96 protein-coding genes and 1 pseudogene (2 of these 97 running past the window's edge) are annotated in these 114005 nt (G+C 74.7%); 48 read left to right on the top strand and 49 right to left on the bottom strand.

Features of this window, described 5'->3' with window-relative positions; all coding sequences use genetic code 11:
* The 5 genes in view from AC07D6_RS13215 to AC07D6_RS13195 are tightly spaced (each overlapping or abutting the next) and all read left to right on the top strand, a layout consistent with a single transcriptional unit that may run on beyond the window.
* Positions 1 to 901, top strand: partial view of a sugar ABC transporter substrate-binding protein gene (locus AC07D6_RS13215; RefSeq protein WP_315877839.1) — the 3' portion only. It extends 119 nt beyond the left edge of the window; the window shows 901 of its 1020 coding nt (coding positions 120–1020); its start codon lies off the left edge, out of view; it ends in the stop codon at positions 899 to 901.
* Positions 898 to 1953, top strand: coding sequence for an ABC transporter permease (locus tag AC07D6_RS13210; RefSeq protein WP_315877838.1), 1056 nt, complete (start codon positions 898 to 900; stop codon positions 1951 to 1953). The genes AC07D6_RS13215 and AC07D6_RS13210 overlap by 4 nt, the downstream gene beginning before the upstream one ends.
* Positions 1950 to 2819: an ATP-binding cassette domain-containing protein gene (locus AC07D6_RS13205; RefSeq protein WP_315877837.1), complete on the top strand. Its 870-nt coding sequence runs from the start codon at positions 1950 to 1952 to the stop codon at positions 2817 to 2819. The genes AC07D6_RS13210 and AC07D6_RS13205 overlap by 4 nt, the downstream gene beginning before the upstream one ends.
* Positions 2816 to 3985 carry an ROK family glucokinase gene (locus AC07D6_RS13200; RefSeq protein ID WP_315877836.1) on the top strand — a complete coding sequence of 390 codons (1170 nt, stop codon included), beginning with the start codon at positions 2816 to 2818 and terminating at the stop codon, positions 3983 to 3985. Before AC07D6_RS13205 ends, AC07D6_RS13200 begins: the two co-directional genes overlap by 4 nt.
* Positions 3982 to 4584, top strand: coding sequence for a hypothetical protein (locus tag AC07D6_RS13195; protein ID WP_315877835.1), 603 nt, complete (start codon positions 3982 to 3984; stop codon positions 4582 to 4584). The genes AC07D6_RS13200 and AC07D6_RS13195 overlap by 4 nt, the downstream gene beginning before the upstream one ends.
* A gap of 202 nt (positions 4585 to 4786) precedes the next feature.
* Here the strand turns inward: AC07D6_RS13195 and AC07D6_RS13190 are convergent, their stop codons facing one another.
* The 5 genes from AC07D6_RS13190 to AC07D6_RS13170 form a co-directional block, all read right to left on the bottom strand.
* Entirely contained in the window at positions 4787 to 5830 is a 1044-nt protein-coding gene (locus AC07D6_RS13190) for an arabinan endo-1,5-alpha-L-arabinosidase (protein ID WP_479043938.1), read from the bottom strand.
* Between the two features lie 679 nt (positions 5831 to 6509).
* Entirely contained in the window at positions 6510 to 9629 is a 3120-nt protein-coding gene (locus tag AC07D6_RS13185; protein WP_479043936.1) for an AfsR/SARP family transcriptional regulator, read from the bottom strand.
* 523 nt (positions 9630 to 10152) lie between these two features.
* Positions 10153 to 10368 (bottom strand): ferredoxin, encoded by a 216-nt coding sequence (locus tag AC07D6_RS13180; protein WP_315877832.1) that lies wholly within the window; start codon positions 10366 to 10368, stop codon positions 10153 to 10155.
* 4 nt (positions 10369 to 10372) lie between these two features.
* Positions 10373 to 11599: a cytochrome P450 gene (locus AC07D6_RS13175; RefSeq protein ID WP_479043933.1), complete on the bottom strand. Its 1227-nt coding sequence runs from the start codon at positions 11597 to 11599 to the stop codon at positions 10373 to 10375.
* Between the two features lie 108 nt (positions 11600 to 11707).
* On the bottom strand, positions 11708 to 12247 hold the full coding sequence (locus AC07D6_RS13170) for a hypothetical protein (RefSeq protein WP_479043931.1): 540 nt from the start codon (positions 12245 to 12247) through the stop codon (positions 11708 to 11710).
* Positions 12248 to 12594: 347 nt separating this feature from the next.
* Here AC07D6_RS13170 and AC07D6_RS13165 point away from each other — a divergent pair, with 347 nt between their 5' ends.
* From AC07D6_RS13165 to AC07D6_RS13140, 6 genes are all read left to right on the top strand, one after another.
* Entirely contained in the window at positions 12595 to 17349 is a 4755-nt protein-coding gene (locus AC07D6_RS13165) for a glycosyl hydrolase family 18 protein (protein WP_479043927.1), read from the top strand.
* A gap of 206 nt (positions 17350 to 17555) precedes the next feature.
* The gene (locus tag AC07D6_RS13160) at positions 17556 to 17969 is read left to right on the top strand and encodes a hypothetical protein (protein WP_479044054.1); all 414 of its coding nucleotides are present in this window, start codon (positions 17556 to 17558) and stop codon (positions 17967 to 17969) included.
* Positions 17970 to 18089: 120 nt separating this feature from the next.
* Entirely contained in the window at positions 18090 to 19385 is a 1296-nt protein-coding gene (gene pcaDC / locus AC07D6_RS13155; RefSeq protein ID WP_479043925.1) for a bifunctional 3-oxoadipate enol-lactonase/4-carboxymuconolactone decarboxylase PcaDC, read from the top strand.
* A gap of 43 nt (positions 19386 to 19428) precedes the next feature.
* Complete coding sequence (locus AC07D6_RS13150) at positions 19429 to 20061, top strand: MBL fold metallo-hydrolase (protein ID WP_315877826.1); 633 nt, start codon at positions 19429 to 19431, stop codon at positions 20059 to 20061.
* A gap of 37 nt (positions 20062 to 20098) precedes the next feature.
* Positions 20099 to 20878: an exodeoxyribonuclease III gene (locus tag AC07D6_RS13145; RefSeq protein ID WP_315877825.1), complete on the top strand. Its 780-nt coding sequence runs from the start codon at positions 20099 to 20101 to the stop codon at positions 20876 to 20878.
* Positions 20879 to 20967: 89 nt separating this feature from the next.
* Entirely contained in the window at positions 20968 to 21411 is a 444-nt protein-coding gene (locus AC07D6_RS13140) for a DUF6278 family protein (RefSeq protein WP_315877824.1), read from the top strand.
* A 162-nt stretch (positions 21412 to 21573) separates the two neighbouring features.
* On the opposite strand, the gene AC07D6_RS13135 is transcribed toward AC07D6_RS13140, so the two are convergent.
* Both AC07D6_RS13135 and AC07D6_RS13130 read right to left on the bottom strand, forming a co-directional pair.
* Positions 21574 to 23172, bottom strand: coding sequence for an alpha/beta fold hydrolase (locus tag AC07D6_RS13135; RefSeq protein ID WP_479044036.1), 1599 nt, complete (start codon positions 23170 to 23172; stop codon positions 21574 to 21576).
* Between the two features lie 187 nt (positions 23173 to 23359).
* The gene (locus AC07D6_RS13130; protein ID WP_315877822.1) at positions 23360 to 24553 is read right to left on the bottom strand and encodes a L,D-transpeptidase family protein; all 1194 of its coding nucleotides are present in this window, start codon (positions 24551 to 24553) and stop codon (positions 23360 to 23362) included.
* Between the two features lie 23 nt (positions 24554 to 24576).
* On the opposite strand from AC07D6_RS13130, the gene AC07D6_RS13125 reads away from it, so the two are divergent.
* Positions 24577 to 24876, top strand: coding sequence for a hypothetical protein (locus AC07D6_RS13125; RefSeq protein ID WP_479043921.1), 300 nt, complete (start codon positions 24577 to 24579; stop codon positions 24874 to 24876).
* A 20-nt stretch (positions 24877 to 24896) separates the two neighbouring features.
* Here AC07D6_RS13125 and AC07D6_RS13120 read toward each other — a convergent pair whose 3' ends face one another.
* A complete protein-coding gene (locus AC07D6_RS13120; RefSeq protein WP_479043918.1) occupies positions 24897 to 25676 on the bottom strand; it encodes a hypothetical protein in 780 nt (259 codons plus the stop codon).
* A gap of 81 nt (positions 25677 to 25757) precedes the next feature.
* Here AC07D6_RS13120 and ggt point away from each other — a divergent pair, with 81 nt between their 5' ends.
* The 6 genes from ggt to AC07D6_RS13090 all read left to right on the top strand — a co-directional run bounded on the left by ggt (position 25758) and on the right by AC07D6_RS13090 (position 34147).
* Complete coding sequence (gene ggt, locus AC07D6_RS13115) at positions 25758 to 27581, top strand: gamma-glutamyltransferase (RefSeq protein WP_479043916.1); 1824 nt, start codon at positions 25758 to 25760, stop codon at positions 27579 to 27581.
* A gap of 115 nt (positions 27582 to 27696) precedes the next feature.
* Positions 27697 to 29334, top strand: a complete 1638-nt coding sequence (locus AC07D6_RS13110; protein WP_479043914.1) for a hypothetical protein — start codon at positions 27697 to 27699, stop codon at positions 29332 to 29334.
* A gap of 207 nt (positions 29335 to 29541) precedes the next feature.
* A complete protein-coding gene (locus AC07D6_RS13105; protein WP_315877817.1) occupies positions 29542 to 30384 on the top strand; it encodes a nitrilase-related carbon-nitrogen hydrolase in 843 nt (280 codons plus the stop codon).
* 53 nt (positions 30385 to 30437) lie between these two features.
* Entirely contained in the window at positions 30438 to 31688 is a 1251-nt protein-coding gene (locus tag AC07D6_RS13100) for an aspartate aminotransferase family protein (protein WP_479044034.1), read from the top strand.
* Positions 31689 to 31713: 25 nt separating this feature from the next.
* On the top strand, positions 31714 to 33117 hold the full coding sequence (hydA, locus tag AC07D6_RS13095; protein ID WP_479043912.1) for a dihydropyrimidinase: 1404 nt from the start codon (positions 31714 to 31716) through the stop codon (positions 33115 to 33117).
* A 13-nt stretch (positions 33118 to 33130) separates the two neighbouring features.
* A complete protein-coding gene (locus AC07D6_RS13090; protein WP_479043909.1) occupies positions 33131 to 34147 on the top strand; it encodes a TIGR03842 family LLM class F420-dependent oxidoreductase in 1017 nt (338 codons plus the stop codon).
* A 253-nt stretch (positions 34148 to 34400) separates the two neighbouring features.
* On the opposite strand, the gene AC07D6_RS13085 is transcribed toward AC07D6_RS13090, so the two are convergent.
* Positions 34401 to 39017, bottom strand: coding sequence for a hypothetical protein (locus tag AC07D6_RS13085; RefSeq protein WP_479043906.1), 4617 nt, complete (start codon positions 39015 to 39017; stop codon positions 34401 to 34403).
* Positions 39018 to 39195: 178 nt separating this feature from the next.
* Between AC07D6_RS13085 and AC07D6_RS13080 the strand changes: the two genes are divergently transcribed.
* The 3 genes and pseudogenes from AC07D6_RS13080 to AC07D6_RS13070 form a co-directional block, all read left to right on the top strand.
* The gene (locus AC07D6_RS13080; RefSeq protein ID WP_315877813.1) at positions 39196 to 40026 is read left to right on the top strand and encodes an inositol monophosphatase family protein; all 831 of its coding nucleotides are present in this window, start codon (positions 39196 to 39198) and stop codon (positions 40024 to 40026) included.
* Positions 40027 to 40209: 183 nt separating this feature from the next.
* Positions 40210 to 41631 (top strand): phytoene desaturase family protein, encoded by a 1422-nt coding sequence (locus tag AC07D6_RS13075; protein ID WP_315877812.1) that lies wholly within the window; start codon positions 40210 to 40212, stop codon positions 41629 to 41631.
* 44 nt (positions 41632 to 41675) lie between these two features.
* Positions 41676 to 42179: pseudogene (locus tag AC07D6_RS13070) on the top strand (O-acetyl-ADP-ribose deacetylase); the annotation flags it as partial.
* A 99-nt stretch (positions 42180 to 42278) separates the two neighbouring features.
* Here the strand turns inward: AC07D6_RS13070 and AC07D6_RS13065 are convergent.
* Positions 42279 to 43781, bottom strand: coding sequence for an extracellular catalytic domain type 1 short-chain-length polyhydroxyalkanoate depolymerase (locus tag AC07D6_RS13065; RefSeq protein ID WP_479043903.1), 1503 nt, complete (start codon positions 43779 to 43781; stop codon positions 42279 to 42281).
* Between the two features lie 362 nt (positions 43782 to 44143).
* Here AC07D6_RS13065 and AC07D6_RS13060 point away from each other — a divergent pair, with 362 nt between their 5' ends.
* From AC07D6_RS13060 to AC07D6_RS13045, 4 genes are all read left to right on the top strand, one after another.
* The gene (locus AC07D6_RS13060; RefSeq protein WP_479043901.1) at positions 44144 to 45559 is read left to right on the top strand and encodes a tannase/feruloyl esterase family alpha/beta hydrolase; all 1416 of its coding nucleotides are present in this window, start codon (positions 44144 to 44146) and stop codon (positions 45557 to 45559) included.
* Positions 45560 to 45658: 99 nt separating this feature from the next.
* The gene (locus AC07D6_RS13055) at positions 45659 to 46453 is read left to right on the top strand and encodes a 3-hydroxybutyrate dehydrogenase (RefSeq protein WP_479043898.1); all 795 of its coding nucleotides are present in this window, start codon (positions 45659 to 45661) and stop codon (positions 46451 to 46453) included.
* A gap of 63 nt (positions 46454 to 46516) precedes the next feature.
* Positions 46517 to 47884 (top strand): MFS transporter, encoded by a 1368-nt coding sequence (locus AC07D6_RS13050; protein WP_479043895.1) that lies wholly within the window; start codon positions 46517 to 46519, stop codon positions 47882 to 47884.
* A 102-nt stretch (positions 47885 to 47986) separates the two neighbouring features.
* Positions 47987 to 49927, top strand: a complete 1941-nt coding sequence (locus AC07D6_RS13045) for a helix-turn-helix domain-containing protein (protein ID WP_479043893.1) — start codon at positions 47987 to 47989, stop codon at positions 49925 to 49927.
* 159 nt (positions 49928 to 50086) lie between these two features.
* Here the strand turns inward: AC07D6_RS13045 and AC07D6_RS13040 are convergent, their stop codons facing one another.
* The 9 genes from AC07D6_RS13040 to rhaI all read right to left on the bottom strand — a co-directional run bounded on the left by AC07D6_RS13040 (position 50087) and on the right by rhaI (position 61743).
* Positions 50087 to 52540: a WD40/YVTN/BNR-like repeat-containing protein gene (locus AC07D6_RS13040; protein WP_479043890.1), complete on the bottom strand. Its 2454-nt coding sequence runs from the start codon at positions 52538 to 52540 to the stop codon at positions 50087 to 50089.
* A 68-nt stretch (positions 52541 to 52608) separates the two neighbouring features.
* Positions 52609 to 53367 (bottom strand): outer membrane protein assembly factor BamB family protein, encoded by a 759-nt coding sequence (locus tag AC07D6_RS13035; protein ID WP_479043887.1) that lies wholly within the window; start codon positions 53365 to 53367, stop codon positions 52609 to 52611.
* 12 nt (positions 53368 to 53379) lie between these two features.
* Positions 53380 to 53604 (bottom strand): hypothetical protein, encoded by a 225-nt coding sequence (locus AC07D6_RS13030; protein WP_315877804.1) that lies wholly within the window; start codon positions 53602 to 53604, stop codon positions 53380 to 53382.
* Between the two features lie 347 nt (positions 53605 to 53951).
* Positions 53952 to 54629: a LutC/YkgG family protein gene (locus tag AC07D6_RS13025; RefSeq protein ID WP_479043885.1), complete on the bottom strand. Its 678-nt coding sequence runs from the start codon at positions 54627 to 54629 to the stop codon at positions 53952 to 53954.
* Positions 54626 to 56095: a LutB/LldF family L-lactate oxidation iron-sulfur protein gene (locus AC07D6_RS13020; protein WP_479043882.1), complete on the bottom strand. Its 1470-nt coding sequence runs from the start codon at positions 56093 to 56095 to the stop codon at positions 54626 to 54628. Before AC07D6_RS13020 ends, AC07D6_RS13025 begins: the two co-directional genes overlap by 4 nt.
* Positions 56092 to 56847 (bottom strand): (Fe-S)-binding protein, encoded by a 756-nt coding sequence (locus AC07D6_RS13015; protein WP_315877801.1) that lies wholly within the window; start codon positions 56845 to 56847, stop codon positions 56092 to 56094. Before AC07D6_RS13015 ends, AC07D6_RS13020 begins: the two co-directional genes overlap by 4 nt.
* Entirely contained in the window at positions 56838 to 58346 is a 1509-nt protein-coding gene (locus AC07D6_RS13010; protein WP_479043878.1) for a rhamnulokinase, read from the bottom strand. The genes AC07D6_RS13015 and AC07D6_RS13010 overlap by 10 nt, the downstream gene beginning before the upstream one ends.
* A gap of 182 nt (positions 58347 to 58528) precedes the next feature.
* Positions 58529 to 60568, bottom strand: coding sequence for a bifunctional aldolase/short-chain dehydrogenase (locus AC07D6_RS13005; RefSeq protein WP_479044032.1), 2040 nt, complete (start codon positions 60566 to 60568; stop codon positions 58529 to 58531).
* 5 nt (positions 60569 to 60573) lie between these two features.
* Positions 60574 to 61743, bottom strand: coding sequence for an L-rhamnose isomerase (gene rhaI / locus AC07D6_RS13000; RefSeq protein ID WP_479043875.1), 1170 nt, complete (start codon positions 61741 to 61743; stop codon positions 60574 to 60576).
* A gap of 241 nt (positions 61744 to 61984) precedes the next feature.
* Between rhaI and AC07D6_RS12995 the strand changes: the two genes are divergently transcribed.
* On the top strand, positions 61985 to 62305 hold the full coding sequence (locus tag AC07D6_RS12995) for an L-rhamnose mutarotase (RefSeq protein WP_315877798.1): 321 nt from the start codon (positions 61985 to 61987) through the stop codon (positions 62303 to 62305).
* Positions 62306 to 62865: 560 nt separating this feature from the next.
* Here AC07D6_RS12995 and AC07D6_RS12990 read toward each other — a convergent pair.
* Entirely contained in the window at positions 62866 to 63501 is a 636-nt protein-coding gene (locus tag AC07D6_RS12990) for a TetR/AcrR family transcriptional regulator (RefSeq protein ID WP_479043873.1), read from the bottom strand.
* Between the two features lie 120 nt (positions 63502 to 63621).
* Between AC07D6_RS12990 and AC07D6_RS12985 the strand changes: the two genes are divergently transcribed.
* From AC07D6_RS12985 to AC07D6_RS12975, 3 genes are all read left to right on the top strand, one after another.
* Entirely contained in the window at positions 63622 to 64191 is a 570-nt protein-coding gene (locus AC07D6_RS12985) for an NAD(P)H-dependent oxidoreductase (protein WP_315877796.1), read from the top strand.
* Between the two features lie 160 nt (positions 64192 to 64351).
* Positions 64352 to 65827 carry an AlkA N-terminal domain-containing protein gene (locus AC07D6_RS12980; protein WP_479043870.1) on the top strand — a complete coding sequence of 492 codons (1476 nt, stop codon included), beginning with the start codon at positions 64352 to 64354 and terminating at the stop codon, positions 65825 to 65827.
* A gap of 16 nt (positions 65828 to 65843) precedes the next feature.
* Positions 65844 to 66350, top strand: a complete 507-nt coding sequence (locus tag AC07D6_RS12975; protein WP_479043868.1) for a methylated-DNA--[protein]-cysteine S-methyltransferase — start codon at positions 65844 to 65846, stop codon at positions 66348 to 66350.
* 28 nt (positions 66351 to 66378) lie between these two features.
* Here the strand turns inward: AC07D6_RS12975 and AC07D6_RS12970 are convergent, their stop codons facing one another.
* Positions 66379 to 67095 carry an SIR2 family NAD-dependent protein deacylase gene (locus AC07D6_RS12970; protein WP_315877793.1) on the bottom strand — a complete coding sequence of 239 codons (717 nt, stop codon included), beginning with the start codon at positions 67093 to 67095 and terminating at the stop codon, positions 66379 to 66381.
* A gap of 92 nt (positions 67096 to 67187) precedes the next feature.
* Here AC07D6_RS12970 and AC07D6_RS12965 point away from each other — a divergent pair, with 92 nt between their 5' ends.
* Positions 67188 to 67385: a type II toxin-antitoxin system VapB family antitoxin gene (locus AC07D6_RS12965; RefSeq protein WP_315877792.1), complete on the top strand. Its 198-nt coding sequence runs from the start codon at positions 67188 to 67190 to the stop codon at positions 67383 to 67385.
* Positions 67386 to 67427: 42 nt separating this feature from the next.
* Here the strand turns inward: AC07D6_RS12965 and AC07D6_RS12960 are convergent, their stop codons facing one another.
* Entirely contained in the window at positions 67428 to 67919 is a 492-nt protein-coding gene (locus AC07D6_RS12960) for an NUDIX domain-containing protein (RefSeq protein WP_479043865.1), read from the bottom strand.
* A 60-nt stretch (positions 67920 to 67979) separates the two neighbouring features.
* A complete protein-coding gene (locus AC07D6_RS12955) occupies positions 67980 to 69725 on the bottom strand; it encodes a BCCT family transporter (protein WP_479043862.1) in 1746 nt (581 codons plus the stop codon).
* A 112-nt stretch (positions 69726 to 69837) separates the two neighbouring features.
* On the opposite strand from AC07D6_RS12955, the gene AC07D6_RS12950 reads away from it, so the two are divergent.
* Together AC07D6_RS12950 and AC07D6_RS12945 are read left to right on the top strand one after the other, a co-directional pair.
* Positions 69838 to 70992 (top strand): glycerate kinase, encoded by a 1155-nt coding sequence (locus AC07D6_RS12950; protein ID WP_315877789.1) that lies wholly within the window; start codon positions 69838 to 69840, stop codon positions 70990 to 70992.
* Positions 70993 to 71117: 125 nt separating this feature from the next.
* Positions 71118 to 71654, top strand: coding sequence for a GNAT family N-acetyltransferase (locus AC07D6_RS12945; protein ID WP_315877788.1), 537 nt, complete (start codon positions 71118 to 71120; stop codon positions 71652 to 71654).
* A gap of 76 nt (positions 71655 to 71730) precedes the next feature.
* Here the strand turns inward: AC07D6_RS12945 and pssA are convergent, their stop codons facing one another.
* The 10 genes from pssA to AC07D6_RS12895 all read right to left on the bottom strand — a co-directional run bounded on the left by pssA (position 71731) and on the right by AC07D6_RS12895 (position 84407).
* Positions 71731 to 72603: a CDP-diacylglycerol--serine O-phosphatidyltransferase gene (gene pssA / locus AC07D6_RS12940; protein WP_315877787.1), complete on the bottom strand. Its 873-nt coding sequence runs from the start codon at positions 72601 to 72603 to the stop codon at positions 71731 to 71733.
* Positions 72590 to 73237, bottom strand: a complete 648-nt coding sequence (locus AC07D6_RS12935; protein WP_315877786.1) for a phosphatidylserine decarboxylase — start codon at positions 73235 to 73237, stop codon at positions 72590 to 72592. The genes pssA and AC07D6_RS12935 overlap by 14 nt, the downstream gene beginning before the upstream one ends.
* A 170-nt stretch (positions 73238 to 73407) precedes the next feature.
* Positions 73408 to 74613 (bottom strand): acyl-CoA dehydrogenase family protein, encoded by a 1206-nt coding sequence (locus tag AC07D6_RS12930; RefSeq protein ID WP_479043858.1) that lies wholly within the window; start codon positions 74611 to 74613, stop codon positions 73408 to 73410.
* Between the two features lie 2 nt (positions 74614 to 74615).
* Positions 74616 to 75128 (bottom strand): MaoC family dehydratase, encoded by a 513-nt coding sequence (locus AC07D6_RS12925; protein ID WP_315877784.1) that lies wholly within the window; start codon positions 75126 to 75128, stop codon positions 74616 to 74618.
* Positions 75129 to 75133: 5 nt separating this feature from the next.
* Entirely contained in the window at positions 75134 to 76105 is a 972-nt protein-coding gene (locus AC07D6_RS12920; protein WP_315877783.1) for an HpcH/HpaI aldolase/citrate lyase family protein, read from the bottom strand.
* Entirely contained in the window at positions 76102 to 78114 is a 2013-nt protein-coding gene (locus AC07D6_RS12915) for a protein meaA (protein WP_479043854.1), read from the bottom strand. Before AC07D6_RS12915 ends, AC07D6_RS12920 begins: the two co-directional genes overlap by 4 nt.
* Positions 78114 to 79451: a crotonyl-CoA carboxylase/reductase gene (ccrA, locus tag AC07D6_RS12910; protein WP_315877781.1), complete on the bottom strand. Its 1338-nt coding sequence runs from the start codon at positions 79449 to 79451 to the stop codon at positions 78114 to 78116. The genes AC07D6_RS12915 and ccrA overlap by 1 nt, the downstream gene beginning before the upstream one ends.
* 362 nt (positions 79452 to 79813) lie before the next feature.
* A complete protein-coding gene (locus AC07D6_RS12905; protein ID WP_479043851.1) occupies positions 79814 to 81538 on the bottom strand; it encodes an LPXTG cell wall anchor domain-containing protein in 1725 nt (574 codons plus the stop codon).
* 135 nt (positions 81539 to 81673) lie between these two features.
* On the bottom strand, positions 81674 to 82498 hold the full coding sequence (locus AC07D6_RS12900) for a TetR family transcriptional regulator (RefSeq protein WP_479043848.1): 825 nt from the start codon (positions 82496 to 82498) through the stop codon (positions 81674 to 81676).
* 124 nt (positions 82499 to 82622) lie between these two features.
* Positions 82623 to 84407 carry a 3-hydroxyacyl-CoA dehydrogenase family protein gene (locus AC07D6_RS12895; protein WP_315877778.1) on the bottom strand — a complete coding sequence of 595 codons (1785 nt, stop codon included), beginning with the start codon at positions 84405 to 84407 and terminating at the stop codon, positions 82623 to 82625.
* 376 nt (positions 84408 to 84783) lie between these two features.
* Between AC07D6_RS12895 and AC07D6_RS12890 the strand changes: the two genes are divergently transcribed.
* Positions 84784 to 85356, top strand: coding sequence for a HEAT repeat domain-containing protein (locus tag AC07D6_RS12890; protein WP_479043845.1), 573 nt, complete (start codon positions 84784 to 84786; stop codon positions 85354 to 85356).
* Between the two features lie 18 nt (positions 85357 to 85374).
* On the opposite strand, the gene AC07D6_RS12885 is transcribed toward AC07D6_RS12890, so the two are convergent.
* The 3 genes from AC07D6_RS12885 to AC07D6_RS12875 all read right to left on the bottom strand — a co-directional run bounded on the left by AC07D6_RS12885 (position 85375) and on the right by AC07D6_RS12875 (position 87966).
* Entirely contained in the window at positions 85375 to 85890 is a 516-nt protein-coding gene (locus AC07D6_RS12885) for an N-acetyltransferase family protein (RefSeq protein WP_479043842.1), read from the bottom strand.
* Positions 85887 to 86300: a RidA family protein gene (locus AC07D6_RS12880; protein ID WP_479043839.1), complete on the bottom strand. Its 414-nt coding sequence runs from the start codon at positions 86298 to 86300 to the stop codon at positions 85887 to 85889. The genes AC07D6_RS12885 and AC07D6_RS12880 overlap by 4 nt, the downstream gene beginning before the upstream one ends.
* 94 nt (positions 86301 to 86394) lie before the next feature.
* Positions 86395 to 87966, bottom strand: a complete 1572-nt coding sequence (locus AC07D6_RS12875; RefSeq protein ID WP_479043837.1) for an alpha/beta hydrolase — start codon at positions 87964 to 87966, stop codon at positions 86395 to 86397.
* 395 nt (positions 87967 to 88361) lie between these two features.
* Here AC07D6_RS12875 and AC07D6_RS12870 point away from each other — a divergent pair, with 395 nt between their 5' ends.
* Entirely contained in the window at positions 88362 to 88808 is a 447-nt protein-coding gene (locus tag AC07D6_RS12870; protein WP_479043835.1) for an SRPBCC family protein, read from the top strand.
* A 264-nt stretch (positions 88809 to 89072) separates the two neighbouring features.
* On the top strand, positions 89073 to 91496 hold the full coding sequence (locus AC07D6_RS12865) for an MFS transporter (RefSeq protein WP_479043833.1): 2424 nt from the start codon (positions 89073 to 89075) through the stop codon (positions 91494 to 91496).
* Positions 91497 to 91611: 115 nt separating this feature from the next.
* Here AC07D6_RS12865 and AC07D6_RS12860 read toward each other — a convergent pair whose 3' ends face one another.
* Positions 91612 to 92175, bottom strand: a complete 564-nt coding sequence (locus AC07D6_RS12860; RefSeq protein WP_315877771.1) for a hemerythrin domain-containing protein — start codon at positions 92173 to 92175, stop codon at positions 91612 to 91614.
* A gap of 144 nt (positions 92176 to 92319) precedes the next feature.
* On the opposite strand from AC07D6_RS12860, the gene AC07D6_RS12855 reads away from it, so the two are divergent.
* A complete protein-coding gene (locus AC07D6_RS12855) occupies positions 92320 to 92823 on the top strand; it encodes a hypothetical protein (protein WP_479043830.1) in 504 nt (167 codons plus the stop codon).
* A 23-nt stretch (positions 92824 to 92846) separates the two neighbouring features.
* On the opposite strand, the gene AC07D6_RS12850 is transcribed toward AC07D6_RS12855, so the two are convergent.
* A complete protein-coding gene (locus tag AC07D6_RS12850) occupies positions 92847 to 94022 on the bottom strand; it encodes an amino acid aminotransferase (protein ID WP_479043827.1) in 1176 nt (391 codons plus the stop codon).
* Positions 94015 to 94983 carry a DMT family transporter gene (locus tag AC07D6_RS12845; protein WP_315877768.1) on the bottom strand — a complete coding sequence of 323 codons (969 nt, stop codon included), beginning with the start codon at positions 94981 to 94983 and terminating at the stop codon, positions 94015 to 94017. Before AC07D6_RS12845 ends, AC07D6_RS12850 begins: the two co-directional genes overlap by 8 nt.
* A gap of 175 nt (positions 94984 to 95158) precedes the next feature.
* Here AC07D6_RS12845 and AC07D6_RS12840 point away from each other — a divergent pair, with 175 nt between their 5' ends.
* The 5 genes from AC07D6_RS12840 to AC07D6_RS12820 are packed head-to-tail and all read left to right on the top strand — an operon-like array spanning position 95159 to position 100820.
* Positions 95159 to 95626, top strand: coding sequence for an Lrp/AsnC family transcriptional regulator (locus tag AC07D6_RS12840; protein ID WP_479043825.1), 468 nt, complete (start codon positions 95159 to 95161; stop codon positions 95624 to 95626).
* Positions 95627 to 95673: 47 nt separating this feature from the next.
* Complete coding sequence (locus AC07D6_RS12835; RefSeq protein WP_315877766.1) at positions 95674 to 96507, top strand: M55 family metallopeptidase; 834 nt, start codon at positions 95674 to 95676, stop codon at positions 96505 to 96507.
* Positions 96500 to 97861 (top strand): M20/M25/M40 family metallo-hydrolase, encoded by a 1362-nt coding sequence (locus tag AC07D6_RS12830; RefSeq protein ID WP_479043822.1) that lies wholly within the window; start codon positions 96500 to 96502, stop codon positions 97859 to 97861. Before AC07D6_RS12835 ends, AC07D6_RS12830 begins: the two co-directional genes overlap by 8 nt.
* 20 nt (positions 97862 to 97881) lie before the next feature.
* The gene (locus tag AC07D6_RS12825) at positions 97882 to 99870 is read left to right on the top strand and encodes a S9 family peptidase (protein WP_479043819.1); all 1989 of its coding nucleotides are present in this window, start codon (positions 97882 to 97884) and stop codon (positions 99868 to 99870) included.
* On the top strand, positions 99867 to 100820 hold the full coding sequence (locus AC07D6_RS12820) for a S66 peptidase family protein (protein ID WP_315877763.1): 954 nt from the start codon (positions 99867 to 99869) through the stop codon (positions 100818 to 100820). Before AC07D6_RS12825 ends, AC07D6_RS12820 begins: the two co-directional genes overlap by 4 nt.
* Before the next feature lie 35 nt (positions 100821 to 100855).
* Here AC07D6_RS12820 and AC07D6_RS12815 read toward each other — a convergent pair whose 3' ends face one another.
* Together AC07D6_RS12815 and AC07D6_RS12810 are read right to left on the bottom strand one after the other, a co-directional pair.
* The gene (locus tag AC07D6_RS12815) at positions 100856 to 101950 is read right to left on the bottom strand and encodes an adenosine deaminase (RefSeq protein ID WP_479043817.1); all 1095 of its coding nucleotides are present in this window, start codon (positions 101948 to 101950) and stop codon (positions 100856 to 100858) included.
* A 75-nt stretch (positions 101951 to 102025) separates the two neighbouring features.
* Positions 102026 to 102772 (bottom strand): GntR family transcriptional regulator, encoded by a 747-nt coding sequence (locus tag AC07D6_RS12810; protein ID WP_479043815.1) that lies wholly within the window; start codon positions 102770 to 102772, stop codon positions 102026 to 102028.
* Between the two features lie 125 nt (positions 102773 to 102897).
* Here AC07D6_RS12810 and AC07D6_RS12805 point away from each other — a divergent pair, with 125 nt between their 5' ends.
* The gene (locus tag AC07D6_RS12805) at positions 102898 to 103476 is read left to right on the top strand and encodes a GNAT family N-acetyltransferase (RefSeq protein WP_479043812.1); all 579 of its coding nucleotides are present in this window, start codon (positions 102898 to 102900) and stop codon (positions 103474 to 103476) included.
* A 145-nt stretch (positions 103477 to 103621) separates the two neighbouring features.
* Here the strand turns inward: AC07D6_RS12805 and AC07D6_RS12800 are convergent, their stop codons facing one another.
* Together AC07D6_RS12800 and AC07D6_RS12795 are read right to left on the bottom strand one after the other, a co-directional pair.
* Entirely contained in the window at positions 103622 to 103972 is a 351-nt protein-coding gene (locus AC07D6_RS12800) for a VOC family protein (RefSeq protein ID WP_315877759.1), read from the bottom strand.
* A 24-nt stretch (positions 103973 to 103996) separates the two neighbouring features.
* A complete protein-coding gene (locus AC07D6_RS12795) occupies positions 103997 to 104800 on the bottom strand; it encodes a methyltransferase domain-containing protein (protein ID WP_479043808.1) in 804 nt (267 codons plus the stop codon).
* A gap of 138 nt (positions 104801 to 104938) precedes the next feature.
* Here AC07D6_RS12795 and AC07D6_RS12790 point away from each other — a divergent pair, with 138 nt between their 5' ends.
* The 3 genes from AC07D6_RS12790 to AC07D6_RS12780 are packed head-to-tail and all read left to right on the top strand — an operon-like array spanning position 104939 to position 108451.
* Entirely contained in the window at positions 104939 to 105244 is a 306-nt protein-coding gene (locus AC07D6_RS12790) for a hypothetical protein (protein ID WP_315877757.1), read from the top strand.
* 26 nt (positions 105245 to 105270) lie between these two features.
* A complete protein-coding gene (locus AC07D6_RS12785) occupies positions 105271 to 106608 on the top strand; it encodes an NAD(P)/FAD-dependent oxidoreductase (protein ID WP_315877756.1) in 1338 nt (445 codons plus the stop codon).
* Between the two features lies 1 nt (position 106609).
* Positions 106610 to 108451, top strand: a complete 1842-nt coding sequence (locus AC07D6_RS12780) for a transketolase (RefSeq protein ID WP_479043805.1) — start codon at positions 106610 to 106612, stop codon at positions 108449 to 108451.
* An 87-nt stretch (positions 108452 to 108538) separates the two neighbouring features.
* On the opposite strand, the gene AC07D6_RS12775 is transcribed toward AC07D6_RS12780, so the two are convergent.
* Both AC07D6_RS12775 and AC07D6_RS12770 read right to left on the bottom strand, forming a co-directional pair.
* On the bottom strand, positions 108539 to 108709 hold the full coding sequence (locus tag AC07D6_RS12775) for a hydrophobic protein (protein WP_479043802.1): 171 nt from the start codon (positions 108707 to 108709) through the stop codon (positions 108539 to 108541).
* Positions 108710 to 108845: 136 nt separating this feature from the next.
* Positions 108846 to 110009 carry a baeRF2 domain-containing protein gene (locus AC07D6_RS12770; RefSeq protein ID WP_479043799.1) on the bottom strand — a complete coding sequence of 388 codons (1164 nt, stop codon included), beginning with the start codon at positions 110007 to 110009 and terminating at the stop codon, positions 108846 to 108848.
* A 133-nt stretch (positions 110010 to 110142) separates the two neighbouring features.
* On the opposite strand from AC07D6_RS12770, the gene AC07D6_RS12765 reads away from it, so the two are divergent.
* Positions 110143 to 110718 carry a TIGR03086 family metal-binding protein gene (locus AC07D6_RS12765; RefSeq protein ID WP_479043796.1) on the top strand — a complete coding sequence of 192 codons (576 nt, stop codon included), beginning with the start codon at positions 110143 to 110145 and terminating at the stop codon, positions 110716 to 110718.
* An 86-nt stretch (positions 110719 to 110804) separates the two neighbouring features.
* Here the strand turns inward: AC07D6_RS12765 and AC07D6_RS12760 are convergent, their stop codons facing one another.
* The 3 genes from AC07D6_RS12760 to AC07D6_RS12750 are packed head-to-tail and all read right to left on the bottom strand — an operon-like array spanning position 110805 to position 112194.
* On the bottom strand, positions 110805 to 111344 hold the full coding sequence (locus tag AC07D6_RS12760; RefSeq protein ID WP_315877751.1) for a type 1 glutamine amidotransferase domain-containing protein: 540 nt from the start codon (positions 111342 to 111344) through the stop codon (positions 110805 to 110807).
* Between the two features lie 25 nt (positions 111345 to 111369).
* A complete protein-coding gene (locus AC07D6_RS12755; RefSeq protein ID WP_315877750.1) occupies positions 111370 to 111798 on the bottom strand; it encodes a CBS domain-containing protein in 429 nt (142 codons plus the stop codon).
* A 33-nt stretch (positions 111799 to 111831) separates the two neighbouring features.
* On the bottom strand, positions 111832 to 112194 hold the full coding sequence (locus AC07D6_RS12750; protein WP_315877749.1) for a DUF2795 domain-containing protein: 363 nt from the start codon (positions 112192 to 112194) through the stop codon (positions 111832 to 111834).
* 152 nt (positions 112195 to 112346) lie between these two features.
* On the opposite strand from AC07D6_RS12750, the gene AC07D6_RS12745 reads away from it, so the two are divergent.
* Positions 112347 to 112541, top strand: a complete 195-nt coding sequence (locus AC07D6_RS12745; RefSeq protein WP_479043792.1) for a hypothetical protein — start codon at positions 112347 to 112349, stop codon at positions 112539 to 112541.
* A gap of 474 nt (positions 112542 to 113015) precedes the next feature.
* Positions 113016 to 113807 (top strand): RNA polymerase sigma factor SigF, encoded by a 792-nt coding sequence (locus tag AC07D6_RS12740; protein WP_315877747.1) that lies wholly within the window; start codon positions 113016 to 113018, stop codon positions 113805 to 113807.
* 86 nt (positions 113808 to 113893) lie between these two features.
* Here AC07D6_RS12740 and AC07D6_RS12735 read toward each other — a convergent pair whose 3' ends face one another.
* Positions 113894 to 114005 carry the end of a PAS domain-containing protein gene (locus tag AC07D6_RS12735; protein WP_479043789.1) on the bottom strand. It continues 1151 nt past the right edge of the window, so only the last 112 of its 1263 coding nucleotides appear in the window; its start codon lies off the right edge, out of view; its stop codon occupies positions 113894 to 113896.

The raw sequence follows: 114005 nt of genomic DNA, 5'->3' as shown, positions 1-114005 counted from the left end.
CGCCGCGGCGGCCGCCGAGGGCCGGGCCAACGTCACCACGCCCCGCTGGACCTTCGCCATGGTCACCCACTCGGGCGACGGCGACACGTTCTGGGACATCGTGCAGAAGGGCGCCCGCCAGGCCGCAGCCAAGGACAACATCAACTTCCTGTACGCCCACAGCGACGAGGGCCAGCAGCAGGCGCAGCTCGTCGACTCGTACGTCGACAAGAAGGTCGACGGGCTGATCGTCACCCTGGCCAAGCCCGACGCGCTCAAGGCGTCCGTCGCCCGGGCCGTCGCCGCCGGGATCCCCGTCATCACGGTCAACTCCGGCTCCGCCCAGTCCAAGGCGTTCGGCGCCCTGGTCCACATCGGCCAGGACGAGACCGTCGCCGGCCAGGCCGTCGGAGACGAGCTCGACAAGCGCGGTCGCAAGAAGGCCCTGTGCGTCCTGCACGAGCAGGGCAACGTCGGCCACGAGCAGCGCTGCGCCGGGGTGCGCGAGACCTTCGACGGCACCCTGGAGAACCTGTACGTCGACGGCACCAACATGCCCGACGTCCAGGCGTCCATCGAGGCCAAGCTGCAGAGCGACCCGGCCCTCGACGCCGTCGTCACCCTCGGCGCGCCCTTCGCGGACGCCGCCGCCCAGGCCAAGCGCACCGCCGGCTCGAAGGCCGAGATCGACACCTTCGACCTCAACGCCAAGGTCGCCGCCGGCCTCGACAGCGGCACCCTCGGCTTCGCCGTCGACCAGCAGCCCTACCTCCAGGGCTACGAGGCGGTCGACCTGCTCTGGCTCCACCGCTACAACGCCGACGTCCTCGGCGGAGGCCGTCCCGTCCTCACCGGCCCGCAGATCATCACGCGCGAGGACGCGCCCGCCCTCACCGAGTACACCCGGCGGGGGACGCGATGACCGCGACCGCCCCGCCCGCCGAGCGCGGCCCCGCCCGCGACGAGCGGCTGCTGCCCGCCTCCCCCCTGAAGAAGCTCCTCGCCCGCCCCGAGCTCGGCTCGGTCGTCGGCGCCGCCGCCGTCTTCGTCTTCTTCGCGCTCGTCGCGGACGGCTTCCTGCGCCCGGCCAGCCTCGGCACCGTGCTCTACGCGGCGTCCACCATCGGCATCATGGCCGTACCCGTCGCCCTCCTCATGATCGGCGGCGAGTTCGACCTGTCGGCCGGCGTCCTCGTGACCTCGTCCGCGCTGGTCTCGTCGATGTTCAGCTACCAGATGACCGCCAACGCCTGGGTCGGCGTCGCCGTGTCCCTGTTGGTCACCCTCGGCATCGGGTTCTTCAACGGCTTCGTGCTCACCCGCACCCGGCTGCCCAGCTTCATCGTCACGCTCGGCACGTTCCTGATGCTGACCGGCCTCAACCTCGGCCTGACCAAGCTCATCAGCGGCACCGTCTCCACCAAGACCATCGCCGACATGGAGGGCTTCGCCTCCGCCCGCGCCCTCTTCGCCTCCGAGGCCACCCTCGGCGGCGCCACCCTCAAGGTCACCGTCCTGTGGTGGCTCGGCCTCGTCGCCGTCGCCACCTGGATCCTCCTGCGCACCCGCTTCGGCAACTGGGTCTTCGCCGTCGGCGGCAACGCCGACGCCGCCCGCGCCGTCGGCGTCCCCGTGCGCCGCACCAAGACGCTCCTCTACATGGGCGTCGGCTTCTGCGCCTGGGTCTCCGGACAGCACCTGCTGTTCTCCTTCGACGTCGTCCAGTCCGGCGAGGGCGTCGGCAACGAGCTGATCTACATCATCGCCGCCGTCATCGGCGGCTGCCTGATCACCGGCGGCTACGGCTCCGCGATCGGCGCCGCCGTGGGCGCGGTCATCTTCGGCATGACCAGCAAGGGCATCGTCTACGCCGAGTGGAACCCCGACTGGTTCAAGTTCTTCCTCGGAGCGATGCTCCTCCTCGCGACCCTCCTCAACGCCTGGGTCCGCAAGCGGGCGGAGGCCACCTCATGACGACCCCCCTCGTCGAACTCGACGGCGTCAGCAAGCACTACGGCACCGTCCGCGCCCTCCAGGACGTCTCCCTCCAGGTCCACGCCGGGCAGATCACCTGCGTCCTCGGCGACAACGGCGCCGGCAAGTCCACCCTCATCAAGATCATCTCCGGGCTGCACGCCCACGACGCCGGGACGCTCCGCGTCGACGGGGAGGAGACCACCCTCTCCTCCCCGCGCGAAGCCCTCGACCGGGGCATCGCCACCGTCTACCAGGACCTCGCCGTCGTCCCCCTCATGCCGGTCTGGCGGAACTTCTTCCTCGGTTCGGAGCCCACCACCGGAAAGGGTCCCTTCAAGCGCCTCGACGTGGCCCGCATGCGCGCCACCACCCGCGCCGAGCTCCTCCGCATGGGCATCGACCTGCGCGACGTGGACCAGCCCATCGGCACCCTCTCCGGCGGCGAGCGCCAGTGCGTCGCCATCGCCCGCGCCGTCCACTTCGGCGCCAAGGTCCTCGTCCTCGACGAGCCCACCGCCGCCCTCGGCGTCAAGCAGTCCGGCGTCGTCCTCACGTACGTGGCCGCCGCCCGCGACGCCGGCCTCGGCGTGGTCCTCATCACCCACAACCCGCACCACGCGCACCTCGTCGGCGACCGCTTCGTCCTGCTCAAGCGCGGCGCCATGGCCGGCAGCCACACGAAGGACTCCGTCACCCTCGACGAGCTCACCCGGCAGATGGCCGGCGGCAGCGAGCTGGAGGCCCTGCGCCACGAACTGGAACGGGCACCGGCTCCTGGCAGAATCGACGACGGCGGGCACCGTCCGCCGCCGGACCCGCAGCGCGCCCGGCCCACCGACCGGCAGGGACGACAGGACCCGTGAGCACGCACCGCGACACCCACCGCGTCACGGAACGCGGCACCGTCCTGCGCACCGTCGGCAGCCGCGAGCGGCGCTCCCACCTGACCGCCCCCCGCGTCCCCACGGTCGGCATCGACATCGGCGGTACGAAGGTGATGGCGGGCGTGGTCGACGCGGACGGCTCCATCCTGGAGAAGATCCGCGCCGAGACCCCCGACAAGTCCAAGAGTCCCAAGGTCGTCGAGGACACGATCGTCGAACTCGTCCTCGACCTGTCCGACCGGCACGACGTCCACGCCGTCGGCATCGGCGCCGCCGGCTGGGTCGACGCCGACCGCAGCCGCGTCCTGTTCGCCCCCCACCTCGCCTGGCGCAACGAACCCCTGCGCGACTCCCTCCAGGCCCGGCTCGCCGTCCCCGTCATGGTCGACAACGACGCCAACACCGCCGCCTGGGCCGAGTGGCGCTTCGGCGCCGGCCGGGGCGAGGACCACCTCGTCATGATCACGCTCGGCACCGGCATCGGCGGTGCCATCCTGGAGGACGGCCGCGTCAAGCGCGGCAAGTACGGCGTCGCCGGCGAGTTCGGCCACATGCAGGTCGTCCCCGGCGGCCACCGCTGCCCCTGCGGCAACCGCGGCTGTTGGGAGCAGTACAGCTCCGGCAACGCCCTCGTCCGCGAGGCCCGCGAGCTCGCCGCCGCCGACTCCCCGGTCGCGTACAACATCATCGAACGCGTCAAGGGGAACGTCCCCGACATCACCGGCCCCCTCATCACCGAGCTGGCCCGCGAGGGCGACGCCATGTGCGTCGAGCTGTTCCAGGACATCGGCCAGTGGCTCGGCGTCGGCCTCGCCGGCCTCGCCGCCGCCCTCGACCCGTCCTGCTTCGTCATCGGCGGCGGCGTCAGCGCCGCCGACGACCTGCTCATCGGTCCCGCCCGGGACGCCTTCCGCCGCAACCTCACCGGCCGCGGCTACCGCCCCGAGGCCCGCATCGCCAAGGCGGAGCTGGGCCCCGAGGCGGGCATGGTCGGGGCCGCCGACCTCGCCCGGCTGGTCGCCCGCCGCTTCCGCCGCGCCAACCGGCGCCGCGTCGAGCGGTACGAGCGCTACGAGCGGTACGCGCAGGCCCTGCGGGCCGGAGGCGCCCGCACCAGGAGCACCACCGAGGAACCAGGAGCATGAGCCACACCGACACCCGCACCGACCCCGCCACCCCCGCGCCCACCCCGGCCCGAACCCCCCCGGGCCCCGCGGGCGAGACCCGCGGCCAGACGGTCCGCCGCCGTTGGTTCACCGCCCTCGTCATCGTCCTGCTCATCGGCATCCCCGCCGGTTACCTGGCGATCTCCGCCGAGCAGAGCCGCTCCAGCGGACGCGACAAGGAGGCCGAGTCCTCCGTCACCGGCCTCCAGGACAGCTGGCCGTCCAAGATGAAGCGCCGCGTCTTCGAGGTGCCGATCCCCGCCCGTTCCCGGGACGTGGCCTACTTCGAGACGAGCAACTGGAAGTCGAGCCGGCTGTACGTCCAGTTCACCACCACCGGCGCCGGGCTCGACGCGTTCCTCGCCGACAGCGGCACCAGCCGCGCCGCACTCCGGGCCGGCGGCGTCACCGTCAGCGACCGCGACGCCGGCGTCGTCGGCTGGACGTTCCCGCCCGACCGCCACTGGTCCGGCACCACCCACCGCCAGGACCGGCCCCGGCCCACGCGGGACATCACCGTCGACCTGACCGACCCGGCCGTGCCCCGCGTGTACGTCGTCTCCACCGCGACCCCCTGACCCCGCCGTCCGGCCCCCGGTCCCGTCGGCCGGGACGCTCCGGCGGGACCCACCGCCGTACCCCGGACCTGCGCTTCCGCGCACGCGGAAGGGCGGACGCGGCGGCGGGCCCGGGGCGTGGTCCCCGCCGAGCAGGGCACGGGGCCGTCGGCGCGCCCGGCCCGGGCGGGGTGCCCGGGCCGGACCGGGGTGGTCGGCGGGCTCAGTGGACGTAGGGCCAGCCCGCCGAGTCGTAGGCCAGCCAGTTGATGCCCAGCAGGGACGCCCCGCTGTCGGCGTAGTAGTGGTACGCGAGGATGTCGCTGTCGGTGTCGGTGAACACGTCCTGGTGGCCGGGGCCGTGGACGCTGCCCTGCCCGGCCAGCACTTCGGTGCCGCCGCCGGAGGTCATCGGGACGCCGTTGCGGTCGTGGTAGGGGCCGGTGACGCTGGTGGAGCGGCCGACCATGACCCGGTAGGTGCTGGCCGCGCCCCGGCAGCACAGGTCGAACGAGACGTAGAGGTAGTAGTACGCGCCGCGTTTGACGATGGTCGGGGCCTCGATCGCGCCGCCCCCGCGTCCGGCGAGGGAGTGCAGGGCGGTGCCGGTCCGCTTCCCGGTGGACGGATCGATCTGGATCATCTTGATGCCGGACCAGAAGGAGCCGAACGACAGCCACCAGCGGCCCCGGTCGTCGACGACGAGGTGGGGGTCGATGGCGTTGAAGTCGTCCGACTGCCGCGACTCGATCACCAGGCCGTGGTTGGTCCAGGTGCCGGCGTTGCCGCTGGGGCTGGTGGCCAGGAAGATCCCCGACCGGTTGGACCCGAAGGTGGAGGCCGAGTAGTACATGTAGTACCGGCCGTTCTGGTACGACAGGTCCGGTGCCCAGAGGTTGCGTCCGCCGGCGGTGTAGGTGGTGGTCCAGGGCGCTCCGCCGGGGAAGGCGGCTCCGGCGTTGCGGAAGGCCGTCCGGTCGGTGGAGGTCTTCAGCGTGATGTTGTCGCCGGTGTGGGCGACCAGGTAGCTCCCGTCGGGACGCTTGACGAAGCTGGGGTCGTGCACCCCGATGTCTCCGGTGACGTGGCCGGGGTAGGGGTAGGCGGCGGCAGCCGGGACGTCGGCGGCGGCCGGGACGTCGGCGGCGGCTCGCTGCCCGGTCGTACCGATGAGGGACGTCAGGGTCAGTGCTCCTGCGGTCGCGAGGACGCCCAGGAACCGGCGCCGGGGCGGTCGCGCGGACCGGTTCACAGATCGCTCTGTCACGGGTGTGTCTCCTTCTTCCGCGGTGGGGGGAGGGGATGGGGGCATCGCACGAGCTGCTCCGATGCCGGTGCCGAGGCCGGTTCCGGCGGTGGGGACCGCCGGGCTCACGCCGGGGCATGACCGGACGAGGCTGGTGGTTCGCGGAGGGCAAGGCCGTCCCACGCCGGGTGGTGGAGCAGGTGAGCGGTCCGGCGCCGCGGCTTTCCCGAGGGTTCGAACGACCGCGGGGTGCAGCGGCTCGTTCGATATATCGAATGAGAGTCGACTTCTCGGACGTGAAGATAGGGAGCGGGCCCGGGGGCGTCAATGCTCCGCGCACGGAAAACCCGAGGGTTGCGACAGCGCCGCCCGCGTGCGCGGCCCCTGACTCGGGGGCCGGCCTGCCACGTCCTTCGGCACCGCGGCGCCACCCCTGCGCGGATCCGGAAGGGGACCGCTTGAGGCGGACGGAGCCGTCGGCGGTGACGGCCGGACGGCCGGAGACGCCCACGACCAGAGGGCTTCAGTCTGGGTGCCGGGCAGGCGGAGACCGTGCGCCGGCTTCCGGGTCCGGCGGGGGCGCCCCGTACCCCGTACCCCGTACCCCGCGTCCCCGACCGGCGACCCGTCGCCGGACGAGCCGACGACCGCCCCGGCGGCCCCGGGCGCCTCCGCGTCCCCGGCGTGGCCGCACCGGCCCCTACGGCACCACCGGCCCGCTCCCGGAAGGCGGGTCGAGGAGGTCCTCGGGCGTGGGGATCCCGAGGGCCGCCAGGAGTTCCCGGGCCTGGTCCCCGTACCGCCGGGCTTCCCGGTGCCTGCCGGCCGCGCGCAGGGCGCGGTGGGCCTCGACGGCCGCCCGCATGTGCCCGTAGCGGTCGGAGCAGGAGCGGGCGAGCTCGGCGGCGGTGGTGGAGTGGTCGATCGCCGCATCGAGGTCGCCGTTGGCCCGGCACGTCTCGGCGAGGTCGGTCAGGGCGGTGCAGCGCAGGCTCGGTTCCCCGATGCGCTCGGCGGTCTCCAGGGCCCGCCGGTGGTGTTCCACGGCTTCGCGGTGGCGGCCCCCGTGCCGGAGCACGGCGCCCAGGCCGGTCAGGGCTTCGGCCTCGCCCCGGCGGTAACCGATCTCCCGGTGAAGGGCCACGGCCCGCTCCAGGTGTTCGCCGGCCGCGGCGGGGTTGCCGAGTCCGAGGTGGACCCTGCCCAGGTGTTCCAGGGTGTGGGCCTCGCCCCGCCGGTCGCCCACCTTCTCGAAGAGCCTCAGGGAGTGGCCGAAGTCGGCCAGCGCCTCAAGGTGGCTGCCGAGCCTGAGGTGGCACAGGGCGAGGTTGCCGAGCGCGTTGGCTTCGCCGCGCTGGTTGCCGAACTCACGCTGGAGGGACAGAGCCAGTTCGAAGAGGCGTTTCGCCTCCGCGTACCGGCCCCTCCAGATCTGGGTCGCACCGAGGTTGGTGAGCGTGCTGGCCTCTCCGAACCGGTTGCCCACCTCCCGGTGGAGGGGGAGGGCCCGCTCGTTGTGGCCGACGGATTCCTCGTACCGCCCCGCCAGGTGGAGGGCGACGGCCAGGCTGGTCAGCGTCTCGGCGTGCCCGTACCGCTCGGCGCGGCCGGTGGTGGCGGCGAGGGCCGCCTCATGGGTGGCGATCCAGTCGTCGAGGTGGCCGCGCAGGTAGAAGAAGCGCCACAGCGTGTGGCTCAGTCGCCAGGCGTGTCCGGGGAAGCCGTGCGCGGCGGCGTGGAGGACGGCGGCGCGGAGGTTGGCGCGTTCCTTCTCCAGCCAGCGCAGCGCGTCGTCGTACCCGCTCGGCTCGGGCAGCGCGAGGCCGGGGCTCGCGGGGTCGAGCGGGGTGGGGCGGCGGTTCGGGTCCAGCAGGTGCATGGCCCTGGTGGCCCCGTGCAGATACCAGTCCAGCAGCCGCACCAGGGCCGTTCGGCGCGTTTCCTCCGCGCCTTGGGCCGCGTGCTCCGCGGCGTAGTCGCGCAGGAGGTCGTGCAACTGCCAGCGGCCCGCGGCGTTCCGGCCGATCAGGTACGTGTGTTCCAGCCGGGCGAGCAGTCTCTCGGCCTCCCGCGGGGTGTCGCCGGACAGGGCCGCGGCGGCGGAGGTGTCGAGATCGGGCCCCGGGTGGAGGCCGAGTAATCGGAACATGCGGCCGGTCGGCCCGTCGAGCGCCTCGTACGACAGGGTGAACGCGGCCCGCATGGCGGCCGTGGGGTCACCGGGGATCTCCAGGGCCGTCAGTCGGTCGCGACGCAGCTCGGCGCAGTACTCGGCGAGGGCTTCGTGCGGCCGGGCGGCCAGATGGGCCGCGGCGAGGCGCAGCGCGAGGGGGAGGTGCCCGCACAACGCGGCGACCTCGGCCAAGGCGTCGCGGTCCTGCCCCGCCGCGTGCCGCACGCGGTCGCGGCCCAGGAGTTCGGTCAGCAGCGTGCGGGACTCGGGCTCCGACAGCAGGCCGACCTGGACGATGTGCGCGTCATGCGACGCAGCGAGGCCGTAGAGGGCGGTGCGGCTGGTGATGACGACGTGGCACGTGTCCGTCCCGGGCAGCAGGGGGCGCACGTGGTCGGCCCCGGTCGCGTTGTCGAGCACCATCAGCAGCCGCTTGCCCGCCACCAGCGAACGGAACAGGGCCACCCGCTCGTCCAGTTCCCGGGGGATCCGCTCGGCCGGCGTGCCCAACGCGCGCAGGAACCGGTGGAGCGCCTCGGCCGCGGACAGGGGGTCCGCGGAGTATCCGCGCAGATCGGTGAACAACTGCCCGTCGGGGAAGGCCGCCGCCGACCGGTGCGCCCACCGCACCGCCAGGGCGGTCTTGCCCGCCCCCGCCGGTCCGCACAGCGCGGTGAGGGCCGCGGTGTCGAGCCGGGCCAGTACGTCCTGTCTGCCCACGAAGACGGTGAGATCGCGCGGTAGCTGCCGCGGCAGCGGACCGTCCGGGAGGGAAGGGGCGGGTGGGGCGGGCGGAGCCGATGGGGTGGCGGGCGCCGTCGCGGACGCGCGCTCGGGAGAGGGCGGCATGAGGCCGGGGTCGGTCCGCAGCATCCGCCGGTGCAGCTCCCGCAGGTCTCGCCCCGGTTCGATCCCGAGCTCGGCACGGACGCGTTTGCGTACGGTGTCGAAGTGGGCGAGGGCCTCGGCGCCGCGCCCGCACCGGTACAGCGCGAGCATGAGCTGGGCCGCCTGGCGCTCCGCGAGCGGGTGTTCGGCCGCCACCTTCGCCAGTTCGGGGACGATCTCCTCGTGGTGGCCGAGCCGCAGCTCCGCGTCGTGGAGCCCGCCCCACAGGCCGAGCCGTTCCTGCCCGAGGGCGGACCGCATCCGGTTCGCCCAGTCGCCTCCCACACCGGCCAGCGCCTCCCCGCGCCAGAGGGCCGCTGCCTCCCGGTAGAGGCGTACGGCGCGCGCGTGGTCCGACCGCTTGGCGGCGTCGGCCGCGTCCGCGCACAGGCGGCGCACGGAGTGGACGTCGATGTGCTCGGGGTCGACTTCGAGGAGGTAACCGCCCGACCGGCTCAGAAGCCTGCCGCGCGGGTCGGAGGACCCGGTCTTCTCCAGGAGCCTCCGCAGTCGGGCGACGTAGCTGTGCAGACCGGCCCGGGCCGCCGGCGGGGGACCGTCCCCCCACACCCGGTCGATCAGGCTCTCCACGCTGACCGGCTGGTTGGGGTGGAGGGCGAGGACCGCGAGGACGCACGACTGCTTGGCGGGGCCGGCCGGTGTGCTCGCGCCGTCGGCCAGGCCGATGTCGACCCGGCCGAGCAGCCTCACCACATGGGGGGACCCGGAGGGCCCCGTGGGATTCCGTCCATCGACCATGGGGTCATCCGACAGGAGGGTGACGGCGCTCACAAGGCCGTTTTGAGCAACGGTACGGAGTCGTCCGCTCCACCGCGCGGGGACGGCGGCCACCCCGCCCGCGGCGGGGGCCGGTTCGGGGAAGCGCCCGGTGGCGCCCTGCTCCCGTCTGCGGCGGACCCCGGAGGCCGCGACCGTGTCTCCCCGGCGCCGCGAACGGGCCCGGTCGGTCGCCCCGCGGCCGGCGGCCACGGCGTACGGCGCCTTCCCGCGAGGGCGCGCCCGTGCGGACGGCGGGACCGCCCGCACGGGCGCCGGGCGGGTTCGGGGAAGGAGGCCGAGCGCCTCCCGCGACTTCGTGCCCGGCATCGAGAAGGCGCCGGTGGGCGGCGCGGCGGCCGTGGAGGCGGCGGAACCGGTGCCGCCGAGGGGCGCCCGCGCGGGGGCGGTCGCCGGCTCCGCGCCCCCCGGACGACCCGCCGACCAGGGGGAACCGCCCGCGCGGGTGGTCGCCGGAGGCGGCGGGGCGGAGGGGCCGCCTCGGTCACGGGGCGGGGGAGGAGCCCTGCCCCGTGACGGTGAGGGCCGCGGCCGGACAGACCCCGGCGGCGAGGCGGACGGCCGCGTGCTGCTCCCGCGGCGGCCGAGCGTCCAGCAGGAGGACCAGGCCCTCCTCCTCGTCCTGGTCGAAGACCTGGGGGGCGGTCAGGGCGCACATCCCGGCGCCGAGGCAGCGGTCGCGGTCGGCGTGGACGTCCACGGGATCAGCCTTCGTCCCAGGTGACCGGCAGCCGGTGCACGCCGTAGACGTTCATGTTCGTCCGCAGGGGCACCTCCTCGGCCGGCACCTCCAGCCGCAGCGTGGGGAACCGCCTCAGCAGCGCGGGCAGGGCCACCGTCATCTCGACGCGGGCCAGTTGCTGGCCCAGGCACTGGTGGATGCCGTGTCCGAAGCCCAGGTGCCCCGTGGCCCTGCGGCGCAGGTCCAGGACGTCGGGGTCGGGGAACCGCCCCGGGTCCCGGTTGGCGGCTTCCAGCGAGAGGGTGACGCTCTCGCCCGCCCTGATGAGCCGTCCCTCCAGTTCGACGTCCTCCAGTGCGGACTTCACGTTCGTGTGGGCGACGGTCAGGTAGCGCATCAGCTCCTCGACGGCCTGGGGGGCGAGGTCAGGGTCCGTGCGCAGGGCGTCGGCCTGGGCCGGGTCGGTGAGGAGCGCGAACGTCCCGTGGGCGATCATGTTGGCGGTGGTGTCGAGCCCGGCGGCGAGCAGGAAGCCCCCGACGCCGACCAACTCCTCGTCGGTGAGGTCGGAGTCCTGGGCCAGGTCGCCGAGCAGGTCGTCGGAGGGGGCGGTGCGCTTGGCGGCGACCAGCTCGGCCATGTACTCCTGGAGCCCGGCGGAGGCGGCGTGCCGGTCCTCGGGCGTCGCGTCCATGGACATGAGCGTGTGGGCGTGCTCCTGGAACCGGTCGCGGTCGGCGTAGGGCACGCCGAGCAGTTCGCAGATCACCAGCGCGGGGAGGGGACGGGCGAACGCCTCGACCAGGTCGGCGCCCGGGCCGTGGCGCTCCATCGCGTCCAGGTGCTCGGCGGTGATCTCCGTGACCCGCTCGGAGAGCCGCCGCATCCGACGGACGGTGAACTTGCCCGTCAGGAGCCGTCGGAAGCGGGTGTGCTCGGGCGCGTCCATCCCGGTCATGTCACCGACCGGGGCGGGCGGCAGCGGGCCCTCGGGGCCCCCGGGGAAGGGGTGGTGCATCAGCTCGTACCGCGAGCTGAAACGCGGGTCCCCCAGGATCGAGCGGACCGTGGAGTAGCCGGTGGCCAGCCAGCCGACGTGCCCGTCGGGGTACGTCATGCGGGCGAGCGGCCTCTCCTCGCGCAGCTTCGCCAGTCCGGCGGGCGGGTCGAAGGGGCAGCCGGCGGCGCGCTGCGTGGGGAGCGTGACGGGCTCGGCGGTCCCGGGGCGGGCCGACGGTTCGTGCTGCATGGTGTCCTCCGTGGAGAGCGACGTGCGGTGAACTGTGAGGTGCGGTGCGCAGGAGTTCGCGGTACGCAGGTGGAGCGGTGGCGCGTGGCGCGGGAGCGGGGAGGGCGGCTAGCAGGCCCAGCCCCGGTGGCTCCGGCCGTGACGGGACGCCCGGCCGGCCGGTCGGGCCGATCCGCAGCCCGGCTCCAGGGCGACGGCCACCGCCCGTAGGAGCCAGGCGTTGACGGACAGGCCCTCCTGGCCGGCCGCGTCCTCCACCCGGGCCTTGAGGGGCGCCGGGAGCCGGAAGTTGACGCGGGCCGTGCTGCCTTCGTCGCCGTCCGCCAAGGATGGCGCCATAGATATCGACGGTGGCGCCATTGATGGCGCCATGGAGGGTGCGGCCTCGTCGGGAGCCTCCGGGGCAGGTGGCGCCGTCACCGTGAACTCGGGATCGAGCCCCCGCAGTCGCACCTCCACCGAGCCCGGGGCCAGCTCGCGGGTGATCTCCCGCGAGGCGGTGGAGAGCGCGTTGAGGAGGGTCAGCCGGGCCGTCGACTCCAGAGGAACGGCCAGCCGTTCGGCCAGTGCCCGCACTTCGTCCCCGCCGATGCTCGCGGCGACCAGCAGCTCGCGGCGGAGGTGGTCGACGTAGGGGGTCAGGTCCATGGAGAGAGAGTGGCACCACTGTGGTGCCATTTCAAGTCCGTTTGGCGTCGAATGGCGTCTTGTGGTGCCATCAGTGTCATCGCTGAGAGCCGGGAATGCCGTCGCACCCGCCGCCCCTCGGCCGGCGCCCTCGGCGGCCGGTCGGTCCCGTTCCCGGGGCGGGTCACGGCGGATCCGCCCGGACGGCGCTCGCGCGAGCCGCTTCCCGCACGCCGCGAACGGCGCGGCGCCGGAGGTGGGGAAAGGTCGCCGATGCCATGCTGCAAGCGCTTACAGTTGAGGAACCATCCAGTTTCCAACGATCCGGTCGCTCCCGATCCGTTGGATGTGAGAAGAGGGGGGAGCTCTTGCTCCGCCGATTAGTCTCCGCGGCGCTGGTGATAGCCGCTCTGGCAACGTCACTCGTCGCCCCGGCCGCCGCCACCGATTTCCCCGCGGCCTCCACGCCCTTGATCTCCTGGAACATGCAGGGGGCCGGCAACAGGGACGAGGACGGCAGCAAGTGGTCCAACACGGTCCATCAGCTGGCCTTGCAGGCACCGATCCTGATGCTCCAGGAGGTCGGCCCGCACCCGCCTCTGAACAGCGCCCAACAGCCCAACCAGACCTTCACCACGGTCGACAGCCAGGGCGGCACGCACCAGTACACCGTGCTGCACCGCACCTGGACCGTCGGCAGCGGTTACCGCAATGCCATCCCGACCCGTGAGGTCTACTTCCTGCAGTCCGAGGACGACGCGACCAACCCGCGCCGGATCGGCGGCCGGGTCAACAACGCGCTCGTCCTGACCGAGGCGCCCGACGAGCTGATCGTCGTCGGCAATCCGATCGACGCCGGCCGGAACGCGCTCGGCGCGCGGTTCGGCAACGAGTGGTACTTCACCATGCACGGCCTGTCCAACGGTGGCGGTGACTCCGGGACGATGCTGAACGCCATCGACGACCAGATCGAGGCCCTCGGAAACCAGCGCGGCGTCACCTACCACGCGACGATCGGCGGCGACTTCAACGTCGACCCGCAGGTCCTCGCCGGCCGGGACAGCTTCCCGCCGACCATGCGGATCCACCGCTCGGGTCAGGCGACCCACCAGAACGGCGGTGAGCTGGACTACTTCGTCACCACCCACTTCGACCACACGCCGCCGGTCGCGGTCCGGTCCGAGGGCAACTCCGACCACCGGCCGGTCCAGTCCGGCCAGCTCAACGCGGCCGGCACCAGCCCGTCGCCCAGCCCCAGCCCGTCACCCAGCGCCAGCCCGACGATCGACGAGCTCCGGGTGATGCCGACCGGCGACGGGATCACGGCCGGTGTGCACAGCACCGACGGCGACGGCTACCGGGACGAGCTGGGCACCCAAGCGAAGGGCATGACCCTCGCTACGCTGTTCGTTGGCGCACTGGTCACCGCCATCTTCAAGCGCACGGACTTCGTCGGTGAGCTGAAGAGCGGCGACAGCGGCGACCCCGACCACATGGGGTTCGACGGCAAGGGCATCGACGACATCAAGGCCGAGGCGATCCCCGCGCTGCGGACACTGCGGCCGAACATGATGACCCTGGTCGCGGGCACGGTCGACCTGGCCGGCGGTGCCGACGGCGCGGCGACGGCCGAGAAGATGGAGAGCTTCCTGGACGAGATCCACCGGACCTCGCCGACGACCACGGTCCTGCTCGGGACCCTGCCGCCGTCGACGAACCCGACGTACCAGGCCCGCATCGACGCCTACAACAGCGCGCTCCGCACGATCGCCCACGCCAAGATCGAGGGCGGCGCACGGCTGGTGCTGGTCGAGCTGGGCTCGGTCACCCCGCAGGACATCACCCACGAGATCTACCCGACCGACGCCGGCCACCAGAAGATCGCGGACGCCTTCGCCGCAGGCATCCGAATCGCGTTCCTGCAGAACATGATCAGCGGCCGCTCGTACGCCTGGAAGCCGATCGGCAAGATCAGGGACGCCGCCGCGACCGGCTCGAAGATCGCCTTCCCCGACCTGAACGGCGACGGCAAGGCCGACTACGCGGTGGTCGGTACGGACGGCACGGTCACCGGCTGGCGCAACGACGACCCGACCAAGGAAGCGGTCTCACTGGGCGACATCAGTCCGGCCGACCGCGGGAACAACCCGGATGAGGTCTACTTCGCCGACCTGGACGGTGACGGCAAGGACGACTACATCCGGATCCTGCCGCCGGCCGACTCGCCGACCGGCATCGTCGCGATGCGGATGTCGCGCAACACCAGCAGCGGCGACGGGGTCAGCTGGGGCACCGCGACGATCGTCGCGAACAACCTCGGCTACCCGCCGCAGATGTACTTCACCGACCTCGACGGTGACCACCGCGACGACCTGATCACGGTGGACCGGATGAGCTTCCCGACCGCCTGGCAGAACAAGGGCGAGGAAATGCCGACCCCGGGCGGCTGGGACAAGGTCGAGGGTTTCGCCACTCCGGGTGAGTCACGCGCCGCGCAGGTCGCCTTCGCCGACATCACCGGTGACGGCAAGGCCGACACGGTCCGGGTCGAGTTCACCACTGGTGACGTCCGGGCCTGGGAGAACACCGGCGCTCCGTGGAGCGTCACCACCGGCTGGAAGTCGCTGGGCGTGGTCCGCGCCGGCGACCCGTTCCAGGGCACCACCGGGACCTTCGCCGACCTCAATGGCGACGGGATCCAGGACTTCACCCTGACCCGCTCCGGGGCTACGACTACGGCTACGACGGCGAAGACCGCCCTCAAGGCAGCCAAGGCGGCCCAGGCGGCCGCGGCGAGTGAGGCCGGTGACATCGAGGGGTGGCTGGTGCCGAGCTACGGCGACGGCAGCCGCACCCCCGGCGGCGCCGGTGACCTCGGTGTCAACGGCGGCGTCGGCGACCCGATGGAGTCGCACCCCGGTGGCGACGACGGCGGTCCGCGACCGGCCGCGTCCGGCGACTGCCGGCCGGCCGGTCTGGCGCCCACGCCGGGCGTGGCGACGCCGTACTGCAAGGTCTATCAGAGCGACGGCCGGGAATGGCTCGGTCAGGGCCGGGACCGCCGGGTCGTCGGCTACTTCAACGGTGGCCGCACGGGCGCCGACGGCACGCCGCACTACCTGGTGAAGAACATCCCGTGGTCGAAGGTGACCCACCTCAACTACGCCTTCGCGACGGTGGAGAACAACCGGATCAAGGTCGACTCGAACGCCACCCAGATGGAGTGGCCCGGCGAGGTCGGTGCCGAGATGGACCCCTCGCTGCCCTACAAGGGGCACTTCAACCTGCTGACGAAGTACAAGCGCCTGCACCCGCGGGTGAAGACGCTGATCTCGGTCGGTGGCTGGGCCGGTTCCGGTGGCTTCTACGCGATGACCACCAACGCCGACGGCTCGGTCAACCAGGCCGGGATCGACACGTTCTCGAACTCGGTCGTGGACTTCCTGCGGACCTACGGGTTCGACGGCGTCGACATCGACTTCGAGTACCCCACGGTCCTCGAGGACACCGGCAATCCGACCGACTGGGCGGTGGCGAACCCGCGCCGCAAGGGTCTGCCCACGACGTACGCCGCGTTGATGAAGACGCTGCGGGACTCGCTGAACCGGGCTTCGGTCGCGGACGACAAGTACTACCTGCTCACCTCGGCGTCGTCGGCCTCCGGCTACCTGGTCCGCGGGATGGCGAACCAGACCGCGCTGGACCACCAGGACTTCACCAACCTGATGGCCTACGACTACCACGGCACCTGGAACGACGTCGTGGGACCGAACGCGGCGCTGTTCGACGACGGCAAGGACCCGGAACTGGCCGACCAGTACGCCACTCCGGAGTACGGGAAGATCGGCTACTTCAACACCAGTTGGGCGATGACGTACATGCGTGGCGCGATGCAGGCCGGGCGCGTCAACATCGGTGTGCCCTACTACACGCGCGGCTGGCAGAACGTCACCGGCGGTACGAACGGCCTGTGGGGCACGTCGCGGAAGCCGAGCGGCTGCGAGCCGGGCACGGGACTCAAGCGGCCGTGTGGGGACGGCGCCTTCGGCATCGACAACATCTGGCACGACGAGACGAACAACGGCAGCGAGCTCGGCTCCGGGACGAACCCGCTGTGGCACGCCAAGAACCTGGAGAAGAACATCACACCGGTCTACGCACGCAGCGTCGGGCTGACGCCGGAGACCGACATCACCGACCGGCGCACGGGCCGGTACACCCGGTACTGGGACGACACCACGAAGACCTCGTGGCTGTGGAACGCCGAGAAGAAGGTGTTCCTGTCGACCGAGGACGAGCAGGGCATCGACGCGGTCACCGACCTGGTCAAGTCGACCGGTGCGGGCGGCGTGATGATGTGGGAGCTCGGCGGCGACTACTCCTGCCCGGCGGACGTCCAGCCGGACACCCCGTGCGGGATGGGGTACACGCTGACCACCCGGCTGAACGAGAAGCTGGGCAATATCGGCGCCTATGACAACAATCTGCGCACCGGCAGCGTCGGTGTCGCGCCGACGGTGACCGCCAACCTGAGCGTCGAGATGGTCAACTACCCGACCGCCACGGCGAACCTGTGGCCGCTGCAGCCGACCGTCCGGATCACCAACAACACCGGGCGCACGCTCGGCGGTGGCAAGGACACGAAGCTGTCGTTCGACATCCCGGCCTCGACGTCACCGCTGGTCAAGGACGCCAACTGGCAGACCGGTGCCCAAGGCGGCCAGTGGCAGCTGACGCCCGGTACGACGTTCCACCGGGTCAGCACGACACTGGACTACTGCCAGATCATCCCGGCCGGGAAGTCGCTCGACTTGCCGATCATCTACTTCCTCCCGATCACCGGTCCGGTGAACACGAGTCTGTCGATCGGCGGTACGGCGTACGCGCCGGCGACCGACAACCTCAAGGGACTCGGTACGGCGACCCCGCCGGCCGGTGGCTGCAATGCCGCGAACTGGGACGCGACCAAGATCTACTCCCCGGCCAGCCAGCCGATCGAGCAGACCACGGTCAAGTACAACGGCAAGGTCTGGAAGGCCAAGTGGGAGACGAGGGGCAGTGCCCCGGGCACCGGGGTCGACGCCGACCACGAGCCCTGGAAGCTGATCGGCAGCGCCGGCTGACCGCTCCCAGCCACCCGGCCTGACGCACCACGTCTTGATCAAATAACCGGAGAGTGCTTCTGACCTGCAACGACGGGACCTGTCCAGGGTCCTGTTGGCTGCACGGGAAGAAGCACTCTCCAGTTGAGCGAGCGCATCGGGTCGTACCCGCGTGTTCGCGTCGAGGGCGGTGGCGGTGGGGTGGTCTCGCAGGCCGGGGCGGTGCTGTGAAGCAGGACGCCGCCGCGACCTGGAAGAAGACCTTCGGCCGTCATCCGTTCGTCGCGTTCGTCGACCATGACCACACCGGCGAAGTGGAACCCGGCGCCCACCCGACGCGACAACCGGGCCCTCGACCTGCCCCGGCCCCGGAAAGACCCGCGCAGGCGTTGCGGGCCACGCGGGCGAAGGAGCGCCCGGCAACGGGCGGAGGGGACGAGAGCGGCGGGTACCTGCTCGTGGACGAATTCGGTGCCGCGCCGAACGGTCGACGGCTCCGGGTCCGGACCTACAAGATCATGGGCGAAAACGGACTTCGCAAGGTCCGTCTGTACGATGCTCGGGCGTCGTGTTCGACCTTCCTGGCGAACAACGGGTGCCGGATCACCTGCTTGCCGTGCGGGCCGGGCACACGAACGTGAGGACGACCGAGAAGTGGTACGTGGAGCCGGACGTGGCGGACTTGCTTCCCGCAGCGGAGGCACGGGGAGGTCGCGCGGAGGGGGCGCGTGACAGATCGTGACAGACGAAGGTGTGAACCCGTGAGCGAGACCGAGATCAGAACCCTGCAACACGGCTCCGACGGGCCGGAACAGGCCCCGGTCCTGGTCCTGGGGCCGTCCCTCGGTACCACACGCCACATGTGGGACCGCCAGATGGCGGAGCTGTCCACGCGCCACCGTGTGATCCGCTTCGACCTGCCCGGCCACGGCGGTGCCCCCGCCGCACCCGTCTCGTCCGTCTCCGGGCTCACCGGCCGGCTCCTCGCCACCCTCGACGCCCTCGGCGTCCAGCGCTTCGGGTACGCCGGTGCCGCGCTCGGCGCGGCGGTCGGCGTCGACCTCGCCCTGCGCGCCCCGCACCGGCTCGCCTCCCTCGCCCTGGTCGCCGCGTCACCCCGCTTCGGCACCGCCGACGAGTACCGGCAGCGCGGCGTCGTCGTCCGCGCCCACGGCCTCGAACCGATGGCCCGCCTCGCCCCCGAACAGTGGTTCACCCCGGCCTTCGCCGCCGCCCAGCCCGCGATCGTCGACTGGGCCGTCCAGATGGTCCGCACCACCGACCCCGGCTGCTACATCGCCGCCTGCGAGGCCCTCGCCGCCTTCGACGTCCGCGCCGACCTCGGTCGCGTCGGCGTCCCCACCCTCGTCCTCGCCGGCTCCGACGACCGCGTCGCCGGGCCCGCCGAGGCCCGCACCCTCGTCGCCGGCATCCCCGACGCCCGGCTCGCCGTCGTCCCCGGCGCCGCGCACCTCGCGCCCGTCGAGCAGCCGGCGGCCGTCACCGACCTGCTCGTACGGCACTTCGCCGGGTCCTGGCAGGACACCCTCGCCGGGGTCCCCGTACCGCCCCGGGCGCCCGCCGCCCCCGCCCCGGCCGCGTCCCCCGCCCCCGCGGCCGCGCAGCCCGCCCGGGTCCCGGCGCCCGCCGCCCCGGAGAAGCCCGCGCCGCACCGGCCCGACCCGTACGGCGTGGGCCTGGAACTGCGCCGGGAGGTCCTCGGCGACGCCCACGTGGACGCCGCCCTGGACGCCGCCGACGACTTCACCCGCGACTTCCAGGAGCTGGTCACCCGGTACGCGTGGGGCGAGGTGTGGACCCGCGACGGCCTCGACCGCCGCACCCGCAGCAGCGTCGCCCTCACCGCGCTCGCCGCCCGCGGCCACCTCGACGAGCTGGCCGTCCACACCCGCGCCGCCCTCCGCAACGGCCTGACCCCCACGGAGATCCGCGAGGTCCTCCTCCAGACCGCCGTGTACTGCGGCGTCCCCGCCGCGAACGCCGCCTTCCGCGTAGCCGCCCGTGTCATCCGCGAGGAAACCACCCTGGAGCACTGATCCCGGCGCTGACCGGACGGGCCGCGCGGGGCAGGATGGGGACATGAAGCTGACCAAGAACGCGCACGCCTGCGTGCGGCTGGAGAAGGACGGACGCACCCTCGTCATCGACCCGGGCGGGTTCAGCGAGCAGGACGCGGCCCTCGGCGCCGACGCGATCCTCGTCACCCACGAACACCCGGACCACTTCGACGAGGGCCGCCTGCGCGCGGGGCTGGAGGCCAACCCGGCCGCGGAGGTCTGGACCCTCCGCAGCGTCGCCGACCAGCTCTCCGCCGCCTTCCCCGGCCGCGTCCACACCGTCGGGAACGGCGACACCTTCACCGCCGCCGGCTTCGACGTGGAGGTCCACGGCGAGCTGCACGCCGTGATCCACCCGGACATCCCCCGGATCACCAACGTCGGCTACCTCGTCGACGGCGCCGTCTTCCACCCCGGGGACGCCCTCACCGTCCCCGGCAGGCCCGTCGACACCCTGTTCCTCCCCGTCATGGCCCCCTGGAACAAGATCTCCGAGGTGATCGACTACGTCCGCGAGGTGAAGCCGCGGCGGGCCATCGACGTCCACGACGCGCTGCTCACCCCGCTCGCCCGGCCCATCTACGACCGGCAGATCGGCGCGCTCGGCGGCACCGACCACCGCCGGCTGGCCCCGGGGGCGTACACGGAGCTGTGAGCGGCCGTTGTCGGACCCCGCGGCTAGGCTGTCCGACATGCGTATCGCCACCTGGAACGTCAACTCGATCACCGCTCGGCTGCCCCGCCTGCTGGCCTGGCTGGAGAGCAGCGGCACGGACGTGCTGTGCGTCCAGGAGACCAAGTGCGGCGCCGAGCAGTTCCCCGAGGCCGAGCTGCGCGAGCTCGGCTACGAGTCGGCGGTGAACGCCACGGGCCGGTGGAACGGCGTGGCCCTGGTCTCCCGGGTCGGCCTCGACGACGTCGTGCGGGGCCTGCCCGGGGGACCCGACTACGAGGGCGTGCAGGAGCCGCGGGCGGTCTCCGCGACCTGCGGCCCCGTGCGCCTCTGGTCGGTGTACGTGCCCAACGGCCGTGAGGTGGCCCACGACCACTACGCGTACAAGCTGCGCTGGCTGGAGGCCCTCCGGGCCGCCGTCGCCGGGGACGCGGCGGGCTCGCGCCCCTTCGCGGTGCTCGGCGACTTCAACATCGCGCCCACCGACGACGACGTGTGGGACCGCTCCCTCTTCGAGGGCTCCACCCACGTCACGGCGCCCGAGCGGGCCGCGCTGGAGGGCCTGCGCGGAACGGGCCTGCGCGACATCGTGCCGCGCCCCCTCAAGTACGACCACCCGTTCACGTACTGGGACTACCGCCAGCTCGGCTTCCCGAAGAACCGCGGCATGCGCATCGACCTGGTGTACGGCAACGAGCCGTTCGCCGACGCCGTCAAGGACGGCTACGTCGACCGCGAGGAGCGCAAGGGCAAGGGCGCCTCCGACCACGCCCCCGTCGTCGTCGACCTCGACCTGTAGCCCGGTACTTCCCGCGGCGCCCCACGACGTCGCGGCGCCCCGCGCGCGCCCCGTAGTGCGAGCGCCCCCGGGGTGTCACGCTGGGCCGCATGAACATCCCTTTCCTGGACTCCTGGCGCAAGCGGCGCGGCGGCGGACGGAGCACGGCACTCGTCTCCGTCTTCGAACGGGACCCGGAGGGCGCCGCCGGCCTGCTCTCCGAGTGCGCCCTGCTGCGCTCCCGGGCCCAGGAGGCGGGGGTGCCGCTCGACGACACACCGCGCTCCCTGGAGGCCCTCGACCAACTGCCGCCGCGCTGGCGCGAGGACCCCGAGGAACTGCCGTGGCTGGGCAACGACGCGGGCCTGTACCTCGGCACGGTGGTCGTGCGCACCGTGCCGGGCGCCGTGTGGGACGTGCTGCCCGGCGGCCGCGTCGTGGTCCGGCTGGCCTCCGGGCGGGAGATCGACGTCGTCGGCGCGGGGCTGGACTGGGCGATCACCGGCTCGCCGCAGCTCTCCCAGATGTACGGCGAGGCGGCCGAGGGTCGTTAGCACCTTCTGTCGCGTATGCCCGATTTCTTCATGAAATACCGCTAATGCGTGATTTACGTGTCGGGGCGTGAAGTGCCTTGGCCCGCTGGATAGTTTGCGCTGGCCCCCCGGAGCCCGCGAAGGGAGAGGAAGGTCTCCAGTACGTCCGGCAGCGGCCGGAGATCACTCCGCGCGCAGCGGCACCGACAGGTACGAGGGGTCGGACGGCGGCGAGGAGAAGGTCAGCCGCGCGCCGGCCGGGTTGTGTTCGATGTACAGCGGGTCGGCGGTGTCGACGACGAGAGCGAGCCGGTGCCCGGCCGGTACGTCGTACGCCGTCGAGAACAGCTCCAGGTCCACCGTGAACGGCTCGCCCGGCGTCTTCCCGTGGAAGGTGTGGGGCGCGTTGCTCACCAGCCTGCCGACGCCGAGGGGGCCCACGTCGTACAGGTACGCCACCAGGGTGCCGCTGCTCGCCGTGCTGGTGACGGTGGTGTGCAGCTTCGCCGTGCCGCGCACGCGCTGCGCCGCCGCGTACCGCTCCGACTGCCAGACGGCGGCGTGTGCGCGGGGGAGGAGCGGCACCGACACGGTCGGCGGGAGCCGGAGGAACTGGTCGAGGGCGTTGGACAGCAGGACGACGCCGCCGTTGGCGCCCGAGTCCGTACCGGTGCGGACGTGCTGGTCGCCGCCGAGGGCGAGGCGCTCCTCGCGGGCGCCGACCGACTTCCAGTCGGGGTAGCCCTCGTAGCCGCCGGAGGTGCGGGACTTGAGCCGGACGGGCGGTTCGCGGTCGACGCCGTTGTCGGCGCCCTTGAGGTGGTGGTCGAACCAGCGGCGGGCGCTGGTCCAGGTGTCGTTGGGCAGTCCGAACAGGCCGGTGGCCTCGGCGGTGGCGTGGTCGCCGGGGCGGAGCTCCAGGCGCTTGGGGCCGGTGAGCCGCTCGTAGAAGGAGGCGTACTGGTTGGGCGGGAAGATCGTGTCCCCCCAGGCGTTGCCGAGCATGATGGCGGCGCCGTTGGCGTTGATGCGGTCGAGGTGGGCGGCGGGGGAGCGCTTGCGGCCCCAGTCGATCATCTCCTGCTCGCGGTCCAGGTCCGAGGAGAGGAAACCGGTGAGGATGCTCTGGAGTTCGGGGCCGGGGCGGCCGGTGAGGTGGCCGGCGCCGCCGAGCAGGGCGGCGGCCTGGAGGTGCTGCGTGCGCCCGCTGTAGATGGAGTCGATGAGGTCGGCCCAGCCGCTGAGCGCGACGACGGCCTTGATCCGCTTGTCGTGCGCGGCGGCGAGGAGGCTGATCCCGGCGCCGTACGAGACGCCGGCCATGCCGACGCGGTCGGGGTCGGCGGGGGTGTGGGCGAGGGCCCAGTCGACGACCTTGGAGGCGTCGGCGATGTCGGGCGGGCCGGCGACCTCGATGTGGCCGCCGGACTGCCAGAAGCCGCGCGAGTTGTAGCTGACGACGACGTACCCGGCGTCCGCGAGCTCGCGGGCCTGGGCCAGGTACTCGATCTGCGGCATGGCCCAACTGGTGGGGAGCACGATGATCGGGTAGCGGCGGGTGCCGTTGGCGCCGGCGGGGGTGACGACGTTGGCCTTGAGGACGGTGCCGCCGTCTCCGGCGATGTCGACGAACCGTATGCCGGCGGTCCCGGCCGGTGCGGTCCCGGCCGGTGCGGTCGCCGGGGCCGCGGTGGTGCTCGGGGCCGCGGTGGCGGGGGCGGCCCCGAAGGCCGCTCCCGTCGCCAGGACCGCCGCGGCGGTGCCGACGGCCGCCGTCCGCATGGCCGTGCGCGCGTGTCCCACGGGTCACTCCTCACTCGCGTGTCTACGACGGTGGAAAGTGACCCGAAGGTAACCTCATGGCTTTACCGGTGGTAACACCCCTGCTGGTTACGCGACGGTAACAATTGGCTCCCGGCCCGCCCGGGCTCCCCGAACCCCCGCGAGGTCCGGCCCGGCCGGCTCCGGCTCAGCGCAGGGCGCTCTTGGCCTGCCACTCGCTCCAGGAGAGGTTCCACTCGCCGTAGCCGTTGTTCAGCGCCTGGGTGCCCTTGGCGTCGGCGCCCTCGATCTCGAACGGGTCGCCGACCTGCACCTGGCCGTACACCCACCGGGCGTCGTCGTCGGTCATGCCGATGCACCCCGAGCTGCGGTTGGCGTTGCCCATGTACCGGGCGTTCCACGGCGCGGCGTGCGCGTACATCCCGGACCAGGTGAGCCGCATCGAGTAGTCGACCATCTTGTCGTACGCGTCGCCGAGGCCGACCGTCTCGGAGCGCATGTTGATGGTCCCCTCCTTCGACATCAGCACGGTCCGGCCGCGCCAGGACGCCTTCTCGCCGCCGGGCGTGCCCGCCGACACGGGGACCTCCCTGACGAGCCGCCCGTCCCGCAGGAGCTTCAGCCGGTGGCCGTCCAGGTCGACCTTGACGACCTGGTTCCTGCCGACGGTGAAGCCGGTCGTGTAGTCGCGGACGAACCAGCCGCCGTCCGGACCGGAGTCGACGCCGTTCAGCCGGGCGTCGAGCGTCACCTTCGTCCCCGGCTTCCAGTACTCCCGGGGACGCCAGTCGACGCGGTCCTTGCCGGACCAGTCCTGCATCCAGCCCCAGGAGCCCTCGGTGCCGTTCGAGGTGGTGACCTTCAGTGCCCTCTCGACGGCCGCCTTGTCCTTGACCGGGTGGTCGAAGACGATCGACAGCGGCTGCGCCGTGCCGACCGTGCTGTTCTTGCCGGGGGCGAGACTCAGCTTGTTGACCTTCTGGGGCGCGGCGGTCGCGAAGTCCGCCTTCGCGGTGCCGCCGTTCGCGTCGCGCGCCTCGACGGTGTAGCCGGTGCCGGGGGCGGCGTTGCGGACGGACGTCCAGGTCCGGCCGTCGGCGGACACCTTGCCGTCGAGGGTCGTGCCCTTGGAGTCGGTGACGGTGACCCGGGTCAGCTCGCCCTCCGCGAGGGTGACCTCGATCGGGCTGCCGGGCCTGGCCCGCTCGCCCGTCAGGTTCACCGTGATGCGGGTCTCGGGCTCGGCCTTGCCGTTCCCGCCGGCACCGCCGGCCGAGGGCCCGCCGCCACCGCCCGAGCACGCGGTCAGGGCCGCGGTCAGAACCGCGGTACCGGCGAGGGCGGCGGTGCGGAGCGGGGTGCGGGCGTGTGTGCGGCTCAACGGGACGACCTCCGATGCGTTCTGTGTCGCAAGGGGAGAGGGCGAACGGGGGCGCCGGGTTGCCGGGGAACCGGAGATTTCACGGAGACCGGGCGCGGGACGCCGGGAGCGGCGCCCGGGACCTGAAGGTCGACACGGGCGCGGAGGCGGCGGAGGCGTTCACCGACGGCGACGGCGACTGCGAGGTCGTCATGCGTGCCGGCGCGGTGCTCATCCGCATGCAGGGCGTCGGAGTGACCGACGAGGAGACCCCCGGGAAGTTCGCGCGGCTCCGGGTCGAACGCGTCCGCAAGACCGCGAACGGGCAGAACCCGGACGCCTGACGGGCGGCCCCGGCCGCCCCTCACGGGACGCCGGCCCCCGCGTCCGCCGGGTCGGCCGCGTCCCCCGCGTCCGGAGCGCCCTCCGCCTCCGTCGGGGCGGGGGCCGGCCGGGTGGCGGCGTCCGTGATGTCGGCCACCGGCTCCACCACGTCGGGGCCGTACGCCTCCGAGTTCACCACCCTCAGCAGCAGGACGAACGGCCCGCGGCCGTACCGCCGGGCCAGCTCCTCGTGGTGGCGGACCAGGTAGCGGGTCGCCGCCCGGTTCGTTATCGCCTTCTGCCCGCAGAACAGGAACACCGGCCGCCGCCCCTCGCCGGCGGTGAGCCGCGCCAGGACGACGTACTCGCTCACGCCGTGCTCCGCCCGGTACGCCTCCCCGCCGATCCGGTACACGTCGGGACTCCTGCCGGGACCCTGCTCCACCACCAGCCCCGGCAGGAGGGTGCGCAGGTGCGCCCCCATCCGCTGGTTGGACACGGGCCCGCCGAGGCAGAACTCCGTGCGCTCCCCGAAGCCCTGGACGGCCTGGTCGTGCCGGACGATCCGGGCGTGCGCGCCGCAGTCGCGGATCAGCGCGGACAGCTCCAGCAGCGCGAAGACGTCGTTGCGGTGCACGCCCTCGCCCCCCGCCTCGCGGTTGACGACCAGCAGGCAGTCGGAGTCGTGCGGGAGCCCGAAGAACCCCTGCCTGCGGTGGAGCCGGCGGCGGGACAGCGCCGCGCGTGCCAGCCATCCGAGTGACGCGCTGAGCCCACTGGCGGCCACGCCGAGCACGATGTTCCACAGGTCCTGGTCCATGGGCGCGCATGCTAGCGGTCCTGACGTGCCGCGCGATGTGAAGTTAGGCTGCGCGGACGGCCGTTGACTGGAGGAACCCGAATGCGTCGCTCCACCGTACGGAACGTCTCCCTCGCCGCCGTCGCCGCGACGGTCCTCGGGGTCGGCGCGGCGGCACCGCCACCCGGCTCCGCGCCGGCCGCCCCGCCGCCCGCCGCCCCGGCGCCCGTCAAGGAGCCGGTCGCCGTCGGGTACGGCGGGGCCGTCGCGAGCGTCGACGCCGACGCGTCGGCGGCCGGGATCGAGGTGCTGCGCGCGGGCGGCAACGCCGTGGACGCCGCCGTCGCCACCGCCGCCGCCCTCGGCGTCACGGAGCCGTACTCGGCGGGCATCGGCGGGGGCGGCTACTTCGTCTACTACGACGCCCGCACCCGCACCGTCCACACCGTCGACGGCCGCGAGACCGCGCCCCGTTCGGCGGACGCCTCCCTCTTCCTGGAGGACGGCGAGCCCATCCCCTTCGAGGAGGGCATGACCAGCGGCCTCGGCGTCGGCACCCCGGGCACCCCCGCCACCTGGGACTCCGCGCTCGACGCCTGGGGCACCAAGCCGCTGAAGGAACTGCTGGACCCGGCCGTACGGCTGGCCAGGAACGGCTTCGTCGTCGACGAGACGTTCCGCGCCCAGACCCGCGACAACGAGGACCGCTTCCGGGACTTCCCGGCCAGCGCCGAACTGTTCCTGCCCGGCGGCGAACTGCCCGCCGTCGGCTCGGTCCTGAAGAACCCCGACCTCGCCCGGACGTACGAGAAGCTCGCCCGCCAGGGCACCGGAGCGCTCTACCGGGGCGACCTGGCCCGCGACATCGTCCGCACCGTCCGCACCCCGCCCGTGCGGCCCGGCGCCACCCGGACCGTGCGGCCCGGCGACCTGACGACGCGGGACCTCGCGGAGTACGAGACGGTGTCCCGGCGCCCCACGAAGGTCTCCTACCGGGGCCTCGACGTGTACGGCATGGCGCCGTCCTCCTCGGGCGGCACCACCGTCGGCGAGGCGCTCAACATCCTGGAGGGCACGGACCTGTCGCGCGCCTCCCAGGAGAAGTACCTGCACCGGCTCATCGAGGCGAGCCGCGTCGCCTTCGCGGACCGCGGGAGGTGGGTCGGCGACCCGGCGTTCGAGGACGTGCCGACGCGGGGGCTGCTGTCGCAGCGGTTCGCGGACGCGCGGGCCTGCCTCATCCGTGACGACAAGGCGCTGACCAGCCCGCTCGCCCCCGGCGACCCGCGTGACCCCGAGCCGTGCGCCACGGGCGGGAAGGCGGCGCCGACGACGTACGAGGGGGAGAACACGACGCACCTGACGGCAGCCGACCGCTGGGGGAACGTCGTCGCGTACACCCTCACCATCGAGTCCACCGGCGGCAGCGGCATCACCGTGCCGGGTCGCGGCTTCCTCCTCAACAACGAGCTGACCGACTTCTCCTTCGCCCCGGCCGACCCGGCGGTCCACGACCCGAACCTGCCCGGCCCCGGCAAGCGCCCGCGCTCCTCCATGTCCCCGACGATCGTCCTGGACCGGCACGCCCGGCCCGTCCTCGCGCTCGGCTCGCCCGGCGGCGCCACCATCATCACCACCGTCCTGCAGACCCTCACCGGCGTCGTCGACCGGGGCCTGCCGCTGGTGGACGCGATCGCCGCGCCGCGCGCCAGCCAGCGCAACCAGCCCACCACCGAACTCGAACCCGGCCTGTACGGCAGCCCGCTGCGCGCCCGCCTCGCCGCGTTGGGCCACGCCTTCCGCGTGAACCCGGAGATCGGCGCCGCCACCGGGGTCCAGCGGCTCCCGGACGGACGTTGGGTGGCCGCCGCCGAAACGGTTCGCCGGGGTGGCGGGTCCGCGATGGTCGTCCGCCGGGCGGGCTGACGGGCGAGCCGGTTCCGGGTGGAAAACCGGCTGTAGCCGTGCCGTAACACGGTTGGGTTCGAATGCTCCGGACCGGGTTCCCACCGGGTTCCAGTCGACGGGGACAGGGGCGTACGTGACGGAGCATCACCCCACCGGCGCGATCGGCGCCTTCGCGCGGTGGCTGCGGGGGCTGACGGCGCTGCTCGACCCGGACGGCGGTTGGTACGGGACCTTCCGGCGGCGCGACCCCCACGGGACGCGCGCCTGCCTGGACGGCACGGACGTGCCGCCGTGGGACGTCGTCGAGTCGCTGCTGCACGACGTCGCCGCCCTGCACGGCGTCGCGGCGGCACGCGAGCGGGCGGGGCGGGCGCGGCACCTGCACGCCGAGGCCGCCGCCGCCCACGACCGCCGCCCCGGCGGCGGCGCCGCGCTGGAGGCCGGGTTGCGCCTGGCCGTACGGGAGCGGGCGTACGCGGCGCGGCGCGGCCGCGAGGTGACGGACCTCCTGGCGGCCGTGCCCGGGGGCACACCGGAGGCGGGGCGCCTGGCGAACGAACTGGCCTGGCTGCGCGACGACCACGCCCGCGCGGCGTCCCGCGTCGCGGAGCTCCGCGCCCGCCTCGCCTCCCTGCCCCGGCCGCCGGAGCACCCCGGCACCCTTCCGGGACCGGAACCCGGATCCGGTTCCGACCCGGGAGGCGGCTTCGGGCCCGGCCCGGGACCAGGGGTCGGCCTCGGCCCGGGACCAGGGGACGGCCTCGGTTCCGGCCCGGGCCCGGGAGGTGGCCTCGGTTCCGGCCCGGAACCCGGCGCCGGTCCGGGGCCTGGGCTCGGCCTCGGCCCGGGAGTCGGCGCCGGTCCGGGACCTGGGCTCGACCCGGGTCCAGGACCCGGCCCTGGGCCCGGCTCCGGTCCGGTGCCAGGGGCAGGACGAGTGCCCGAGGACGCCCCCGGGGCCGCGGCCGGCCCCGTGACGGGCCCGGCGCCCGCCGCCGCGCCGGGGCGCGCGGCTCCCGCCGGCAAAGGGGCGCGGGGGCGGGCGCGGGGAGCCCGGTACGCGTGGCCGGACGCCCCCGACGGCGACGGCGATGCCGCCCGGCCCGACGCGCAGGCCGGACCGCCCGGCCTGGCGGTCCCCGTCCCCGTCGCCTCGCCGCGCGGCGCGCGGTTCGGGGGCGGGGGAGGGGGCCGGGAGGGAGCGCCCGCCCCCGGGGCCGCCGCCCCGGACGGGGACGAGGCGGAACGCGCCCTCGTACGGGACGCCGTCGCCGGGCTGGTCGGGCTGCGGGCCCGGGGGCGGAGCGGGGAGGCGCACGCCCTGCTCTGCGAGGCCGCGCTGTGGCCCGCGTCCCGCCTGCCGCCGCTCGCCGCCGAACTGGACCGCGCCGGTCTCGCCGCCGACTGGGCGACCCTCCTGTGGGAGGCCGCCTCCCTGCCGTCCGGCCGGCTCGCCGCGCTGGCCGGGGCGCTCACCGCGGCCGGCCGGGACCGGGACGCCCGGCAGTTGCTGCGCCAGGGCGTGGCGCGCCCGCCCGCCGAGACCGCGGGCGCCGTCCTGGCCCTGTACGGCGAGGGGCGCGCCGCGGACGCGCGGGTCCTGGTCGAGGCGTTCGTGGGCGCCCGCCCGCCCGAGGAGGCGGCCCGGTTCGCCGCCGAGGACCCGCACCGCCTCGTGCCCGAGGTGCTGGCCGCCGTCCGCGCCGCCGCCCCGGCGCGCGAGCCGGCGTTCGTCCACGCCCTGCGCGTCGCCGGCCTCGTCACCCGCTGACCAGCGAACGGCCCGGAACCCGTACCGGAGCTGTCCTACGTCAGAACGAAAAGTGATTGCTATGGATCGATTCGATACGAAATGTGATCGAGTCCGGTGGGAGGCGGTGGCGGTCTTGCTCCGCGGTGTGACGAGGCTTACGTTCTCCTCCTACGGATCGCTCTACGTGCGTAGAGGCTCTCTGGCGCCGTGCCGAAGGAGCAGCTCATGTCCCCCACCGTGCGCGCCGCGCTCGTCCAGGCGGCCTGGACCGGCGACACCGACTCGATGGTCGCCAAACACGAGGAGTACGCCCGCGAGGCCGCCGCCCGGGGCGCGCGGATCATCGGCTTCCAGGAGGTGTTCAACGCCCCGTACTTCTGCCAGGTACAGGACACCGAGCACTACCGCTGGGCCGAACCCGTCCCCGACGGCCCGACCGTGAGCCGCATGCGGGACCTGGCCCGCGAGACCGGCATGGTCGTCGTCGCCCCGGTCTTCGAGGCCGAGGGGCCCGGCTTCTACTACAACACGGCCGCCGTCGTCGACGCCGACGGCACCTACCTCGGCAAGTACCGCAAGCACCACATCCCCCAGCTGAAGGGCTTCTGGGAGAAGTTCTACTTCACCCCCGGCAACCTCGGCTGGCCCGTCTTCGACACCGCCGTCGGCCGCGTCGGCGTGTACATCTGCTACGACCGCCACTTCCCGGAGGGCTGGCGCCAACTCGGGCTCAACGGAGCCCAACTGGTCTACAACCCGTCCGCCACCCACCGCAGTCTCTCCGCCCACCTCTGGAAGCTGGAGCAGCCCGCCGCCGCCGTCGCCAACGCGTACTACGTCGCCGCCATCAACCGCGTCGGCCAGGAGGAGTACGGCGACAACGACTTCTACGGCACCAGCTACTTCGTCGACCCGCGCGGCCGCATCGTCGGGGACACCGCCTCCGACCAGGACGAGGAACTCCTCGTGCGGGACCTCGACTTCGGCCTCATCGAGGACGTACGGCAGCAGTGGGCCTTCTACCGGGACCGGCGCCCCGACGCGTACGAAGGGCTGGTACGACCGTGAACGACCGCACCCTCCACATCCACCGGCACCTCCACGACCGCCACAGGGCCGTCATGCCCGACTGGCTGACCCTCTACTACGACAGCCCCGTCGAGATCACCCACGGCGAGGGCCGCCACGTCTGGGACGCCGAGGGCAACCGCTACCTCGACTTCTTCGGCGGCATCCTCACCACCATGACCGCCCACGCCCTCCCCGAGGTCACCAAGGCCGTCACGGAGCAGGCCGGGCGGATCCTCCACACCTCGACGCTCTACCTCAACCGCCCCATGGTGGAGCTCGCCGAACGGGTCGCCGCCCTCTCCGGCATCCCCGAGGCCCGCGTCTTCTTCACCACCTCCGGCACCGAGGCCAACGACACCGCCCTCCTCCTCGCCACCGCGTACCGCCGCACCCACCAGATCCTGGCGATGCGCAACAGCTACCACGGCCGGTCCTTCTCCGCCGTCTCCGTCACCGGCAACCACGCCTGGGCCACCACCGGCCACTCCGGGCTGCGCACGCTGTACGTCCACGGCGCCGTCCGCGGCCGGGGCCCCTTCGCGCACCTCTCCGACCCGGACTTCACCGCCGCCTGCGTCGCCGACCTGGAAGACCTCATCGGCCAGACCGGCGACATCGCCGCGCTGATCGCCGAGCCGATCCAGGGCGTCGGCGGCTTCACCCTCCCGCCCGACGGGCTGTACGCGGCGTTCCGCGAGGTCCTGAACCGGCACGGCATCCTGTGGATCAGCGACGAGGTGCAGACCGGCTGGGGACGCACCGGCGAGCACTTCTGGGGCTGGCAGGCGCACGCCGCGAGCGGCCCGCCGGACATCCTCACCTTCGCCAAGGGCATCGGCAACGGCATGTCCATCGGCGGCGTCGTCGCCCGCGCCGAGGTGATGAACTGCCTCACCGCCCACTCCATCTCCACCTTCGGTGGCTCCCCGGTCACCATGGCCGCCGGCCTCGCCAACCTCTCGTACCTCCTCGAACACGACCTCCAGGGCAACGCCCGGCGCGTCGGCGGCCTCCTCCTCGAACGGCTCCGCGCCATCGGCGCCGGCATCGACCGCGTACGGGAGGTGCGCGGACGCGGCCTGATGATCGGCATCGAACTGGCCGACCCCGCCACCGGCGCCGCCGACCCCCAGGCGACCGCGGCCGTCCTCGAAGCGGCCCGGGAGCACGGACTGCTGATCGGCAAGGGCGGCGGCCACGACACGAGCGTCCTGCGCGTCGCCCCGCCGCTCTCCCTCACCGTCGCCGAGGCCGAGGAAGGCGCCGCCCTCCTCCAGCAGGCCCTGCGCACCCTCCGGTAAGCCCACAGCAAGGGGCCGACACGCCATGACCACCCGCACCCTCGTCCGGGGCGGCCTCGTCGTCACCGCCGCCGAGGAGACCCACGCCGACGTCCTCGTCGAGGGCGGCCGGATCGCCGCGCTCGCCGCCCACGGCAGCGGGGCCGCCGCGGCGTGGACCGCCGACCGCACCATCGACGCCACCGGGAAGTACGTCATCCCGGGCGGCGTCGACGCCCACACCCACATGGAGTTCCCCTTCGGCGGCACGTTCGCGTCCGACGACTTCGAGACCGGGACGCGCGCCGCCGCCTGGGGCGGCACCACCACCATCGTCGACTTCGCCGTCCAGGGCGTCGGCCACACCCTGCGCGAAGGACTCGACGCCTGGCACGCCAAGGCCGACGGCAGGTGCGCCGTCGACTACGCCTTCCACATGATCCTCTCCGACGTCGACGACTCCTCGCTCAAGGAGATGGACCTGCTGGTGGAGGAGGGCGTCACCTCCTTCAAACTCTTCATGGCCTACCCCGGCCTCCTCTACAGCGACGACGGCCGCGTCCTGCGGGCCATGCAGCGCTCCGCCCTCAACGGCGGGCTGATCATGATGCACGCGGAGAACGGCATCGCCATCGACGTCCTCGTCGAGCAGGCCCTCGCCCGCGGCGACGCCGACCCCCGCCACCACGGCGAGGTCCGCCACGTCCTGCTGGAGGCGGAGGCCACGCACCGCGCCATCCAGCTCGCGCGGGTCGCGGGCGCGCCCCTCTACGTCGTGCACGTCTCCGCCGAGGAGGCCGTCGCCGAGCTCGCCGCCGCCCGCGACAAGGGGTTGCCGGTCTTCGGCGAGACCTGCCCGCAGTACCTCTTCCTGACCGTCGACAACCTCGCGGAACCGGACTTCGAAGGCGCCAAGTACGTGTGCAGCACGCCCCTGCGGCCGAAGGAGCACCAGGCGGCGCTGTGGCGGGGGCTGCGGACGAACGACCTCCAAGTCGTCTCCACCGACCACTGCCCGTTCTGCTTCCGGGGCCAGAAGGAGCTGGGCCGGGGGGACTTCTCGAAGATCCCCAACGGGCTGCCGGGGGTGGAGCACCGCATGGACCTGCTCCACCAGGCCGTGGTCGACGGGCACATCTCGCGGCGCCGCTGGATCGAGATCGCCTGCGCCACCCCGGCCCGCATGTTCGGCCTCTACCCGAAGAAGGGCACCATCGCGCCCGGCGCCGACGCGGACATCGTCGTCTACGACCCGCACGCCACGCAGGTCCTGTCGGCCCGGACGCACCACATGAACGTCGACTACTCGGCGTACGAGGGGAGGACCGTCACCGGCCGGGTCGAGACGGTCCTGTCGCGCGGTGAACCCGTCATCGACCGCCGCACGTACACGGGCCGCGCCGGACACGGCGTGTACACGCCGCGCTCCACCTGCCAGTACCTCGGCTGAGGAGGCCGCCGCCATGGACTTCGGACTCGTCCTGCAGACCGACCCGCCCGCCTCCCGGGTCGTGGGCCTGATACGGCGCGCGGAACGCAACGGCTTCCGCTACGGCTGGACCTTCGACTCGGCCGTGCTGTGGCAGGAGCCGTTCGTCATCCACAGCCGGATCCTGGAGCACACGAGCAGGCTCACGGTCGGCCCCATGGTGACCAACCCGGGGACCCGCACCTGGGAGGTCACCGCCTCCACCTTCGCCACGCTCAACGACATGTACGGCAACCGGACCGTGTGCGGCATCGGCCGCGGCGACTCCGCCATGCGCGTCGCCGGCCGCGAGCCCGACACCCTGGCACGGCTCGGCGAGGCCATCGACGTCATCCGCGACCTCGCCGAGGGCCGGGAGGCGGTCGTCGGCGGGCAGCCGCTGCGGCTGCCCTGGGTCCGTGACGGACGGCTCCCGGTGTGGATGGCGGCGTACGGGCCGAAGGCGCTGGCCCTGGCAGGGCGGAAGGCCGACGGGTTCATCCTCCAACTGGCCGACCCGTATCTGACCGGGTGGATGGTCAGGGCGGTGCGGAGCGCGGCGGTGGACGCCGGACGCGACCCCTCCGGCCTGGCGGTCTGCGTGGCCGCGCCCGCCTACGTCACCGCCGACGACTCGCCGGAGGCCCTCGCACACGCCCGGGAGCAGTGCCGCTGGTTCGGCGGCATGGTCGGCAACCACGTGGCCGACCTGGTCGCCCGGTACGGCGAGCACTCCGGCCTGGTGCCCGAGGCCCTCACCGCGTACGTCAAGGAGCGCCGGGGCTACGACTACCGCCACCACGGCCGCGCGGGGAACCCGTCGACGGACTTCGTCCCCGACGAGATCGTCGACCGGTTCTGCCTGATCGGACCGGCGTCGGCCCACGTGGAGAAGTTGCGCGCGCTGGGGGAGCTGGGCGTGGACCAGTTCGCGCTGTACGCGATGCACGACGCGAAGGAGGCGGTGATCGACGCGTACGGCGGGGAGGTCATCCCCGCGGTGAACGCGTAACCGCGGGCACCCCGTCCCGCCCCGCCCCGCCCCGAAGCGCCGCGGACCGCGGGAGGGCGCGCCCGGCGGGCGACCGGCGCCGACCGCCCGCCACCGGCCCGACCACCCGCCACCGGCTCGGGACCGGCCCGTCAGGCACCGGCCCGCCCGCCATCGGCTTGGAACCGGCCCGTCAGACGCCGGCTCGGGACCGGCCCGTCAGGCACCGGCCCGCCCGCCACCGGCTCGGAACCGCCCGCCCGCCACCGGCCCGTCAGGCGCCGGGCCGGGCGGCCCACGCCCCGGCGAACAACTCGTGCGGCGGCACCAGCGGCAGCAGCCGGACACCCGCCGACGACACCTCCTTGCGCGAGACCGACGCCCGGTGCGCCGCCAGCTTCGCCGTCTCCAGCGGCAGCTCGGGCGCCTTCACCTCCGTCCACGGACCCGGGACGAACGCCGTGCGCCCCGCCCGGGCCCGCCGGCCCGTCTCGACGGCGCCCACGGCCACCAGCTCCGCCTGGGCGGCCCGGTGCCGGGCCGCCGACCAGCCGTTCCAGCGGCGGACGTTCCGGTCCGTGGGCCGGGCCAGCGCCAGCAACTGGAGGTACAGCGCCGCCGCGTCCGCGCCGACCCCGAGCGCACCGGCCGCCTCCGCGACCAGGCCGGGGACGCTCAGCGCCGGGTTCGGCTCGTACCCGCCCGGCCGCACCGGGGTCGCCGCCGCGCGCTCCACCATGCGGACCACCCCGCCGGCGCGTATCTCCACGAGGCGTTCGATCTTCTCCAGCAGCCACCGCCGGCCCAACCCGCCGCAGAGCCGGACCGCCCGCTCCAGCCGCTCCGGATCGCCCAGCGCGGCCGTCCGCAGGAACACGTCACCGCTGGGCACGGCGACGACGAACGCCCCGTCGTCGTACACACCGGTCACCGGCACCGCCCCCTCGACCGGCGGCTGCGGGCAGGGCAGCACCGAACCCGCGTACGGCGGGACGGCCGGGTCGGCGGCCAGCGCCTCCGCCAGCCTCCGCTCCCCGTACAGCGGGACGAGCGTCCGCGGGTCGTCCATGAACCCCCGCAGCCACGCGTGGAGCGCCACGGCGGAGGCCACGGCCGGATCGCCGACGGGCCGCTCGGTGAGCGCCCACACGACGAGGGAGACGAGCCGCTCGTCCAGGACGCGCGGCCCCACGTACGCGCCGGCCGTGCCGTCCGCGGCCGCCTCGTGCACGGTGAGGCCGCCCGTGCGGTTCCCCACCAGCACGAACCCGGTCCCGTCGCGGCCCGGCACCCCCGCGGGCGGCTCCCCGGTCACCAGGCTCCGCGCCCAGTCCGGGCCGAGCCCCAGGTCCGCCTCCACCGCACCGGCCAGTTCCTCGTCGACGTACACCGCCGAACCGACGAGCTCCGTCCACACCCGCGCCATCCGCTCGGCGGCCGCGGTCATCCCGCCGTCCGCCCACAGCTCCGCCGGGTCCTCCGGCACGCCCGCGGCGAGGACCGCCGCACGCTTCCGCGCGTCCAGCCCGTTCCACAGCGTCACGTACGCCTCGGCGACCGCCTTCGGCACGGCGTACGGCTTCGACCGCAACATCTTCCGGTCGTCGTCGTACCGCTCGCGGCGCGGCAGGCCGCCCAGCACCAGCGCCGCGAAGGGGCGCCGCACGCCCGTCCGCCGCGCGAAGACGTCCAGTGCCTCCGGCGCCAGCGGCAGCGGTCCGTGCCGCTCCACCAGTTCCAGCAGCCGCGGCAGGCGCGCCGCGTCGTCCCGGTCGACGGCGACCGCCACCACGTCGTCGGCCCCCTCGGGCACGGGGTCGGCGGCCCGCTGCAGGAACCGCGCCGTGCCGCCCCGTTCCGCGCCGGTGACCAGCACGCCCCCGGCGGACCGGCAGGCGTCCAGGCTCCCGTACGGCGCCCTGCCCGTACGCCACCGGCCGCCGCGCTCGGCGAACGGCTGCCCGCTCCACGTGCGCAGCAGCGCCGCCAGGGCCGCCCGCTCCCCGCCGTCCGTCGTCTCCACCGCCGCCCGCCAGGCCACCGCGTCGATCCGGCCCACCAGCGCCGCCCACTCCCCGGGCGGTGCCGGCGGCGCCAGGGAGCGGGTCTCCTCGTCGATCTCCCCGCGCAGACGGCGGCCGTCCGCCGCGACCGCCGTGAGCGTCGCCGGGAGCGGCCGGGCCGTGTGCGCCTCGTACGGCCGCAGCGCGGGCAGCAGCCCGTGCAGCGCGGGCAGCAGCACCGTGTCCGGCACCTCGTCCGGCAGCGCCACCACCGGTCCCGACCGCATCGCGGCCACGCGCCGCGACAGCTCCTCGCGCCGCCGCAGCACGTCCGCGGCGAGCAACGACGCCCGCACCACGCCGGCCGCCACGCGCGGCTCGGTCACCTCGGGCAGGACGCGCGCCAGTTCGGCCCGCACCGCCGCCCCGCCGCCCTCGCCGCGGGCCGCGTCGAGGAGCGCGCGCACGGCGCCGTCGTCCACCGCGCGCAGCGCCTTGGAGGACGCCTCGTCCCGCGGGGTGAGGAAGTGCCAGTACGCGGGCGGGGGCACCGGCCCGACGGCGTGCCCGGACGGTCTGCGCCACCTGTGCCGCTCGCCGCCCGGGAACCCGTGCGCCTCCCACAGCAGGGAGCCGTCCTCCACGGCGTGCACCCGCACGTCGTCCGGTTCGACCAGCACCGCGTCCTCGCCGCCGGCCGGCATCCGGACGATCCCCCACGGGCGCCGCCCCGGCTTCACACTGCGGAACCGGCCCCGGCGGCCGTCGATCCCCTCCAGCAGGAAGTCCGTCGGCGACGGCCCCGCGTACGGCGTCCGGTACAGCACCCGGCAGCCGACCAGCCGCCCGTCCTGCCCCAGCGGTGACGGCGGCGCGCCCGGGGGCAGGGCCGCCAGCGTGAGCGAGTCGGCGAACACGGCCCGTCCCGGCGGCACCTCGCCGTCCCGGTGGAACGCGGGCGGCGTGCGGTCCCCCAGCAGCGCGCCCGTGACCGGGTCGACGCGCTCCCAGTCGCCCTCGAAGACCCGGGCGCTCCACAGCCGCGTCCCGTCGCTCATCTGGAGCTCGCGGTGGTCGACGCCGTCCCGGTCGCCGGGCCGCAGCACGCGGCTCCCGTCGTGTCGACCGCCGCCGTCCGCCGAGGCGAACTGGTAGCCGAACGCGCCGTCGACGAGCCCGTCGAACGGCCGCAGGCCGATGCGGTGCTCCGGCTCGAACACTTCGTCCGGTCGGTCGGACCAGAAGGCGTGCGTCCCGTACGAGCCCCCCTCCTCCGTCGTCCAGCTCACCAGGAACCGGCCGCCCGCGAAGTGCGCCACGTGCATCGTCGCGTCCTCGGGGACGGCGAACGCGCACGAGGCGCGGCGCCCCGCGTGGTCGACGGCGACGGCCCGGTCCCGCCCGTAGACGGTCAGCACGGGCCACGTGCAGGTCACGCCGCGCACCCCGCCGGGCCCGAACCCGTCGACGACGGCCTCCAGGGCGGGCCAGCCCAGCTCCTCGGGCAGCCCGGCCCGCAGGGCGCGCGCCAGGGGGCCGGACAGGTCGAGCGCGGCCAGCGCCTCCTCGACGCCGTCCAGCGCCGTCGCCGTGGGCCGGTCCAGGAGCTTCGCCAACTCGTCCACCGCCTCGTCGGCCGCCGCGACCCCGCCGCCGCGCACCTCCCCCAGCAGGGCCTCGACGCGGGCGCGCACCTCCGCCGCGATGCCCGCGTTCTCCGGCATCCGCGTGATCGCCGTGCCGCCGCCGCGCAGCCCGGCGTGGACCGTGCCCTCCAGGCGCCGCCCGAACACCGGGTCGGCGGCGAGGGCCTTCAGGTCGCGCCGCGACCGCGCGCCCCAGAACTCCAGCCGCACCGCGTCCCCCGGATCCTCCACGGCGACCCCCTCGGCCAGGCAGGCGTCGAGCAGGTCCGCGTCGAGCCCCGGGTAGCGGTAGCGGTCCTCGTGCAGCCGCACCGGCACCCCCGCCGCGCGCAGCCGCGGCGCGAACCGGGCCACCAGGTCGAACAGCTCCTTCGGCATCCGCTGCCGGAACACGCCCCCGCCGCGCCGCCCGTGGGAGTACGCGCGCGTGTACCGGCCCAGCCACCCGGCGACCCCGCCCTCGGGCGTCACCCTCCCCGCCGCCACCGCGTCGGCCGCCCCGGACCGCAGCAGCAGCCGCAGCCAGGCCGCCGCGTCGCCCCGGGAGTCCGGGAACACGTCCACCAGCGCGGCGTACACCCCGTCGTCCTGCGGATGCTCCTCCAGGAGCGCGGCGACCGCGTCCAGCAGCGCGTCCGGCAGCGCCCTGCCGCGCGCCCCGCCCACCGCGCGCGCGAGGACCCGGGCGTCCTCCGCCGTGCCCAGCCCGGCGGCACGGGCCGACGCCCGGACGCGGCGGGCCAGGTCGGCGGGCAGCTCACCCGGCGACGCGGCCCACGCCGCCAGGACGCGCAGGAACTCCTCGTGCGCCTCCCCGGCGTCGAACACCGACGCCAGCCAGCGCTGATGGTCGCTCAGCTCCTTCGCGGGCAGCGCCCCCGCCCCGGCGAGCAGCCGCACGTTCGCCGCGTGCCACGCCGTGTCCACCGGCAGCGTGTGCTCCCGTACCGCCTTCCGGGCCAGGGCGAACGCCCGGCCCGCGTACCGGTCGCTCCAGCCGCACAGCCGGTGCGCCACCGTGTCCCAGAACCACGGCCGGTGGGCCGGCGGCAGTTCCCGCGCCCTCCGCTCCAGGCCCTCCACGTACCGGCCCGGCTTCTCCCGTGCCCGGTGCACCCCCCGCCCCACCTCGTCGAGCAGCGCGAGCGCGGCGGGCTCGGCCCCCGGGTCGTGGGCGCGCACCCAGTCGACGTAGACCTGCGACCTGTGGAGCTCCGAAGGGAGCGGGACGTGGACGTTCATGCCGCCGATCCTGACAGGCCCCACCGACAACGCCCCCGCCCGGGGCGGGAGTCGGGCGCCGCGCGGCCGCCGGCGGTGAATCCCCGGGGAACGGCGGGTGGCGGCGCGGGCCGCCCGCGCCACCGGGCGTCACCGTCCGTGAACCCCGCACGTCAGTGGGGCGTGGTGTGATGGACACATGATCGATGACCTTCTGGACGACACCGGTTTCCTCTCCGCCGTCGAGGACGCGGTCCGCGGGGCCGCCGCCGACGAGGTCATGCCTCGCTGGCGACGGCTGGCCGCGCACGAGGTCGACGAGAAGTCCGGCCCGCACGACCTGGTCACCGTCGCCGACCGCGCGGCCGAGGAGCGTCTGACGAAGTCCCTGAGCGGACTGCTGCCCGGCTCCGCCGTGGTGGGGGAGGAGGGAGTCCACGCCGACCCGGGCGCGTACGACGCGGTGCGCGGCGACGCGCCCGTGTGGATCGTCGACCCGGTCGACGGCACGCGCCAGTTCGTCCGCGGCGAACCCGGGTTCTGCACGCTCGTCGCCCTCGCCCGGCACGGCAGGCTCCTGGCGTCCTGGACGCACGCGCCCGCCCTGGGCGAGACGGCCGTCGCCGTACGGGGCGGGGGCGCCCGGCTGAACGGCGAGGAGCTGCGGGCCGGTACGCCCGGTCCGGGAGCGGTGCTCCGGGTCGCCACGGCGCACCCCGACCACACCACGCCCGCGCAGAAGCGCGCCCTCCGGGGGCTCGCCGTCGAGGGCGTCGACCCCCGGCCGTGCGGCTCGGCGGGACTGGCGTACCTGGCGGTGGCGCGCGGCGACTGCGACGCGGTCGCCTTCACGTGGGAGTACGCCTGGGACCACGCGGCGGGCCTCCTCCTCGTCACGGAGGCGGGCGGCGCGCACCGCACGATCGACGGCGTCCCGTTCCGCGTCACCGGCGGCAACGCCCTGCCGTTCACGGCGGCACGGGACGCGGCGACGGCCGCGCGGGTCGCCTCCCTCCTCCGCCCCCAGTGACGCACCACCGCCCGTCGACGGCCGCCGACCGCCGCTGTCCGCCCCCGTCGACGGTCGCCGGCCGCCGCTGCCCGCCCCGTGAGGGCCGCTGTCCGCCCGGCGACGGCCGCCCGCCGCCGGGCGGCCGGACGCGGCGTCCTATCCTGGGCTGTCCTGGCCGTCGGCTGACGAAGGAGTCCGAAGGTGCCGTCGATGCTCGATGCCGTCGTCGTGGGGGCGGGCCCCAACGGGCTGACCGCCGCCGTCGAGCTGGCCCGCCGCGGCTTCTCCACGGCCGTGTTCGAAGCGAAGGGGACGGTCGGCGGCGGAGCCCGCACCAAGGAGCTGACCCTCCCCGGCTTCCGTCACGACCCGTGCTCGGCCGTGCACCCGCTGGGCGTCGGCTCGCCCGCCTTCCGCGCCATGCCGCTCGACCGCTACGGCCTCGAATGGCTCCACGCCCCGCTCCCCATGGCGCACCCCTTCGACGACGGCACGGCCGCCGTGCTGTCCCGGTCCGTGTCCGAGACGGCCGCTTCGTTCGGGCCGCGCGACGCCGGCGCGTACCGCCGCCTCGTCGCCCCGTACACCGGCAAGTGGGACACGCTCGCCCGCGACTTCATGTCGCTGCCGCTGACCGCGCTGCCCCGCGACCCCGTCACGCTCGCCCGCTTCGGCGTCGACGGCCTGCCCCCGTCCACCTGGCTGATGCGCCGCTTCCGCGACGACCGCGCCCGCGCCCTGTTCGCCGGGCTCGTCGCCCACGTCATCGCCCCGCTCGGCGGTTTCGCGACCGGCGCCATCGGCCTCGTCTTCGCGCTCGCCGCGCACGCCCGCGGCTGGCCCCTGCCGCGCGGCGGCTCCCAGTCCATCTCGGACGCCCTCGCCGCGTACCTGAGGGACCTCGGCGGCGCCGTCCACACGGACTACGAGGTGAAGCGGCTCGACGACCTGCCGCCCGCCCGCGCGTACGTCTTCGACACCTCGCCCACGGCCCTCGCCCGGATCGCCGGCCTCGGCGGCCTCTACGACGGCTACCGGTACGGCGCCTCCGTCTTCAAGATCGACTATGCGCTGGACGGCCCCGTCCCCTGGACCGCCGAGGAGCCCCGCCGCGCCGGTACCGTCCAGGTCGGCCCCTCCAGCCGCGACATCGGCACGGCCCTGCGCCAGGCGTCCGGCGGCACGGCGCCCGACACGCCGTTCCTGATCACCGCCCAGCCCAGCGTCGTCGACCCGGGCCGCGCCCCGGCCGGCAAGCACGTCTTCTGGGCGTACGGCCACGTCCCCAACGGTTGGGAGGGCGACCTCACCGAGGCGATCGAGCGGCAGATCGAACGCTTCGCGCCGGGCTTCCGCGACCTCGTCCTCGCCCGCGCCACCGCCGGCCCGCCCGAGATGGCCGCCCACAACGCCAACTACGTCGGCGGCGACATCGCCTGCGGCGCCGCCCGCGGCCTCCAGCTCCTCCTCCGGCCCCGCCTCACCCTCCGCCCCTACCACACCCCGCACCCCGCGGTCTTCCTCTGCTCCTCCGCCACCCCGCCCGGACCCGGCGTCCACGGCATGTCCGGGCACAACGCCGCGAAGGCGGTCTGGCGGCACCTGCGCCGGCAGCCGCGCTGAGGACACGCCGGGCGGGACCGGGCAGGACCGGGCAGGATCGCCCCATGACGAAACTGACCCTGACCCGCGGGGACATCACCCGCCAGCACGTCGACGCGGTCGTCAACGCCGCCAACTCCTCCCTCCTGGGCGGCGGGGGCGTCGACGGCGCCATCCACCGCGCCGGCGGCCCGGAGATCCTCGCCGAGTGCCGCGCGCTGCGCGCCTCCCACTACGGCGGCGGCCTCCCCACCGGCCGGGCCGTCGCCACCACCGCCGGCCGCCTCCCCGCCCGCTGGGTCATCCACACGGTGGGCCCCGTGTACCGGGAGGGCGGCGGCGAACCGGAACTGCTGGCGTCCTGCTACCGCGAGTCCCTGCGCGTCGCCGACGAACTCGGCGCGCGCACCGTCGCGTTCCCCGCCATCTCGACCGGCGCGTACGGCTGGCCGGTGGACGACGCCGCCCGGATCGCGGTGGAGGCGGTACGGGACGCGCGGACCGCGGTCGAGGAGGTCGTCTTCGTCCTGTTCGACGAGCGGGCGTACGAGGCGTTCGCCGAGCACGTCCGCACGCCGCGGCACGGCGGTGGGCACCACCGCCCCGGCGGCTCGCCGGACGCGAGCGGTCCCGGCGGACGGGCGTCCACCGGGGCCGCGGAGTGAGGGTCAGGCCGGGCAGCCGGGGTCCGCGAGGACGTAGTGGCCGGGCGCGGTCTGCTTGAGGGTGCGGACGGTGAACGTGTTCCACAGCCCCATGGCCTGCTGCGAGCCGTTGGCATAGGTGTGACCGCCGCTCTGGTACGCCCGACCGGCCGTCGTGTGGGCGTAGTTGCTCGCCGTGTGGCACGTGGGCGTGAAGCCGGTCGTGGTCGCGGTCACCGCCGCGGAGACCGCGCCCGCCGTGCCGGCCGCGTCCACCGCCGCCACCGTGTAGCCGTACGTCGTGCCGGTGGTCAGACCGGTGTCGGTGTAGGCGGTCGCCGTGGTGGTGCCCACCCTCGTGCCGCCGCGGTGGACGGCGTACGAGGACGCGCCGTCGACCGCCCGCCAGCTCAGGGCGACGCTGGTGTCGGTGGTCGCGGTGACGGCCAGGCCGGTGGGTGCGGGCAGGGACCCGGGGTTCTGGCCGCCGCCCCCGTCGCCTTCGCCGTCGAGGCCCCAGAAGCGGGCGGTGTGGTAGCTGGAGCAGATGCTGTCGAGGTAGTAGGTGCCGGCGGTGCCGCACTGCCCGTCGCCGCTGCCCGGGTCCACCGCGAGGCCGTGCGCCATGCCGGAGACGGAGTACACCTCGACGGCGGGCCGGCCGGAGGCGTCGTCGTAGACGCTGAGCGTGGTGCCCCCGGTGAGGGTCTCGGTGCGGCTGGGGGTCTGGCCGACGCCCCACACGTTCGTCCACTGGTCGCGCAGCTCCGCGGCGTTGGCGGGCTTGACGGTCGTGTCGGCGGTTCCCTGCCAGATCGCGACGCGGGGCCAGGAGGCCGTGCCGGACGGGGCGGCCGCGCGCACCAGGTCGCCCCATTGGGCCGGGGTCCTGTCCGGCGGGGCGTACATGCAGGTGTACGCCGCGGAGACGCTGCGCGCGCAGGAGGCGGGAAGCCCGGAGTGGACGGAGCCGCCCGCGAAGACGTCGGGGTAGGCGGCGAGCATGTTCGCGGTCATGCCGCCCCCGGCGGACAGGCCGGTGATGTACACCCGCCGGCTGTCGCTGCCGTACCGGGCGACGGCCTCGTCGACCATCTGCTTGATCGACAGGGCCTCGCCCCGACCGCGCCCGCTGTCACCGGGCTCGAACCAGTTGAAGCAGGAGTTGGCGTTGTTGGCGCTGCTCGTCTGCGGGAGGACCAGCGCGAAGCCGTAGCGGTCGGCGAACTTCGACCAGCCGGAGTGCGCGTGGTAGTCGTGCGCGCTCTGGGTGCAGCCGTGCAGCGCGACCACCAGGGGGGCGCCGTCCGGCAGCGTGTCGGGCGCGTAGGCGTACATGGACAGATTGCCGGGATTGCTGCCGAAGGACGTGATCTGGGTGAGTCCCGCGGCGGTCGCCTGCGGGGCCGCGACGACCGGGCCGGCGGTCAGGGCCAGGGCGCCCACGACGGCGGTGGCCCAGCGGCGGATGCCTCTGACGAGGCGGCGGCTCCCGGGGGAACGGGACGGAGGGTGCGACGGTCCCATGACGACTGCCTCCTGGAGTGGTGGGAACGGCCGTGCGCCGACGCCGGACACGGACCGGTGTGGGGTGAGGTGCATCATCACGGCGCCCTCGGAGCGGTTGACATGTGCTGGACAACCAGGCTTGCCGGTTGCCCTGTGTGACAGGTGCCCATGGCCCACGGCGTGGCAGGTGTCCATGGCCCACGGCAGGACCGGCCGGCTGGGGACGGGACCCGGGAGACAAGGGCCTTCCCCGCCCCTACTCACGGAGTGGCGGGGCCCACCATGACCAGGCCGTGGACAATGGTCCGCAGACCTATGTATCGGGCCGAAACCCCGTCATAGCCTCCGCGCGTCCGATCCGCGACCCCGGAGGCACCCGCATGCGTCTCTCCTTCCGCCCCACGCCACGCCCGCGACGACGGGCGGGCACGGCGGCCCTCGCCGTGGCCGCCCTCACGCTCGCGCCGGTGCCCGCCGCGGCCTCCCCGGCGCCCCCGGGCGGCCACTGCGCCCGCCTGGGGCAGTTGCACGTACCGGGCGCCGAGCACCAGCGGGCAGCCTGCCTGGACGAACTCACCACGGCGGGCACGACCGGCTCGGGACACACCGACCCGGCCGACTGGGCGGGACTGACGCCCGCGGACCTGGCCGTCCCCACGGGGGTGCCCGGCATCCAGATCGACGGCTACTTCCCCGACACCTCCGCCACCAACACCAACCACGGCTGGAAGCACGACGCCCAGTTCGTCATCCGCCTGCCCGACCGGTGGAACGGCGGCCTCGTGACTGCCGGCACCCCCGGCAACCGCGAGCAGTACGCCAACGACCGGGCCATCGCCGACTGGGTGCTCTCCCGCGGGTACGCCTACGCCGCCACCGACAAGGGCAACACCGGCCCCGCCTTCCACAGGGACGGCAGGGCACCGGGCGACGCCATCGCCGAGTGGAACGACCGGGTCACCCAACTCACCCGCGCCGCCCGCGCCGTGGTCGCCCAGCGCTACCACCGCCCGCCCGCCCGCACCCTGGTGACCGGCATCTCCAACGGCGGATACCTGGTGCGCTGGCAACTGGAGAACCACCCCGAGCTCTACGACGGGGGAGTGGACTGGGAGGGCACCCTGTGGCGTTCCGACGGCCCCACCCTGCTGGACTTCCTGCCCCGGGCCCTGCGGAACTACCCCGTCCACGCCGCCGGCGGCGAAGGCGCCGAGCGGGCGCGGCGGGCCCTGCACGCCGCGGGGTTCCCGGCCGGGTCGGAGTTCCTCTGGCCGTACCACCACAAGGTCTACTGGGACCTGACCCAGCGCATCCACCGCGAGGAGGTCGACCCGGACTTCGACGGGCCCGTCGAGGCGGGCACGCCGTACTGCGCGCCGGGCACCCCCGCCTGCGACGCCGACTACGACTACGCGGCCCGTCCCGACGGGGTCAGGCGGGCCGTGGCGAAGATCGCGCTGACCGGGCGGATCGGCAAGCCCCTGTTCACGCTGCACGGCACCCTGGACGTGCTGCTGCCGATCGGCGAGGACTCCGACGTCTACGCGCGCATGGTGCGCGAGGCCGGCCGCGGGCACCTGCACCGGTACTACCGCATCGAAGGCGGCACGCACGCCGACTCCCTGGTCGACGCGTTCCCGGGCCGGCTGCGTCCGCTCACGCCGTGCCACCGCACCGCGTTCGCGGCGCTCGAACGCTGGCTCGCGTCCGGGCACCGGCCGCCGGCCTCCGGCACCGTCGCCCTGCCCGCCGGGACGGACCCCGTCACCCTCGTGAACACCTGCTCCCTCAGGTAGACCCGCCCGTTCTATGGTGTGCAGCACCACCTACCGGCAGTGGTTTATGGCTGTCGCTTACATGGGAGGAGTCCCGGGAGCTCCCTACTGTCTCCGGCCATGACGAAGACATCTCCCACGCCGGTTCCCCTGCCGCCGCCCGCCGCCGCGATCGACCTCGGCGGGCGCACGGCGCTGGTGACGGGGGGCGGCAGCGGCATCGGCCGGGCCTGCGCGCTGGCGCTGGCGCAGGCGGGGGCCGATGTGCACGTGGTCGACCGCGACGGCGCCGCCGCGGAGGCCGTCGCGGAGACCACCGGCGGCACGGCGCACGTGGTCGACCTCGCGGACGCCGAAGCGGTCGGGCTCCTCCCCTCCGAGGCGGACATCCTGGTCAACAACGCCGGCCTCCAGCACGTCGCCCCGCTGACGGAGTTCCCCGTGGACCGCTTCGAGCTGATCCAGAAGGTGATGGTCACCGCTCCGTTCCTGCTCATGCGCCAGGTGCTCCCGCACATGTACGAGCGGGGCTGGGGACGTGTCGTGAACGTCTCCAGCGTCCACGGCCTGCGGGCCAGCGCCTACAAGTCCGCCTACGTCGCCGCCAAGCACGCCCTGGAAGGACTGAGCAAGGTCGCCGCGATCGAGGGCGCCCCGCACGGGGTGACCAGCAACTGCGTCAACCCCGGATACGTCCGGACCCCGCTCGTCGAAGGCCAGGTGCGCGACCAGGCCGCCGCCCACGGCATCAGCGAGGACGAGGTCCTCTCCGGCGTCATGCTCGCCCGCTCGCCCGTCAAGCGGCTCCTGGAGGCCGAAGAGGTCGCCGCCGCCGTCCTGTGGCTGTGCGGCCCCCACTCCGGCTACCTCACCGGAGCCTCCCTGCCGCTCGACGGCGGCTGGACCGCGGGCTGAACCACCGCCCGGCAACACCCCCGTACCGCCCCGTTCCCGTCCGTTCGTGAAACCGGTGAATCCATGCCTGACACCACCACGCCGAGAGGCGGCATCCGCCGCATCGTCGCCGCGAGCCTGATCGGCACCACCATCGAGTGGTACGACTTCTTCCTCTACGGCTCGGCCGCGGCACTCGTCTTCAACACGCTGTTCTTCCCCACCGCCGATCCGCTGGTGGGCACGCTCATCGCCTTCATCACCTACGCCATCGGGTTCGCGGCCCGGCCGTTGGGCGGCGTCGTCTTCGGCCACTTCGGCGACAAGATCGGACGCAAGAAGCTCCTGGTCGTCAGCCTCCTGATGATGGGCGGCGCGACCTTCGCCATGGGCCTGCTGCCCACGTACGAATCCATCGGGGTCGGCGCACCGATCCTGCTGACCGTGCTGCGCCTGGTCCAGGGCTTCGCGCTCGGCGGCGAATGGGGCGGGGCGGTCCTGATCGTCTCCGAGCACGGCGGGGACAAGAACCGCGGCTTCTGGGCGTCCTGGCCGCAGGCGGGCGCTCCCGGCGGCAACCTGCTCGCCACCGGCGTGCTGGCCCTACTGGCGGCCTTCCAGTCGGACGCGGCCTTCCAGTCCTGGGGCTGGCGCGTCCCGTTCCTGCTGTCCGGGCTCCTGGTGGTGATCGGCCTGTGGATCCGCGTCTCGGTGTCCGAGTCCCCGGTGTTCCTGGAGGCGCAGGCCAGGGCCGAGGCCGCCGCGGCGGGGGGCGCGAAGGAGAAGGCCCCGGTCGTCGAGGTGTTCCGGCGCAGCTGGCGGGAGGTCCTGGCCGCGATCGGCACCCGGTTCGGCGAGAACATCTCGTACTACATCCTCACCTCCTTCCTCCTGGTGTACGTCACCGCGCACCTCCACCTGCCGAAGAGCACCGCGCTGAACGCCGTGCTGATCGGTTCGGCCGTGCACTTCGTCACGATCCCCGCCTGGGGGGCGCTGTCCGACCGCGTCGGGCGGCGGCCGGTGACCCTGATCGGCTCCGTGGGCATGGCCGTCTGGGCGTTCGTCTTCTTCGGCCTGGTCGACTCCACGTCGTTCCCCGTGATCACCCTGGCCGTCACCGTCGGCCTGCTGCTGCACGGCGCGATGTACGGGCCGCAGGCCGCCTTCATCTCCGAGATGTTCGACACCGAAGTCCGCTACTCCGGCGCCTCCATGGGCTCGCAGCTCGCCTCCATCGTCGCGGGAGCCCTCGCACCCATCATCGCCGTCGAACTCCTCAACGCGTACGACTCCTCCACCCCGATCGCCCTCTACCTCTGCGCCGCGGCCGTGGTCACCACCATCACCGTGGCCGTCACCCGCGAGACCCGGGGCCGCGATCTCGCCCGCTCGCGGGAGGGCGAGGCGCCGGCCACCGCGCCCGGGGCCACCGTCGGCGACCCCGCCTGACACCGCCGTGCACGCGCGCCGCCCGGCCCGCCGCGGCCACGGCCGAGCGGCAGGCCGGGACCGCCGTACCGCCCCCACGACCCCCGCCCGAGAGGAGGCTCCATGACCACCGACCGCAGAGCACGCGCCCGGACGACCACGGCCGCCGAAGCGGCCGCGCGGCGCCTGGTGGACCTCCTCGCCGCCGACGCCTCCGCCGAGGAGATCGCCCTGCAGCCGGCCCGCTCGCGCGCCGAGGGAGCCGACGCCGCGGAGGCGGCGCGGATCGAGGAGACCACCGACGCCGCCCTCGCCGTGCGACGGGTGCTCGACCAGTACCGCCGCCGGGAAGCGGAACTGGTCGCGCTGTTCGACACCGCGGGCGACCTGGCCGGCCTGCGGGACCTCGACGCCGTACTGCGTGCCATCGTCCGCCGGGCGAGGACCCTGCTGGGCGCCGACGTCGCCTACCTCACCCTCAACGACCCGGTCGCGCAGGACACGTTCATGCGCGTCACCGACGGATCCGTCTCCGCGGCCTTCCAGCAGCTCCGTCTCGGCATGGGGGAGGGCCTGGGCGGCCTGGTCGCGCAGACCGCCCGCCCCTACGCCAGCACGGACTACCGCACCGACCGGCGCTACCGGCACACCGGGACGATCGACGACGGCGTGGCCGAGGAGGGGCTGCGCGGAATCCTCGGCGTTCCCCTGCGGCTGGGCGAGGAGGTCATCGGCGTGCTGTTCGCGGCGGACCGCACCCCGCGCGAGTTCACCCCCGACGCCATCGCCCTCCTCGCCTCGCTCGCCGACCACGCCGCCGTCGCCATCGACAGCGCCCGCCTGCTGGAGGAGACGCGCAACACCCTCACCCGGCTCGAAGCCGCCAACGCGACGGCCCGCGCCCACAGCGAGGCGCTCCACACGGCTTCCGACGCCCACGACCGCCTGACCAAGCTGGTGCTGCGCGGCGCGGGCATCGACGACGTGGCGGCCGAGATCGCGACGCTGCTGGACGGCGGAGTGGCCGTCCACGACACCGACGGCAGCGAGCTGGCCCGGGCGGGCACCGGACCGGTCACGCCCCTGGCCGACAGCCTCGAAGCCTCGCACGCCGAGGGCCGCGCGGTGCGCGCGGACGGTGTGTGGACCTGCGCCGTCCTGGCGGGCGCCGAGCCGCTGGGCAGCATCGTGCTGACGGGGCGAGGGGACCTCTCCGAGGCCGACCGCCGCCTCTTCGAGCGCGCGGCGCTGGTCACCGCCATGCTGCTGCTGATGCGCCGGTCCGTCGCCGAGACCGAGGACCGGGTGCGCGGCGAACTCCTCGACGACCTCCTCGCGGGCCCCGCCTCGTCGGCCCACTGGGACGGGGGGAGCCTCAACCTGCGGGCCAAACGCCTCGGAGTCGACCTCGCCCGGCCCCACGCCGTCGCCGTCCTGGACTGCGCGCCGGCGTCGCGCCCCCGGCTCTCCGCGGAGACCGCCCGCACGGCCCGCAGGCTCGGCGGCCTGGCGGGCACCCGGCACGGCCACGTCGTCCTCCTGGCGCGGTGCGACCGGCCGGGGGCGCTCGCCCGCGGCCTCGCCACGGACCTCTCCCGGGTCCTGGGCTCGCCCGTCACCGTGGGCGCCGCCGGCCCGGGGAACGGGCCGGAGGACCACGCCGCCCTCCACACCGAGGCGCTGCGGTGCCTCAGGGCGCTCCACGCCCTCGGCCGCACCGGCGAGGGGGCCGACGTCGCCGACCTGGGCTTCATCGGCGTCCTGCTGGGCGACAGGGCCGACATCGGCGCCTACGTCGAGCGCGTCCTCGGACCGGTCATGGCCTACGACGCCGAGCGCGGCACCGAACTGATGCGGACCCTCCACGCCTACTACGACCAGGGCGCCAGCCTCTCCAGGGCCAAGGACGCCCTCCACGTCCACGTGAACACGGTCGTGCAGCGCCTCGACCGCGTCGCGCACCTGCTCGGCCCCGACTGGAACACCCCCGCCAGGGCCCTGGAGACCCACGTGGCGCTCCGCCTCCACCGGCTCACCGGCGGCGCCGACGAAGACGCCCCCTGACACCGGCCCGGGCCGCCTCGGGCCGGAGCCGGAGCCGCTGCCGGCGGGGACGCCGAAGGAGTCCGGCGCGGCCATCCGGTGCGGGGCCCGGCCGCTCCGCCCCGGCCCGCCGGGGGCGGAGCGGCACGTCCGCCGAGCCGCCACGCCGCCGCCGGCAGCTCACCCGACGCCGGACAGGTCGATGCGGAACATGCCGCGGCCGTGCGTCACGCACACCAGCGTCGCGCCCATCCAGAACAGGTCGTCGACCGAGCAGTTCGTCGGGCCCTCGTTCGTCGGCGACCACGACAGCCCCGCGTCCTCGCTGGCGAACAGCCCGACCTCCGTCCCGCAGTACAGGTACGCGGTGCGCCGCGGGTGCACGGCCAGGGCCCGCACGGGCGCGGCGGGCAGCGCGGAGCCGAGGTTCACCCACTCGGCGCCGCCGTCGCCGGTCACCCAGAGGTTGCCGCGGACGTACCCGCCGAACGCGGCGTACGCGGTGCCGGGGTCGTCCGGGTGGGCCGTCAGGCACGTGCAGTACCGCGCCGGTTCGAGCGGGCGGGGCCCGGTCACCCCGACGCGGTCCCAGGACGGTACGGCGCCGGTGCCGTCACCCGTGCGGAACACCCGGCCGTCCGCGTGGCCCACCCAGATCACGTCCGGGTGGCCGGGCGCCACCGCGATCGCGCTGACCGGGCTCCCCACCGGCGGCTTGACCGACCGCCAAGCGGGTCCGGACGACAGCGTGTTGGGCCTCTTGGCGTCGTCCGTGCGCCAGAGGGACATGCCGCCGGCGAGGATCCGCCGCGGGTCGTTCGGGTCGAGCACGAACGGGGCGATGAACAGCGCGCTGCCGGTCATGGCGTCCGGGATGCGGTACGGGACCGGCTTCCACTGCCACGCGTTGGCCACCGGGTCCAGCACCTGGCCGTTGATGTACCGCTCGTACCAGGGCTCGCCCGCCGACGTCCCGTCCGTCGTCGCGCCGTCCGTGCAGCGGTGGATGCCGAGCCGCACGTACTCGCCGTAGAACACGTCCGGGTCGGTCGGGTCGGCGGCGCACCAGCCGCCGTCGCCGCCGAAGACCTTCCGCCACGTCTCGCTGCCGGCGGCCGGGTCGACGGCGAGGGTGCCGTTGTCCTGCGCGCCGCCGACGATCGTGCCGGTGGTGGCGTTCCCCGCGCCCCCGTAGAACTGCGTGGCGCCGTAGTTGTTGACCAGCTCGGTCCAGCCGGCCCGGTACGGCGGCCGGGGCTCGGTGCCCACGGCCGCCAGGTCCGCCGCCTCGAACACGCCGCCGTCGTTGCCGAAGAACACCGTCCGGTTGCCCCTCCCGTCGTAGCCGGGGTGCGCGACGATCGCGTGGTGGTCGGCGTGCGCCGACCGGTCGTCCCACCAGGTGCTGATCTCCCTGAGCCGGTCGCCGCCGTCGGTGCTGCGCCACAGGTTGATGCCGCCGACGACCAGCAGGTCCTCGTCGGTCGGGTCACCGGCCCAGACGGCGTTGTCGTACCAGCCCTGCGTGCCGAGGTACGGCGCCTTCCGGCCGTCCGGGGCGAGCGTCCGCCGCCGCCGGTAGGAGGCGCCGCCGTCGAGCGACCGCCAGATCTCGCCGTCCACGGCCTGCACCGACGCGTACACGACGTCCGCCGTGCGGGCCGCGTAGGCCAGCTCGACGCGCCCCGCCCAGGGGCCGCGCGCGGCGGGCCGCCAGGTCAGGCCGCCGTCCCGGGTGTACCAGGCCTCGCCGTCCCGCATCGCCCCCGCGACGGCGCGGCGGTCGTCGCCCGGGTCGTACTTGACGTCCGCGACCGGCACTCCGAGCACCCGCCGCCAGGTGGCCCGCGCCGGGTCGTCGCAGCGGTACAGGCCGCTGTCGGTCGCCGCGAGGAGGACCTCGCCGGTCGACGACACCGCGATCCGGCTCACGTAGTGGAACTCCGGCGTCTGCGTCGCCGGCAGCGGCGCCCACGTCACGGTGTCGGCGGTGGTGAAGACGCCGCTGCCGCGCAGCGCGTCGCCGTTGGAGAACCCCTCGCCCGTGCCGACGTACAGCCGGGCCGGGTCGGCCGGGTCCATGGCGATGCACGCGCAGGCGAGGTTGCCGAGGAAGTCGTCGACGGGCGCCCACCGCCCGCCGCCGTCCGCGGTGTGCCACACCCCGCCGCCGGCGCTCGCCGCCCACATCCTGCGCGGCTCGTCCGGGTCGACCACGAGTCCGCGGGTGCGGCCGCCGATGTTGCCGGGGCCGAGCCACTCCCAGGCGGTCATCGCCATCCCGGCGGTCGGTGCCGGCCCCGACCGGGCGCCGGTGCCGCCCTGGAGGGTCGGGACGCCGGCCGTCGTCGGGGCGGGCGGGCTGGACCGGACCGCCGTCCACAGTTGCCCGAGGGCCGTCTCCAGCGCCCCCTCGGGCACGCGGCCGTCGTCGTCCCGCTCCTGCTTGAGGCGGAAGAGGCCGCGTTCGGTGGGCAGGTCGGGGTGGTCGAGGTGGACCAGCGCCCGCCGTACGGCGCCCTCGGGCATCTGCGCGAGCGTCTCGTTGGTGGTGCCGCGGACCTCCCGCAGCAGCGCCACCTGCTCGACGCTGACGTGCTTGGCCCGGGCCAGTTCTTCGTCCGAGGTGGTCATGGCGATCCGCTCTCCTCACGGGCCGGAGGGTCGACTGCGGGCCGCGGGACGCGGCCGGGTTCCCGGGGTCACGGGCGGGGCCGCGGCGGCACGCCGCGCGGGCCCTCGTCCAGCACCACCTCCCAGACGGGCGCGTCCGCCCCCGGATCCACCGCCCGCAGCACCAGCGCGTCGGCCGCCGTCCCCCGGCGCACGGCCAGCTCGATCCGCCGCGCGCCGACCCGCCCCGCCTCCAGGACGTCGGGGTCGAGCGGCCCGGCACGGTCCGGCGCCTCCGGCCCGGTCTCCGGTTCGGCCCCCGGCGGCGGCCCGGGCGGCTCGGGCAGCACCTGCGGCGACGGGCCGGCCAGGCGTACGCGCACCGCTCCGTGCGCCTCCCGGACGGTGTCCACCGGGGCGCCCCGGCCGGGCGGCGCGCCCCCCTCGTACAGGGCGCGCGCCGCCCAGCGCAGGACGACGTTCCCGCCGCCGGGCGTCTCGGCGGCCAGGGTGAAGGCGGGCGTGTCGTCGAGCGAGGGGCGCGCCCAGGACGGCAGGTCCAGGGGCGGCGAGGTCCACCGTTCGGCGCCCTCCTCGGCGTCGAGGACCACCACCGCGACCGGGCCCGCGGCACCCGCCCGGCCCTGCCCGTCCGGTGCCGGCGGCCCGCCGAGGCGTACGGCGACGACCGCCCCGCCCGTCACGGCGCACGGCCGCAGCCACCGGCCGCGGCGCCACAGCACCGCGCCGGTCTCCGTGTCGAGCGCGATCAGCGTGCCGTACCGGTCGTGGACGACCGCCCGCCGGCCGTCCGCGCCGACCACGCCGCGCGGAACGCACGCCGCCATCGCCGGCCCGCTCTACCCGCCCTGCTGCGGGCGGACCTTCCACCGTCGCTCGCGCACCCGCCGCACCCCCTCGGCGGCCGCGTCCAGGACGAACCAGGTCGCCAGGAACGCCACCGCTTCCAGGGCGAAGCTGCCGAACCGGTAGAACAGGCTCGCCAGCACGAAGGAGACCGCGAAGACCGGGAACTGGCGGACCGCCAGGTCGGTCGAGCTGAGGTTGCGGATCAACTGGAACATCGTCGCCCCCGGGGAGGAGGGGAGGCGCCGGTACGCCGTCCCCGGCGCCCCACCCGACCATCGTCCTCCCGCACCGCGCGCCCCGCACCCCCGGGGCCCACGGGCTCACCGGCCCACCGACCCGCGGGCCCACCGGTCCACGGCTCCACCGGCCCGCGGGCTCACCGGCCTACCGGTCCACCGACCCATGGGCTCACGGGCTCACCGGTCCACCGGCCCACCGACCCGCGGGCCCACGAGCCCACGGGTCCACCGGCCCACCGACCCGCGGGCCCACGAGCCCACGGGTCCACCGGCCCACCGGCCCACGGCTCCACCGGCCCGTCGCCCGTTCGACGGCGCCCGGTTCAGCCGCCGGTGCCCGCCGGGTCGCCGTCCCCGGCGTCGAGGAGGACGACCTCCAAGAGGCGCGGCCCGTGGACGCCCTCGACGCGGTCCAGCTCGATGTCGCTGGTCGCGGACGGGCCCGAGATCCACGTCAGCGGGCGGCGCGGGTCCAGCCGCTCCAGGGCCTCCGGAACCGAGCCGACGACCTGCTCCGGAACCCGTACGACGCAGATGTGGTGGTCCGGCACGAGCGTGATCCGCCGCCTGCCCTGGTCCGGGCCGCCGTCCAGCACGATCGTGCCGGTCTCCGCGACGGCCACCGCGCAGCCCGTGACGACGCTGTCCACGGCGTCCAGCTCCCGCGGCGTGGACGCCGCCCGGTCGTGCACCCGCGTCGCGTCCACGGCGGCCGTCCAGTGGGGCGGCAGCCCCGGCGGCACCAGCACCGACGCCGCGCCGCGCGCCGCGAGCAGCCGCGCCAGCAGCTCCCCGACGCCGTCCTGCGAGGTCCGGTGGACGACCGCCCGGTAGTCGGCGAGGTTCTCGGCCAGGAGGTCGACCGCCTCCCCGGCGGTCCGCTCGCCGTGCGTCCGCAGGTAGCGCCGCTCCACCGGCACGTCCGGCGGACGCTCCCCGCGCGGTACGTCCGCCAGGGCGCGGCGCACCCGCGCCAGCACCCGGTCCCTGCCGTCGCTCATCGCGCGCCTCCCCGCGTCCGCTGCCACCAGTCCCGGAACGACTCCGCCGGAACCTCCGGCACCGCCCTCGTGTCCGACCAGGCCCGCCCCGGGCCCGGGAGCCGCTTCGGGTGCAGCCGCCGCGTCCGCGACGCCAGCCGCTGCCCGGCCCGCAGGACGCCGGGGCGGTCCAGCGCCCAGCGGGCCGCGCGCATCGCCGCCCGCTCGGCGGCGTGCCCCTTCGCGGGCCGGAGGGTGACCCTCACGCCGTTCCGCGTCACCTCGCCGCCCTGGGCCACCCGCTCCCGCAGGTGCACCAGCACCTCCGGGATGTCGATGGCGACCGGGCACACCTCGTAGCACGCCCCGCACAGCGACGAGGCGTACGGCAGCGACGCGTCGACCTCGCTGCCGGTGCCGCGCAGCTGCGGGGTGAGGATCGCGCCGATCGGACCGGGGTAGACGGAGCCGTACGCGTGGCCGCCGGCCCGCTCGTACACCGGGCACACGTTCAGGCACGCCGAGCAGCGGATGCAGCGCAGCGCCTGCCGGCCCACCTCGTCGGCGAGCGTGTCCGTGCGGCCGTTGTCGAGCAGCACCAGGTGGAACTCCCGGGGGCCGTCCCCGTCCGCCGTGCCGGTCCACATCGACGTGTACGGGTTCATCCGCTCGGCCGTGGAGGAGCGGGGGAGGAGCTGGAGGAACACCTCCAGGTCCCGCCACGTCGGCACGACCTTCTCGATGCCGACGACCGAGATCAGCGTCTCGGGGAGGGTCAGGCACATCCGACCGTTGCCCTCCGACTCGACGACGACGAGCGTGCCCGTCTCCGCCACCATGAAGTTCGCGCCGGACACGCCGACCTTCGCGCGCAGGAACTTCTCCCGCAGGTGCAGCCGCGCCGCCTCCGCGAGGTCCGCCGGGCGGTCCGTCAGCCCCTCCGGGGCGGCGCGGCCCCAGCGGCCCATGCGCTCGGCGAAGATGTCGCGGATCTCGCCCCGGTTGCGGTGGATCGCCGGGACCAGGATGTGCGACGGCCGGTCGTCCCCGAGCTGCACGATCAGCTCGGCGAGGTCCGTCTCGTACGCGCGGATCCCCTCGGCCTCCAGCGCCTCGTTCAGCCCGATCTCCTGCGTGGCCATCGACTTGACCTTGACGACCTCGCGCTCGCCGGTCGCCTTGACGAGGCCGGTGACGATCCGGTTGGCCTCCTCGGCGTCGGCGGCCCAGTGCACCGTCCCGCCGGCCGCGGTGACGGCCCGCTCCAGTTGCACGAGGTAGTGGTCGAGGTGGCGCAGCGTCCGGTCCTTGATCACCTTGCCGGCGGCGCGCAGCTCCTCCCAGTCCGCCAGTTCGGCGACGGCCCCGGCCCGCTTGTCGCGGATCGTGTGGGTGGCGTGGCGCAGGTTGCCGCGCAGGGTCCCGTTCCGCACGGCGTCGTGCGCGGCCTTCGGGAAGGCGGGCATGCCCAGGTACGTACCGCTCATGCGTAGGGCTCCTCCTCGGTGGCGGCCAGGATCTCGGCGAGGTGCACGGGCCGGACCCGCGAGCCGCGCCGGGCGAGGGTGCCGCCGATGTGCATCAGGCACGAGTTGTCGACCGTGCACACCGTCCCGGCGCCGCTCGCCTCGACGGCGCGCGCCTTGTCGGCGCCCATCGCCGCGGACACGTCCGGGTTCTTCACCGCGAACGTCCCGCCGAAGCCGCAGCACTCCTCGGCGCCCTCCAGCTCGCGCAACCGGAGGCCCCTGACGTGGGCCAGGAGCCGGCGCGGGCGGTCCTTCAGCCCCAGTACGCGCAGGCCGTGGCAGGTGGGGTGGTAGGTGACGGTGTGCGGGAAGTACGCGCCGACGTCCGTCACCCCGAGGACGTCCACGAGGAACTCGGTCAGCTCGTACGTCTTGGGCACGGCCCGGGCGGCCGCTTCGGCCAGCTCCCCGCCGCGCCCCTCCGCGGCGGCCTTCGCGCCGATGCGCGGGTAGTTGTCCCGCACCATCGCGGCGCACGAACCGGACGGGGTGACCACGTAGTCGTAGGCGCGGAACGCCGCGTCGAAGCGGCGGACGAGCGGTTCCGTCTCGTGCCGGTAGCCGGTGTTGAACTGCGGCTGGCCGCAGCAGCTCTGCGCCGCCGGGAAGTCGACCGCGACCCCCAGCCGCTCCAGCAGCCGCACCGTCGCCCGCCCGGTGCGCGGGTACAGCGCGTCGTTGACGCAGGTGACGAAGAGCGCTACGCGCATGCCCCGCCCTCCTTCCGGCCGGTCCGGCCGTGGAACCGGTCCGCCGCCCGGTCCCAGGCGGCGCGATCACCTGACGGATCGTAGTGCCGCAAGGGCTGGGTGGCGCGCAGGAGCTCCCTCAGTTCGGCCCGGCCGCCCTCGACGACACCGGCGGCGCGGGCCTGGACGAGGGCGTTGCCGAGCGCGGCGGCCTCGGCGGGCCCCGCGACGACGGGCAGGCCGGTGGCGTCGGCGGTCAGTTGGCACAGCAGCGCGTTGCGGGCGCCGCCGCCGACGACGTGCACGGTGCGCACGGTGCGGCCCGCCAGGGCGGCCGCCTGCTCGACGGCCGCGCGGTGGGCGAGGGCGAGGGAGTCCAGGACGCAGCGCGCGAACTCGGCGGGGGTGCGCGGGGCGGGCTGCCCGGTGCGGGCGCACGCCTCCGCGATGCGGCGCGGCATGTCGTCCGGGGCGAGGAACGCCGGGTCGCCGGCGTCCACGACGGACCGCAGCGGCGGCGCGGCGGCGGCCGCGGCGAGGAGGGCGTCGAGGTCCTGCGGGTCGCCCTGCGCCTCCCAGGCGCGCAGGCACTCCTGGAGGAGCCAGAGGCCCATGATGTTGCGGAGGTAGCGGACGGTGCCGTCGACGCCCAGCTCGTTGGTGAAGTTCGCCGCCCGGGACGCCTCCGTGAGGACCGGGGCGTCCAGTTCGAGACCGGCGAGGGACCAGGTGCCGGTGGCGATGTACGCGAAGTCGTCGCCGTCCGCCGCGGGCACGCCGAGCACGGCGGACGCCGTGTCGTGCGACCCGACCGCGGTCACCGGGACCGGCCCGGTGAGCCCCGTCTCGGCGAGGACCTCCGGCAGCAGGTGCCCGGCAGGGTCGCCGGGGCGGCGCAGGGGCGGGAAGAGGTCCAGGTCGATGCCGAGGCGGGCGGCGACGACGGGGGACCAGTCGCGGGTGCGGGGGTCGACGAGCTGGGTGGTCGAGGCGTTGGTCAGCTCCGTGCCGACCTCGCCGGTGAGCCAGTACGCGACGAGGTCGGGGACGAGCAGCAGGCGCCGCGCGGCGGCGAACTGCGGGGTGTCCCGGGCGGCGACCAACTGGTACACGGTGTTGAACGGCAGGTGCTGGAGGCCCGTCGCCGCGTACAGCTCCTTCGGCGGGAGCACCGCGGCGACCTCCTCGGCGGCGCCGTCCGTGCGGGCGTCCCGGTAGTGCACGGGGTTGCCGAGCAGGTCGCCCCGCGCGTCGAGCAGCCCGTAGTCGACGGCCCAGCCGTCGACGCCGACCCCGGCCAGCCGCCCGCCCGCCGCCGCCCCGGCCGCCCGCAGCCCGTCCAGGACGCCGCGGTACAGGCCGAGCACGTCCCAGTGCAGCGTCCCGCCGACGCGTACGGGCCGGTTGGGGAAGCGGTGGACCTCCTGGAGCTCCAGGGTCCCCGCCCCGACCCGGGCGAGCATGACCCGCCCGCTGGAGGCGCCGAGGTCGACGGCGGCGAACGGCTGACTGGAAGACATCTGCATCCTCGTCGTGAAGCGACTCTGTCGAAGGGAGGGCCGCGCCCGGGAGGGGCCCGGGCGCGGGAAGGGCGCCGGTGCCGCGGCGCCGGGCCGACGCCCCCGCACCGGCCCGGCGCCCGGCGTCCGCGGTCCGCACGGGCGGGCCGCGGACGCCGGGGCCCGCCCGTGCGGGCGCGGGGTCAGCGGAGGAAGGCCGCCGGTACGCCCGCGTCCACCGGGACGTGGAGGCCCGTCGTGTGGCTCAGCTCGCCACCCGTCAGGGCGAAGACCGCGTTGGCCACGTGCTCCGGGAGGACCTCCCGCTTCAGGAGCGTCCGCTGCGCGTAGAACTCGCCCAGCTTCTCCTCCTCCACCCCGTACACCGCCGCCCGCTGCGCGCCCCAGCCGCCCGCGAAGATGCCCGAGCCGCGGACCACGCCGTCCGGGTTGACGCCGTTCACGCGGATGCCGTGCTCGCCCAGCTCCGCCGCCAGCAGCCGCACCTGGTGCGCCTGGTCGGCCTTGGTCGCCCCGTACGCGATGTTGTTCGGGCCGGCGAAGACGCCGTTCTTTGACGCGATGTAGACGATGTCGCCGCCCAGGCGCTGCGCGGTCATCACGCGCGCCGCCTCCCGCGACACGAGGAACGAGCCGCGCGCCATGATGGCGTGCTGGAGGTCCCAGTCCCCGGCCGTGGTCTCCAGCAGCGGCTTGGAGATGGAGATCCCGGCGTTGTTCACCACCAGGTCGACCCCGCCGAAGGCGAGCAGCGCCTCCCGGAACGCCGCCGCGATCTGCTCCTCCTCGGTGACGTCCACCGTCACCGCGACCGCCCGGTCGGGCCCGCCGAGCTCCTCGGCGACGGAGGCCGCCCGCTGTGCGTCGAGGTCGGCGACGACCACGCACGCGCCCTCGTCGACGAGCCGCCGCGCGATGGCCCGCCCGATGCCGGAGCCGGCACCGGTGACGAGGGCGATCCGCGTGGCGAGGGGCTTCGGCTTCGGCATGCGCCGCAGCTTCGCCTCCTCCAGCTCCCAGTACTCGATGCGGAACTTCTCCCGCTCCTCGATCGGGGCGTACGTGGAGACCGCCTCCGCGCCGCGCATCACGTTGATCGCGTTGACGTAGAACTCGCCCGCCACGCGCGCGGTCTGCTTGTCCTTGCCGTACGAGAACATGCCGACCCCCGGCACCAGCACGATCGCCGGGTCCGCGCCGCGCATCGCGGGGGAGTCCGGCGCGGCGTGCCGCTCGTAGTAGGCGCGGTACTCCTCCCGGTAGGCGGCGTGGAGCTCCGACAGCCGCGCCACGGTCTCCTCCAGGGGCGCCGTCGGCGGCAGGTCCAGGACGAGGGGGCGGACCTTCGTCCGCAGGAAGTGGTCCGGGCAGGACGTGCCGAGCGCGGCGAGGCGCGGGTGCTCGGCGCGGGAGAGGAAGTCCAGGACGGCGTCGGAGTCGTCGAAGTGGCCCACCTGGGGCCGGTCGGCGGACGCGACGGCGCGGAGGTACGGGGCGAGCGCGGCAGCCCGCTCGCGGCGCGCGGCCGGGTCCAGCGGCTCGTACCCCGGCAGGATCGGACCGAACGGCTCGGGCCGGCCGCGCTCGGCGAGGAACGCCTCCGCGGTGCGGATGACGTACAGGGAGTTGGCCTCGCACTCCTCGCTGGTGGCGCCCCACGCGGTGATGCCGTGCCCGCCGAGGACGCACCCCACGGCCTGCGGGTTGGCCTCCTTGACGGCGGCGATGTCCAGGCCGAGCTGGAAGCCGGGCCGCCGCCAGGGCACCCACACGACCTTGTCGCCGAAGCACTCGGCGGTCAGCTTCTCCCCGTCGGCGGCGCAGGCGAGCGCGATGCCCGAGTCGGGGTGCAGGTGGTCGACGTGGGCGGCGTCGACCAGGCCGTGCATGGCCGTGTCGATCGAGGGCGCGGCGCCCCCCTTGCCGTGCAGGCAGTAGTCGAACGCGGCGACCATCTCGTCCTCGCGGTCGACCCCCGGGTAGACGCCGGTGAGCGCCCGCAGCCGGTCCAGCCGCAGGACGGCGAGGCCCGCCCCGGTGAGCGTCCCCAGGTCCCCGCCGGACCCCTTGACCCACATCAGCTCCACGTCGCCGCCGGTGACCGGGTCGGTGCCGGTGCCCTTGGCGGACGCGTTGCCGCCCGCGTAGTTGGTGTTCCGCGGGTCGGCGCCGAGCCGGTGCGAGCGCTCCAGCAGGTCCCGGACCGCGCTGTGCTGTTCCATGGTGGTCACGCCCCCCATCCCGCCTGGGTCCCGCCCACGCGCTCGTCGGTGATCTTCTGCGCCCAGCCCGACCGGTGGTACGCGGCGACCGGGTCGGGGTCGATGCCCATCTCCTCGCGCAGTTCGGCCAGGAGCGGCCGGACGTCGGTGTTGTACGCGTCCATCAGGACGGCGTTCGCGGCGAGGACGTCGCCCGCGTCCTGGGCGGCGGTCAGCGCCTCGCGGTCCACCAGGAGCGCCTTCGCGGTGGCCTCCTGGACGTTCATCACGGAGCGGATGATCGCGGGGATCTTCGGCTCGATGTTGTGGCACTGGTCGAGCATGAACGCGACGTCACCGGTGAGCCCCCCGCCGCGCACCACCTCGTACATGATGCGGAAGAGCTGGAACGGGTCGGCCGCGCCGACCATCAGGTCGTCGTCCGCGTAGAAGCGGGAGTTGAAATCGAAGCCGCCGAGCTTGTCCTCGCGCAGCAGCAGGGCGACGATGAACTCGATGTTGGTGCCGGGCGCGTGGTGCCCGGTGTCCACGACGACCTTCGCCTTCTCGCCCAGCTTGAGGCAGTGCGCGTACGCCGTGCCCCAGTCCGGCACGTCCGTCGTGTAGAAGGCGGGCTCGAAGAACTTGTACTCCAGCAGCATCCGCTGCCCGTCGCCGAGCCGCTCGTACACGGCGGCGAGGGCTTCGGCGAGCCGGTCCTGCCGGGCGCGGACGTCGTCCTGGCCGGGGTAGTTGGTGCCGTCGGAGAACCACAGCTTCAGATCGTGCGAGCCGGTGGCGTCCATGATGTCGACGCACGCCAGCAGGTGGTCCAGGGCCTTGCGGCGGACCCGGGCGTCGGGGTGGCAGACGCTGCCGAGCCGGTAGTCGTCGTCCTGGAAGACGTTGGAGTTGATCGCCCCGAGCCGCAGCCCGAGCCCGGCGGCGTACGCGGCGAGGTCGGCGTAGTCGTCGACCCGGTCCCACGGGATGTGCAGCGCGACGCTCGGGGCGACCCCGGTGTGCTCGTGCACGCGCGCGGCGTCGTCGAGCTTCTCCCGCGGGGTGCGCGGGACGCCCGGCTGCGCGAACACCTTGAAACGGGTGCCGGAGTTCCCGTAGGCCCAGGAGGGGGTCTCGACGGCCTGGGATCTCAGGGCTGCCTTCACGGCGGGGACATCGGCTCGGCTCGTCATCGTGTCAGCGCTCCAGGGTGCCATGCGGGTCGTGAATGAATCGTTTCATTGCGGCGAAGCTATGGGGGCTCGCGGGAGCTGTCAAGAGGCGTGCGGGGAGTGGGTCTTCCGATCCCGACCTGACCGGCCTCGAAACTTTCGGGAGAAGCCCTGTTGACGGAAGTGTGCGGCAGTGTCTAGCGTCCGGAAGCGCTGTTGAAACCTTTCACGACCTGTTGTTCCATCGCTGAGGAGCCCCGCCGTGCAGCGTGTCTGCTTCCTGCTGAAGGTCCGCCGGGACCGGCTCGACGAGTACCGGGAGCGCCACGCCGCCGTGTGGCCCGACATGCTCGCTGCGCTCTCCGCGGCGGGCTGGCGCAACTACTCGCTCTTCCTCCGCGAGGACGGCCTGCTGGTCGGCTACCTGGAGACGGAGGACTTCGCCCGGGCGCAGGCCGCGATGGCGGAGACGGAGGTCAACGCCCGCTGGCAGGCGGAGATGTCCGGCTTCTTCGAGGAACTGGACGGCACCAGGCCGGACGAGGCGATGAAGCCGCTCACCGAGGTCTTCCACCTCGCGTAGGCCCCCCGTACGGGAACGGCCCCGTACCCGGGACGGCGGTTCCGGCGTGGTTCACGGCGCCCCGCACCTCGCGGGACGGCCCCGTGCCCGCGGGCGGCCCGGCCGAAGGGGCACCCCGTGGGCGCGCCGCTAGTGGACCGCGGCTGCCTCCGGCCGGGCGCCGCCGCCCCCGTGACCCGGCAGGCCCCGCACCCGCGCGGACCCCGTGGACCGGCGCGCCCCCGCGCCCGCGAGGACCGGCGCGCTCCCGCGCCCGCGTGGACCCCGTGGACCGGCGCGCCTCCGTATCCCGTACCCCCGTACCCCCGCGCCCTCCTCGTCGCGGGGAGCGGCGGGGGAGTGCCGCGCGTCGTGGGCGGCGCGGTCCGCGGCGCCCGCCGCGCCGGTGCCCCGGACGCGCCCGCGGCCCTCACCGAACGGCCGCCCCGCCACCGACGTCCCAGTCCCCCCGGACGCGCACGCCCGCGGCCCTCGCCGAACGGCCGGTCCATCACCGTGACCCCAGTGCCCCGGGCGCGCACGCGGCCCTCACGGGCCGAGGGGCCCGTGTGGCCGCCGGGTCAGCGCTCCCCCCGCACCAGCATCCGGGACACCAGGTCGTGCCAGCCCGCCTCCACGCGGCTCAGCGGCAGTCCGCGCCGGGTCAGCAGGTGGTGGACGAGGCCCGTGTCGAGGTAACCCAGCAGGGTCTGCGCGGCCAGCTCGGCGTCGGCGTCCGTGTCCGCCTCGCGCAGCAGCGTCGTCAGGTGCGTGAGCCGTACGAGGCGGGCCGGCACCAGGTGCCGGCGCACCGGATCGGGCTGGGTGGCGGCCAGGTACAGCTCCCGGTGCGCGTCCTCGTGGCGCAGGGCGGCCGGGCCGAAGGCGTGCAGCCGCTCGCCGGCCGGCGCGCCCGGCCCGAGCGGGGCCGGACCGGACATGAACGCCGCCTGGAACCGCTGCTCCTGGTGGTCCAGCAGCGCCAGCAGCAGCCCCGACCGGTCGCCGAAGCGGCGGAACACCGTGCCCTTGCCGACCTGCGCGGCGCAGGCGACGGCCTCCATGGTCAGGTTGGCGGCGCCCTGCTCGGCGGCGAGCCGAGCGGCGGCCTCCAGGAGCCGGGCGCGGTTGCGGGCGGCGTCCGCGCGCAGTTGGGGCGGCGCCTCGGCGGGGGTGAGGGACAGCTCCGTACGTCCGTGCGGGGGCGGAGAGGTCATGGAAGCAGCCTAACGCTGTCGGGAACAGAAGTGGACCGTGGTCCGTTTAACTGGTACAACCTTAAACGGACCTCGGTCCGGTTAGTCGTCCTCCGACCGCTTCCCCTTTCAGGAGTCACCATGTCCGCTCGTATCCTCGCGCTCGTCGGCAGTCTCCGCGCCGGTTCCCACAACCGCCAGCTCGCCGAGGCCGCCGCCGCCCTCGCCCCCGAGGGCGTCACCGTGGAGCTGTACGAGGGCCTCGCCGACGTGCCCTTCTACAACGAGGACATCGACACCGCGGCGGGCGCGCCGGAGGCCGCCGCCCGGCTGCGGGCCGCCGCCGCCGAGGCCGACGCCCTGCTGCTGTTCACCCCGGAGTACAACGGCACCATGCCGGCCGTGCTCAAGAACGCCATCGACTGGCTGTCCCGCCCCTACGGCGCCGGCGCCCTCAAGGAGAAGCCGGTCGCCGTCATCGGCACCGCCTTCGGCCAGTACGGCGGCGTGTGGGCGCAGACCGAGGCCCGCAAGGCCCTGGGCGTGGCCGGCGCCCGCGTGCTGGAGGGCGTCGAGTTCGCCATCCCGGGCTCCGTGACCCGCTTCGCCGACACCCACCCGTCCGAGGACGCCGAGATCGTCGCCGGTCTGCCCGCGCTCCTCGCCCAGGTCGCCGAGGCCGCGGCCGCCCCCGCCGAGGCCACCGCCTGACCTCCGCGCCCGTCCCCGCGACGGCGGCCGCCCGCGCCATCCGGCAGGGCGGCCGCCGTCGTACGCGCGTCCCCCGGCGGAACGCGCGCCCGCAGGCAGGGCGAGGCTCATGTCGGAATTCCGCCAGCGGAGCCCCGTCCGCCTCGCCCATGCTTGGGGCATGCACACCGACACCGAGCGCTGCGTCCGGGCCGTCCGGTCCAAGGACGCCCGTTTCGACGGGTGGTTCTTCACCGCCGTCCTGACCACCCGCATCTACTGCCGCCCCAGCTGCCCGGTCGTGCCGCCCAAGCCGGAGAACATGGTCTTCTACCCGAGCGCCGCCGCCTGCCAGCAGGCCGGCTTCCGGGCCTGCAAGCGGTGCCGTCCCGACACGAGCCCCGGCTCCCCGGAGTGGGACGTCCGCGCCGACGCGGTCGCCCGCGCCATGCGCCTCATCCGCGACGGCGTCGTCGACCGCGAGGGCGTCCCGGGGCTCGCCGCGCGCCTCGGCTACTCGACCCGGCAGATCGAGCGGCAACTGCTCGCCGAACTCGGTGCCGGACCCCTCGCCCTCGCCCGCGCCCAGCGCGCCCAGACGGCCCGCGTGCTCATCGAGACGACCGCCATGCCCATGGCCGACGTCGCGTTCGCCGCCGGCTTCTCGTCCGTACGGGCCTTCAACGAGACCGTCCGCGAGGTGTTCGCCCTCGCCCCCGGCGAGCTGCGCGCCCGCGCCGCCGGTACCCGCGGCGCCCCGGCCCCCACCCCCGGCGTGATCTCCCTGCGGCTGCCCTACCGCACGCCCCTCGACCCGTCCAACCTGTTCGGCCACCTCGCCGCGACCGCCGTCCCCGGCGTCGAGGAGTGGCGCGACGGCGCCTACCGGCGCACCCTCACCCTCCCCTACGGGCACGGCATCGCCGCCCTCGCCCCCGCCGCCGGCCACGTCGCCTGCCGCCTCCACCTCACCGACCCGCGCGACCTGGCCCACGCCATCAGCCGCTGCCGCTGGCTCCTCGACCTCGACGCCGACCCCGTCGCCGTCGACGAACAGCTGCGCGCCGACCCGCTCCTCGCCCCGCACGTCGACCGCGCGCCCGGCCGCCGCGTGCCGCGCACGGTCGACGCCGCCGAGTTCGCCGTCCGCGCGGTCCTCGGCCAGCAGGTCTCCACGGCCGCCGCCCGCACCCACGCCGGGCGCCTCGTCACCGCGCACGGCACGCCCGTCGACGACCCCGGGGGCGGGCTCACCCACCTGTTCCCCGCGCCCGAGGCGCTCGCCGCCCTCGACCCCGACGCCCTCGCCCTGCCGCGCAGCCGCCGCGCCACGCTCACCACCCTGGTCGGCGCCCTCGCGGACGGCAGCCTCACGCTGGGCCCGGACAGCGACTGGGACGAGGCCCGCGCCGGTCTCCACGCCCTGCCCGGCTTCGGGCCCTGGACCGTCGAGATCATCGCCATGCGCGCGCTCGGCGACCCCGACGCCTTCCTCCCCACCGACCTCGGCGTCCGCCGCGCCGCCGCCGGGCTCGGCCTGCCGTCGACCCCCGCCGCCCTCACGGCCCGCGCCGCCGCCTGGCGCCCCTGGCGCGCCTACGCCGTCCAGTACCTGTGGGCCACCGACGACCACCCCGTCAACCACCTCCCCGCCTGAGCCGAGGAAACACGCCATGCACCGGCAGCACACCGTCGTTGACAGCCCCTACGGCCCGCTCACGCTCGTCGCCACCGACGGCGTCCTCAGCGGGCTGTACATGACCGACCAGCGCCACCGGCCCCCGGAGGAGACCTTCGGCGAGCCCGACCCCCGCCCGTTCCGCGAGGCCGTCCGCCAGCTCGACGCGTACCACGCACGCGAGCTGACCGCGTTCGACCTGCCCCTGCACCTGGCCGGCACGCCGTTCCAGCAGCGCGTGTGGGAGCTGCTGCGGACCATCCCGTACGGCGAGACCCGCACCTACGGCGAGCTGGCCGCGGCCCTCGGGCAGCCCACCGCCTCCCGCGCGGTGGGCCTCGCCAACGGCCGCAACCCCATCGGCATCATCGTCCCCTGCCACCGGGTCATCGGCGCGAGCGGCGGCCTCACCGGCTACGGCGGCGGCCTGGACCGCAAGCGCCGCCTGCTCGCCTTCGAAAGCGGCGTCCCCGCGCCCGACGCCCTGTTCCCGATGGGGTAGGGGGCCCCGTGCCCGACGGGGCAGGGGCTCAGAGCCGCTTCAGCAGCGCCGGCAGCGCCGTGCCGATCGGCTCGCGCACGACCTCGTCGGCGAGTCCGTCGTACGGGGTCGGCTCGGCGTTCACGACGATCAGCCGCGCCCCGTGCTCGGCGGCGATCCCCGCCAGCGACGCCGCGGGCTGGACCCGGAGCGAGGAGCCGACCGCGACGAACACCTCGCACGCCTTGGCGATCCCCGTCGCCCGGCCCAGCACCACCGGGTCCAGCCGCTCCCCGAACATCACGGTCGCCGACTTCAGGATCCCGCCGCAGGCCCGGCACGCCGGGTCGTCCTCGCCGGCCGCCACCCGCTCCAGCGCCTCCTCCATCGGGGACCGGGCGCGGCAGCCGGTGCACACCACGGCCCGCGCGGTGCCGTGCAGTTCGAGGACCTTGCGCTCGGGCGTCCCCGCCAACTGGTGCAGCCCGTCCACGTTCTGGGTCAGCACCCGCACGGCGAACCCCGGCGTCCGCTCCAGCTCGGCCACCGCCAGGTGCCCGGCGTTGGGCCGGGCCCGCAGCACCGGCCCGTCGAGGCGCATCCGCCAGGAGCGGCGGCGGACGTCCGGGTCGGCCATGTAGTACGCGTACGTGACGAGCTTCTCGGCCTCCGGGTCGCGCCGCCACAGCCCGTTGGGCCCCCGGTAGTCGCTGATCCCCGAGTCCGTGGAGATGCCGGCACCGCTGAGAACCGCGACCATCGTCATGCGCCGAGCGTACGAGGGGGTTCCCGGGACCGTCGAACGGAATTCGCGCGACCGTCGAACGGACCGGCGCCCGGCGCTGTAGGGTCCCGCCCATGGCCAAGGTGAACATCGCCCTCGACGCCGAACTCGTCGTGGAAGTCATGGTGCTGGCGGGCGTCGGCAATCCGCAGGACGCCGTCGAACTGGTCGTCCGCGACTACATCCAGCGGGGGCACCGCACCGAGGCGCTGGTGGTGCCCCGCGAGGACGACCCGCGCGCCGCGCGGGTCAAACCCCAGGACCAGGAGTGAGCCTTCGCCGCGGCGCGGTGGCGGCTTCCCGGGCGGCCGGCCTCACCGGGCGGGGCGGCCGTTCTCCAGCTCCGCCGGGCCGCCTCCCGCGTCCAGGGCGGCCAGGGCTGCCCGGACGCGGAGGCCCAGGGACCCCAGGAGGTACTCCGGGACCTCCTCGCGGGTGATCAGCTTCCAGGACAGCAGCTCCGCCTCCTGGAGGCGGATCCCCCCGAACGCCGCGTCGTCCAGGACGCCGCCGTCGTACACGTACGCCACCAGCGGCGGGCGGCCCGTGCCGAGGACCCAGTCGACGGCCAGGAGGGCTCCCGGCCGCACGTCCAGGCCGATCTCCTCCAGCGTCTCGCGGCGGGCCGCCTGGCGGGGCGTCTCCCCCTCGTCGGACTCGATCGTCCCGCCCGGCAGCGCCCACCCCTCGCGGTAGTTGGGCTCCACGACCAGGACGCGCCCCGCGCCGTCCCGGAACAGCATGGCGGCGCCGGCGAGCACCTTCGGCAGGCCGGCGATGTACGTGGCGTAGTCGGTGGTCGTCATCCGGCCAGGGTAGAGGGTGCGCCGGCCGGCCGTCGGGCCCTCCGGCGGGCCGCCCGCCCGTCACGTCCCCGCGCCGCCCGGTCCCGTGCCGCCCGGTCCCGTGCCGCCGGGACCCGGGTCGTCCTCCGTCCCGCTGCGCGCCCGCGCCGCGCGCCGCAGCCGGTGGTGGCGCGCCGGCGCCTGCTCCGTCACCACGTCGCCGACCATCGTCCGCACGACGTCCCGCAGCCCGTGCAGCGCGGGGTGCCGCACCAGCCCGGCCCCCGGGTCCTCCCGCAGCTCCTTCAGCAGCGCCCAGCCCAGGCAGAGCATCACCACCACGAACGGCAGCGCCACCAGGATCGTCGCCGTCTGCAACGAGTCGAGGCCGCCGACGACCAGCAGCACCGCCGCGACCACCGCCATCAGCACGCCCCAGCCCACCACCAGCCACGTCGGCGGGTGCAGCGCGCCCCGGCTGGTCAGCGACCCCATCACCAGCGCCGCCGAGTCCGCGCTGGTCACGAAGTACGTCATGACCAGCACCATCGCCACGAACGACGTGACCGTCCCGAACGGCAGCGCGTCCAGCATCGCGAACAGCGACGCCTCCGCCCCCTCCCGCACGGCGTCCGCCAGGTCCGCCGCGCCGGTCGACTGCAGCCGCAGCGCCGAACCGCCCATCACGCAGAACCAGACGACCGTCGCGCCGCTCGGCACCAGCAGCACTCCGACGAGGAACTCGCGGATCGTCCGGCCGTGCGAGATCCGGGCGATGAACGTCCCCACGAACGGCGCCCACGACAGCCACCACGCCCAGTAGAAGATCGTCCACGTCCCCAGCCACGCGTGGTCGGAGAACGCGCCCGTGCGCGTCGCCATCGGCAGCAGGTCCACCAGGTAGCCGCCGACCGACGCCGGGATCGCGTCGAGGATGTACACCGTCGGTCCGATGAGGAAGACGAACACCATCAGCGCCGCCGCGAGCACGATGTTCAGCGTCGACAGCCACTTGACGCCCCGGTGCAGCCCGGAGAACGCCGACAGCACGAACGCCGCCGACAGCACCGCGACGATCGTCAGGTGCGTCGCGCGGTCCGCCGTCACCCCGGCCGTCAGGTTCAGGCCCTCGGCCACCTGCAGCGTGCCCAGGCCCAGGCTGGTCGCCGTGCCGAAGACCGTCGCGAACACGGCCAGCAGGTCGATCACCCGGCCCGGCCAGGACTCCGCCCGCCGCGCGCCGATCAGCGGGACGAACGCCGAACTCAGCCGGTTTCCGCGTCCCTTGCGGAACCCGGCGTACGCCAGGGCGAGCCCGGTGATGCCGTAGATCGCCCACGGGGTGAGCGTCCAGTGGAAGAACGAGTACTCCATCGCCGTACGGGCCGCCTCGGCCGTCTGGGCGCGCACCCCGGTCGCCGGCGGCGGGGTCAGGTAGTGCGTGAGCGGCTCCCCGACCCCGTAGAACATCAGGCCGATGCCCATACCGGCGCTGAACATCATCGCGATCCACGCGAGGTTGCCGAACTCCGGCTCGGAGCCGTCCGCGCCCAGCCGGATCCGCCCGAACCGGCTGAACGCGATCACCAGGCAGAGGACCAGGAACACGTCGGCGGCCACCACGAACAGCCAGCCGAAGTTGTCCAGGACCCAGGACAGGCCGGCGGACGACGCGCCGTCGAAGGACTCCTCGCCCAGCCAGGCCCACAGCACCAGGGCGAGGACGGCGGCGAAGCCGATCACGACCACGACGCGGTCCGGCGAGGGCTCCGCGGAACTGCCCGGAGGAGCGCCGGGCGGAGGCTGGTCCATCGGTTCCGTGCTCATGACGCCCCACTATGGTGCGAGATGGCGGGACATGGAGGAGTGGCACGCCGTCCGACGCTCCGGATAGGGTCGCCCTGGCGCGACTGCCTGTTCGATAGCAAGGGATGCAAGGGTGACGGACGGAGCAGTTACTGAGGCCGCGCACGTGCTCGTGGCGGCCGACAAGTTCAAGGGGTCCCTCACGGCCGTGCAGGTCGCGGAGCGGGTGACGGCGGGGCTCCGGCACGTCGTCCCGGGCGTCCGGGTGGAGGCCCTGCCGGTCGCGGACGGCGGCGACGGCACGGTGGCGGCAGCGGTGGCGGCCGGATTCGAACGCCGCGAGGTCCGGGTGACCGGCCCGCTCGGCGAGCCCGTCACGGCGGCGTTCGCCCTGCGCGACGGCACGGCGGTGGTGGAGATGGCGGAGGCGTCCGGCCTCCAACTGCTGCCCGAGGGCGTCTTCGCGCCCCTCACGGCCACCACGTACGGCTCTGGCGAGCTGCTGCGCGCCGCGCTCGACGCCGGGGCCCGCACCATCGTGTTCGGCGTCGGCGGCAGCGCCACGACCGACGGCGGCGCCGGCATGCTCGCCGCGCTCGGCGCGCGCTTCCTGGACGCGGACGGCGAGCCCGTCGGCCCGGGCGGCGGCGGCCTGCGCGACCTGGTGACGGCCGACCTGTCGCGGCTGGACCCGCGCTTCGCCGACGTGGAGCTGGTGCTCGCCAGTGACGTCGACAACCCGCTGACCGGCCCGAAGGGCGCTCCGGCGGTGTTCGGCCCGCAGAAGGGCGCGTCGCCGCGGGACGTGGAGGTCCTGGACGCGGCGCTCGTGCGGTACGTCGAAGTGCTGGAGAAGGCCCTGGGCCCGCGCGCCGCCGAGGCGGCCGTCTCGCCGGGCGCGGGCGGCGCGGGCGGCATCGGCTACGGCGCCCTGGTCGGACTCGGCGCGGGCTTCCGCCCCGGAATCGAGCTGATGTTGGACATCCTGGGCTTCACCGAGGCCCTCGGTCGGGCCACGCTCGTGATCACCGGTGAGGGCTCCCTCGACGAGCAGACCCTGCACGGCAAGGCCCCGGCCGGTGTCGCAGCGGCGGCCCGCGCGGCCGGTGTCGAGGTCGTCGCGGTCTGCGGCCGCCTGGCGCTGCCCCCGGAGGTCCTGGGTCGGGCGGGCATCCGCCGCGCGTACCCCCTCACCGCCCTGGAGCCGGACCCGGCCCGGTGCATCGCCGAGGCGGGGCCCCTCCTGGAGCGGGTCGCGGCGGACATCGCCCGCGACTTCCTGGGCTGAGGCCCCGCCGCGGCCGGCCCCGCGCACCCCGCCGGGGCCGCACCCCGCCGGGTCTCACGGCCCGGCGGGCGCCGCCGCGAAGCCCCGGTCACCGGCGCGCAACACACCGCTGCGAGGATCCGGCCATGAACACGGACACCATCCGCATCGAGACCCTCGACGGCGGGCGCATCCGCGCCGGAGCCGACGGGGAACTGGCCGCCCTGCTCCAGGACGCCGTCCACGACGGCGCCTCCGTCGGTTTCCTGGCCCCGCTCGGCACCGGCGAGGCGGCCGCCTGGTGGCGCGGCCTCGCCGCCGAGGCCGAGGAGGGGACGCGGACCGTCTGGGCGGCGTACGGCGCCGAGGGCGCCCTCCTGGGCGTCGTGACGCTCGCCCGGGCCGCCATGCCGAACCAGCGGCACCGCGGCGACATCGCCAAGCTCCTGGTGCGCACCTCCGCGCGGGGCCGCGGGCTCGGGCGGAGGCTGCTGGCCACCGCCGAGGCGGGGGCGACCGCCGCCGGCCTGACCCTGCTCGTCCTCGACACCGAGACCGGCAGCCCCGCCGAGGGCCTCTACCGGTCCGCCGGCTGGACCCGGGTCGGCACCGTCCCCGGGTACGCCGCGGACCCGTCGGGGGAGCCGCGCGCCACCACGTACTACTACAAGGCGCTCGGCTGACGGCTGACGGCTGACGGCGGACAGGCGAGGGGCCCGGGTGCGCGTCGCACCCGGGCCCCTCGTACGGTCCGTCCGCCTACGGCAGCTGTGCCGCCCGCGCCTCCCGGCTCTCGCGCCGGTTGTCGCGGAAGGTGTTCACCCGCCGCGCCGTCGCGAACAGCGGGATCACCGCGCCCAGCACGACCTGCAGCGCGCAGCCCGTCTGGAGCAGCAGCTGGCCGCCCGGGGCGTCGAACGCCCACGCCGCCAGCAGGCCCATCGCGCCGACGATCCAGCTCAGCATCGCCACCGCGAGGACGCCCCGCGGCTTGGGGTACTCGACCCGGCTCACCATCAGCCACGCCGTGCCGACGATCGCCAGCAGCGTCGGGATGAACGGCAGCTCCAGCAGCACGATCGAGACGACGGTCAGCGCGCCGAACGGGCTCGGCATGCCCTGGAACATGCCGTCCTTCATCGTGACGACCGAGAACCTCGCCAGCCGCATCACGACGGCGAGCAGCACCACGATCGCCGCCACCGCGGACACCCGCTGGTGCGCGTCGTCCGCGACCATCCCGTACACGAGGACGAAGTACGCCGGGGCCAGGCCGAAGCTGATCAGGTCCGACAGGTTGTCCAGCTCGGCGCCCATCGGCGACGAGCGGAGCTTGCGCGCCACGAGCCCGTCGAACAGGTCGAAGATCGCCGCGCAGAGCATCAGGATCACGGCCGTCGCGGCGGAGTGCCGCGCCATGCCGGTCTCCTCACTGCCCGTGAGGTGCGGGATGAGGATGCCCGTGGTGGTGAAGTACACCGCCATGAAACCGCAGGTGGCGTTGCCCAGGGTGAGCGTGTCGGCTATCGACAGGCGGAGCGAGAGGGGCATCTCCTCCGGCTCCTCGGCGACGGGGTCCACCTCGCCGCCGGCGACCCAGCCGGCCGGTCGTTCGGGGTCAATCACGGTCAATGCGAGTCACCCCCGCGGTCGTGGTCTGACCGACCTCGACGGCGACGTCCACACCTTCCGGGAGGTAGATGTCGACCCGCGAGCCGAAGCGGATCAGACCGATCCGGTCACCCTGCTCGACCTTGGCGCCCTGCGCCAGGTACGGCACGATGCGCCGGGCCACGGCACCGGCGATCTGCACCATCTCGATGTCGCCGAGCTCGGTGTCGAAGTGCCAGACGACGCGCTCGTTGTTCTCGCTCTCCTTGTTGAACGCCGGTACGAAGCCGCCCGGGACGTGCTCCACGGACGTCACCGTGCCCGCCATCGGGGCGCGGTTGACGTGGACGTTCAACGGGCTCATGAAGATGGCGACCCGGGTGCGCCCGTCCTTCCACGGCATGATGCTCTGCACCACCCCGTCGGCGGGTGAGATGACCCTGCCCTGCGCGATCTCGCGCTCGGGGTCGCGGAAGAACCACAGCATGCCGGCCGCGAGCGCGGTCGTCGGGACGGCGATCGCCGCGGCGCGCCGGGAGCGGCGGGCGCGGACGAGGCTTGCTGCTGCGGTGGCGACGGTCGGCAGGAGCCACGGCGATGCTCCGCGCGCGAGGCGGACGCGGCCGCGAGGTGCAGAGGTTTGGCTGTGGGGCATGGATGACCTTCGTAGCGGATGATGCCGCGCTCGGGAACGGGGGACGGCGGCTTTTCGGCGATGCTATCGGTTGCGGGCCGCAACTGGGCAAGCCAGAAGCCGAGTCGACGGCCGGAAGAAGATGACTGGATGTGATCTTCTTCGCGGTCATATCGTCCCAAAACCGACAATCAGCCCTGGAATCGGTACTCCTCGAGCAGGCGGCGACCGATGATCATTTTCTGGATCTCGGCGGTGCCTTCACCGATGAGCAGCATCGGGGCCTCCCGGTAGAGGCGCTCGATCTCGTATTCCTTGGAGAACCCGTATCCGCCGTGGATGCGGAAGGCGTCTTCCACGACCTCCTTGCAGTATTCGGAGGCCAGGTACTTGGCCATGCCTGCTTCGAGGTCGTTTCGTTCCCCTGAGTCCTTTTTGCGAGCTGCGTTCACCATCATGGCATGAGCGGCCTCGACCTTGGTAGCCATTTCGGCCAATTTGAACTGGATGGCCTGGTGCTGGGCGATCGGCTTGCCGAAGGTGTGGCGCTGCTGGGCGTACTGCACACCCAGCTCGAACGCACGCTGAGCGACGCCGCAGCCACGGGCCGCCACATTCACCCGGCCGACCTCCACGCCGTCCATCATCTGGTAGAAGCCCCGGCCGGTGACCCCGCCCAGCACACGATTGGCCGGAACCCGCAGCCCGTCCATGATCAGCTCGGTGGTGTCGACCCCCTTGTACCCCATCTTGTCGATCTTGCCGGGGATGGTGAGGCCGGGTCGCACCTCGCCGAAGCCCGGTTCCTTCTCCACCAGGAAGGTCGTCATCGACCGGTGCGGGGCCGTGCCCTCGGGGTGTCCTTCGTCACTCCGGACCAGGACGGCCACCAGGGTGGACGTGCCGCCGTTCGTCAGCCACATCTTCTGGCCGTTCAGGACGTACTCGTCGCCGTCCCTCACCGCCTTCGACGTGATGGCCGACACGTCCGAGCCGAGGCCCGGCTCCGACATCGAGAACGCGCCGCGCACCTCGCCGGCCGCCATCCGCGGCAGGAACGCGTCCTTCTGCTCCTGCGTGCCGTGCTGCTTGAGCATGTACGCGACGATGAAGTGCGTGTTGATGATGCCCGACACGGACATCCAGCCGCGGGCGATCTCCTCCACGCACAGCGCGTACGTCAGGAGCGACTCGCCCAGGCCCCCGTACTCCTCGGGGATCATCAGGCCGAACAGGCCCAGCTCCTTGAGCCCGTCGACGATCTCCTGCGGGTACTCGTCCCGGTGCTCCAGCTCGGTCGCGACCGGGATGATCTCCTTGTCGACGAACTCCCGGACGGTGGACACGATCTCCTGCTGGACGTCGGTGAGACCGTGGGTCTGCGCGAGTCGGGCCATGACTACTTCTCCTGCGCCTTCGGTTCCGGGCGGCCGGGCTGCTCGCCGCCGCGCTCCTCTGTGTACGTCGCGGTGGGGACCATCACCTTGCGGCGGAAGACGCACACGAGCGTGCCGTCCTGCTTGTGGCCCCGGGTCTCGACGTGGACGATCCCGCGGTCGCCCTTGGACTTCGACGGCCACTTGTCCAGGACCGTCGTCTCGCCGTAGATCGTGTCCCCGTGGAAGGTCGGCGCCACGTGCCGCAGCGACTCGATCTCCAGGTTGGCGATGGCCTTGCCGGAGACGTCCGGCACGGACATGCCGAGCAGCAGCGAGTAGACGTAGTTCCCGACGACGACGTTCCTCCGGAAGTCGGTCGTCCTCTCCGCGTAGTTCGCGTCCAGGTGGAGCGGGTGGTGGTTCATCGTGAGGAGGCAGAAGAGGTGGTCGTCGTACTCGGTGACCGTCTTCCCGGGCCAGTGCTTGTACACCGCCCCGACCTCGAACTCCTCGTAGGTGCGTCCGAACTGCATCCGCCTCACGCCTCCGGGGTCTCGAACGTGCTGGTGCGCCGCATCCCGGCGGCCCGGCCCTTGCCCGCGACGACCAGGGCCATCTTGCGGCTGGCCTCGTCGATCATCTCGTCGCCGAGCATCGCCGAGCCCTTCTTCCCGCCGGCCTCGGACGTGTGGTACGCGTACGCGTCCAGGATCAGCTCGGCGTGGTCGTAGTCCTCCTGCGACGGGGAGAACACCTCGTTGGCCGCCTCGACCTGGCCCGGGTGGAGCACCCACTTGCCGTCGAAGCCCAGCGCGGCGGCGCGGCCCGCGACCGCGCGGAAGCCGTCCACGTTCTTGATCTGGAGGTAGGGACCGTCGATCGCCTGGAGGTCGTTGGCGCGGGCCGCCATCAGGATCTTCATCAGGATGTAGTGGTAGGCGTCCGCCGGGTAGCCGGGCGGCTGCTCGCCGACCACCAGCGACTTCATGTTGATCGACGCCATGAAGTCGGCCGGGCCGAAGATGATCGTCTCGACGCGCGGCGACGCCTGCGCGATCTCGTTGACGTTGTTCAGGCCCTTGGCGTTCTCGATCTGCGCCTCGATGCCGATGCGGCCGACTTCAAAGCCCATCGTCTTCTCGATCTGCGTCAGCAGCAGGTCCAGGGCGACGACCTGCGAGGCGTCCTGCACCTTCGGCAGCATGATGCAGTCGAGGTTCGGGCCGGCGCCCTCGACGACCGTGACGACGTCCCGGTACGTCCAGTGGGTCGTCCAGTCGTTGACGCGCACCACCCGGGTCTTGCCCGTCCAGTCGCCCTCGTTGAGGAACTTCACGATCGTGTGCCGCGCGTCGGGCTTGGCGAGCGGCGCGCAGGCGTCCTCCAGGTCCAGGAACACCTGGTCGGCCGGGAGGCCCTGGGCCTTCTCCAGGAACCGCGGGTTCGAGCCCGGCACCGCCAGGCACGAGCGGCGGGGGCGCAGCCGGTTCACGGGAGCGGTCTCGGTCATGCGGGAACCTCCAGGGGGTCGAGCTTGTTGGCTTTCCGGATCTCGTCGACGATACGGCCGATGATCTCCGTGATCCCGAAGTCCTTCGGGGTGAAGACGGCGGCCACGCCCGCGCGCCTCAGTGCGTCGGCGTCGGCGTTCGGGATGATCCCGCCGACGACGACCGGGATGTCGGCGGCGCCGGCGTCCCGCAGCCGGCGCAGCACGTCCGGCACCAGCTCGGCGTGCGAGCCGGACAGGATCGACAGCCCCACGCAGTGCACGTCCTCCGCGAGCGCGGCGTCCACGATCTGCCCGGGCGTCAGCCGGATCCCCTGGTAGACCACCTCGAAGCCGGCGTCCCTGGCCCGTACGGCGATCTGCTCCGCGCCGTTCGAGTGGCCGTCCAGGCCCGGTTTGCCGACCAGCAGCCGCAGCCGTCCCGCGCCCAGCTCGGCGGCCGTCCGGGCGGTCTTCTCCCGGACGGCCGCGAGCGGGGTCCCCTCCTCGGCCGCCACCGCCACGGGGGCGGACGAGACGCCGGTCGGCGCGCGGAACTCGCCGAACACGTCGCGCAGCGCCCAGGCCCACTCCCCGGTCGTGACCCCCGCACGGGCGCACTCCAGGGTGGCGGCGAAGAGGTTCCCGTCCCCGGCGGCCATCGCCTTGAGGGCGGCGAGGGCGTCCTGGGCGCGGGCCTCGTCGCGGTTGTCGCGCCACTCGTGCAGCGCGGCGACGACCCGTGCCTCGTTCGCCGGGTCCACGGTCTGGATCGCCGTGTCCAGGTCCGCGGTGAGGGGGTTCGGCTCGGTCGACTCGAAGCAGTTCACTCCGACGATCTTCTCCTCGCCGGCCTCGATCCGGGCCCGCCGCTCCGCGTGCGAGGCGACGAGCTGCGCCTTGAGGTAGCCGGACTCGACGGCGGCCATCGCGCCGCCCATCTCCTGGATCCGCTCGATCTCGGCGAGGCTCTCCTCGACCAGGGCGTTCACCTTGGCCTCGACGACGTGCGAGCCCTCGAAGACGTCGTCGTACTCCAGCAGGTCGCTCTCGTGCGCCAGGACCTGCTGGATGCGCAGCGACCACTGCTGGTCCCAGGGCCGGGGCAGGCCCAGCGCCTCGTTCCAGGCGGGCAGCTGGACGGCCCGCGCGCGGGCGTCCTTCGACAGCGTCACCGCGAGCATCTCCAGGACGATGCGCTGGACGTTGTTCTCCGGCTGCGCCTCGGTCAGCCCGAGCGAGTTGACCTGGACGCCGTAGCGGAACCGGCGCTGCCGGGGGTCCTCGATGCCGTACCGCTCGCGGGTGATGCCGTCCCAGATGCGGCCGAAGGCGCGCATCTTGCACATCTCCTCGATGAAGCGGACGCCCGCGTTCACGAAGAACGAGATCCGGGCGACGACGTCCCCCCTGCGCTCCTCGGGGACCTGCCCGGAGGCGAACACCGCGTCCAGGACCGCGATGGCCGTGGACATCGCGTACGAGATCTCCTGGACCGGGGTGGCGCCCGCCTCCTGCAGGTGGTAGCTGCAGATGTTGATCGGGTTCCACTTGGGGAGGTGGTTCACCGTGTAGGTGATCATGTCGGTGGTCAGCCGCAGCGACGGACCGGGCGGGAAGACGTGCGTCCCGCGCGACAGGTACTCCTTCACGATGTCGTTCTGCGTCGTCCCCTGCAGCTTGGAGACGTCCGCGCCCTGCTCCTCGGCCACCACCTGGTAGAGCGCCAGCAGCCACATGGCGGTGGCGTTGATGGTCATGGACGTGTTCATCTGCTCCAGGGGGATGTCCCGGAACAGCCGCCGCATGTCACCGAGGTGGGAGACCGGCACGCCGACCCGGCCGACCTCGCCGCGGGCGAGGACGTGGTCGGGGTCGTAGCCGGTCTGCGTGGGCAGGTCGAACGCGACCGACAGACCGGTCTGCCCCTTGGCGAGGTTGCGCCGGTACAGCTCGTTGGACGCCTCGGCGGTCGAGTGGCCGGCGTACGTCCGCATGAGCCAGGGCCGGTCCTTCTTGCGTTCCGCCATCAGACGTTCCGGAAGCGGTTGATGGCGTCGATGTGCCGGGCGCGCATCTCCGGGTCGCGGACGCCGAGGCCCTCCTCGGGGGCGAGGCAGAGGACGCCGACCTTGCCCTGGTGGAGGTTGCGGTGGACGTCGTACGCGGCCTGGCCGGTGTCCTCCAGCGCGTACACCTTCGACAGGGTCGGGTGGATCTTGCCCTTGGCGATCAGGCGGTTGGCCTCCCACGCCTCGCGGTAGTTCGCGAAGTGCGAGCCGACGATCCGCTTCAGCGACATCCACAGGTAGCGGTTGTCGTACTCGTGGTGGTAGCCGGAGGTCGAGGCGCAGGTGACGATGGTGCCGCCCTTGCGGGTGACGTACACGGACGCGCCGAAGGTCTCGCGGCCCGGGTGCTCGAAGACGATGTCGACGTCCTCGCCGCCGGTGAGCTCGCGGATGCGCTTGCCGAAGCGCTTCCACTCCTTCGGGTCCTGGGTGCGCTCGTCCTTCCAGAACCGGTAGCCCTCGGCGGCGCGGTCGATGATCGCCTCGGCGCCCATGGACCGGCAGATGTCCGCCTTCTGCTCGCTGGAGACGACGCAGATCGGGTTGGCGCCGCCGGCCAGCGCGAACTGCGTGGCGTACGAGCCGAGGCCGCCGCTGGCGCCCCAGATGAGGACGTTGTCGCCCTGCTTCATGCCGGCGCCGTTGCGGGAGACGAGCTGGCGGTAGGCGGTGGAGTTGACCAGGCCCGGGGCGGCGGCCTCTTCCCAGCTGAGGTGGTCCGGCTTCGGCATCAGTTGGTTCGACTTGACCAGGGCGATCTCGGCGAGGCCGCCGAAGTTGGTCTCGAAGCCCCAGATGCGCTGCTCGGGGTCGAGCATCGTGTCGTTGTGGCCGTCGGAGGACTCCAGCTCGACGGAGAGGCAGTGCGCGACGACCTCGTCGCCCGGCCTCCAGGCGTTGACGCCCGGACCGGTGCGCAGGACGACGCCCGCCAGGTCGGAGCCGATGACGTGGTACGGCAGGTCGTGGCGCCGGGTCAGCTCCGAGAGGCGGCCGTAGCGCTCCAGGAAACCGAAGGTCGACACCGGCTCGAAGATCGAGGTCCACACCGAGTTGTAGTTGACCGAGCTGGCCATGACGGCGACGAGGGCCTCGCCGGGGCCCAGCTCCGGCAGGGGCACCCGGTCGAGGTGGAGCGACTTGCGGGGGTCCTTCTCGCGGGTGCTGAGACCGGCGAACATCTCGGTCTCGTCCTTGTGGACGGTGACCGCGCGGTAGGACTCCGGCAGCCTGATGTGGGCGAAGTCCTCGGACGTGGTGTCCGGCGACTGGATGGCGTCCAGGATTTCCTTCACGGTGGTGCCTCCGGCGATGCATGCGTCTTCGAGGGGACGCTGAGGGGAACGTCGGGATGCTGCTGGGGAGGTGTGCCGTCGGTTCGGCCGGTGGTGCTGGGCGGCGCGGGGTGGTGCGCAAAGGTGCCTGTGACGCAGGCGTCCGGGCGCGCGGCCCCGGGATGGGCCGTGGGGACAGCCGGCGTACGAGAGTCCTCTGCACGCCGGCCGCCCGGACGACATCAACGTATGGCACCCCGTGCCAACTGACAAGACACTGCGTGCCAACAATTTCTCTCACTTGTCATCCGCCCGACACGGATGAGCGGCAACGGCCGCCCCATGCGGAGCGGCCGTTGCAGAACGTGTTCGATTGTGTGGGATCAGTGCTGCCGGGAGGAGCGGCGGCGTACGGCGAGGAACAGCAGCGCACCCGACGCGACCAGGGCGCCCGCCGCGCCGATGAGGGCCGGGGCGTCGTCCGAGCCGGTCGACGCGAGGGCGCCCGACCCGCCGCCGGTGCCGGTGCCGGTGCCGGGGGTGGAGGTGGAGGTGGGGGCGGGGGTGTGGGTGGGCGACGGGCCCGGTGAGGCCGTGTCACCCGGTGTCGGGCTCGCGCTGGGGGAGGGGCTCGCCGTGCCCGCCCCGGCCGCGGTGACCGTCAGGAACGCGACCTTCGCGCGCTGCCGGGGGTCGTAGGGGCTGAGCGAGGGGTCGAACACGACGCCCTCGGCGCCGTCCAGCGCGCGGACCGGCTTCAACGCGAACGAGAACAGCCGCCGCTCGCCGGGGGCCAGGTCCTTCGGGTCGGCGCAGCGGTAGACGGCGCCGGACGGCACCGGGGCCGCGTCCCCGGGACGGTCGCCGAACGTGGGCGGGGGCGCGTCGTTCCACCGGTCCGACCACGGCTCGGGGCGGCACCGCGGGTCGGGCCGGACGACGTCGACCCCCGGCGGCACCTCGACCAGGGCGACGGGCCCGGTGAGCGGCGCGCGCCCCCGGTTGAGGACGCCGACCCGGGCCGTGGCCACCCGGCCCACCGCCGTCCGGACGCTCGCGCCGACCGCGGCGCCGTCGGCCGCGGGCGGGCTGTGCACGCCGATGACGGGCGGCCGGTCCACCGTGTACGTGTCGGCCGGCACCGGCACGCGCGGCGGCGCGGGGGAGGTGCCGGGCACGAGCGCGAGCGGGGCGGAGCGGCCCCGCACCCCCGTCCGCTCCGCCGGGCGGGTCGACGCGAAGAAGTCGATGCGGCCGTACTCGGCGAGGCCCACCATGGCCACCGCGAGCCCGGGCGAGGTCCGGTAGGTGGTGCCGGGCTGCAGGGCCGTGTCGAACTCGCACTGCATGCCGATCCGCGCGGACCTCGGGTCCTTCGGGTCCTTCGTGCGGTACCAGCAGTTCTTGTGGTCGCCGGGGAAGGCGACGGTGTCGTCGCCGTCGAAGCCGCTGACGCTGAGCGTCACGCGGTTCAGCGGCCGGGCGCCGGTGTTGGTGAGGTCGAACGGCGCCGCGGCCCGGCCGCCGGGCGGGATCTCGATCGAAATGTCCTTGGGGAAGCCGCCCAGGGTCAGGCTGTCCCGGTCGGCGACGGCGACCTTCAGCTCGGAGGGGGTCTCCTCCACCGTGCGGGCGTTGTCCGCGCGCACGGTCGCCCGCACCACGCCGCTGTCCCCCGCCGCCGTGCCGAGCCGGGGCCGGGCGAAGAAGGGGACGTGCGTCTCCGGGTCGCCGGTGCCGTCCGGCATGGCCACCGGACACGTCGCCAGCGTCCCCGTGACGCGGCACTCCGGACGGAAGCGGAACTCCGCGACGTTGGCGGCCCCGGCGACGTCCACGGTGATCTCGGCGCCGGTGATGGGCGCGCCGTCGGGCCGGTCCCCCCACACCGCGAACTGGTACGTGCGGAAGTGCGCCTCGGTGAGCGCGCCGGCCGGCCGGGCCAGCGCGTCGGGCCCGAGACCGCCGACCTCGATCACGGCCGGCGGCGGCGTGTCGGCCCGGGCGGGCGCGGCGGCGGCGCCCACGGCGCCGGCGAGGAGTACGGCCAGCGCCGTGCCGCCGCCGAGGGCGGCGCGGCGCGTCGGGCCGGGCGGGGAGAGGGTCATCGTGGAACGGGTCCTTCCGGGAGCCGGCGTTCGAGGGGCGGAAAGCCCCTCGTGTCCGAACGGCCCCCCGCGTCTTGGCGGTTGGACACCCGCCGTGCCCGGAAGGTTGTACGGGACGGGGCCCGCGCCCCGCGGTCAGGCCACGTCGTGGCCGAGGGCGCGGGTGATCGTGCGCATGACGTGGTCCAGCGGCGCGTCGGTACGGGCCACCGCGACCAGCACGTCGCCCTCCGCCGACGCGGTGACCGCCGGCTCCCCGACGCCGGTCCGGGGCGCCGTGGACCGGCCGGCCCCGATGCCGGTGCCGAACGTCCTGCGGACGATCGCGAACGCGTGGTCCAGCTGGTCCTCCACGTCGCCCTTGCCACCGGCCCGCAGCCAGCGGCGCAGCACGTGGTTGTGCGCGGTGACGACCGCGGACGCGGCCACCTCCGCCAGCAGCGGGTCGTCGTTGCCGTCGTGGTGGTCGCGCTCGTCGAAGTGGCCCAGCAGGTAGCGGGTGAACAACCGCTCGTAGCGGGCGACCGACGCGATCTCGCGCTCCCGGAGGGTGGGGACCTCCCGGGTGAGCCGGTAGCGCGCGACGGAGACCGCCGGGGAGGCCGCGTACATCTTCATGACTTCCTTGATGCCCCGGCACACCGTGTCGAGCGGGTGCTCGTGCGCGGGGGCCGCGTTGAGGACGGCCTCCGCCCGGACCAGCGTGTCGTCGTGGTCCGGGAAGATCGCCTCCTCCTTGGAGCGGAAGTGGCGGAAGAACGTCCGCCGTGCCACGCCCGCCGCGGCGGCGATCTCGTCGACCGTCGTCGCCTCGTACCCCTTCGTCGCGAACAGCTCCATCGCGGCCGCCGCCAGCTCGCGGCGCATCTTGAGCCGCTGGGCGGCGGCACGGCCGCCCGCGGCGCTCTCCGGAGTGTCGGGCGCGGTGCTGGCACGGGGTGTCTTCGAGGGCTGGGACATGCCCCGAACGTACTGCATCGGTGCCGGAGGGCGCGCTGGCGGGGGAGGGCCGCCCGACGCTCCGAGCAGCCCGCCCCACTCGTCGTGCGGCCCGTGTGGCCCCGGGCCGTACGCCTCCCCGGGCTCAGCGCCGCGCATACTCGCGGAAGCCGCGCCCCGTCTTGCGGCCCAGGCAGCCCGCCGCCACCAGGTGCTCCAGCAGCGGTGCCGGCGCCAGGCCGGGCTCGCGGAACTCCTCGTGCAGGACCCGCTCGATGGCGAGGGACACGTCCAGGCCGACCACGTCGAGCAGTTCGAACGGCCCCATGGGATAGCCGCCGCCCAGCTTCATCGCGGCGTCGATGTCGTCGAGCGTCGCGTAGTGCTCCTGGACCATCTTGACCGCGTTGTTCAGGTACGGGAAGAGCAGGGCGTTGACGATGAACCCGGCGCGGTCCCCGCAGTCCACCGGGTGCTTGCGGATCCTCCCCGTGACCGCCCGGACGGTGGCGTGGACGTCGTCGGCGGTGAGGACCGTGCGGACGACCTCGACCAGCTTCATCGCCGGGGCCGGGTTGAAGAAGTGCATCCCGATCACGTCCTGCGGGCGCGAGGTGGCGCGGGCGCAGGCGACGACGGGCAGCGAGGAGGTGGTGGTGGCGAGGACCGCGCCCGGCTTGCAGACCTCGTCGAGCGCGGTGAACAGCTGCCGCTTCACCTCCAGGTCCTCCGCGACCGCCTCGACGGCCAGGTCCACCCCGGCGAACGCGTCGAGCGAACCGGCGGGGGAGATCCGGGCCAGCGTCGCGTCACGGGCCTCGGAGGTCAGCCGGCCCTTGGCGACGGAGCGGGCGAGGGACGCGGCGATGCGGGCCTTCGCCGCGTCGGCCTTCTCCGGGGAGCGGGCGACGAGGACCACGTCGTACCCGGCCTTCGCGAAGACCTCCGCGATGCCCGACGCCATCGTGCCGGACCCGGCGACGCCGACCGCGCGGACCTCGCGCGGCTCCGCCCCGCCCCCGCCCCCGGGCTCGGGGGTGAGCGCGTCCGGCACGACCGCGGCGCTGTCCGGCGCCTCGTACGTGTAGAAGCCGCGGCCCGCCTTGCGGCCCGTCAACCCGGCCTCGGCCAGCTGCTTCAGGATCGGCGCGGGCGCGTGCAGCCGGTCCCGCGACTCGGCGTACATGGCCTCCAGGACGGTACGGGCGGTGTCGACGCCGATCAGGTCCAGCAGCGCCAGCGGGCCCATCGGCAGGCCGCAGCCGAGCCGCATCGCCGCGTCGATGTCCTCGCGGGAGGCGTACTTCGACTCGTACATGGCGGCGGCCTGGTTGAGGTAGCCGAACAGCAGGCCGTCCGCGACGAAACCGGGGCGGTCGCCGACCGCGACGGGCTCCTTGCCCAGGGCGTGCGCCAGGTCCGTGACGGCAGCGACGGCCTGCGGGGCGGTCAGCACGGACGACACGACCTCGACCAGCTTCATCGCCGGGGCCGGGTTGAAGAAGTGCAGGCCCAGCACGCGCTCCGGGCGGGCGGAGTCGGCGGCGAGCCGGGTCACGGACAGCGCGTTCGTACCGGTCGCGATGATCGCGTCGGGCCGGACGATGCCGTCCAGGGCGCGCACCACCCGCTGCTTCACCTCGTACGACTCGGGAACGACCTCGATGACGAGGTCGGCGTCGGCCGCGGCCCGGAGGTCGGAGAACGTGCGGAACCGGGCGAGGACGTCGCGCCGCTCCTCTTCGGTGAGCCGCCCGCGGGCCACGGACCGGGCGGTGGAGGCCGCCAGCGCGGCGGCCGCGCGGCGGGCGGCGGCCTCGCTGACGTCGATGCCGACGACCTCGCGGCCGGCTCGGGCGAGGACCTCGGCGATGCCGGCGCCCATGGTGCCGAGGCCGACGACGGCGATGGTGGAGAGAGGGGTGTCCATCACGGGACTCCAGGGATGAGTGACGACTGGTGAGGGTGCGGGCGCGGCGGCCCGGCGCCGCACACGCACGGGGGAGCGGCGGAAGGGGGCGTGCCGCGCGCGGGCCGCGCCGGGCGGGCGTGGCCACGACCGGACGGGCACGTCCATGCGCGCCGCGCGGGGGGAAACCGGCGGACTCTGTCCCGGAGTCACGCCGTGAAAGGTGCTGAACCGACTGGCACCCGGGCGGCTGCGTCACCAGGCCGCCCGGAGGGGTGCGGGGGGTTGGCCCCGCTCACCTGAGATTAACCGGTGGGTAATGAGCGCGCCAGCCCCCGGAACGGGCGGGGAGGTGTGATCTGGATCGCGGCCCCGGCCCGTCGCTACCCTGACCGCCATGGACCCGGAGTTCGGCTCGCTCACCGACCGGTTGCACGACGAGGCCGGGGACGACCCCGCGTACGGGCGGCTCGCCGCGACCGCCGACCCCGAGGAGCTGGCCGCCGTCCTCACCGCCCCCCGGCAGCCGCTGTGGGCCCGCGAACTGGCCGCGTTCCGGCTGGGCGTCGCCGGTGACCGGCGCGCCTTCGAGGCGCTGGTGCTCTTCCTCAACCACCGGGACCCGGAGCGCCGCGTCTCCGCCGCCCACGCGCTGACCGCGCTCGGCGACCCGCGCACCCCCCGTGCCGCCGCCGCGCTCGCCACCAACGAACTGCGCGTCGCCTACGCCCTCGTGGCGGTACGGCTCCTGGCCGCGCTGCGCGCCCCCGAGTCCGTACCCGCCCTGGTCACCGCGCTGGGCCGCCGCCTCGCCCCGGACGACCCGCACTGGCGGGTGGGCGTCGCCTGCGCCGAGGGCCTCGGCGCCCTCGCCGACCCCCGCGCCCGCCCCGTCCTGGAGGCCGCCCGCCGCCACCCCCGCATCGGCCCGGCCGCCGGGGCCGCCCTGGCCCGCCTGCCGGAGGAGTGAGCCGGGCGGCCGGGACGGCTACAGGCGCCTGGCGTACCGGAGTTCCACGACCTCGGTGCCGCCGACCTCCCACGGCTCGCGCGCCCCGTCCGGCGCGAACCCGGCCTTCGCGTAGAAGCGGCGGCCCGGCGCGTTGCCCTCCAGCACCCACAGCGACAGCCGCGCGCAGCCCCGGGCCACCGCCCGCGCCACCACCTCGTCCATCAGCGCGCGCCCCGCGCCGGTCCCCATCACCTCGGGGCGTACGTACAGCGCGTACAGCTCGCCGTCGCCGGGGCCCGCGTCCGGCGAACGGTCCGGACCGAACGCCGCCCAGCCGACCACCTTCCCGGCGCGCTCCGCCACCAGGTGCACCACCCGCTCCCCGGCGCGCGCCAGGTGCTCGCGGCGGGCCTCGGCGTCCTCCCCGACGTCCATCGCCGCCAGGTACGCGGCGGGCAGCAGCCCGCGGTAGGCGGACCGCCAGCCCTCCACCCGCACCTCGGCGACCGCCGCGCAGTCGGCCTCCGTCATCTTCCTGACCCGCGTGGTCACGGCCGGCGCTCCTGCGGGAGCACGGCGAACGCCTCGACCTCCAGGAGCAGTTCGGGCCGGAACAGGGCGCTGACCTGGACGGCCGAGCTGGCCGGCGGGCGAGCCGTGTCGACGGCCTCGTCGCGGGCCGCGCGGACCGCCGGGAGGTGCGCCACGTCCGTCACGTAGTACGTCAGCTTCACCACGTCGTCGAAGGTGGCGCCCGCCGCCGCCAGACAGCGGCCCAGGTTCGCGAAGACCTGCCGTGCCTGGGCCGCCGGGTCGCCCTCCCCGACGACCCGGCCGTCCGCGTCGAGGGCGCACTGCCCGGACACCGCCACGAACCGGCCGGTGCCCCACACGACATGGCTGTAGCCGGAACCGGGCGCGACCCCCTCGGGGGCCGCCACATGCGTCAGATGCGTCGTCATGCCGCCCATCCTGCTGGACGGCCCGGCCCGGCCGCGCGCGGGTTTTTGCCCGCCAGAGCCCGTTTGCCAGCGCCCGTCCGCCAGCGCCCGTCCGTCAGTACCCGCGCGGCAGCGCCGCGAGCGCCCCGTGCACCGCCGGGTGCGCCCTCTCGGTGGCCGCCGCGGGCTTCGGGTCGGGCCGGGCCGGGCACGCCGCGTCCGGTCCGGCGCCGCCGTCGCCGCGCGGCACCTGGCCCGTGTCCAGGTACTGGACGAGGATCCGGTCCGCGCAGGCGTTGCCGCGCAGGGTCACCGCGTGGTTGCCGCCGCCCTGCTCCACGACCAGCCGCGAGCCGCGCAGCAGCCGGTGGGTGGCGACGGCCCCCTCGTACGGGGTGGCGGCGTCCTCCGTCGCCTGGAACAGCAGCACCGGCGGCACCGCGTCGTTCGCCACGTCCGGCGGCGTCAGCGACGGCACCGGCCAGAACGCGCACGGCGCGTTGTACCAGGTGTTGTTCCAGGTGGAGAACGGCGCCTTCGCGTGCGTCGCCCAGGTGTCGCGGCGCCACACGTCCCACGACTTCGGCCACCGCGCGTCCCGGCACTCCACGGCCGTGTAGACCGCGTACGCGTTGTCGGTGGACTCGTCCGGCGCGGCGAGCGACCGGTACGCGTCGACCAGCCGGCGCTCGTCGCCGTCCTTCGCGTACGCGGAGAACGCGGCGGCCAGCCCCGGCCAGTAGCCGTCGTGGTAGGCGCCCGCCAGGAACGTGTCCTCCGCCTCCGCCGCGCCCACCTCGCCGCCCGCCGGCCTCTCCCGCAGCGCCGCGCGCATCGCGTACCAGCGGGCCTCCACCCGCGCCGGGTCGTCGCCCAGCCCGTACACGGCGTGGTGCCGCGCCACCCAGGCGAGGAACGCCTTGTGCCGCGCGTCGAACGCGTGGTCCTGCGCCAGGTTCGCGTCGTACCAGACGCCGCCCGGGTGGACCACCGAGTCGAGGACCGCGCGCCGCACCCGCTGCGGGTACAGGCGGGCGTAGACGGCCCCCAGGTACGTCCCGTACGAGTAGCCGAAGTAGGTGATCTGGGGCGCGCCCAGGGCCTGCCGGATCGCGTCCACGTCACGGGCCGCGCTCACCGTGTCGATGTGGGGCAGCAGCCGCGCGTGCCGGTCGCCGCACGCCCGGGCGAAGGCCGCGGCCCGGGCCGTGTTCCGCTGCTCCTCGCGCGCGTCGCGCGGCACCGAGTCGGGGCGTACGGGGGCGAAGTGGCCGGAGCGGCACGTCAGGGCGGGTTCGCTGGCGCCGACGCCGCGCGGGTCGAAGCCGATCACGTCGTACCGCGCCGCGACCTTCGCCGGCAGGGACGCGGCCACGAACCCGGCCAGGTCGCGGCCGCTCGCGCCGGGGCCGCCCGGATTGACCAGGAGCGGTCCCTCGGAGGCGGGCGCGGTGTGCCGGACCCGGGACAGGGCGAGGGTGATGCGCTCCCCGTCCGGGTCGGCGTGGTCGAGCGGCACCCGCAGCGAGGCGCACTCCAGCCGGGGGTACTGCTCGGTGCCGCACGCCTTCCACGACAGCGGCGCGCGGGGCTCCGGCGCGGTCGGTTCGGCGGCCGACGGCGCGACGCCGACCGCTCCCGCGATCAGCGCGCCCGCGGCGATGACTACTCCTGCGCGTTTCTGCATCCGGCCAGTGTCCGGGGCGGGGCGCCCCGATCCGGGGCGGACGGCGCCGATGCGCCCGGACGTGACCCGATCGGGGGCAGGGCGGATCAGGGCGTGGCGAGGCGGGCGGACCCCGACGCGTCCGGCGGCCCCGAGGCCGAACCCGGCTGCGGCGGCGCGTGCCTGACGGACGGTCCGCCGCCGGTGCCGGGCCGGCGCGCAGGCCCCGTCCACCGCGTCGTCCGGGCGGCCCCCGACCCCTCCCCGCACGAGGGCGGCCCCCGGCCGTCCGGGCCGGCCCCCGCCGGAAGGCGGTGGCCGCTCCCGTGACCGGCGCGGCCGGATTTGGGCCCGCCCGCCCCAGGTGGTTGGCTGGACCCCCCTGATCGAGGTACGAAACGCTGGAGGACGAGGCAATGGCGCAGGTCGAGGCCACGACGGAACGGGTCATCGCGGCGGACGCGGAGACCGTGTTCGACACGCTGGCCGACTACGGGAACGCCCGCGCGAAGATCCTGCCCGAGCAGTTCAGCGAGTACCGGGTCCACGAGGGCGGCGACGGCGAGGGCACCCTCGTCCACTGGAGGCTCCAGGCCACCAGCAAGCGCGTCCGCGACTGCCTGCTCGACGTCACCGAGCCCACGGACGGGCAGCTCGTCGAGAAGGACCGCAACTCCTCCATGGTCACCACCTGGACCGTCACCCCCGCCGGCGAGGGCCGCTCCCGCGTCGTCGTCACCACCGTCTGGAACGGCGCCGGCGGCATCGGCGGCTTCTTCGAGCGCGCCTTCGCCCCCAAGGGCCTCGCCCGCATCTACGACGCGGTCCTCGCCAACCTGGCCGCCGAGACCGAGAAGAAGTAACCCCCACGGGTCCCCGGACCCGTCACCGGATCGGGTGGACTTTCCGGACGCCCCCGGCGCGCTCCGCGCGCACGGGGGACCGCCCCGCCGACCGGGCCGACCCCCGCTCACCCTGCGCGGACGGCCCCGCCACCGCCCCGCGGACGCCGGGCGGCGGCCCCTCCACCCCTCTCCCGCCCGTGATGCCCTACTTGGTCACGGTCCGTACGTGAGGCGGACAATGCGCCCCGTACGCGAGCACGCGAGACGAGGGGAGCAGGTTCCGTGGGTGGGATCACGCTGGCGAAGGACGAGCGGGCCGGGCAGGCCGCGCCCGACGGCACCGCACCGCCGTTCCCCGGGGGCGCCCCGCCCCGCCCCGCGCTCCGGCGGGGCCGCACGGCGCTGGTCCTGACGGGGCTCGTCCTCGCGGTGCTCCTCGCCGCGCTCCAGCAACTGGCCCTCGCCGCCGCCCTCCCGGCGCTCGCCGCCGACCTGCCGGACGGGCCCGGCCGCGCCGTCCCCTGGACCGTCGTCGCGTACCTCCTCACGACCGCCGCGTCCCTGCCGCTCCACGGCAAGCTCGGCGACCTCTACGGCCGCAAGGGAACGTTCCTCTCCGCGCTGGCCCTGTTCACCGCCGCGTCCGCGCTGGCCGGCTGGGCCCGCACCCCGGACGAACTGGTCGCCCTGCGCGCCGTCCAGGGACTCGGGGCCGGCGGCGTGCTCGCCGGGGCCCAGGCCGTCACCGCCTCCCTCGCCCCCGCCCGCCGGCGCGCCCGCCACCACGCCCTGCTCGGCGCCGTGTTCGCGGCCGCCACCGTGGCGGGCCCGCTGCTCGGCGCGTACGTCACCGGCGCCACCTCCTGGCGCTGGACGTTCCACCTCACCGTGCCCGGCTGCCTCGCCGCCCTGCTCCTCGTCGGCGCCGCCCTCACCCCGTCGGACCCCACCGCCGCGCGGGGCCGCGGCTCCGCCGCCGCCCACCGCCGCGCGCGCCCCGGGCTGCTCGGCGCGCTGCTCCTGACCGCCGCGACCGCCTGCCTCGTGCTGCTGCTGACCTGGGCCGGCGGCCCGTACGCCTGGACCTCCCGCACCGTCGCCGCCCTGGCCTGCGCCACCGCGATCGGCTTCCTGCTGTACGCGTTCGCCGCCCGCCGCGCACCGGAACCGGTCCTCCCGCCGCGGCTGCTGCGCGACCCGGTCTTCCTGGTCGCCGGGCTCGTCACCACCGCCGTCGGGGCCTGTCTGGCCGGCCTCGCGGTCTGCCTCCCGGCCCTCCTCCAGCGGGGCGGACCGCAGGGGCCGTGGGAGACGGCACCGCTGATGCTGCCCCTGCTCGGTTCCCTCGCCGCCGCGTCCCTGGTCTCCGGGCACCTCGTCCACCGCACCGGCCACCACGCGGTCCAGGCCGTCGTCGGCGTCGCCGTCGCCTGCGTCGGCATGTGGCTGCTCTCCCGGGTCGACACGGGCACGCCCCGCGTCGAGCACGGCGTCTGGCAGGCACTCGTCGGCGCGGGCGTCGGCCTCGTCCTGCCCGTCCTCGTCCTGGCCGTGCAGAACGCCGCGCCGCCCACCGACCTCGGGGCCGCGACCGGCGCCCACACCCTGTGCGGCCAGCTCGGCGTGTGCGCGGGCGCCACCCTCCTCGGCACCCTCGCCGCCGGCCCGCGCACGCTCCCGGACGCGCTGCGGGAGGGGTACGTCGAGGCGTACGCCGACGCCGCGCCGCGGATCCTGCTCCACCTGGCGGCGCTGCTGGCCGCCGGCCTCCTCGCCGTCCTCTTCCTCCGGGAGAGGCCGCTGGCGGCCGACGCCCCGCCCTCCGGGGGCACCCTCCCCGGGGCCCGCACCCCCGAGGGGGCCGCCGCGCCCGGGCCCCGGACGGTCGGGTCGATGCTGCCCCCGCCGCGCGAGGACGCCGACGACCCGGCCCCCGGCCCCGGCGCGCCCCTGTGCGGCACGGTCCGCCACCACGACGGCACGCCCGTCCCCGGCGCGGCCCTCACCCTCCTCGACGCCCACGGCCGCCAGACCGGCCGCGGCGCGAGCGGCGCCGGGGGCCGGTACGCGCTGAGCACCCCCGCCCCCGGCGTGTACGTCCTCATCGCCTCCGCCGCCGGCCACCAGCCCCGCGCCGTCACCCTCACCGCGGGCGCCCGCCCCGACGGGAGCGTCGAGCGGGACATCGTCCTCGGCGGTGCCGGCCGCCTCTCCGGAACCGTCACCGTCCCGGGCGGCACGCCCGCCGAGGGCGCCACCGTCACCCTCACCGACGCGCGCGGCGAGGTCGTCGCCGCGACCCGCACCGGCCCCGGAGGCGGGTACGTCCTCACCGGCCTCCTCGCCGGCGACTACACCCTCACCGCGGGCACGCCCGGGCTGGGCCCCACCGCTCTCCCGGTCGGCGTGGACGCGGAGCACGAGACGCGGCAGGACGTGGAGATCGCGGGCGGCGCCGTCCTGAGCGGCACCGTGCGCGCCCCCGGCGGCCGTCCCGTCGAGGAGGCCCGCGTGTCGCTGCTCGACGCGGCCGGCAACACCGTCGGCACCCTCACCACCGGCCCCGACGGCACCTTCCGCTTCTCCGACCTGGCGGCCGGCGCCTACACGGTGATCGCCTCCGGCTACCCGCCGGTGGCCGCCCCGCTGCGGGTGACGGGGGGCGCCCGCGCCGCACGGGACGTCTGGCTCGGCCACGGCGACTGACCCCGGCCGGTTCCGGGGCCCGGCGCGGGCAATCCGCGCGGGCCCCCGGCGCCCGGCCGGGGTCAGTCGCGCACTGCGGTGCCCGGGTCCTGCCGGGCGCGCGGGCCGTCCGCGGTCAGCCCTGCTTGCCGCGCCCCGTGAGGGCGTCGCGGAGCCGGTCGACCATGCCCGTGCCCGGGGCGAGGAGCTTGTTGGCCGGCGGCTTGTCCGGGGCGGCCGGGTGCGGACGGGTCGGCGCGGTCTTCTTCGCCCGGCGCACCTTGTCGCCCAGCTCGTCCAGCTCCTCCTGCGAGCACGCCTCGCGGAGCCGGGGCAGCAGGTTCGCCTCCTCGTCGGCGACGTGCTCGCGGATCTCCGCCATCAGCTGCGCGACCAGCACGTCGAACCGGGTGTCGTCCGCCTCGCAGCCCTCCAGCTCCTTCATGGTGCGCTCGGCGGACGCGTGGTCCTCCAGCTCCTTGTCGGCGAGCGCGTCGCCGCCGGACAGGTGCTCCCGCACCGCCGGGTACAGGTACTCCTCCTCCGCGACCGAGTGGCGGACCAGCTCCATCGTGACCTGGTCCGCGAGCCGCTTGCGCTCCGGGTCGCCGGGTGCCAGCCCCTCGATCCGGGCGAACAGCTCCTCCACCTCCCGGTGGTCGGTGGTCAGCTCGGTGATCACGTCTCCGCCGTGTCCCATGGGGTCTCCGTCTCCTTCGCGTTCCGGCTGAACGATCAGAGTGCGGATACCACCAGGAACGGGTGATATGCGTCATTACGCCGTCCGGCCCCGCCGGGGTACCGTGCAAGCCGTCCGAACACCCTTACGGCCTACGGATCGACCGTGCACGCACAGCTCTCCCCGATCGTCGCGGCCACCGCGCAGTGGCTCGTCCGCGCCTACCCCCCGGGAGGCGGCGCCGTCGACCACGCCCTCGTCGAGGCCCAGGCGCGCCAGGCGGCGGGCGTCGCCGCCGCGCTGCGCTACCCCACCGAACTCGACGCCGCCCTGGTCGCCGTCACCGGCGCCGGGGGCGCGGACCGGCTCGACCGGGTCGCCGGCGCCGCGGAGGACGACGCGCCGTGGCGCAGCTGGGTGGACGAGGTCGTCGCCAGTTGGGCCGCCTGCCTGCTCGGCGAGCCCGACCTGGCGGCCGCCGCCGTCGCCGCCACCGCCGACCGGTCGCCCGCCGGGCACCGCCGCCTCCTGTCGCCCGGCGAACGGGACCTCCGCGCGGCGGCGCTGCTGCGCCACCCGGACCTGCTGGCCCCGGTGGCGGACCTCCACCGCGCGGAACTCCTCGCGGCCCTGGCCCCCGACCCGCGGGACCCGGCCGTCCCCGCGTGACGCGCCCGTGGCCCACCCGGGGCTCAGACCGCGGCCGGGGCCAGCACCGCCGCGATCGCCCCGGCCAACTGGTCCACCCGGCCGGGCGGGAGCCCCGCGACGTTGATCCGCCCCGTCGCCGTGCCGTACACCGCGTGGTCCCGGCGCAGCGCCGCCATCTGCTCCGGCGACAGCGGCAGCCCCGTGAACATGCCCTTCTGCCGCGCCAGCGGCCCGGCCCAGTCGCCGCAGCCCAGCGCCTCCAGCCGGGCGACCAACGCGGCGCGGCCGGCGGCGATGCGGCCCCGCATCGCGTCCAGCTCCGCGCGCCACGCCCCGCGCAGCTCCGCGTCCTCCAGCACCGTCGCCACGACCGCCGCGCCGTGCTCGGGCGGCATCGAGTACAGGGTGCGGGCGGCGTTCTGCAGGGCCGTCTCCGCGTGGCGCAGGGCCCGGGCCGAGGAGCCCAGCACGATCGCGCAGCCCGTACGGTCCGCGTACAGCCCGAAGTTCTTCGAGCAGCTCACCGCGACCAGCACCTCCGGCAGCCGCTCCGCCAGCGTCCGCGCCGCCCACAGGTCCTCGTCCAGGCCGTCGCCCAGCCCGTGGTACGCCAGGTCCAGGAACGGCACCCACCCCGCGCGGGCCGCCGTGTCCGCCAGCGCCTCCCACACCTCCCGCGCCGGGTCGACGCCGGTCGGGTTGTGGCAGCAGCCCTGGAGCAGCACCACGTCGTCCCGGCCCGCGCCGCGCAGGTCGTCCAGCAGCCCCTGCGGGTCGGTCCAGCGGTACGCGCGCACCGCCAGCCCCGCGGCCTCCAGGATCGGCCGGTGGTTCACGTACGCCGGGTCGCTGATCCACGCCGTCGCGCCGGGGCGGGTCCGCCGCACGAGGTCGGCCAGCAGCCGCAGCGCGCCCGTGCCGGCGACGGTCTGCACGGCGGTGGCCCGGCCGGCCGGCACGTCGCCGCCCAGGACCAGCGAGAGCATCGCGCGGTTGAACGCCGTGTTGCCGGACAGGCCCCGGTACTCCTTCGACGCGGAACGCTCCGCGAGGCGTATCTCGGCCTCCCGCACGGCCCGCATCACCGGGGTCACGCCCGTGTGGTCGCGGTAGACGCCCAGGACCAGGTCCAGCCGTTCGGGGCGCGGGTCGGCGCCGAACTCGGCGGCCAGGTCCCACAGCGGGTCGGCCGGCGGGGCGGGCAGCAGCTCAAGCATCGGGGGAGACCTCCGGTTCACGTGGGGAACGGGGGCGTCGGTTCGCCAGGACCACGCCCGTGGTGATGAGGGGTACGCCGACGAGCACGGCCGCCGTCGGCCGCTCGCCCAGCAGGGGGATCGCCAGCAGCACCACGGCCACCGGGCTCAGGCTGCCCACCACGGAGCTGCGCTCGGCGCCCAGCCGCCGGATCGCGAACGCGTACAGCAGCCCGGCGCACAGCCCCACGCCCAGCCCCTGCACCACCAGGAACAGCGCGACGTCGGCCGCCGCCGCGTCCGCGAACCCGGTCGGCAGGACACCGGCCGCCACCAGCACGGCGACCACCGCGAACGAGGGTGCGCACAGCAGCCCGATCGACCCGACCGGGTCGAGGTCCACCTCCCGCAGCCCCACCGTGTACAGCGCCCACAGCCCGCTCGCCACCAGCAGCGTCCCCGAGCCCAGCATCACGTCGCCGTCGAACGGCACCGCGTACCGCCACACCAGCGCCACCACGCCCGCCGCGATCAGCACCAGCCCGGCCCCCCGCGTCCCGCGCGGCACGCCCCGCCCCCGCGCCACCATCAGCGCGGACACGAACAGCGGCACCATGCCCGGCACGATCGCCCCGACGAACGACGCCGAGGTCAGCGACCCGCCGAACATCGCGGCCAGGAAGAACGGCACCCCGGCCCCGCCCGCGACCCGCGCGGCCGGGCCGGGCCGCACCGAGGCCAGCGCGTGCCGGCGCCGCCACAGCGCGGGCGCCAGGACGACCAGGGGAACCCCGAAGCGCAGCAGCGCCGCGTCGGCGGGCAGCAGCGTCGACGTGCTCAGCGCCCGCGCGCTCAGGGCGAACGCCGCCCAGATCGCCACGGTCAGCAGCAGCGCCGCCGTGCCCGCGGCCCGCGGGGACGGGCCGCGCGGGAACGCCCCGCGGCCCGCCGCGGGCGCCCCCGCCGCGTTCGTCGCGACCACACCACACCTCCCTGCCGGACGGATCCCATCCCTCGTGCCGCAACGCTAGGCCCTCGGCCGGGGCAGTCGATTGCCAGTTCTGCCGCTCAGACCTATGTTTGGGGCAGGATCTGCCAAGAACGGCGGCGGACGAACCGAAGGCCGGGGCAGGGGCCGGGGAGGGCGGGCGGCGGACGTGGACGACATCGACCTGCGGATCATCCGCGAGCTCCAGGCCGACGGCCGGCTCTCCAACCAGGAGCTCGCCGACCGCGTCCGGCTCTCCCCCTCCCCGTGCCTGCGCCGGGTGCGCCGCCTGGAGGAGGCCGGGCTCATCCGCGGCTACACCGCGGTGGTCGACCAGGTCGCGTACGGACTGCCGATCACCGTGTTCGTCCGCATCCGCCTGGAGCGCCACACCGCGGAGGCCGTCGCCGTCTTCGAGGAGCACGTCGCCCTCATCGAGCACATCCAGGACTGCTACCTGATGGCCGGCAGCAGCGACTACCTGCTGCGCGTGGTGATCGAGAGCCTGGAGGCGTACGAGCGGCTCGTCCGCGACCGGATCCACGCCGTCCCCGGGATCGCGTCGATCGAGTCCAGCTTCGCGTTCGGCAGCGTCAAACAGTCCCGTACCTACCCGCGCCCGGCGCGCCCCCGCTGACGGGGCCGCGCCTGGTACCGCCACCGGGCGCCGCGTACCGTGTGGACATGAAGATCCTCATCAGCGCCGACATGGAGGGCGCCACCGGGGTCACCTGGCCCGCCGACGTCCTGCCCGGCACCCCCCAGTGGGAGCGCTGCCGGGCGATGTTCACCTCCGACGTCAACGCGGCCGTCCTCGGCTTCTTCGACGGCGGCGCGGACGAGGTCCTCATCAACGAGGCCCACTGGACGATGCGCAACCTCCTCCTCGAACGGCTCGACCCGCGCGCCCAGATGCTGACCGGCAGGCACAAGGCGCTCACCATGGTCGAGGGCGTCCAGCACGGCGACGTCGACGGCATCGCCTTCGTCGGCTACCACACGGGCGCCGGCACCGAGGGCGTCCTCGCCCACACGTACCTCGCCAACTCCATCACCGGCGTCTGGCTCAACGGCGTCCGCGCCGGCGAGGGGTACCTCAACGCGCACGTCGTCGCCGAGTACGGCGTCCCCGTCGTCCTCGTCACCGGCGACGACCTGACCTGCCGGGACGCGCTCGGCTACGCGCCCGAAGCGCGTATGGTCGCCGTGAAAGACCATGTGTCGCGGTACGCGGCGGTCTGCCGCACCCCCACGCGGACGGCCGCCGACATCCGCGCCGCGGCGAAGGACGCCACGCGTCTCGCCGTACGGTACGAACCGGTGCGCGGCGGCCCGTACACCGTGGAGCTGGAGTTCGACGCGGAGCACCTGGCCGCGGCCGCCACCGTCGTCCCGGGGGTGGTGGCCGGCGGCGAGCGCCGGGTCGCCTACACCAGCGGCACGATGTACGAGGCCATCCGCACCTTCAAGGCGGTCACCACGATCGTCTCGGCCGCAGTGGAGGAGCAGTATGGCTGACCGGATCCTTCAGGACCGGGAGCAGGAGCGGTACCCGTCGGACGGGCCGGCCTTCGCGGAGGTGGTGGACTTCACCTCCGACCTCATCCGGATCGACACGACCAACCGCGGCGGCGGCGACTGCCGGGAGCGGCCCGCCGCCGAGTACGTCGCCGAGCGGCTCGCCGACGCCGGCATCGAGCCCCTCCTGCTGGAACGCACCAGGGGCCGCACCAACGTCGTCGCCCGCATCGAGGGCACCGACCCGTCCGCCGACGCGCTGCTCGTCCACGGCCACCTCGACGTGGTCCCGGCCGAACCCGCCGACTGGACCGTGCACCCGTTCTCCGGCGAGGTCCGCGACGGCGTCGTGTGGGGCCGCGGCGCCGTCGACATGAAGAACATGGACGCGATGGTCCTCGCCGTCGTCCGCGACTGGGCGCGCCGCGGCGTCCGGCCGCGCCGCGACATCGTCCTCGCCTACACGGCCGACGAGGAGGCGAGCGCCGCGGACGGCGCCGGCTTCCTCGCCGACCGGCACGCCGACCTGTTCGAGGGCTGCACCGAGGGGATCGGCGAGTCCGGCGCGTACACCTTCCACGCCGGTCCCCGCATGCCCCTGTACCCGATCGGCGCGGGCGAGCGCGGCACGGCCTGGCTCAAGCTGACCGCGCAGGGCCGGGCCGGGCACGGCTCCAAGGTCAACCGGGAGAACGCCGTCACCCGGCTCGCCGCCGCCATCGCCCGGATCGGCGAGCACCGGTGGCCGGTCCGGCTCACCACCACCGTCCGGGCCGCGCTCACCGAACTGGCCGCGCTGCACGGCATCGACGCGCCCGACCTCGACGACCCGCACTTCGACGTCGACGCGCTCCTCGCCAGGCTCGGCCCGGCCGCCGCCCTCGTCGAGGCGACGCTGCGCAACAGCACCAACCCGACGATGCTCCACGCCGGTTACAAGGTGAACGTCATCCCCGGCTCCGCCAGCGCGCACGTCGACGGGCGGATCGTGCCGGGCGGCGAGGAGGAGTTCACCGCCGCCCTCGACGAGCTGACCGGCCCCGGGATCGACTGGGAGTTCCACCACAAGGAGGTCGCCCTGGAGGCGCCGGTCGACTCGCCGACGTACGCCACGCTGCGCGCCTCGATCGAGCGCTTCGACCCGGACGCGCGCGTCCTGCCGTTCTGCATGTCCGGCGGCACCGACGCCAAGCAGTTCGCCCGGCTGGGCATCGTCGGCTACGGATTCGCGCCGCTGAAGCTGCCCGTCGGCTTCGACTACCAGGCGCTGTTCCACGGCGTCGACGAGCGCGTCCCGGTCGACGCGCTGCACTTCGGCGTCCGCGTCCTCGACCACTGTCTCCAGAACGTCTAGCCCGCAGGGGGGAGCCGTCCATGATGCCCACGGGGCCCTACGGAACGTGGCCGTCACCGATCGACGCGCGCCTCGCCGCCGCGCACGACGGGCTGCCGGAGTACGTCGGCACGGTCGGCGACGAAGTGTGGTGGACCGCGCCGCGGCCCGCCGAGGGGGGCCGCCGCGCCCTGGTCCGCCGCACCACCGACGGCACCGAGGTCTCCGTCCTGCCGCCCCCGTGGAACGTCCGCAGCCGCGTCATCGAGTACGGCGGGCAGCCGTGGGCGGGCACGGCGAGGGACGGCGCCGGGCCGCTCGTCGTCTTCTGCCACTTCCCCGACCAGCGGCTGTACGCGTACGAACCGGACGGCGCCGCCCCGCCGCGCCCGCTCACCCCGGTCTCGGGGACCGGCGGCGGGCTGCGCTGGGCCGACCCGGTCCTCCACCCGGACGGCACCGAGGTGTGGTGCGTCCTGGAGGAGTACACCGGCGAGGGCCCCGGCGACGTGCGGCGCGTCATCGCCGCCGTACCGCTCGACGGGTCCGCGGCCGACGGCCGGGCCGCGATACGGGAACTGACCGACGACCGGCACCGGTTCGTCACCGGGCCCCGGCTCTCCCCGGACGGGCGCCGGGTCGCCTGGCTCGCCTGGGACCACCCGCTCATGCCGTGGGACGGCACGCTCGTGATGACCGGCGAGGTCGTCGACGGCGGCCCGTTCGCCTCCGTCGCGCCCGTCGCCGGGGCCGTCGACGAGTCGGTCTGCCAGGTCGACTGGGCACCCGACGGCTCCCTGCTGTACGCCTCCGACCGCGGCGGCTGGTGGGAGCCGTACCGGCTGGCCCCCGGCTCCACCGTGGCGACCGCGTTGTGCGCGGGCCGCGAGGAGGAGTTCGGCGGGCCGCTGTGGAAGGTCGGCCTGCGCTGGTTCCGGCCCCTCGACAGCGGGCTCGTCGCCGTCATCCACGGCCGGGGCTCCACCGCGCTGGGCATCCTCGACCCCGAGACCGGCGAACTCGTCGACGCGGTCGGGCCGTGGACCGAGTGGGCGCCCACGCTCGCCGTCCACGGCAGCCGCGTCATCGGCGTCGCCGCCGGTCCGCGCAGCGGCTACGAGGTGGTGGAGCTGGACACCGGCACCGGCCGCGCCCGCGTCATCGGCGCCCCCCACGAGGACCCGGTCGACCCCGGGTACTACCCCGAGTCCCGGCCGCGCACCTTCGCCGGGCCCGGCGGCCGGGAGGTCCACGCCCGCGTCCACCCGCCGCGCAACCCCGACGCGGCGGCCCCCGACGACGAACTGCCGCCGTACGTCGTGTGGGCGCACGGCGGGCCCACCGGCCGCACGCCCTCCGCCCTCGACCTGGAGGTCGCGTACTTCACCTCCCGCGGCATCGGCGTCGTCGAGGTCGACTACGGCGGCTCCACCGGCTACGGCCGCGCCTACCGCGAGCGGCTGCGCGAGCAGTGGGGCGTCGTCGACGTGGAGGACTGCGCCGCCGTCGCCGCCGCCCTCGCCGCCGAGGGCACCGCCGACCCGGCCCGGCTCGCCATCCGCGGCGGCAGCGCCGGCGGCTGGACCGCCGCCGCGTCGCTCGCCGCCACCGACGCGTACGCCTGCGCCACGATCCTCTACCCGGTCCTCGACCTGGGCCACTGGGGGACGGCGGGGGAGACCCACGACTTTGAATCGCACTACCTGGAGTCGCTCGTCGGGCCGCTCGCCGAGGTCCCCGGCCGGTACGAGGAGCGCTCCCCGCTCCACCACGTCGACCGGATCGACACCCCGTTCCTGCTGCTCCAGGGGACGGACGACCTGATCTGCCCGCCGGCGCAGAGCGAGCGGTTCCTGGCCCGGATGGCCGGGCGCGGCGTCCCGCACGCGTACCTCGCGTTCGAGGGCGAGGAGCACGGCTTCCGCCGCGCCGAGACGCTGGTGCGCGCCCTGGAGGCCGAACTGGCGCTGTACGCGTGGACCTTCGGGATCGCCCGCCCCGACGTGCCGCCGCTGGAGCTGAGGGGGTGACCCCGCCGCCCCGGGGCCGGGCCCTGACCCCGCTGACCCGGCCGCCGCGGCTGCGGCCGGGCGCGCGGGTCGCCGTCGTCGCGCCCAGCGGCCCGGTGGCCGAGGAGCGGCTGGCGGCCGGCCTGGACGTGCTGCGCGGCTGGGACCTCGACCCGGTCGCCCTGCCGCACGTCCTGGACCGCCACCCCACCGCCTCCTACCTGGCCGGGACCGACGAGGACCGGGCCCGCGACCTCCAGGACGCCTGGTGCGACCCGGACGTCGACGCGGTGATCGGCGTCCGCGGCGGGTACGGCGCCCAGCGCGTCGTCGACCTGCTCGACTGGGACGCCCTGCGGGCCGCCGGGCCGAAGGTGTTCGTCGGGTTCAGCGACGCGACGGCGCTCCACGAGGCGTTCGCGCTGCGGCTGGGGCTGGCCACGCTGCACGGGCCGATGGCGGGGGCGGCGCCCTTCCTCAAGGACGCCGCCACCCGGGAGGCCCTGCGGGCCGTGCTGCTGGACCCCGCCTCGGTGCGGGTGCTCGGCTCGGACGCGGCGCGGCCCCTGGTGCCGGGGCGGGCCCGGGGCGTCACCGCGGGCGGCTGCCTGAGCCTGCTCGCCGCCGGGATCGGCACGCCGGACGGGCGGGCGTCGCTGCGCGGCGCGCTGCTGCTCCTGGAGGACGTGGGGGAGGAGCCGTATCGGATCGACCGGATGCTGACCCAACTGCTGAGGGCCGGGCTGCTGGACGGCGTGGCGGGTGTCGCACTCGGCTCCTGGGAGGAGTGCGGGCCGTACGGGGCGGTGCGCGAGGTGCTGCGGGACCGGCTCGGCGGGCTCGGCGTGCCGGTCGTGGAGGAGCTGGGCTTCGGCCACGGCACGCCCGCGCTGACCGTCCCCCTCGGGGTGCCCGCCGTCCTCGACGCGGACGCCGGGACGCTCACGCTGGAGACGCCCGCCCTCCGCTGACCGCCGCGGAGGGCGGGCGCTCCCGCGGGCCGGGGTCAGCCGGCGGAGCGGAGCGCCGCGTAGCCGGGGCGGACGACCTCCTCGATGATCCGGCGGCGCTCCGGCAGCGGCAGGAACGCGGCTTCGACGGCGGCGACCGTGAACTCCTCGAAGACCTCCGGGCCGTAGCCGAAGGCGTCCGCCACGTGCTGGAACTCCTCGCTCATGGTGGTGCCGGACACGAGCCGGTTGTCCGTGTTCAGGGTGACGCGGAAGCCCAGGCGGCGCAGCCGGTCGACCGGGTGCGAGGCGTAGTCCTTCGCGGCGCCCGTCTGGAGGTTGGAGGTCGGGCAGACCTCCAAGGCGATGCGGTTGTCGCGGACGTACGCGGCGAGGTGGCCGAGCGTGCCGTCCTCGGCGATGTCGTCGGTGATCCGCACCCCGTGGCCGATCCGCTCGGCGCCGCACACCTGTACGGCCTCGTGGATCGACTCGACGCCGACCGCTTCGCCCGCGTGGATGGTGAAGTGGCAGTTGTGCCGCTTGAGGTGCTGGAAGGCGGGCAGGTGGCGGGAGGGCGGGTTGCCGACCTCCCCGCCCGCGATGTCGAAGCCGGCGACGCCGCGGTCGCGGTGCGCGACGGTCAGCCCGGCTATCTCCAGGGAGCGGTCCGTGTGGCGCATCCCGGTGAGCAGGGTGCGGACGACGATCCGGCCGCCCGTTCGGCGCTCGCCCTCGCGGAAGCCCTCGTTGACGGCCTCGACGACCTCGTCCAGCGACAGGCCGGCCGCCAGGTGCTGCTCGGGCGCGTAGCGCACCTCCGCGTAGACGACCCCGTCCGCCGCCAGGTCCTCGGCGCACTCGGCCGCGACCCGGAACAGCGCCTCGCGGGTCTGCATGACCGCGCACGTGTGGGCGAACGTCTCCAGGTACCGCTCCAGCGAGCCGGAGTCGGCGGCGTCCCGGAACCACACGGCCAGCTCGGCCGGGTCCTGGGTGGGCAGACCGGTGTAGTCGCACGCGCGGGCCAGCTCGATGATCGTGGCGGGGCGCAGACCGCCGTCCAGGTGGTCGTGGAGCACGGCCTTGGGGGCCCGGCGGATCCAGTCCGCGACGGAGACGGTCGAGGCGAGGTTGTCAGACAAGTGCATGACGGGAGTGTAGGGCACCCCGGCGGCGGGTGCCGTGACCCGCGCGACAGCCCCGGCCACCCGTCCGGCGGGCGCTCAGTTGGACTGGAGGACCGGCAGCGCGGGCGCGCCCGTGGGCAGCATGTGCTTGGCCGCCAGGACCGGGGTCTCCCCGACCCGCACCACCTGCGTGACCAGCACCGCGGGCGTGTCGGCGGGGCGGCCCAGCTGTTCCCCGCGCCGCTGGCCCAGCAGCGTCGCCGACACCGCGCTGTGCGCCCCGAGCGCCACCCCGCGCGACGCCCCGGCCAGCACGGCCAGCATCGAGGTGCGCTCCGGCGCCGCCGCCCCGCGCAGGGCCGCCGCGAACGCCGGGTGGACGCGCTCCAACACCTCGTCGGGGGCCGCCCACTCCTGGCTGAGCGCCGCCGCGGCGCCCTCCGCCGCCAGCAGCGACTCCCAGAACCGCAGCTCGGCCCGTACCGGGGCGAGCAGGTGCTGCGCGGTGAAGTCCGTCGGCTCCTCCACGGTCCGCAACAGCGCCCGTACGCGGGCGGGGGCGCCCGCGCCGAGCAGCTCCTCCAGCGGCTGGACGTGCTCGAAGCCGCGCCGGGGCGGCCGGTCGTTGACGGTGCGGCCCACGCCCCGGCGCACGGACAGCAGCCCGTCCTCCTGGAGCAGCAGCAGCGCCTCGCGCAGGGCGGGGCGGCTGACGCCCAGCTCGGCGGCGAGGCGCGGCTCGGAGGGCAGGGTGGAGCCGGGCGGGTACGTGCCGGCGTGGATCGCGTCGACGATCCGCTCGTACAGCACCACGACCGGGCGCCGCCGCTCCGTACCGACCACCGCTGTACCTCCCTGGCTCGCCCGCCGGCCGATCACCCGCACGGTATGCCGCCCGCCGCCCACCAGGCAATCCGTACTTGTCTGACAAGGTTGGCCCGGTGGTGATCGCGGCCTACGCTGGCCCGATGCTCGACCACGTCACCCCGCGCCCCCCGTACCTGACCGAAGGCCCGCGCGTGGGCCTGCGGCCCTTCCGGTACGAGGACGCCGACGAGTTCACCGCCCGGGCGCGGGAGAGCGAGGACCTGCACCGGCCCTGGCTCTTCCCGCCCGCCACCTCCGCCGCGTACACCGCGTACGCCCGCGCCCTCATCGAGGACCCGGTCCGCTGCGGCTACCTGGTCTGCGAGCGCGACGGCGGCGGCATCGCCGGGTTCGTCAACATCAACAACATCGTCCGGGCCTCGTTCCAGTGCGGCGCCCTCGGGTACGGCGCCTTCGCGCACGCCGCCGGGCGCGGCCTGATGAGCGAGGCCCTCGCGCTCGTCCTGCACCACGCCTTCGGCCCCCTCGGGCTGCACCGCCTGGAGGCCAACGTCCAGCCCGGCAACGCCAGTTCGCTGGCCCTCGTGCGCCGGGCCGGATTCCGCAAGGAGGGCTACTCCCCGGCGATGCTCCACGTCGACGGCGCGTGGCGCGACCACGAACGCTGGGCGATCACCGCCGAGATGCCCCTCCCGCCGGTCGGCGGCCCCGGCCGTTGACCTCCCCGGCGGCCCCGGCGGCCCCGGCGACCCTGGCGACCGCGCCCGGGTACGGTCCCCGGGGCCCGTACCCGGGCGCCTCCCGCGCGCCCCGCGCCTCCCGCGCGCCCGCCCGGTGCGCGGGCCGCGCCGGAGGCGGCCGGGTCTAGACGGCGCGACGGTCCGCGTACTCGAAGACGGAGCCGTCCGGGTGGACCGCGATCAGGTTCCGGCCCACCGGGGTGGGCACCGGGCCCGCCAGGACCTTCGCGCCCACCTCGGTCAGCGTCGCGTGCGCCGCGTCCACGTCCGCCACCGCGATCGTCGCCGTGACCTTGCGCAGCACCTCCAGCTCCGACTCGGGGCCGCTCATCAGCAGGAAGCAGCCGACCGCCGCGACGCGGACCCCGCCGCGCTCGAACCGCAGCGCCCGCGTCCCGGTGAGCCGTTCGTAGAACTCCGCCGCGGCGTCCAGGTCGTCGACGCAGACGCGCAGGGTGGTACCGAGGATCTCCATACCCGTCAGGGTAGTTGGGCCGGATCACACGCGGCAGAGGATCTCCCCGTGCGGCACGGTGAACCACCCGTCTTCGCTGCGCCCCCACTCCCGCCACCCCTCGGCGACGGCCGCCAGCCGCTCCGGCGTCGTGTGGCCGCCCTCCACCGCCAGCCGTGCGTACGCCGACTCCGTCGTGCGGTCCGCCCACAGCGCGCTCCACCAGGCGCGGTCCGGAGGCGTGGCGAAGCACCACACCGCGGCACTGGGCGTGATGTCGGTGAACCCCGCCCGCCGGGCCCACGACAGCAGCCTCCGCCCGGCGTCCGGCTCACCGCCGTTGGCCCGCGCCACCCGCCGGTACAGCCCCAGCCACTCCGTCAGCACCGGCACCTCGGGGAACCAGGTGAACCCCGCGTAGTCGCTGTCCCGCACGGCGACGACCCCGCCGGGGCGGCACACCCGCCGCATCTCGCGCAGCGCGCCGACCGGGTCGCCCACGTGCTGGAGCACCTGGTGGGCGTGGACCACGTCGAACGCGTCGTCGGGGAAGTCCAGCGCGTGCGCGTCCGCCACCGCGAACCGGACGTTGTCCAGCCCCCGTTCGACCGCCACGGCCCGCGCCTGCTCCAGCACGCCGGCGGACGCGTCCACCGCCGTCACCCGGCCCGGCGCGACCCGCGCGGCCAGGTCCGCCGTGATCGTGCCGGGGCCGCACCCCACGTCCAGCACGTCGAGGCCGGGGCGCACCTCGCCCAGCAGGTACGCCGCCGAGTTCTCCGCCGTACGCCACCGGTGCGAGCGCAGCACCGACTCGTGGTGCCCGTGCGTGTAAACAGCATCCTTCATGGCCCTGCTCCGTCTCCCTCGGGAACGCCAGGGCGGCAACGCTACGGCACGATGCCACATCGCGAGACGCGTTTCTCGCCATGCGGACAGTGGGTGCGGGGTTGTTAACCGCCCGGCCGCCCGGGTACCCGGCACCGCATGATGAAGAAGACCCCGCGGTCCCGGCAGCCGGTGCGGGCGGCCACCGCGGCGCTCGGGGGTGCCCTGCTGGCCGCGCTCGTCGCGGTGGTCCGCCGCCGCGCCGCCCGTGCCGCCGAGCGCCGCCCGCCGCACGCCCCGGAACGGGCGCCCGCCGCACCCGGCACGGAGCCGGGGCCCGCCGCCGAGCCGGTCGAGGTGCGCGTCGTCGCCCCCGGAGCGCCACCCGCCCCGGTCGTACCGCCCCCGCCGGCCGAGCCGCCCGGGCCGTCCACCGACCCGGAGGCACCGCACCACCGAGCCTGAACCGCAACCCATCCACGGGAGGCCCAGTGACCACCCAGCCGCGGCGCCGCCCGCGCGTCCTCATCGTCGGAGCCGGCTTCGCCGGCTACCAGACCGCCCGCGAACTCTCCCGCACGCTGCGCGGCCGTGCCGAGATCGTCCTGCTCAACCCCACGGACTACTTCCTCTACCTGCCGCTGCTGCCGCAGGTCGCCGCCGGCGTCCTCGAACCCCGCCGCGTCACCGTGTCCCTGCCCGGCACCCTCCGCCACGTGCGGCTCGTCCTCGGCGAGGCCGGACGCGTCGACCTGGAGGCGCGCAGGGTCCACTACACGGACCCGGAGGGCACGCCGGGCGAGCTCGGCTACGACCGGCTCGTCCTCGCCGTCGGCAGCGTCAGCAAGCTGCTCCCCATCCCGGGCGTCGCGGAACACGCCACCGGCTTCCGCGGCCTGCCCGAAGCGCTCTACCTGCGGGACCACGTCACCCGCCAGGTGGAGCTCGCGGCGTCCGCGGCGGACCCCGCCGAGTGCACCTCGCGCTGCACCTTCGTCGTGGTCGGCGCCGGCTACACCGGAACGGAGGTCGCCGCCCACGGCAAGATGTTCACCGACGCGCTCGTCCGCAAGCACCCCGCCTGGCCCGAGGGCGTACGGCCCCGCTGGATGCTCCTCGACGTCGCCGACCGCGTCCTGCCCGGACTCGACAAGCGGCTCTCCGACACGGCCGACCAGGTGCTCCGCTCGCGCGGCGTCGACGTCCGCATGGGCACCTCCGTCAAGGAGTCCACGCCCGACGGCGTCCTGCTGGACAGCGGCGAGTTCGTCGAGACGCGCTCCCTGATCTGGTGCGTCGGCGTGCGCCCCGACCCGCTCGTCTCCCAGCTCGGGCTGCCCGTCGAACGCGGCCGGCTCGTCGTCACGCCGCAGTTGGAGGTGCCGGGGCGACCGGGCGTCTTCGCGTGCGGCGACGCCGCCGCCGTACCGGACCTGCACCGGCCCGGCGAGTTCACCCCCATGACGGCGCAGCACGCGTCCCGGCAGGGCAAGGTGGCCGCCCGCAACGTCGCCGCCTCCCTCGGCGTCGGCGACCCCGTTCCGTACCGGCACAGCGACATGGGCTTCGCCGTCGACCTGGGCGGGGTCAAGGCCGCCGCCAACCCCCTCGGCGTGCCCCTCTCGGGGATCGTCGCCGGGGCCGTCACCCGCGGCTACCACCTGGCCGCCATGCCGGGCAACCGGGTCAGGGTGGCCGCCGACTGGCTGCTCGACGCGGCGCTGCCCCGCCAGGCGGTGCAGCTCGGCCTGGTCCGCTCCTGGCAGGTCCCCCTCGACACGGCCTCGCCCGAACTGGCCAAGACCGGCTCCCGACCCCGCGAGGAGTGACATGGAACTCGAAGAACTCACCGAACTCGCCCAGCAGTTGCGCGCCGACGCGGTACGCGCGTCGGACGCGGCGGGCTCCGGCCACCCCACCTCCTCCATGTCGGCCGCCGACATCGCGGCCGTCCTGCTCGCGCACCACCTGCGCTACGACTTCGACCGCCCCGACCACCCCTCCAACGACCGGCTCGTCCTCTCCAAGGGCCACGCCTCGCCCCTGCTGTACGCCCTGTACCGGGCCGCGGGCGCCATCGACGAGGACGAGCTCCTGACCTACCGCACCCTCGGCAGCCGCCTGGAGGGCCACCCCACGCCCCGGCTGCCCTGGGTGGACGTGGCGACCGGCTCCCTGGGCCAGGGCCTGCCCGTCGCCGTCGGCATGGCCCTCGCCGGGCAACGCCTCGACCGGCTCCCGTACCGCGTGTACGTCCTGTCCGGCGACAGCGAGATGGCGGAGGGCTCGGTCTGGGAGGCCGTCGAGCACGCCGCGTACAACCACCTCGACAACCTCACCCTCGTCGTGGACGTCAACCGGCTGGGCCAGCGCGGCCCCACCCGCCACGAACACGACCTGGACGCCTACGCGCGCCGCCTCCACGCCTTCGGCTGGCACGTCGTCGAGGTCGACGGTCACGACGTGCGGGCCGTCGACGCGGCCTTCGCGGAGGCCCGCTCCACCACCCGGCAGCCCACCGCGATCCTCGCCCGCACCCACAAGGGCCGCGGCGTCGAGGCCGTCGAGGACCGCGAGGGCCTGCACGGCAAGCCCCTGCCGGACGCCGGGACGGCGATCGCCGAACTCGGCGGCGTACGCAACATCCGCGTCCGGGTGCAGGCCCCGCCGGACGGCGAGCCGCCGGCCGTCCCGCGGGACACCGAGCCCGAGCTGCCCCGGTTCGACACGGGCGACGAGGTCGCCACCCGCACCGCGTACGGGCACGCGCTCGAAGCGGTCGGCTCGGCCCGCGGCCGGGTCGTCGCCCTCGACGCGGAGGTGAGCGACTCGACGCGGACGGAGTTCTTCGCCAAGGCCCACCCCGACCGGTACTTCGAGTGCTACATCGCCGAACAGCAACTGGTCGCCGCCGCGGTCGGACTGGCCGCGCGCGGCTACGTGCCGTACGCGTCGACGTTCGCCGCCTTCCTCACCCGGGCCCACGACTTCATCCGCATGGCCGCCGTCAGCCGCGCCGGCATCAACCTCGTCGGCTCGCACGCCGGCGTCGCCATCGGCCCGGACGGCCCGTCCCAGATGGGCCTGGAGGACCTGGCGATGCTCCGGTCGGTCCACGGCAGCACCGTCCTCTACCCGTGCGACGCCAACCAGACGGCCCGCCTCGTCGCCGCCATGGCCGACCTCGACGGCATCCGCTACCTGCGCACCACGCGCGGCGACCTGCCCGTCCTGTACGGGCCCGACGAGGAGTTCCCGGTCGGCGGCAGCAAGGTGCTGCGCCGCCACGACGGGGACAAGGCCACGATCGTCGCGGCCGGCGTCACGGTCCACGAGGCCCTCAAGGCCGCCGACGTGCTGGAGCGCGACGGCATCCCCGTCCGCGTCGTCGACCTGTACTCGGTCAAGCCCGTCGACGCCGACACGCTCAACGAGGCCGCCGCGCAGACCGGGTGCCTGCTGACCGTCGAGGACCACCACCCGGAGGGCGGCCTGGGCGACGCCGTCGCCGAGGTCTTCTCGGACGGCCGCCCCGCGCCCCGGATGGCCCGGCTGGCCGTGCGGAACATGCCCACCTCGGCCTCCCCGCAGGAACAGCTGCACGCGGCGGGCATCGACGCCGAGTCCATCGCCGCCGCGGTGAAGCTCCTCGTCGAGCGGGTGGTCGCCTGAGCCGCGCGGCGGCGGAAGGCGCGGAGAACGGCGAAAGGGGGCGCCGGCGGCACGAGGCCGCCGGCGCCCTCCCGCGTCTCCCCCTCCCTACCACCTGTACCAGCGGGACCGCCCGCCGCCCGCCGCCGTCCCCCGCATGAAGAAGCCGAGGAGCCAGACGACGAGGACCGCCAGCGCGACCCACCACAGGACCTTCCAGGCGAACCCGACGCCGAACAGAAGGACCGCCAGCAACAGAACCAGCAGAACGGGAACCATGATGCACCTCCGCACCCCGGATGCCCCGCGACCGCCCCCGTACACGGCGGAGGCGCCCGTCCGCGAGGAGGGTCGACGGGCGCCCCTGTCCTGTGCCCCGCTCCCGGCCGCCGGTGACGGCGGCCGGGCGGCCGGCTCACATGGTGGCCGCCTCGGTCTCCTTCTCGTCGTACGGCCAGCGCAGCAGCGCGCCGAGTCCGCCGACCGGCAGGTCGTCGTCGATCTCCGGCCGTACGCGCAGCACGTCCGCGCCGGTCGCCAGTGCCGACCGCAGCAGCGCGTCGTCCGCCCGCGCGGGCAGCGGCTCGGTGTCGCCCAGGTACTGCGTCTCCGTACGCCGCACCGCGACCTGGTCCGGCCGGGCGCCCACCCACACCTGGCGGTGCGCGTCGGGCCCCTCGGGGCGGATCAGCAGCTCCGCGATCCGGTGCTCGCGCGCCGCCTGGACCAGCGCGGGCACCCCCTCGGCCGCGCTCGCCCCGGCCGCGCTCGCGCCTTCGGGGGCGCGGGCCGCTCGGAACCGGTCCAGCTCCGCCTCGGCGGTACGCCGCAAGAACGCCTCCTTGGCGGCCCGCACGTCCTCGTCGAGCCGCTCCCGCCCCGCGCCGGCGGCCCGGCCGCCGTGCTCGCTCTCGACCACGTCCGCCGTCAGGGCGGCGGGCAGCCGCTCGTGCACCGAGCGCCGCTCGCGCACGTCGCCCGCCAGGACGACCACGTCGACGCCGAGCTCCGGCACGGAATCCGCGATCGCGTCGGCGATCTTCTGGGCGTTCTCCTCCCAGGTGTTCTCCACGCTGAGCTGGAAGTGGCGTTCGGACCAGGTGTTGCTCGACGTGCGGCGCACCGGCCAGTCCCGACCCTGCACCTGCCCGGCCGGCATCGCCCCGATGGGGCTGCGCAGCTCCAGGTCGGCGCCGATCCGGTCGATGTACGCGACCAGGCACACGGGCTCCTGCGCCGCCAGGTCCAGCAGCGGCCCGAGCCGGGGGAGCGCCGACCAGAACACCTGGGTGGGCGCGAGCGGCCGTACGGCCAGCGGCGGGTCCAGGACGACCTCGCCGTGCGTGGCGAACACCGCGCGCCCGGCCTCCCCCGCGGGGCGCGGCCATTCGGCCAGCACCTCGTGGACGGCCCGCACGGTCGCCTCGTCGCAGCCCTGGGCGGCGAGTTCCTCGCAGGCGTTGCGCGCCATGAGCTCCTGCCGCCACTGGGCGGACTCGTCCATCCGCGACGTATCGAGGTACACGCTGGCCCAGGGGCCCGGACGGTCGTAGAGACTGGTCAGAAAGGCGAGTTGCATGGCTCCCTCCCAGAGGCCGGAATGTCCGTTTCGGGCGAGTACCCGTGCGTTCGGACGCCACACGGGCGTGCTGCTGTCGCGTGGACCGGCGTCCCCGCACAGAGTGGAAGCCCGACACACGCGGAGGTGACCCATGTCCGGCAGCCCGCTCCTCGACCGGCACGCGCAGGCGCTCGACCTGTTCTCGTCGCGCGTCCACGCGATCCGGGGGGACCAGTGGGACGCGCCCACACCGTGCAGCGAGTGGTCCGTCCGCGACCTGGTCAACCACCTGACCGGCGAGCAACTGTGGGTCGTCGACCTGGTGCGCGACGGGCGGACCGTCGCGGAGGTCGGCGACACGTACGACGGGGACGTCCTCGGCGACGACCCGGTCGGCGCGTGGGACCGCGCCGCGGCGGGGGCACGGGACGCCTTCCGCGAGGAGGGCGCCCTGGACCGCACGGTGAACCTGTCGTCCGGCGACACGGCGGCCACCGCCTACTGCTCCCAGATGACGGCGGACGCGGTGGTCCACGCCTGGGACCTGTCGCGGGCGATCGGCGCCGACGAGCGGATCCCGCTGCCGCTGGTGGACTTCGCCCTCCAGGAGTTCTCCCCGTACGCCGACTCCCTGCCCTCCTCGGGGCTCTTCGCCGACCCGGTGCCGGCGGCGTCCGGCGCCGACGCGCAGACGAAGCTCCTGAACATGCTGGGCCGCCGCCCCTGAGACGGGGACGGCGGCGGTGCGGGGCCGCGCGCCGCTCCGGCCGGATCCGGTCCGGTCCGGAAAACGCGGCGCGCGGCCACGAGCGGTCAGGCGGCCTTGTGGAACTCCTCGACCAGCGTCGAGCAGAACGCCGGCAGGTCGTCCGGCTTGCGGCTGGTGACCAGGGTGCCGGCCCCGTCGCCGGAGACGACGACCTCCTCGTCGACCCACTCGCCGCCCGCGTTGCGGACGTCCGTCTTCAGGCTCGGCCACGACGTGAGCCGCCGCCCGCGCAGGACGTCCGCCTCGACGAGGGTCCACGGCCCGTGACAGATCGACGCGACCGGCTTGCCGGCCTCGAAGAAGCCGCGGACGAAGGCGACGGCCTTCTCGTCCATGCGGAGCGCGTCGGGGTTGGCGACGCCGCCCGGCAGGACCAGCGCGTCGTACTCGTCCGGTGACACCTCGTCGACCGTCCGGTCGACGGGGAACGTGTCGGCCTTGTCCAGGTGGTTGAAGGCCTGGATCTCCCCGGGCTCCGTCGAGACGAGCTCGGGGGAGTCCCCGGCGTCGGTCACCGCCTGCCACGGCTCGGTGAACTCGACCTGTTCGACGCCCTCGGGCGCGATGAGAAACGCGATGCGCACGATGAGCTCCCCTTCCTCATGTTCCTCATGCGGTGTCGGTGTTCGGTTCCGCCCTGCTGATGTCCGCGAGGACCGACCCCGGGTCCTGCGAGATCGCCAGGTCCCCGAGGCTGACCACGCCGAGCGGCCGGCCGTCCTCGACCACCGGCAGCCGCCGCACGGCGTGCCGCCGCATCAGCCGCACGGCGGTCGCGACCTCGTCGTCCGGCCCCACGCACACGGGGTCCGGGGTGCACACGGTCTCGGCGTTCACGGTCAGCGGGTCGGCGCCCTCGGCGACCGCCCGTACGGTGATGTCCCGGTCCGTCACCACCCCGACGAGCAGGTCCCCGTCGGCGACGAGCACGTCGCCGATGTCCTGCGCCCGCATCAGCTGGGCCGCCTCGACCAGCGAGGCGTCGGGGCGGACGGCGGCGACGCCCGCCGTCATGACCTCTCTCACGAGCTGTGCCACGGCTGCCGTCACTCCCTCCGTCGCCCCTCGCCGTCACCTGCGGTGCAGGGCGACTGCCACGTCCTGCACGCTGCGGTACGTGCGGTCACCGGGAAGGTCCTCCACACGTTCCGTGAGCGGATCGGGGGCGTGCCGCTCCCGCAGGACGCGCAACAGGTCCCCCCGGTGCGCCGGGAACGGGGTGCGGGCCAGGTGCCGGGCCAGTTCCAGGCGCAGCGCCTCGAACGTGTCGCCCGGTACGCGCCCGTAGGCCAGCTCCGGGTCGTCGTCAGCCACCGGTTCGGGGTCGTGCCACTCCTCCGTCCGGGTGGAATGGCCGGACCGGAGCAGCCCTTCGAGCTGGTGCTTCATCGCGTCGTCCTGACGCCGGCTGAGCCGGTCGCTGCCTCGCTGCATGGCGCCCTCCCAGGTGCCGCGTGTGTCGGTCGCCGGGCGGGTACCCGACGCGGCCGAGGCAAACCCCGGCGTACGCCGCCCGCCGGTTTGGGCACGAGGGGCGGGGGGACTCGCCGCTGCGGCCGACTGGGCCCGGACGGAGGGACGGGGCGATGGACGTGATGGCCGTACTGATCGCCTTGCTGCTGCCGCCCGCGCTGCTCGCGGTGGTCATGGCGATGTCGGGCTACGAGGACCTGGTCCTGCCCGCCGACCCCGCCGACCCGGCGGGCGAGGTGAAGGGGAGCACGGCCGTCGAAGCGGCCGTCGAAGCGGCCGTCGAAGGGGGAGAGGCGCCCCTGGCGTGAGGCCCGGCGGGCGGGGCGGAGGGGCACGGCCGCCGCCCGGGGAGCCAGAGGATCCCCCCGGAGCCGGAGCCAGAGCCGGAGCCGGAGCCGGGCTCCGGAAAGGCCCCCTTCACCCGAACGGAGTAACGCCGTGCCCTGCGGCGCCCACCGCGCGGCGCCCGCCCGCCGCGTTCCGGGCCGGCGTGCCGGATCTGCGGATATACCGTGCCGCGCATCTCCGGCCCACCGGTGGGACCAGGGGATTCCGCCGCGCGGACCCGGCTTTGCGCAAGCCGTTCCGGGCGGTCGCCCGGAGAGTGGGTTCAAGGCGTTTGCCACCGCGGGCCCCGGGCAGGCGCATCTCGTGCTTCGGACCGGAGGCACGTCCGTGGGAGCGGATCGCCGCTCCGGACGTGCGTGTCCGCGTCCGGTCCGGGCGGAGCTTCCCCGGGGTGACAGCCAACCGTCAGCGCCGTTCAGGGAGCTGAGAACCACATGCCTACGCTCGCTCACACGAAGCATCCGCACGATGACGCGCCCGACACCGCCGAGGCGTTCCAGCGTCTGGCGGCGCTGCCGCCCGGCGAGGAACGGGACCGCGTGCGCCAGGACATCGTGCGCGCCTGGCTGCCGATGGCGGACCGGCTGGCCGGCCGGTTCCGCAACAGGGGCGAGGCGCTGGAGGACCTCAAGCAGGTCGCCGCGCTCGGCCTGGTCAAGGCGGTCGACCGGTACGACCCCTCACGCGGCGCGGCCTTCGAGAGCTTCGCCGTGCCCACCATCACCGGCGAGATCAAGCGGCACTTCCGGGACCACATGTGGACCCTGCACGTGCCGCGCCGCGTCCAGGACCTGCGCGGCCGGGTCCGCGTGGCCTACCAGGAGCTCTCCCACTCGGTCGGCGGCCGTGCCCCCACGGTCGCGGAGATAGCCGAGAAGGCGGGGATGACGGAGGAGGAGGCCGTCGCCGGCCTCGAAGCCCTCGACAGCTTCACCGCCCTGTCGCTCGACGCCGAACTGCCCGGCACCGAGGACGGCTACACCCTCGTCGACGCGCTCGGCGGACCCGACCCGGCCCTCGACGTGGTCGTCGACCGCGAGGCCGTCAAGCCGAAGCTCCGCACGCTGCCGGAACGCGAGCAGAAGATCCTCTACATGCGGTTCTTCCGCGACATGACCCAGAGCAGCATCGCCGAGGACCTCGGCATCTCCCAGATGCACGTCAGCCGCCTCATCAGCCGCTGCTGCACCCGGCTGCGCGAGGACATCATGCGGGACGCCGCGTAGGCCCGCCGGTGCCGTCGCCCGCGCCCGGCCGCGCACCGGCCGGAAGACCCCGGCGCCCGCCGCGCTCCCCCCGGCCGCGCCGACCGCTAGGGGGCGGGCGGGCCCGGGCGGCGCATGGCCAGCCCGACGTGGCGGGACAGCACGTCCGCGGCCTGCGCCTCCGCCATCGAGAACGCCCGCCGGGCCCGGGTGCGCAGC

The organism is Streptomyces sp. NPDC045287, assembly GCF_056432325.1.
Note: the sequence above shows the minus strand (reverse complement) of the source record. Positions and strands in the feature narration are given on the sequence as shown.

Bases quoted from the DNA above. Each gene is read 5' to 3' on its own strand.
- rhaI (WP_479043875.1), bottom strand. From the start codon at position 61,743: ATGACGAGCCGAGCCGATGTCCCCGCCGTGAAGGCAGCCCTGAGATCC.
- AC07D6_RS12900 (WP_479043848.1), bottom strand. From the start codon at position 82,498: ATGTCCCAGCCCTCGAAGACACCCCGTGCCAGCACCGCGCCCGACACT.
- AC07D6_RS12930 (WP_479043858.1), bottom strand. From the start codon at position 74,613: ATGGCCCGACTCGCGCAGACCCACGGTCTCACCGACGTCCAGCAGGAG.
- AC07D6_RS13005 (WP_479044032.1), bottom strand. From the start codon at position 60,568: ATGGAACAGCACAGCGCGGTCCGGGACCTGCTGGAGCGCTCGCACCGG.
- AC07D6_RS13105 (WP_315877817.1), top strand. From the start codon at position 29,542: ATGTCCCCCACCGTGCGCGCCGCGCTCGTCCAGGCGGCCTGGACCGGC.
- AC07D6_RS12980 (WP_479043870.1), top strand. From the start codon at position 64,352: ATGCACACCGACACCGAGCGCTGCGTCCGGGCCGTCCGGTCCAAGGAC.
- AC07D6_RS12945 (WP_315877788.1), top strand. From the start codon at position 71,118: ATGAACACGGACACCATCCGCATCGAGACCCTCGACGGCGGGCGCATC.
- AC07D6_RS12750 (WP_315877749.1), bottom strand. From the start codon at position 112,194: ATGCAGCGAGGCAGCGACCGGCTCAGCCGGCGTCAGGACGACGCGATG.
- AC07D6_RS12860 (WP_315877771.1), bottom strand. From the start codon at position 92,175: ATGGGACACGGCGGAGACGTGATCACCGAGCTGACCACCGACCACCGG.
- AC07D6_RS12975 (WP_479043868.1), top strand. From the start codon at position 65,844: ATGCACCGGCAGCACACCGTCGTTGACAGCCCCTACGGCCCGCTCACG.
- AC07D6_RS13150 (WP_315877826.1), top strand. From the start codon at position 19,429: ATGAAGCTGACCAAGAACGCGCACGCCTGCGTGCGGCTGGAGAAGGAC.
- AC07D6_RS12830 (WP_479043822.1), top strand. From the start codon at position 96,500: ATGGCTGACCGGATCCTTCAGGACCGGGAGCAGGAGCGGTACCCGTCG.
- AC07D6_RS12775 (WP_479043802.1), bottom strand. From the start codon at position 108,709: ATGGTTCCCGTTCTGCTGGTTCTGTTGCTGGCGGTCCTTCTGTTCGGC.
- AC07D6_RS12870 (WP_479043835.1), top strand. From the start codon at position 88,362: ATGGCGCAGGTCGAGGCCACGACGGAACGGGTCATCGCGGCGGACGCG.
- AC07D6_RS13080 (WP_315877813.1), top strand. From the start codon at position 39,196: ATGATCGATGACCTTCTGGACGACACCGGTTTCCTCTCCGCCGTCGAG.
- AC07D6_RS13135 (WP_479044036.1), bottom strand. From the start codon at position 23,172: ATGCGGACGGCGGCCGTCGGCACCGCCGCGGCGGTCCTGGCGACGGGA.
- AC07D6_RS13010 (WP_479043878.1), bottom strand. From the start codon at position 58,346: ATGTCTTCCAGTCAGCCGTTCGCCGCCGTCGACCTCGGCGCCTCCAGC.
- AC07D6_RS12800 (WP_315877759.1), bottom strand. From the start codon at position 103,972: ATGGAGATCCTCGGTACCACCCTGCGCGTCTGCGTCGACGACCTGGAC.
- AC07D6_RS13065 (WP_479043903.1), bottom strand. From the start codon at position 43,781: ATGGGACCGTCGCACCCTCCGTCCCGTTCCCCCGGGAGCCGCCGCCTC.
- AC07D6_RS12815 (WP_479043817.1), bottom strand. From the start codon at position 101,950: ATGCACTTGTCTGACAACCTCGCCTCGACCGTCTCCGTCGCGGACTGG.
- AC07D6_RS12790 (WP_315877757.1), top strand. From the start codon at position 104,939: ATGATGAAGAAGACCCCGCGGTCCCGGCAGCCGGTGCGGGCGGCCACC.
- AC07D6_RS12935 (WP_315877786.1), bottom strand. From the start codon at position 73,237: ATGCCCCACAGCCAAACCTCTGCACCTCGCGGCCGCGTCCGCCTCGCG.
- AC07D6_RS13175 (WP_479043933.1), bottom strand. From the start codon at position 11,599: ATGCAGCACGAACCGTCGGCCCGCCCCGGGACCGCCGAGCCCGTCACG.
- AC07D6_RS12835 (WP_315877766.1), top strand. From the start codon at position 95,674: ATGAAGATCCTCATCAGCGCCGACATGGAGGGCGCCACCGGGGTCACC.
- AC07D6_RS13025 (WP_479043885.1), bottom strand. From the start codon at position 54,629: ATGAGCGACGGCAGGGACCGGGTGCTGGCGCGGGTGCGCCGCGCCCTG.
- AC07D6_RS12915 (WP_479043854.1), bottom strand. From the start codon at position 78,114: ATGGCGGAACGCAAGAAGGACCGGCCCTGGCTCATGCGGACGTACGCC.
- AC07D6_RS12965 (WP_315877792.1), top strand. From the start codon at position 67,188: ATGGCCAAGGTGAACATCGCCCTCGACGCCGAACTCGTCGTGGAAGTC.
- AC07D6_RS13205 (WP_315877837.1), top strand. From the start codon at position 1,950: ATGACGACCCCCCTCGTCGAACTCGACGGCGTCAGCAAGCACTACGGC.
- AC07D6_RS13195 (WP_315877835.1), top strand. From the start codon at position 3,982: ATGAGCCACACCGACACCCGCACCGACCCCGCCACCCCCGCGCCCACC.
- AC07D6_RS12990 (WP_479043873.1), bottom strand. From the start codon at position 63,501: ATGACCTCTCCGCCCCCGCACGGACGTACGGAGCTGTCCCTCACCCCC.
- AC07D6_RS12925 (WP_315877784.1), bottom strand. From the start codon at position 75,128: ATGCAGTTCGGACGCACCTACGAGGAGTTCGAGGTCGGGGCGGTGTAC.
- AC07D6_RS12770 (WP_479043799.1), bottom strand. From the start codon at position 110,009: ATGCAACTCGCCTTTCTGACCAGTCTCTACGACCGTCCGGGCCCCTGG.
- ggt (WP_479043916.1), top strand. From the start codon at position 25,758: ATGCGTCGCTCCACCGTACGGAACGTCTCCCTCGCCGCCGTCGCCGCG.
- AC07D6_RS13120 (WP_479043918.1), bottom strand. From the start codon at position 25,676: ATGGACCAGGACCTGTGGAACATCGTGCTCGGCGTGGCCGCCAGTGGG.
- AC07D6_RS13035 (WP_479043887.1), bottom strand. From the start codon at position 53,367: ATGGCGGCGTGCGTTCCGCGCGGCGTGGTCGGCGCGGACGGCCGGCGG.
- AC07D6_RS13140 (WP_315877824.1), top strand. From the start codon at position 20,968: ATGAACATCCCTTTCCTGGACTCCTGGCGCAAGCGGCGCGGCGGCGGA.
- AC07D6_RS12850 (WP_479043827.1), bottom strand. From the start codon at position 94,022: ATGCTTGAGCTGCTGCCCGCCCCGCCGGCCGACCCGCTGTGGGACCTG.
- AC07D6_RS13090 (WP_479043909.1), top strand. From the start codon at position 33,131: ATGGACTTCGGACTCGTCCTGCAGACCGACCCGCCCGCCTCCCGGGTC.
- AC07D6_RS12920 (WP_315877783.1), bottom strand. From the start codon at position 76,105: ATGACCGAGACCGCTCCCGTGAACCGGCTGCGCCCCCGCCGCTCGTGC.
- AC07D6_RS12895 (WP_315877778.1), bottom strand. From the start codon at position 84,407: ATGGACACCCCTCTCTCCACCATCGCCGTCGTCGGCCTCGGCACCATG.
- AC07D6_RS12875 (WP_479043837.1), bottom strand. From the start codon at position 87,966: ATGCAGAAACGCGCAGGAGTAGTCATCGCCGCGGGCGCGCTGATCGCG.
- AC07D6_RS12880 (WP_479043839.1), bottom strand. From the start codon at position 86,300: ATGACGACGCATCTGACGCATGTGGCGGCCCCCGAGGGGGTCGCGCCC.
- AC07D6_RS12955 (WP_479043862.1), bottom strand. From the start codon at position 69,725: ATGAGCACGGAACCGATGGACCAGCCTCCGCCCGGCGCTCCTCCGGGC.
- AC07D6_RS13050 (WP_479043895.1), top strand. From the start codon at position 46,517: ATGCCTGACACCACCACGCCGAGAGGCGGCATCCGCCGCATCGTCGCC.
- AC07D6_RS12960 (WP_479043865.1), bottom strand. From the start codon at position 67,919: ATGACGACCACCGACTACGCCACGTACATCGCCGGCCTGCCGAAGGTG.
- AC07D6_RS13100 (WP_479044034.1), top strand. From the start codon at position 30,438: ATGCCCGACTGGCTGACCCTCTACTACGACAGCCCCGTCGAGATCACC.
- AC07D6_RS13055 (WP_479043898.1), top strand. From the start codon at position 45,659: ATGACGAAGACATCTCCCACGCCGGTTCCCCTGCCGCCGCCCGCCGCC.
- AC07D6_RS12890 (WP_479043845.1), top strand. From the start codon at position 84,784: ATGGACCCGGAGTTCGGCTCGCTCACCGACCGGTTGCACGACGAGGCC.
- AC07D6_RS13210 (WP_315877838.1), top strand. From the start codon at position 898: ATGACCGCGACCGCCCCGCCCGCCGAGCGCGGCCCCGCCCGCGACGAG.
- AC07D6_RS12745 (WP_479043792.1), top strand. From the start codon at position 112,347: ATGGACGTGATGGCCGTACTGATCGCCTTGCTGCTGCCGCCCGCGCTG.
- AC07D6_RS13040 (WP_479043890.1), bottom strand. From the start codon at position 52,540: ATGACCACCTCGGACGAAGAACTGGCCCGGGCCAAGCACGTCAGCGTC.
- AC07D6_RS13060 (WP_479043901.1), top strand. From the start codon at position 44,144: ATGCGTCTCTCCTTCCGCCCCACGCCACGCCCGCGACGACGGGCGGGC.
- AC07D6_RS12740 (WP_315877747.1), top strand. From the start codon at position 113,016: ATGCCTACGCTCGCTCACACGAAGCATCCGCACGATGACGCGCCCGAC.
- AC07D6_RS12795 (WP_479043808.1), bottom strand. From the start codon at position 104,800: ATGAAGGATGCTGTTTACACGCACGGGCACCACGAGTCGGTGCTGCGC.
- AC07D6_RS13030 (WP_315877804.1), bottom strand. From the start codon at position 53,604: ATGTTCCAGTTGATCCGCAACCTCAGCTCGACCGACCTGGCGGTCCGC.
- AC07D6_RS13020 (WP_479043882.1), bottom strand. From the start codon at position 56,095: ATGAGCGGTACGTACCTGGGCATGCCCGCCTTCCCGAAGGCCGCGCAC.
- AC07D6_RS12970 (WP_315877793.1), bottom strand. From the start codon at position 67,095: ATGACGATGGTCGCGGTTCTCAGCGGTGCCGGCATCTCCACGGACTCG.
- AC07D6_RS13045 (WP_479043893.1), top strand. From the start codon at position 47,987: ATGACCACCGACCGCAGAGCACGCGCCCGGACGACCACGGCCGCCGAA.
- AC07D6_RS13185 (WP_479043936.1), bottom strand. From the start codon at position 9,629: ATGGTCGATGGACGGAATCCCACGGGGCCCTCCGGGTCCCCCCATGTG.
- AC07D6_RS12905 (WP_479043851.1), bottom strand. From the start codon at position 81,538: ATGACCCTCTCCCCGCCCGGCCCGACGCGCCGCGCCGCCCTCGGCGGC.
- AC07D6_RS12805 (WP_479043812.1), top strand. From the start codon at position 102,898: ATGCTCGACCACGTCACCCCGCGCCCCCCGTACCTGACCGAAGGCCCG.
- AC07D6_RS12825 (WP_479043819.1), top strand. From the start codon at position 97,882: ATGATGCCCACGGGGCCCTACGGAACGTGGCCGTCACCGATCGACGCG.
- hydA (WP_479043912.1), top strand. From the start codon at position 31,714: ATGACCACCCGCACCCTCGTCCGGGGCGGCCTCGTCGTCACCGCCGCC.
- AC07D6_RS13145 (WP_315877825.1), top strand. From the start codon at position 20,099: ATGCGTATCGCCACCTGGAACGTCAACTCGATCACCGCTCGGCTGCCC.
- AC07D6_RS13015 (WP_315877801.1), bottom strand. From the start codon at position 56,847: ATGCGCGTAGCGCTCTTCGTCACCTGCGTCAACGACGCGCTGTACCCG.
- AC07D6_RS13170 (WP_479043931.1), bottom strand. From the start codon at position 12,247: ATGGACCTGACCCCCTACGTCGACCACCTCCGCCGCGAGCTGCTGGTC.
- AC07D6_RS13085 (WP_479043906.1), bottom strand. From the start codon at position 39,017: ATGAACGTCCACGTCCCGCTCCCTTCGGAGCTCCACAGGTCGCAGGTC.
- AC07D6_RS12765 (WP_479043796.1), top strand. From the start codon at position 110,143: ATGTCCGGCAGCCCGCTCCTCGACCGGCACGCGCAGGCGCTCGACCTG.
- AC07D6_RS12985 (WP_315877796.1), top strand. From the start codon at position 63,622: ATGTCCGCTCGTATCCTCGCGCTCGTCGGCAGTCTCCGCGCCGGTTCC.
- AC07D6_RS12780 (WP_479043805.1), top strand. From the start codon at position 106,610: ATGGAACTCGAAGAACTCACCGAACTCGCCCAGCAGTTGCGCGCCGAC.